This is a genomic window from Paenibacillus sp. RC73 (assembly GCF_044908085.1).
Taxonomy (GTDB): Bacteria; Bacillota; Bacilli; order Paenibacillales; family Paenibacillaceae; genus Paenibacillus; species Paenibacillus terrae_A.
In genome coordinates this window covers 230,686-346,028 of the sequence record NZ_JBIYCV010000004.1, presented here as the reverse complement: position 1 = coordinate 346,028, position 115,343 = coordinate 230,686, and the positions used below count along the sequence as shown (strand labels likewise).

The following is a 115,343-nucleotide window of genomic DNA, read 5'->3' as shown; positions in this document are numbered from 1 at the left end:
CTAACTCTTATGTAGCCCGCTTCGTCGAGGATGTGGATCTGTCCAAAGTATTGACGGCTGCTCATGTTATGCTTCGTCCAGAAACGATCACAATGGATCGCGGTCCACGTGTTGCTCTGGAATTGATGCGCGAACGCGGGATTTCCAATCTGTTCGTCATTGACCGTACCAAGAAGCTGTTGGGCGTTATCAATGCTGAAGATGCTGTCCATGCACTGCGCAATAATTTGAAGATTGAAGATATTCTCATGACGGACGGACCGAAAGTTGCTGCGGAAACGGTCATTAATGATTTGTTCGAAATTACAAGCTCGTCCAAGGTCCCTCTGGCTGTGGTCGATGACAAACAGAAGCTGTTGGGTGTTATCGTCCGTGGAGCTTTGCTGGGCGCACTTGGCGGAGATGTAACCACCACGAAGGAGGTGAATGCCCTTGATTCCGAAACTGCCAATCGCTGAGTGGATTCAAAGCATTGTAGACTGGATGGGTATTCATCTGGCTGGATTGTTTAATGTTATCTCTTCTGTTATTGAAGCTGTTGTAGGCTTTTTCTCCGGCCTGTTCATGCTTCCGCACCCTCTGGTGTTCATCGTGATCATCGGGATTATCGCGTTTATGATCGGTCGGGTTCAGCTTACGCTGTTTACCGTCATCGGCTTCCTGCTAATTGACAATCTCGGCTATTGGAACGAAACGATGAATACGCTCGGACTGGTCATCACATCCGCACTCGTATCCATTGTCATCGGGATTCCGATCGGGATCTGGTGTGCATACAGCAAAACGGCGTCACGCATTATTACGCCTTTGCTTGATTTTATGCAGACGATGCCCGCGTTCGTCTACTTGCTCCCTGCGGTTACCTTTTTCAGCCTTGGTGTTGTACCAGGCGTTATCGCATCTGTTATTTTCGCAATCCCGCCAACCATTCGAATGACGAATTTGGGGATTATGCAAGTGTCGGGTGAATTGGTCGAAGCCTCTGACGCATTCGGTTCAACCTCGGCGCAAAAGCTGTTCAAAGTACAGCTTCCACTGGCTATGCCAACCTTGATGGCTGGTATTAATCAGACGATTATGCTCTCACTGTCTATGGTCGTTATTGCTTCCATGATCGGTGCGGAAGGTATCGGTGCCGTTGTATACCGTGCCGTGACACAGCTGCAAATTGGTAAAGGTTTTGAAGCCGGATTGGCTGTCGTTGTTCTGGCTATCGTGCTTGACCGTTTCACGCAGAACCTGTTCAAACCAGCGAAAAGAGGTAAAAGTCGCATATCTACCAAACAAAAGGTATGGATTACCTCTGCGGTTACGGCTGTCATTCTGATCGCTGGCGCATCGCAATATTTTGTTGGATCGAATCCTTCTGCATCTGGCAAAGGAAACGCTGCTGCCAACCCGGTTGGCGAAGAAGTCGGTTACAAGATTATTGGAATTGATGCCGGGGCAGGGATTATGAAATCAACTGCCAAGGCGTTAAAAGACTACAATTTGTCCGACTGGAAGCTGGTAGAAGGTTCCGGTGCAGCCATGACTGCAACACTGGACAAAGCCATAAAAGCGAAAAAACCGATCATTATTACAGGTTGGACGCCGCACTGGATGTTCAACAAATATGATCTCAAATATTTGGAAGACCCTAAAAAATCTTATGGCGAGGCCGAGGGTATTCATACGATTGCCCGTAAAGGGCTGCAACAGGACGCCCCTATCGCTTACGAGTTTCTGAAACGGTTCAAATGGACACCGGAAGATATGGGTGAAATGATGGTTGCTATTCAAGGCGGAACCAGTCCTGAGCAAGCTGCCAAGGATTGGGCTGAGAAGCATGCCGATAAGGTGCAGGAATGGACCCAAGGACTGCAACCTGTCAATGGTGACACCTTCAAGCTCAGTTATGTGGCTTGGGATTCTGAAATTGCCAGCACGAATTTGCTGAAATATATTTTGGAAAACAAATTGGGCTACAAAGTAACCGCGTTGCAAGTTGAAGCAGGTCCAATGTGGACGGGTGTCGCCAGTGGTGATGTGGATGCTTCTCCGGCTGCATGGCTGCCACTGACACATGCGGATTACTGGGCTAAATACAAGGATAAGCTTGATGATCTGGGCGCTAATATGACGGGTGTCAAAACGGGCTTGGTCGTGCCAGCTTATATGAATGTCAAATCTATTACTGATTTGCAAGGCAATGGAGCCGCTCCGGCTTCTGCCGCTGCTGGGGACTTTGGCAAGGAGGTCGGATACCGTATTGTTGGTACCGACCCCGGTGCCGGTCTCATGAAGCTGACTGCCAAAGCTATGAAGGAATACAACTTGTCTGACTGGAAGCTGCTTGAAAGCTCCGGGGCTGCTATGACAGCTACACTGGATAAGGCGATCAAAGCCAAGCAGCCCATCGTTGTAACAGGCTGGACCCCTCACTGGATGTTTAACAAGTATGATTTAAAATACTTGAAGGACCCTAAGAAGGCTTATGGTGATAAGGAAGAAATCCATACAATTGCCCGCAAAGGCTTGAAACAGGATGCACCTGTTGCTTATGAATTTCTGAGCCGCTTCAAGTGGACTGCCGAGGATATGGGTGAAGTGATGATCGCCATTCAGGACGGTAACTCCCCACAGCAGGCCGCCAAAAACTGGGCCGATAAGCATCCAGATAAGGTGCAGGAATGGATTAAGGGCTTGCAGCCTGTCCATGGCGATCCTTTGAAGCTGAGCTACGCTGCCTGGGATTCTGAAATTGCCAGCACGAATGTATTGAAATATGTATTGGAGCAAAATTTGGGTTACAAAGTGACTGCCCTTCAGGTAGAGATTGGCCCTATGTGGACAGGCGTTGCAGGCGGGAGTGTGGATGCTACCGCTGCTGCCTGGCTTCCACTGACGCATGCGGATTACTGGGCAAAATACAAGGATCAGGTGGACGACATTGGAACCAGCATGACCGGCGTTATGTCCGGACTCGTAGTTCCATCCTACGTACCCATTGATTCTATTGAAGACTTAAAAACGCAATAATAATTCATTCAACGAATACGATATACACTTAAAACCAAAAGGCAGATCAGGAGTAAAACCTGATCTGCCTTTTTAATATGCGTATTTAGTTACTCTTAGCCTTTTAGCCTTTAAGTGTAACTCCCTCTTGCGTTGATATATCGGCATGCTGGTCTGCCGTCTGACGCTGTCTAAAGAATAGCGGATAGATCGCGAAGGACACCAGCAGACTTACACAGCCAATAACGCCCAGCGCAATCGTATCCTTGAAGACATACGTGATATCCAGCCCTTTGAGGGTGATGTTCCGTACAGCATCCAGGTAATACGTTAGTGGCAATATTTCGGCAAGTCCCCGCAAGAAGCCGGGCATCGCTTCCAGCGGCCACGTATAGCCTGACAGCATAAAGGAAGGAACGGCAATCAACATGAGGGTTTGGGTCGCATCCACTCTTGTCTTGGAAAAGAGACTGAACAGGAACCCTAAACCGCACAAGGCAAAGTTAAAGGCCAGCGACACCATAATCAGCGGCAGCACCTGCCCCCTGAACGGGATATCAAAGCATAGGGCGCTAATACTGAATACAGTCAGCACATTGAAGGCTCCCGCCACATAATACGGTGTCAGCTTGGCAATCGCGAGTCGCCAGGGGGTATTTTTCCATGCGGCAAATCTCCCCCAAGTCCCTGCTTCCTTATCCCGCGTACAGGACAAAGCAATACCGAGCAGCAAACACTGCTGGAGAGCGGCAGAAATGACCCCCAGCGGCATGAACAGCTTGTAATCATATACCGGGTTGAACAGCACTCTGGACCGGAACGGGATGGTACTCAGCGTTGATGCCGCCTGATCGGCGTTCATTCCCTTTTGCTTCATGGAATTGACCGAAACCCCGGCGCTCACGCTACTGATGACCTGATTTGCGATCCGGCTGGCGCTGTTGGAATACATCATGTTACTGCCGTCAATCAGGGTCAGCACAGGCGGGTTCTCCCCATGCTTAAGCCGGGTGGTGAAATTGTCGGGAATGACGATGCCTACCTTCGCTTCCCCGGTTTCCACCTGACGGACAACATCCTCCTGATTGGTGGCCTGCCGTGTAACGGCAAACGAATCTGTCGCATCGAACGCCTGAATGATCTGGCGACTGAGCTGAGAATTATCTCCATCATATACCGTGACAGGCATCTCGGTAATCCGCTGATGAGAATACAGGAAGCCGAACAAGATGGTATACACAATCGGTGTAATCAGCAGAATAGCCATAAAGCGTCGATCCCGGAAGATGCTCAGCCATTCCTCACGAAATACATCGCGGATACGAATTCTTTCCTGTTGATCCTGCATATTACTGCGCCCCTTTGCCTGTAAACAGAACCGTGGAGCCTGTCGGAACCGAAGCAGCAAGATCCGGCAAAGCTATTTTAACGCCAAAGGAACGGACATCCTTATCACCGGAGCTTTGACTCGGTTTTTGAATAGCGAAGTCGGCAGCCGATTCCAGCAAGATGACTTTACCTTTCAGCTCCTTGCCGCCCGACAGCAGTTTAACTTGTACAGTATCCCCTGCCTGAAGACCATTCAAAGACGTTTCCGGCACATAGAATTTAGCCCAACGCTGAGTCGAAGTTTCAATCGTATAGACCGGGAAGCCTGCGCTGGCCATTTCACCCAAGCTGAGCGATTTGGATTTCACAATGCCGTCCTCGGATGCACGCAACGTGGTGTAGCTCAAGTAGGTCTGAGCTTCCTGAAGGGCAGCTTCTGCCTGGGCTACCTGTGCGTTGGCACCTGCAACCGCCGACTGTGCCTGCTCTACCGTGGATTGCGCCGCCTTCACAGCAGATTGCGCCTGTTCTACCGAAGCCTGCGCGGCTTTGACATCCTCCTGCTGCAAAGTAACCTTGCCTGCTCCTGCCTGTGCTTCCTTCACCGCAGCCAATGCCTGACGGTATTGTGCTTCAGCCGCCGTAATTTCTTCCTTGCGGCTTCCCTCGCGTACCATATTCAGTTGCTGGAATGCTGAATTGTACTTGGCTTCCGCCTGTTGATAGTCCAGCGTCGCTTGATCCAGTGAGGCTTGGGTTGCTGCCCCGGCTTCTTGAAGCTTTTTGGCACGCTCCAGATTTTTAGTGGTCAAATCCAGCGTTTCCTTGGCAGCCTTCACACTCACTTGTGCTTGCTCCAGCTCTTGCGGTCTTGCGCCGCTCTTGAGCGCATCCAGCTTCGCTTTGGCCGCAGCCGCAGCCGCTTGTGCCTGTTCGATCTGACTGGAGGAAGCCTGTGCAGTCACGCCCACTGCTGTGGTGCCCTGGCTCTTTTTGGCCTGAGCTGCACTCACGGTAGCCTGTGCCTGCCCCACTCCCGCTTGAGCCTGCAATACGCCAGCCTTCGCTTTGGACACATTACTCTGGGCTGCCAGCAATGCCGCCTGTGCCTGTTTCACCTTGTCTTCCAGCTCACGGCTTTCCAGATGGGCTAACACCTGCCCTTTTTTCACCTTGTCGCCCTCATTGACGAGCATCTGATCAATACGTCCCGCCATCTTAAAGCTGGCATTGAGCGTATCCGATTCTACATAAGCTGTTGGAATGGAAGAGGACTGATCCGCAGACAAGCTACTCCCCCCCCTTTGAAAAGCGGTCAAAGCATAAATCCCTATAGCGATTAAAACAATAAGTACGGCGTAAATCGTATATTTTTTAGCTTTCATGTTCTCATCACTCCATCTGTCTATTTATGATGCATACCCAGCGCATTACAAACAAAAATTTCAATACTCTCCCGAACTACCTGCAAGTTCATCGTTTCGCCCCAAACCATGGATCGCATCGGTGCAAAAATGTAAATACCAAATAAGCAATTTGCCGTCGTTTTCGCATCCAGCTTACTCGAAATTTTCCCGTAAAACTTACCAGAGTCGATCTCCGCTTCCATAAAATCAAAATAGTCAGCCAATACCTGCCTGATATTAAAATGCTGCTCCTGCGAAACCCATCCCTTGCTAACTAGCAAACGACAAAAATCCGGCTCTCTTCCAATAAACTCAACGTGTACTTGAATCAGCTTGTGAATCCTCGTTTCTACCTGATCCTTCGGAACCTGAGACATGGTTCCACGGATATCCTGAACAAAGCGCTCCATCCCCATCTTCAAAATATAAATGTACAGATCTTGTTTATTTTTGAAGTTGTAATAAAGGGTCCCTTTAGCAATGCCGCATACCTTGGCGATTTCCTCCATATTGGTTTCATTGAAGCCACGTTCGGAAAAAGCCTTAAGCGCACCGTTAAAAATAATTTCCTTCGTCTGGTTTTTCATGCTTCCTCCTTTTTGAACTGACCGTCCAGTACAAAAAATATGTATTCATTATAAGCCCATTTTTAGTTATCCAGCAATAGGAAATGTACAAAATAAACAATTTTAGACAGTTCGTCTAAACGGACGTTCTAAAAATGGGAGAATTCAGACATACAAAAAACAGACCGAACAAGTGAGGGGGTCACTTATTCGGTCCGTTATTTTATAAAAGCGGCTGGTAAAGGGGTCGCGTATTAAGTTTACCAGCCGCTTTTAAGGGAAGGCCGATTATTTTTTTACCGTTTGATTGTATTGCGCAATTTTGCCTGTAATCTCTTGTGCGGCTTGATCCAACGCCTGTTTTGGCTGTTGCTGTCCGCTCAAGACGGCCTCGATTGCACCCTCTACGATTTGACGCGCTTCCGGGAATACGCCCATCACTGCGCCTTGTGTAGCCGTGGATTGCGCTGATGCATGCAATTGGTCAACAGCAGTTTGGAATTGTGGGTATTTCACCATGTTGTCCTTGAGTACCTTCTCGTCATAAGCCGCTTTGGTGATCGGGAAGTATCCCGTGTTCACGCTCCATTGTGCCTGTACAGCCGGGGAAGCAACGAATTTAATGAACTCCCACGCTGCCTTTTGCTGGGCTTCAGGCTTGTTGTTCATAATGTACAAGCTCGCGCCACCTACAACCACGCCGCCTTCTTTCGCTTCATTTGCTCTTGGCAGAAAGCCAGTGCCTACCTCGAATTTATCGCCAACCTGCTCCACAATATTACGCAGCGAAGCGGTGGAATCCAGTGTCATGGCAATTTGTCCTGCGGAAAAAGCTTTGGCAGTATCATCGGAGTTACGTCCCAGGTTGGATACAACCTTTTCGTCGATCATTTTCTTCCACCAAGTCAGGGTTTTCACGCCTGCATCCGAATTCAGCAACGATTCTGTTGCCGCCTGATTGCGTCCGTTGCCATTATTCACATAATCCGCATTCTGATTGGCAAACAACTGCTCCATAAACCAGCCGTAGATGGCGATGGATGCACCGGATTTTCCGTCCTTGCTCAAGGCTTTGGCAGCCTTTTCGAATTCATCATATGTTTTCGGAGGATTAGCCGGGTCAAGTCCCGCCGCTTTAAAAGCATCCTTGTTATAGTACAGGATCGGATTCGATGTATTAAATGGCATTGCATTCAGCTTACCGTCAATGGTGTAATACCGCGTAATATTGGGCTCAAGCTGCGAAAGATCGAACTTGTCTGCATCAATAAATTGTTGTACAGGAGTAATCATCTTGGAGTCAATCATGAATTTACTGCCGATTTCATACACCTGAATGATGTCCGGGCCGCTATCGGAACCCAGCGACGCTTTTAGCTTGTTCAAGCTGTCATCATATTTGCCTTGGTATACCGGCTCTACCTGAATGTCCTTGTGGCTGGCGTTAAAGTCTGCGGCGATTTGCTTGATTGCTTTCTCACCGTTACCGGACATGGAATGCCACCAAGTCAGCTTCACCGGAGAACCTGCTGCTGCTCCCGCATCACTACCGTTGCTTGGCTTCTCAGCCGCCGTGTTATTGCTACAACCTGCTGCAACAACGATTGCAGTGAGGATAAGCAAGGTCAAAGCACTTTTCAGACGAAAAAATCTCATAATCTCTCTTCTCTCCCTTTGATTAAATGATTCTCGCATACAGATTTTCTTGCAATATTCTTTGGTGATAAAGCTCTGTATATAGGCTGCTTGCGCAGGTGTTACTGTACTTGTGGGCTTGTTTAGCCTTTAAGCGCACCCGCTGCCATCCCGCGTACCAACTGCTTCAGACCAAAGACCAGCAGAAGCAGAGACGGTAAAATGACAAGGGCCGTACCCGCGAACACAAGATTCCATGAGGTGGATTCCTGAAATTCGAGCATGGAAATTCCGATCTGTACCGTACGCATATTCTCGCTGTTCGTGATCAACAACGGCCACAGGTACGAATTGTACATATTCAGGAACGAATACACAGCCAATGTTCCGAGCGCCGGGCGCGATAGCGGAAGCACATGGAACAGGAAGTAACGAACATGTCCGCACCCGTCCATACGAGCCGCCTCGAACAATTCCTTGGGAAGCTGGAGAAAAAATTGCCGCAGCAGGAACGTTCCGAATGCCGTCGCCAGAAACGGAACTGTCAGCCCTTGATAGGTATCCAGCCAATTCCAGCTACGTACGGTCAGATAGTTCGGAATAATGGTCACTTCCCACGGGATCATCATGGTAGCGACAAACATGCTGAATATGAAGTTCTTCCCCCTGAATTCCATTTTGGCAAAGGCATATGCCGCCAAGCTGGCTGTAATCAACTGACCGATCATCGTCAAGCCCGAAATGAGAAAGGTGTTACCGATGAATGCAGCAATCGGAACGATTTCAAACACCTCGGTAAAATTGGCCATATGAAAGGAATGCGGGAAAAAGCTCGGTGGATAGGCGCTTGCTTCCACCGGCGACATAACAGCCATAAAAAATGTATAAATGACCGGATATAAAATCAAAGCAGCCGCAATCGTAAGCAGCACATACACGAGTGTTGAACTAAGATGTCGTTTCATTGGTAATGCACCTTCCTTTCCACCCATTTGAACTGGATCATCGTAAGCAACAGGATGACGACAAACAGTACAATTGCCTGTGCGCTGCCCGTTCCGAATCGGAAATTAACGAAGGCTTCCTGATAAATGGAATACACGAACACATTCGTGCTGTTCACCGGACCGCCCTTGGTCAAAATGTTAATTTGGGCAAAGGACTGGAAAGCTCCAATGATGGATACTACGGTTACAAAGAAAATCGTTGGCGACAGCAGCGGCATGGAAATACGCCAAAACGTCACCAGCGGGCCTGCCCCGTCCATTTTGGCACTCTCATACATGTCATCTGGAATCCCTTGAAGTCCGCTTGATAAAATAATGTAATTAAAGCCGAGATTCATCCAGATGGTCATGATCGCTACGGAAAACAACGCCCAATCCGGGCTGGTCAGCCACGGAACCGGATTGATATGTAGCAGGGAAAGCACGTAGTTAAACATCCCCAGAGTCGGATGAAAAAGAAATTTCCAAATGACCGCAGATGAGCCGACCGACAGCACCATCGGCAGCGAAAAAGCGAACTGGAAAATACGCATCCCCCGCAGCTTGCTATGTGTAAGTGCAGCCAGCACCAGCGCCAGTAAAATGCCTACAGGCACCGTCAGCAGCGCAAACAGGAGCGTAACCTTGATTCCTTGCAGGAATTGACCCGAGCTGAAAAGTGTAGCAAAGTTGTCTAACCCAACATAAGCTGCAACATTTCCTGCGGGATCTGTGGAGTGCAAGCTGAGATAAACCGACTTGATCATCGGGTAAAACATAAATACAGCAAACAAAATGAGCGAAGGAGCCAAAAACGTATACGCCAGCGCGTTTTCGCGCAGTCTCTGAATTTTTAGCGAACCCGTGCGTACGCGGGCCTTAGACGAAGTCTGTTGCTGGCTCCTCGTCCCGAGTCCCATAGATTTGTTAAGCTCACCCAAAACGGAGCGCCCCTTTCTTTTCAAACCAACCTCAGTAAGTGTATCGTTTCGATGTAAAGGGAACATCAAGTGGGTTGGAGCATAATGTTAATGTTTCATGCCTTTGTAAAACCTGTCTCATCTGGGTAGCTGCACAATGGCACAGACTCCTGCATACGATACATCATTATATGAGTATGGAGGTCAGAGGCGAATGCCGTACAACACTGTCAATCCGCAAACCTTATATCAGGCCAGACCGGAATTTCAGACAGAACTCAAAAGGGTCCGCGATCATCTGCATCACCAGTTGGGGCCTTACGTCAATCACACCGTCCGGGTTCAAACAATGGATCATCATGTGTATGAAGGAAGGATTGTCCACATCGACGCGGATCACTTGTATCTGAGAGTTCCTCAGCCGCACCACACGCCCCCCCCAGGCACCCCCACTCCCTATCGTTCCTATGCCTACAGAGACGTCATTCTGCCGCTGGTGCTGTACAATCTGCTGGTGGTGACACTGCTGAGCTAACGCTCGATCCATTCAGTCACAAAACAAAAAACCTCCAATTTCGTGAACAGCCGACCATCGGCATATTACGAAGCTGGAGGTTTTTACGTATTTATTTTACATTTTGGACAGGAATTTAACTGAATTAGAAGCAGATAAATTTTGGGAACGAGGAATGGTATGTGCTCCTTCTTGGCAAGCTAATGTGAGAAAACGTCAGAACGGAGAAGAAGCCTAATGAAATATAACCGATTACTGTCTGCAAGTATCGTTGTTTCGTTGTTCTGTGCCAGCTTTTGCGCCACACCCTATACCGAGGCCGCCTCGTATGCCTCCCCTGCACCAACAAAGGGTAGAGCCTATTATGAAGAACGTGGCGACATTGTATGGGAAGTTCCTACCCAGCGCAAGGTAATTGCCCTCACATTCGACGACGGACCGGATGAAAGCAAAACGCCCGCCATTCTGGATTTACTCAAGCAATATGACGCCAAAGCGACCTTCTTTGTCGTCGGCAGCCGTGTAGAAAAACTCCCTGACATTGTTAAACGGGAACGAAAAGAAGGCCATGAGGTTGGCAACCATACTTTCCATCATCCATCCTTCCATAATATTTCCCGTAACAAAGCTCTGTCTGAAATGGATCAGGGCCAAGCCAGCATCGTTCAAGCAACAGGGGTTGAAACCCATCTTTTCCGTCCACCGGGTGGTTCCTATACCGACTCGCTCGTCAAACTATCTAAAGAAAAAGGGCTTAAATTAATTTTATGGTCCTGGCATCAGGACACCCTGGATTGGCGGAAGCCCGGTGTACACCGGATCGCCAATAAGGTACTTCGTAATGCTCGCAATGGCGATATCGTCCTCATGCACGATTATGTATATAAAAGTACACAAACCGTTGAAGCCCTCAAAATCATTTTACCTGAGCTGAAAAAAAGAGGCTTTACCTTCGTCACCGTATCCGAACTGCTTGCCAATCGTGAGACTCCTGAAGGACTTATTGAGGTGAATAAGTAAAGAGTTGGAAAGTTCCGATCCAATCCTTTCCTTTGAAATCATTGGCTACATAAAACGTTCTTCATACGGAAAATATATTTATGAATTACCAACTATCTCAAGGAGGCAATAACATGAAAAAAGCAATATTGACTGTAGCGTCCCTGGCTGTACTTCTGTCAGCAGGATCAATGGTATCTGCAGCACCCGCAACGGAAAAGCATGAACACAAAATGCACCAACATAAGGTTAAGGCTCATGCGAAACATGAACACAAGCTGCACGCCAAGAGCAAACATGAGAAAGTCCACAAGCTACATGCGCGTGAAGCTGCACCTGCCAAAATGATTGGAGAAAAAAGCATTCATGCGAAAAGTATAAAAGCAAAGGCTACTAAATTGCCAAAAACCGGATTCGGTGGCGCGAGCGAGCAAATGAATTAGGGAGGGGTAAAAGGAGAGGGTTAGCTTGTTAACCCTCTCTCTTTCTTCATATGAACAATAAGTGGATTATTCGTGTCATTGTGCTATTGATTTTGCTGGGTAGTACGAGCTGTTCATCTTCGGCTGAACCTCAAGGTAGCTCCCATGCTAACTCCAGCCACACCCCGGCTAAGCCTGAAATTCAACAAACTAAAACGACGAAGCCCTTACAGGTTAAAAGTAAACCTTTCCAAGGGAGCATTCCACGTAAAATCGATATTCCTGCGGTTCGTATTCATTCGATTATAGAACCGGTAACCTACTTAAAAAATGGTCAAATGGGCGTTCCAGGCAACACGGATCGAGTAGGTTATTTATCTACTGGTATATTGCCAGGAGCGGCAGGTAATGCAATTATGGATGGTCATGTTGATACATACACAGGCCCGGCAGTTTTTTATCCTCTTAAAAAACTGAAAAGGGGGGATTTTGTGTATGTGACTGGCGATGACGGTTGTAAGCTACAGTTTGTTGTGGAGTCGGTAAAATTTTACTTAACCTCTGAAGCACCGATTCAAACGATTTTTGGCCCTACAGAAGAACACCGTTTAAACTTGATTACCTGTGCCGGACGCTACAGTCGAAGCAAGAAGGAGCATGAAGGAAGGCTGGTCGTCTTTACCAAATTAACACACATGAATTCAGCCTGTGAGAAAATTACGGTTCAAAACAAGGACAATTCCAAAAACAACCCAATTATTTTCAAGGAGAATGAATAATTGTGCTTAGGATCAGAAAATTACAATTGCTGTGCATGATCTTAATAATAATTCCGGCTTACAGCTTCTCTTTATTTCATGCACAAGCCGAGCCAGCTAAACAGGATAACGTTACCCCCTTTCTTCAAGAACTGTTTGATGACCGTACCCGGTTGTTAATGGATCAGGACAAAACGCATATCGAAGACCATTACTTATTTAAAGATAAACGAAGCAGCCAATATGCGTACCTTCATGAACTAAACAGGGCCGAATATATTCATGAATGGGCCAAGCTTCGAAAAATAAAATTTGTGAATGCGAAAAGTTCCATTCGGATAGCCCGGGCCATAGTGTTGGGCGATACGGCAAAAGTGTCACTTGTTCAGTCCCTGAAATTGAGCTATGAGTATATCGACAGCTATCCCGGTCGGCATGATTTTGGAATTGGAACACGTCATGGCATTACACTGAGAAAAAGAGATAATCGTTGGTACGTGGAACGTGAATGGTATTCAGATCCTCTGGAAGAGAATTCAAAAAAGATTCAAAAATCCGACTTATTTTTTACTCCCCATAAAGATCCGGCAACACCAGAAAGGGTTATTCATAAATACAACAGGGCCCGCGCCGTTGACTATGCGAACAAGTATGCAGGAACGACATGGGGAGCAGGTAATGGTCAGCGATATAATCAAAAATACCTGGATTATAACTCCAAAGGAGGCGATTGTACCAACTTCTCCTCCCAAGTTATCGGGGACAAGGAGGAAGGCGGAGGGCTTCCTATGAAATCAGGGTGGCATTACTTGTATGGCAACGGTGGAAGCCAAACCTGGGTTCAAACGGACGCATTTAAAAATTTTCTGTTACGCTCCGGCTATGGAAGGATTATAGGACAAGGAAGCTTCTCCGATATTGTCCAATCGGTCAATGAACGGCAGCAGCATCTTAACAAACCTCGGTTGCTTCCAGGTGATTTAATTGCTTACGTATTAAAAGGAGATGTAGACCACTTCTCGGTTGTAGTCGGATTTGATCAGAGTGGCTATCCCTTAGTCAACTCCCATACCGCAGACCGTTTCAGAGTCCCCTTCGACTTAGGGTGGGATAAAAACACCAAATATTTGTTAATTCATATACAAGATTAAGCATCATGGCCATTAAGACTTGTTCATATCCCGGAGGTTGCTGTCATAGGAATAATGTGGACAGCTTCTAATGGGGTGGAAAATGATTTGAAATTACCTCTTATATTAAAACAAACCATGGTGAGAGCTAATGCGATGATTGTTGTAAAAGCCATCGGTTTGGTTGGAAAAGTATTTATGACACGACTTGTTGGAGCTGAAGGAATGGGCCTTTATCAGCTAGCCTATTCCTTCTATAGCTTAATATTGATGATTATTTCAGGGGGATTGCCGACAGCTTTGGGTATGTTTACAGCTAAACATACAGCAAGAGGCTGGCGGTTGTTCAAAGTATTTGCGATATTCCTGATTCTCACAGGATTGGCATGCAGTATCTTAACCTTTTGGCTATCAAAGCCGATCGCTAATTTGCTCGGCTATCCACAGCTCGATTTTGTAATTCGATGCCTCTCCCCTGCTATACTGGCCGTTCCCTTGCTAAGTCTGCTGCGCGGATATTTGCAAGGGCTTGAAAGGTACACTGCGATTGCCCTTTCGGAAATCATAGAGCAAACCGCCCGGATCGGTACTTTAATGTTGCTGGTGCCACTATTTATTCAATCCGGCATCGAGTTTGCTGTAGGCGGAGCGGTACTGGGAACTTTTACAGGCGCATTGTTAGCCTTTGCTGTGCTTACTGCTTTTTTTATGTATAACCGTCCCTCTGTAGCTTTATCCCCCCCATCAAGTCGAGCAGATTTACCTTTAGTGGTACAAGCTTCCTTTGCTATTGCACTTACACGCTTGCTTATCCCAACTTCCGACTTTATGGATGCGATCATCATCCCTCAACGATTACAGGTTGCCGGGGTTTCTTCCAAAGAAGCAGCGGAGATGTTCGGTATTGTCACAGGTATCGCTCTTGTCGTCGCTTATATGCCTACTTTAATTACAGGCTCGTTAACACATACGCTCACGATGAAAATAACTTCAGATTGGCAAAATAAGGAGTATAGCTTATTCTACAAAAAAAGCCATACCGCCCTTCAGGTAGCATGGGTGTGGGGATTAGCCTCTGGTTTCTTCATTTTTGAATATGCCTCAGAAATTTCCCTATTTGTTTTTGGTATGCAAAGTGCTGAGATCCCCATTAAATCATTGGCGATGTTACCGTTACTCGTCGGATTGCGGGAAATTACAACAAGCATCTTATGGGCACAAAATCGGAAGAAAACTCCCTTTATTGGCCTTGGAACAGGAGTCCTTGCCAATTTCATCATTCTTTATTCCTTAGTTTCCATTCCCGGTCTTGGATATGCCGGCATGTCCCTGGGAATCATCATGCTGGAGCTGATCGCAACGGCCTGGAATTTCAAAGCCCTACAACCCTTCCAACGAACCAACCCCCGTACAGCCATTGTGCTGTTGATGGACATTTTAGTTTTTGAAGCCATTCTTATCGTTGGTACGCTGTGTTCCAAGGCGTTATCCTCATTGGGCTGGCCGGAGACTGTTCATATGATTGTAGAGGTACTCCATTACTGCTTCTGGTGTGCTATGTATTTGAAGGTACGATTAAAGAGCGTTTTCGAAGAGTAGGGAAGGCCTCCCACAAGTTTATTAAACTCGTGAGATGCCTTTTTCTATTTGATAATATTATTAGCTTTCAGATTTCTAATCAGCTATTGGTCATCATCTTCTTGTCGAGCTGATCAAGTACCATCGGCCATGCCCGCTCGTGCTGGTCCCTCGAATTTGTATCTGGAAAACCTGCGTGCGTTAGGCGAAGCTGTGTGCCATTTCCGCTGAGTTTAAGCTCAACGGTGAGCACCGTTTCATGCCCCTTTGTGCCCCCTTCCCCAGTAACCCAGGTCAATTCGATAAGGCGATCTGGTTCAAGTCTTAGAAATCTTCCGTAATGCGGATGACGTTTTCCCTCAAAATGCGTTTCGAAAAAGAAGGCTGTATTCACTCGGGCGTCCATGATTACGGACCCTGGGGCTGCAAACCATTGCTCGAACTGCTTGGTCCACGCTTGATACAGGACAACAGGGGACGCCTCCATTTTTCGTTCCACCGTCAGATGATGCGGCCTTTGTGAAATATCTGGCAAAGAAATAGGTAGTGTCATTTCATCTTCAATCCCTTCAGTCCAACAGCATTTTGATCATGTCTACATTATTATAACCATAAAGATGTAAGATAAAAAAAGCCACTCAAATGAGTGATAGCTAATCATCATCTGGATTCTTCGCTGCTGCTTCAAGTATTTGGGCGCTTCCTCAGAAGACAGAGAAAGGTTGGAGCATCATTTTTACGTCTAATGTTTTTCTCGGATTACATTTTTTATTCTGGATTGAATCTTCTAGCAGATGGTCTGTCTGGAGGCGCTCTCTGAGATATAATGAGCCGTCTTATTTGCATGTAATCAAACCAAAGAAAAAAGGCTACTCAAAAGTTCAACGAACTCATGAGAGCCTCAAAAAAATCTGATCAGAGTTAACATCTCCTAACCCCTTGCTACAACAAGGGTTTTTGGCATTTTCACATCATGCCGTCCATGTTGTGCAATTGGTATGTCCGCCCCAACCAAATTAGGTGCTGCTCCTACAACTGTAAAAGGTAATGTATATGTTCCAGTAAAAATATACAATATTCTTTTCTCCAATCCTAAAACGGTTAACGTTACTCAACAAACCATTACTATTCATACACCACAAGAGGAAAATGTACAAATTCCGAATCCGCTTGTAGAATTTAAAACATTACAAGCTGCTGAAAAATCTGTAGGCTTTGCAACTTATGCACCTTCAATCCTTACTGATGAATACAAGCAAGATTTGATCCAAGTCATAAGCAATTCAATCGTTGAAGTTTTTTATAGCAATGGCAAAGATACCAATCGTTATAGAGTAGCGGAAGGCAGCGAGGATATTAGCGGAAATTATGAAATTTATAGTCAAGTCTCCAAAAAGGATATACATGGTACTGACATCACAATAAAGGGGAATAATAATGTAGTAAATCAAGCAGCATGGACGCAAAACAATAAAAGCTATTCCTTGTTCTTGGAATCTGGCGTATCCGTTCAAACCCTGGAAAAAATTCTGAAACAGTTGTCTGTATAAAAGTATTTATGAAGTAACTAGCCCCCCATCACTCTAAGAAGCTGATGAGAGGCTTTACTGTTTAACGATAAATAACCTTTTTATTTACATAGCTATACCTTTCAGTCCAATGTTTTGGAGGCTAGCCACTGCATCATCGTTGTTTTCTTTCCGTTAATCACCTTCGATACTTCGTTGTTATACACGTAAATCCAGGACCAATGGCCATTGTATTCATACGGTGTTTTGTCGCTCTTCTTGTACAAGCCGGAAGTATCCACTACGTTGTCAAATAACGACATATGAACATCCTTTGCTCCGGCATTCACTAAACGGTTGTAGGTCGGAATCATATAATCGTTGGGCGGTACTATGGTGTCGGTTTTGGCGGCCACAAACCAGATCGGCAGATCCTTCATTTCGCTAATTTGTTCATCGGTTATAAGGCTATCCTTCAAGGCTTCACACACAACCATAGCTGCTGCAAAATAGTCTTTATAATCACGGATCATCAGCATAGTCATGTATCCGCCGTTGGAGTCTCCGCCAATATAGATTCGATCTGTATCAATGTCTTTGTTCTTGGCCACGTAGTCCTTAATTAAGGACATCAATGCTTGCTCATACTTCGAGGTTCCATCTCCAAAGCCTGTAAAACCATCCATCCAGTAGGTTGGGGTCTGAGGCGCCAACACATAAGCCCCGCCAAAATAGGATTGAATGTCCTTAGAAGCAAAATTTGCCGCTTTATTTCCAGAGATCGGAATCGTTGGATCTGTACCTCCCTCTCCCATACCGTGCAGCCAGATTACCAAAGGATTTTTCACTTTGTCTTTTGCCGGCGCATAGTCCGCATAGGTTAAAGTAATCCCGTCAAAAGTAGCTTTGTCGGTTGTAAATTGATCAACAAGTTTCCGTATCTCTCCTGAGGAAGTATCAATCTTCAAGCCGGAAATCATTCCTGATGTGGTTTTAATTGCTTTTTGCTGCGTGATCGTGTATTTGTTATCAATCCATCCGTTAAACCCGGAGCCTGCATCATAATGAATAGCAGAGCTTAATGTTATGGCCGGGCCGATCTCCATTTCCAACACAACGTAGTTTCCGGTTTTCTTTACAGGGTTGCCGCTTTTGTCCGATACATAGGCCTTGGTGATCTTCCGGTTGCCTTTTTCAACAAAGGGATTTACCAACCTGCTATCGCTTCTTTCTACATGCACCTTAAATGTATCCTTTGTTATCGCATCTTTGGGTACCGGCTTACCCAGGTTAACAATGATCTTCGTAATGGTTGCTCCCCAATCCTTAACCTCCGCAACCGTCCGGTATGAAGTGGGCTGTATCTTTATATCCTTGGCCCATGCACCAGAACTGAAAGCCAGGGTCGTACCGATAGCCAGAGTAAATATCATGGTTGTTTTAGCAGCCTTTTTAAACCGTTTAAACATGATGTCGTACCTCCCAGGTCCATTTGTGAAACGCTTACATTGTTTATTTTAATGATTTCTTTTATTTGCATCCCGCCTTTTATTAACCTAATTAAGGTCATTTACTGACTCCTGGCCCCAGAATACCCCTTGTTCCCTTTCCGATATTGATGTGGTGTAACCTGATAAACCTTCTTAAATACCCTGGCAAAAGATTTCTCGTTCGGAAATCCGTGCTCCAGCGCAATTTGTATGATGGAATGGTCCGTATTCATAAGAACACGAAAAGATCCCTCCAGGCGGATGGCATTGATATATTGAAATAGGGTCATGCCTACATGCTTGACAAAAAAGCGGGACAAATACTCAGGAGATAACCCAAAAACCTGGGCTATGGAATCCAGCGATAAGCTCCCATCGTAATTCTCTTTGATATAATCGGTTATCAACGTCAGCCGTTCCAAATATTTATTGGAGTTAAAGCCACGGATAGATTCGTTGTCGGTTTTAAAATGCTTTAACAAAAGATACACCAGTTTATAAGATAACGACGTTAAATGGATATGTGCTAAAGGGTCATTATTCTGGTTGAGGTAAGCTGCAAATAATGTGTTTAACAAATCACGCAGCTCCGCAAATTGCTGCAATCTCTGCTCGTTGGTTTCGAAAATAGATATACAGTCAAATGAAATGGGATTACTGCCGTTAACATTTTCTCTAATAAATCCACAAGGAATCAGAACGGTTATAGCCTCTCTTCCTTTTCCCTTAGCCACAGAAAAGGAATGAATAGCATTTGAATTGATGAGCACTATATCCCCCTCTTTGGAGCTATAATTCGCGCCATCAATATAGATATTATCGATTCTTCCTGAAAGAACATAGGATATTTCTATGCTGTCGTGCCAATGCCCAGGTATGTAAACTGGTTCATTTGAGGAATGAACTATAATTTTTAATGGAAAATGATTGTCTGCCTGGACCATTTCATATTTGTACTCCAAGTTTGTCGCCCCTCTCAGATGTGAACATAGTAATATAGAAGAAAATGGCTTCAGCAGAATGCCGAAACCACTTATATTTAACCTTTCTCTTTCTATAAATAAAAAAACCTAAGTACAACAAAATACATAAGATCCTTGGATCTTAACATTTTGTTCCTTAGGTTTTGCCTGCGTAACAGTAACAATCCTAGTACTATTCATTTAACTAAGCTAAGTATATAGTGGGTTAAAATTTATGTCAACGCTTTCATTTTGATTTTTAGTGTTTTAAGTCCACCGATATACCACTGCATTCAAACCACCTCAAAATAGAACATTCGCTCTTATTATATACAAACATACGTTCTGTATTGAACACATAAAAAACGCTGGTGCTAATTGCCAGAGTTCTCCTGTCCATCCTAACAACAACCACTGCCATTACATTGACAGTGGTTGTCATTACTATATGGACACCAAATACGGCGCTCTTCTCTTAAATTGCACAACCTCTTGAATACCTAGGCCATGCAGCAGCTCTATCGCTTCCGCAAAGCCTTGCTCAACATCCCCTACCTGATGTGCATCCGAACCAATGGATACCGCACTGCCGCCTAAATTCACATACATGTCGAGAATATACGGATGAGGGTGAATCCAGCCTTGTCGATATAGTCCTGTCGTATTCAGCTCAAGCACCTTTCCCTTCTCGATGATTAGCTTCAAAATATCATACAAAACAGGTTTGCAAGCCACAATATCTTCTTCATCAACTGGATAAATCGTATATCTCGTAACATAATCCAAATGGGCAACGATATCATAATTATCCATCTGGTCAACAGCCTCTCTTACCTGCATAAAATAGTGTTTAAGCCTTTGCTGGATGGGCAGATCATGATAAGCCTTTTCGGAAAAGTCAAGGTAACCATCATTATGCGCAGAAAGCAAAATGACGTCAAACTCGCGCTGAGCCAAATATTCGTTTATGACGTCTTTATAGTCGCTTCGAAAGCCAACCTCGATGCCTTTGCGAATCTCCATAGGATAACGCAGTAATAGCTCTTCCACTTCTCTATGGTAGCTCTTCCAGTCAATATGAACATCCTGCTTGAAATATTTGCAATCATACTCTAAATGGTCTGTCGTAACGATAGCAGGCTTCCCCAGTGCGAGCGCATATCGCACAAGCTCCTCCAGCGTTGAGTTGGAGTCAGGCGAATAGGAGGAATGCACATGCTGATCGATTAAGAGATTGGGTATTGTCATCCTTTACTCCTTCTATTTCTATTGAAACTGCAAAAGATTGCGCCCTTCGTCTGTCATATCGAACAGATGGAATTTATTTGGCCTAATGCCGATCAAGACCGTCTCGCGCTCCTTTAGCAGTTTCTCGTTATCAGTCAGTAAACGAATCATAATATCGGACTGTCCAGCTGGATCCGTCATTTTCACTAATTGTCCATTACCTAAATGCTCAATAAGATCAATTTCTAGCATAATAGCTGCTTCATTTGGTTGCTCCGGAAAGAACAAATCATGAGGACGTACGCCCAGTTTAACCGCTTTCCCTATGTGCTGCTCCTCAACCCTGCGCGCCGGAGGGATTTCCAATTCGAACAGTTTCGTCTTCACCCACTGCCGGTTCTCTCTCAGCTCCACTGTTCCGTCAATCAAATTCATAGGCGGATTGCCTAGAAAGCTTGCGACGAACAGGTTAGACGGATGATGGAATAGTTCATTCGGGGGTGCGTATTGCTGAATTTTTCCGCCGTTCAGAATAGCTACCCGATCAGAGATGGCTAAAGCTTCCTCTTGGTCATGCGTGACAATAATAGTCGTTACTCCTAATTTGCGTTGGATTTTCCGAATTTCGTCTCGTACATCCAATTTTAATCGCGCATCCAAATTGGACATCGGCTCATCCAGTAGTAAAATTTCCGGGTCCTTGGACAATGCTCGCGCCATGGCGACACGCTGCTGCTGGCCGCCTGATAGCTGCGAAGGCTTGCGATCGAGCAGATGATCGATTTGCAAAATTTTACTCGTTTGCAGAGCACGCTCGTACGCATCCTTCTTAGACATTTTCCGCTCGCGAAGCGGAAACGCGATGTTGTCACGAACCGTCAAATGGGGATAAAGCGCATAGGACTGGAACACCATACCAATATTTCGATCCTTCGGCTCCACATGATTGACAAGCTTATCCTTAAAATAAATTTCCCCGGAAGTTGGCTTCAGCAACCCAGCCAGCATCATAAGTGTAGTCGTTTTCCCGCAACCTGAAGGACCTAGCAGCGCAACAAATTCACCTTTTGCAATTTCAAGATTCAACCCGTCAACTGCACGGCTTTCGTTTTGCTTACCATCATAGTTTTTCACGATATTTACAAGAGAAATCATACCTGCTTTGCTCCTCCCAAATTGACCTTCAGGAATACTTTTTGAGTAAAGATATAGAACACAACTAGCGGAATCGTGTAAAACAAACCAATCGCCGTGATCAATCCATAGTTCATAATGACATTTTCCTTCGTTACCAGACGAGACAGATAGCCAGCCAGCGTCAGCATATTGTCATCGAATATGAAAAGCTTGAATAGAAACCATTCACCGTAGGCGCCTAAGAAGGAGAACACTGCAATCGCCCCGATGCCTGGCAATACATACGGAACGAGCACCTTCATGAGGGCTCTAAATCTCGTACATCCATCGACCATAGCCGCCCATTCCAAATCCCACGGTACCTCGTCGAAGAAACCTTTCATAATATACACTCTGCCTGGCAATGATCCTGATATCGCAACGAGAATAACGCCTAAGTACGTGTTCACCAGATTCATTTGAACAAGGATGAAAAAGGTAGCGATAATGAGTGTAATGCCTGGAAATGAGCGCATCAGGAACAGGAACTTCATTGCGCCCAGCTTTCCTTTGAAATCGAGCCTGGAGAATGCATATGCGGCAGGTACGGCAATAAAAATTTCAATCACCACAATAAGAAACGAATAGACTAATGTATTTAGAACAATAGGCCAAATCGCCGGCAGGTTAACCCCCGCATACTCGACAGGTTCTTTGACAAAATTGAAGTTCTCCAGTAAAAATTGGCCTGTCGTGCTATTAAAGGTTGCCGAGAGAAAATACCATATAATCATTCCAACGATAGGCATGGTGAATAACAGCAGATATGTGTGCACGAGCAGCTTTTTTACAGTAGTTGTCGACATCTTGGCCCTCCTAATCTTCAATGCGTGATGGCTTGATCATTTCATCGAAATCAAACAGCCTCAGCAGCCATAATGTCAAAATAAGCGAGATCATAACTACCACAAGAGAAAGAGCGGCACCGTAGCCATAATATTTTAAATTAAAGGCCTGCTGATACGCATATAAAGATAACGTTGTCGTGTCTCGCATAGGCCCGCCATTGGTCAGTAGCAAGATGAAGAAATAGGAGGACACAAAACCGATAAGGTCGGATATCGTAATATACATTAACGGCCATTTTAATGAAGGAAGGATAATTTTAGTGATGACCGATTTTTCACTTGCTCCATCTACTTTGGCAGCCTTATACAAATCTTCAGGTATGGAGCTAATTGCAGCCGATAACAGAATCATGCCGCCTGAAGTTGTAGATACAATGGTAGCAATGATCACGACAGCCATAGCGATTTTCGTAAACCACGAAATGGGATCGCCATCTGGCTGGAATAAGAGCAGAACCTTATTGATAAACCCCTCATCCGTAGGATCAAATAAATATTTCCAGAACGTAACATATACAACAGCAGGAATGATGCTCGGAATTAACCATAGGACACGATAAATGACTGCCGTAAATTTACCCTTCAAGAAGTACTGGGTCGCAATCGATATAAATAAACCAAAGAACAAAGAGAACACGAGCGTAATAACTGCAAATATGAAGGTGTTCCATAAAATTTGAGGCATGCTGTAATCGGAAAATATTCGCTTGAAATTATCCAAACCAACAAAGTTGATTTTCATTGATGCATTCAAATCCGTGAAGGACATGATAATGGTCGCAATAGCCGGAAGAATAAAAAAGACTAGCACCAGAAGAGCAAAGGGCATAATGAATAAATATGGGTACACTTTCTTGGTAAAAGGCTTCTTGTAAGCCGTCTTGGCCAAAGCCACTGGGATCTCCATAATGAGATCTGCACCTGCTTCCTATAAAGAAAATATACAGAAAAGGCGCTCATGCAAGCAGAGCACCTTTTCTGTATCATCGTTATTCTACAATGAGACTGTCCGCTGGTACATTTTGTTGTACATCCTTTTTGAATAGCTCATAGGCCTGAGATGCTGTTCGACCTTTTGTCAGAATAGCATCAATTCCAAGCGTAAAAGATTTCATATAGACCGCATAATCCATTTGAGCCGGGCGAGTTTTCGTAAAATCGATTAAATAAGCATGATCTTTGTAGAAGCTCATTTTTTGGAAGCGCGGATCCTCCTGTGCTGCCGCCGTTACAGGCAGCTTGCCGCTCTTAAGCGTATGATTAATCTGCAGATCTGCATCCAGCACATGCTCAATCAGCCTTTGAACATAAGGCATCTTTTCATCATCCACATTAGCTCCTACATAGATCATCGCAGGATTGCTGTAGGATACAGGCTTTCCTCCCTGCTGAACTGACGGAACCGGAATCCAGATGGCATTTTCCTTAAACCATTTTTCATAGCCAGCCAAGTCATCATCCATGCCAAGTTGCTTACGCATGACTTGATAAAATTCAGTACGGGCAAATTCAGCGAATAACTGGCCTTTAATGAACAGCTCCGCAGCCTTGTCCGTATCAATATCAGCAATCCCCTCCGTGACTACGCCGCGCTGCAGCGCGTCATACCAAAACTCATAGACCTTCTGCGTATTTGGCGACAGCACCATCTTGTTCTGTTCCGCATTATAATTGAAGTTGCCGAATGTATAATTCCAGCCCTCAAATCGGGTATCCTCAACTCCAAAGCCTACCTTAACCAGCTTTTGCTTAACAGCCGCATCTGCAAGATCAACAAGCTCGCCGAATGTAAAACTGCCGGAATCAACACGAGCCTTCAGCTCATCGATTTGCGCGGCTGTCCAGCCCAAGCCTTCCAGTGCCTTTCGGCTAATGAATACAGGAGAAGCGTCCATATCCTGAATAACGCCATAGTAGTGGTTTTGGTACTTCATAATGTTATCGTAGGATTTTGGCATGTTTTTGAACACATCTGATGTCCCAACCCAATCCACATCGCGGATTAGACCGGCGTTCAACTGCCACCCAATATCTACGCTGGAGTTAATAAACACATCTGCTACTTTTTTAGCTTGCGCTTGCAAAATCAGCTCATCATCGCCAACGCCAGGCCACCAGTCTATTTTGATCTGCACATTTTCCGACTTCAATTCTTCGTTCAAACGCTTTTCTGCTTCTATAAAATTGTCCTTACGCGCTCCCCATGTGTTCTCACGAACGGAAATCACGACCTCTTTCATATTCCCATCATTGCTAGAAGACTCTGTAACCGAACCAGAATTTGAGCCTGTACTACATCCCGCTAACAATGTAATACTTGTAATTATACTAACTAATCCAAGTGCAAGCCTCTTCATGCTTCTAAACCCTCCTCGTTTTCCAGCTATCACTGGCATAACTAAACTATAACGGAGAATTGTAAAAACAGTGTCAATTACACATCAATTATTTGTTTTATTTTATTTTCAATTGTATTCATGTTGTTTTCACGAGTTATTAATCTGCTTTCATTTTGTGAACACTTGCTCCAGCGATTGATCCAAAATCAAAATAGCTTCCTCCATTTGTGTAATACTGGTAATTAGTGGGGGGACAAGCGTAATGACATTTCCGCTGGATACCTTGAAGCTTAGTCCTCGGGACAAGCATTCATAGAGAACTTTCTCAGCGCCTGTCACTTCCTTCTCTTTTGTCTCGCGATCAGATACGAGTTCTATTGCCGCAAGCATGCCTTTAACCCGAACATCACCTATTACGGCATACTTCTTCTGCAACTCCCCAAGATGAAAAAGCAGCCATTGCTCCATACTTTGCGCATGGTCAAGCAGGTTTTCCTTTTCGATGTATTCAATGGTAGCCAAAGCTGCCGCACAGCCTACAGCGCTTTTCTCATGGGTATAATGTCCGAGTGAAATATCGCCCGCAATATCCAAATGCTCTCTCGCAACGATGCCCGCCATCGGAAAAATCCCGCCTCCAAAACCTTTACCAATGACGACGATATCTGGAACAATATCATAATGCTCGTGAACGAACATTTTGCCTGTACGACCTAATGCCGTCGGTATTTCATCCAATATGAGCAACACGCCATAATCGTCGCAGATTTGACGAAGTCGTTGCATATAGGCAACGCTAGGAATCTGTACATCCGTGCTTCGAATAGGCTCAAGAATGACAGCGCACACATCAACTTCTCGTTCCAACATATAGGATAGGTAGTCCAGATTTTTGGCAGCAGCCGTTTCTCCTTCACCAAAGATTGAACGATAGCTGTTATAAGGCATCATATGCTCTGTTCCAGTCATCAACGGTCCAATCCCACTCCTGAATACAGCTTCGCCACCAACCGATATTGCATCCAGGCTTGCGCCATGAAAGGAATCCCACGTCGAAATGGTTTTGTGCTTACCGGTTGCTCTGCGTGCAAGCTTTAGTGCTATTCCAATAGCACTTGTACCTCCGGGTGCAAATAGCACCTTGTTCAAATCTCCCGGTGCAAGCTCGGTCAGCTTCTGTGCCAGATCAATCGCAACCTGGCTCGTATATCGGCGGGGCAGAAATGGCAGCTGCTGCATCTGTTTAATGATGGCATTCATTACATGCTCATTTTTGTAACCCACCTGATGAACGCTATTTCCATGAAAGTCCATTACTCTGCGTCCATCCACATCCTCAATGTATATTCCCTCTGCACTTACAATGGCATTTAAACATGGCGTGGACATCGACTGATGAAGAAAGAGCTTGCTATCCTGGTCCAAGACAGCAAGCGTCTCTTCACTTAGATGCTCATCTTGCCAAGCTTGACGTTCATCCGTTCCATTGATATCTCCTTCTATACGACTATTGATGCGGATTGGCATAAGGCAGCTCCTTATTCATCAAACGTTCATTGATTTGCTCAATCATCGCAGGCAACTGGGACATGTCCTTAATAACGGCATGCGCTCCCGCTTCCATATAATTCTTGCTCACAGCAGCGATGTTGTGACGTTCTTCCTCTGGAGACAAATGCTCTACCTCAGCTTCCGTAAGACCAAGCATAGAGCTGCCTTTCACGATACCAATCGCCCACACGCCTGCACTATTTGCCTCTTGAATATCAGAAATCGTATCTCCGACCTTAACCACTTGTGCATGATGACCTAGACCAAGCTGCTTCATATTTTCATAGATCATATACGGATAAGGTCTGCCTTTATCCATAACCAGATCAGGAGTTACCCAATGATCAGGTTCGTAGCCATATTCCTTGGCAGCCTTTTCCACAATGGAAAGCATGGTGGAAGTATAGCCTGTCGTTGCTCCAATTTTTAAGCCTTGCTGCTTCAACAGCTGTATGGTCTCTACAACATGTGGATTTGGCCTTCCATATTGCGGGAGAATAGACAGCAGTCTAGGTTCAAATCGATCATGCAGCTCATCAATATCCGCCTCCGTATAACTACGGGCAAATTTCACCTGAAAAGAAGCTTCTATTCTTGGCATTTGCAGCAACGATCGAATATGATCCCGCTTCAGTTGCCCCATTGGAGCACGAACCTCTTCCATCGTTAATGGGATGCCCATTTCCTTGAAAATATCCATAAACACCTGCACTGGTGCAAAGCAGCCATAATCAACTGTCGTCCCTGCCCAATCTAAAATAATGCCTTCAATTTTCATATTTGGTCACTCCAACATAACGTAATATTTGCTCACTTAATCGCTCCATATCCTTGGCATGCACATCCCCTATATTCCCGATTCGAAATACATTAGCATCTGTTAATTTGCCAGGGTAAATGACAAAACCAGCCGACTTCAAGAAGTTATAAAAATGTTCAAATGCAAAAGGAATATGTGTTGGATACAAGAAGGTTGTAATAATGGGAGACTGTAGCTCCCTTGGCAAGTAGGCCGTAAAGCCAGCTTGAGTCAACCCTTCCACGACGATTTGCTGGTTGGTCCGATATCGCGCATGACGGGCTTCCACGCCGCCCTCTTCATCTAGCTCCTTTAGCGCCTGCGCAAACGCGTGCACGACATGCGTTGGCGAAGTAAAGCGCCATTTGCCAGCATCCTTCTCCATCGTCTCCCACTGGTCATACAAATCAAGCGATAACGACCGCGCTTTTCCTTTGCATTTTATGAGCTCATCCCTTTTACATAGAATAAAGCTAAAGCCTGGAACACCCTGGATGCATTTATTTGAACTGCTTATTATAAAGTCGATTTGCAACTCCTCTACTTCAATCGGAATGCCACCAAAGCTGCTCATTGCATCGATGACTGCAATTCGATTATTTCGCTTAATTACGCCCATCACCGCTTCAAGCGGATTCAGAATGCCTGTTGTCGTCTCACAATGGACCATGGCCACATGTGTAATAGCTTCATCCTCAACCAGTTTCCTCTCCACTGTTTGCGGATCTACCTGCGTATTAGCTTCAAATACAAGAGATAGATGGGGAATTTTGAGCACCTTTGCGATTTCCTCGATGCGCTTCCCATACGCGCCATTTTGCAAAATTAACAGCTTGCCTTCACTCGGGATGACAGATCCAAGCGTCGCTTCAATACCGAAGGTGCCACTGCCCTGCATGAACAGAGCGGCATAGTGCTCGTTAGATGTGCGGCCAACCTCTAATAGTTGCAGACGAATCTGCTCGACAATCGCCTTATACTCATGATCCCAAGTGCACCAATCCTTTAGCATCGCCTCTTTGACCGTTGACGTTGTCGATAAGGGACCCGGCGTTAATAATAAATATGGGTTACTCATAGCTCCTCCAATCATTGCAACTCAGACTTGGGATAGATCGGATTGCTCCACGCTACTCTGCCCGATGTATCTACACATTCCACTCGTACATATTGCTCATTATTTTGAATGATATATTCGGCTTCGGTGATGCATTGGCCCGTCGGATCCATTTCAGCCAAGCCATTGTCGGGGAAAGTAATAAAACGAATGCTTCGTACAGGAGAGCATTTGACTTTAAACCTGTCGTTCTCAATGCGAAGATCATGGATCATGGGACCATTGGAGCTATAATAATGACCTGCTTTTATGGCCTCGATAATCGCCTGTTGCTCTAATTGATCGGTCTCTACAGCTATCCAACCTCCATAAAATTCGGATACCACCATATCAGTCGGCCCCCCGTGAGCATCGTCTGCGGCGATTGCGTTTACCTGCTTGCCTCGCTTGAGAACATAGTCCCAGTAGGATACACCATAACCTACCGCCTCTTGGATTTCGGATTGGTGATTATAGATTTCGATCGCTGCATAGCCCTCAAGTTTATGCAAATCCTCTTCCCGATTTTTAGACCATTCGGGATGATTCATAATGACAAGATTTCCTTTGCTCCTCATTTCATCAATCAATTGCTGAATGGTATCCAAGCTCTCATAATCCGGCTTTGCATGTTCCTCATCATGCTGAAAAGGCTTCTCTGCCAACAATGAGCGATCGAAAAGTCCATGCAGATGATACTGCTGACCGGTCGTATTACGTTCCATCTCGCAAGCCATTTCATAGCCGTCCAGCATAATAAACGTTTCCGTGTCATACGCATCGCTATGAAAATAGATCTCATGGTCACTCAAGCACATAAAATCATAGCCCTTAGAGCGATAGGCTTCTATCATTTGCTCTACGGTATACTCGCCATCACTGCGAAAAGAGTGTGCATGAATGTTTCCTTTATACTTTTGACAGACAGCATCCAAAAGAACAGCATCTCTCATTGTTGTTCCTCCTCCGCCAAATCTCCCACAAAGATCGGATTAGACCATGCTACTCTGCCCTTCTCGTCCACACATTCGACCCGAATATATTGCATGTCCTTCTGAATCATCATGCTTCCAGAGGTCATCAGCTCACCTGTCTCGTATTGCACGAGGAACGGCCCGCGTTGTGGAAATGCTTTAAACATAATATATTGGCAGGGCGAACACTCGACGTTGACGAACCCATCCTCCACACGATAATCCAGGATCTCAGGTCCAGAACTGGAATAAAACTGTCCCTTCTTTAGTGCATCTATAATCCCTTGCTGCGAAAGCTCCTCCGCCTCGACAGAAACCCAGCCGCCCCCATACTCAGCAATTTTGCTGTTTGCGTCATGATTGTGCGAGTCATCAGCAGCGATCCCAAACACACGCTTGCCATTTTGAAGCGCATGATCCCAGTAGGCCGCCCCATAAGACGAACTTGGCGTCCATTCCGTGGCATGATTGTATATTTCAATCGCAAAAAATCCATCGTACTGAACCATATCCTCGAAACGTGTCAAATGCCATTCCGGGTGATTGAAAATGACGAGATTTCCATGAGCCTTCATTTCATCAATGAGCTTCTGCGGAGATTGTGATCCCTCCCAAGGAATGGGAATCTCAAACGATTGCAAATGATGAAATTGTTCCTTCTCCGACTCTATTGTCGGATCACCCAGCACTCCAAAGTGGTAGCCAGAGTCTTTATCCGGCACGTGATTCAAACCTCCTCTTTCCATGCCTGGCAGCACGATGAAAGAATCCGTATCATATTCAGCCGTACGAACGAATACATCATGATCCGTTATACTGATAAAGTCGTAGCCCTTATCCTTGAACGCAACGACAACATCCAGCGCCTCTTGCGATCCATCTGACCATGTCGTGTGTAAGTGCAAATTTCCTTTGTACTTCCTTTTGCTTTTGTCTAAATACACTGCGTCTCTCATCGTCACCACTCCTGTTTTTATCATCATCATATTGACTAGGAACCTGCTGAAGCGCAAAATTATGAACATAAATAAAAAGTGTTTTTAATTGCTTTTATTTTTATTTATGTTGTTTTTATTATTCTACTGCTAAAAAAAAATCAATACAATGCGATCCCAAATATTTAACATAGAGATTACAAATTTAACACAACAACAAACAACACAAAAAAAGCTAGTAGAGAAGAAATTCCTTCTCTACTAGCTTTACGCCTGAATCAAGCCTCACGTATATGATTCACTCGGCATCATCCATTTTGTATTGGAGTCTTCCAGCTGCGTCTTCCATTCTGATGGAGGCTCCAGTTCTGAAATAACCACATCGACATTCTCGAAGTCGCATATCTTAACCATAGACCGCTTGTTCCATTTCGATGAATCCGCCAAAACGATGGAAGTTTCCGACTGCTGGATCCATTTACGAGTCAACGTAGCTTTCTCATAGTCATAGCTTGTAAATCCGTGCTCCATCGATAAGGCATCTACAGTTACAAATGCCTTATTCACAAAAAAATCCGACATATTTGCTTCTGCAATAGCACCTGATACACGGAGATGCTTCACGCTCACTTCGCCGCCAAGCATAATAATTCGGCCATCGAATTGCTCTCGTTTCTGAAGCTCGATCAAGGACATCATGGCAGAGATCGAGCTCGTTAGAACGGTAACCTGCTGCTTCTGAGATAGATACGGGATAATCTGAAGCGGTGTCGTGCCTTCATCTATAAAGATAACGTCATGATCATCAATTAGTGTAAAAGCAAGATATCCAATTTTCTCCTTCGCCTCTTGGTTAATACAGGCTCTTTCAAACAATGCTGGCTCTACCTCTACCTTCAGCTTGATCGCACCGCCATACACCTTCTTGAGCTTATTCTCCTTCTCCAGCTCATCCAAATCTCTACGAATCGTTTCTGTTGTAACCTCGAACATGCGTGCTAGGTCGCCCGCAATGACCTTCCCATGCTCGTTTAGCATGTTCATAATACTTAGCTTTCTTTCTTCACCCGCAAGAGACATTGCAAATCCTCCTATTCTTCCTCGCTACTATTCCCACGCATTTAGACACTCACTTGGACATTATAAAGATAACGCCGAGGAAGGCGTCTCAGGGACATTCTTAACCAAATTCCGCATCCATTTCTGGGAGCGATAACGTTTATACCCTATGAAGGCCTTGCTCATCTCTTCACACAAAAATAATGCATACACCCATTCCAGCGGCAGACGGAGCACATATGCCCCAACAAATACTGCCGGTAATGCAATGGCCCATGTTGTAATTAAAATCATGCTCATCGTAAACAAATTATCTCCACCTGCTCTAAACATACCGACAATCCATACATTATTCAAGAAAAATGCGGTCATTGCCACAGCCTGCAGCAGAAGGATATTTCCTAAAGAAGCGTGAACCTCCCCACTTAAGTAAGGAAAAATAAAGGACACAAACGGCGAAACCATCATCATGACAACACTAACGATTATACCCGTAATGACCGAAATCCGAGTAAATCTGCGAGCATAATCCAGCGCCTGCTCCTGCTTGTCCTGTCCCAGCTTTTGTCCGATCATCACTTTTGCCGCGTAGGCAAATCCGTGAATCCCCATCATAAAATATCCTTGTAGCGTATTCGCAAGCTGGAATGTAGTCAATGCCGCGATGCTTAATGATCCAAAAGCTACGGTATACAGCATATTTCCGATCGACCACATGCCTTCGTGAAACACTAGTGGGGTTATCGTTTTCACCACCTGCTTGCGCAGTATCAGAGGTAAACTGAATAGCTCTTGGAATCGAATATTTAAATAATACGATTTGCTATAAATGAAAACAAACAAAAACAGAAGACTCGTACCTGAAGTTATCAACGTTCCCCATGCCGCTCCTGCAACACCCAGATTGGGTAAACCCAACTTCCCGTAAATCAGCCCATAGTCGAGTGTAATATTAATCGCCATCGCACATAGACCGACATATAAAGTTACCCTAACCTTCCCTATAGATCCCAGCGCCTGAGCATAAGCATCTCTAATCGCACTGATCAGAAAAACAAAAACCATAATCGTGAGGTATTGAATACCAAGCTGCAGTATTTCAATGTCCTTAATAAATAGAGAAAGAATCGGCTCCTTCCAGATCCACACAACAACAAACGCCAGAAGACTGATGCAGATTCCCGTCAACAGCATAAAACCGAATGTTGCTCGCATAAGCGTATGCTGCTGTTTTCCGTGGTACTGGGTCATATAAGCAGTCATCCCATAGACTGCTGTAAGGATCATCGATAAAATGAAGCTGATTCTGCCTACTGCAGCGGTGATAGCAACTGCCCCATCTCCCAAGCTGGTCACCATTAGCATATTCACTAGAGAAAATGAATTAGCAACAAGCATTTGTAGCACAGAAGGAATAACTAATCCCTTCATCTCCCGAGTAAACCCAGACTTTCCGATCATACCCTCTCCCAAGCATATCCCTCATTCACATTCAAATTGTACGATACCTCGCATGTTTTTCACTTCGTTCTGTTTGTATAAATATAGTCTTCTTGTTGTTTTAGTTGCTTTTATGTTGCCTAACTCATCATACATATTGCTTGTCATTTAGTCAATGCATGAGGGCGAGAGATCATGACCTTTACCAATCCTTTAATTTCCATCGCAAAATGCCCACCAATCAAAAATAAACTCCACAAACTCACCAAACATGGTTTGATAGTTTCAATGTTCTTCTGCGTAGTATTTTTGAACCGTCTGTCATCAAAAAAATCCTGATAAGCAAATTTCAATGACATAAAAAAGACTACCTCCTTTGAACTGCACCCCAATTGTTAGACACCATCTAACATTGGAGGTGCATTTTTTGTAATGGCTAAAGTGACCACACAAGAAAAAATACAAGCGGTAAAAAGGTATCTTGAAGGGAAGGAAGGACAGAAAAGCATAGCGAGGAGTATAGGAGTATCGCATAGTATACTCCTAACATGGATTCGACAGTATGAACATCATGGAGAACAGGGTTTTGAAAATGGCTATACAACTTATTCCGTGGAAGATAAACTAAAGGTGCTTCATTATATAAACGAACATGGGACATCTATCCGCGAAGCAGCTGCGATCTTCAATATACCAACACATTCTCTGGTACTACGTTGGAAGAATCAACTAGAGACAGAAGGTGTAGATGCCCTCAAATCAAAGAAAAAGGGGCGTCCATCCATGAAAGAAGAATCCAAGAAACCAACTCCAGTTGAAGGCTTTATCGAGGCGTTACAAGCGGAAATAGAACGTTTGCGCATGGAGAATACCTACTTAAAAAAGTTGAATGCCTTAGTTCAAAGCAAGGAAAAATCACAAAGCAAGACAAAGTAAAAGTCATTTTTGAACTAAGGCTGAATTACTCCGTTACGGCTCTGCTGCAACCGTCTCATTTTGTATCATAATCCATATCATACCATATATATCATCTATTGAGAGGTCTTTTTTTGGTTTATGGGCCACACACTCCGGTCAAAAATAAAAAAACTCTGCCGACCAATTAGGTTAGCAGAGCTTTTAGTTTAAGGAAAATCTACACCATTCATCTTATTGTTGAATAACCTATAAAAGCAACATTAGAGCCTTAGTAACCCACCAAGCAGCAGTTTCATTTCCGGTAACTTGCAAAGCACCTGCATATATTGCATCTTCAATAGCTCCAGTAAAGTTATCAACAACACCAAGAATCTGTAAGAATCCCTCTACTCCAATGAAAGCTTTCACTGAGGCCGGAAGCTTTTCATATCCTGCTTTTAAAGCTTTTACTGCCCAGCTCAATTTCCCTTGTGTTTGATACTCTCCACGGTCTTCTTTATTTTGGATGGCTTTAATAAAATCATTTTTTTCCTGCTCAGACAAATTGAAATATTCGGCGATACCTTCGATATCTTGTAATTCAGATTCACTAAGAGAATCCTTAGCACTACTAGAAACACTACTAGAGTCTGTAGAAGGCAATGCGTACATTGAGGCTGGTACCGCAATCACACCTGATAGTAAAGTTGCGGCCATTAGTGAGGTTATCCATACTTTTTTCATCACTTCAACTCCTCATTGTTTTTTATATGCATTTACCATTGATGTAATAGTTACTCTATTTATGGTAAACTATAGTTGATTTTATGACAAGTTCTATTTTGATTAATTATTTTTTCAGGAGGTATTTGGTGAAAAACATTTGGAGATTTATCATCGCGCTGCTCATCGGCAACATTATCGGGAATCTAACATACGGAAGGTTAGAATTTTTTCAATACAACACAGGAACTGGATTTTTCACATTAGAAAACCTCATTAAGTTTATTATCGACTATGGTCTGGCTGTGATTATTGCATTAATCATATACATCTTGATTGGAAAAGTTTTTACGAGAAGTGATCAGGAATAAACCAAAAGGACTCCTTACTGGTTATAAACCAGCGGAGTCCTTTTTCACATCTACTCTAAATTCAAATTGCTTACGAAACAAGTAAAGATCCGTTAATCTTAACTGCATCAGGCGAAATTAGTTCATTCGATGAATGGTTTGAGAAATCCATCATGAAATATTCCCCCGCCGACAAAACCCAATGAACGCATAGGCTATTGCCAAATGCGTTCATTGGGCTCTACTTTTTACCATCCTTAAAAAATGAGTCAAGTCAAGTGAAGTAGTATTATCCAACAATTCTTTTCACGAAATTAAATCCAGCACGCTTTAGTAATTATGACCAACAGGATAAAGAGCACCAAAATTGCACCCGTCGATGTGAAAGGACAAAAATGTTTGGCTTTATGCTCATGTCCACATTCACTCACATGAACTCCTCCTTTTTTTTAGATACTGTATACAGTATGTGTCCTTGAAGAAATTGACAGGGCTAAGCGGCAATTCGTAAAAAAAAAAACCCTTTGACGTATGTGGTCAAGACCCCATTTTATAGACACTGAAAAAAGCCCCTGTGCCTCATCCATATTTCGGATATCATATGGGTAGAGCCCTTCCGTTTTGAGATGCGAGAAGAAGCTCTCCATCGAGGCATTATCATAACAATTGCCTCGGCGAGACATGCTGATTCGGGCACCAACCTTTGGCAGCATGTCATGGTACGCATAGGACGTGTACTGGAATCCCTGGTCGCTGTGAACGATGAGGCCAGTCACGTCTTTTTGCTGTTTCCAGGCTTGTCGAAACGTCTGTAAAACCCGTTCGTTATCATTTCTATGGCTCAACTGGTACGCGATAATTTCGTTATTGAACAAGTCTTTAATCGCAGATAGATATAGCCAGCAATCACCCACACGATATTGCGTGATATCTGTGACCCATTTTTGATTTGGTTTGTCCGCCTTGAAATCCTGTTTTAGCAGATTTTCGCCACACGACCTTCCGTAGAAGAAGCATAGTTGCAGCGATGCTTCCGACGAATTTGTGAGCGGATTCCCAAGACCTGCATGAGCCGGAGTACCTTTTTATGGTTCATCCAGACTCCATGATCGTGCTGCAAAAATAGTTGGATTTGACGGTAGCCGTAGACCCCGTCATACTTGTGCGCCTCATCTCCTGCATCCAGATTTCCAAACACTTTTTTAGCATATCGTTTTCCCGTTTTAACTTTTGGACGTACCTGTCCTGGTCCATATATTCCTTCCGTCGTCCTCGCTGGTCCATAAGTCCGAATTCACCGAGTTCCTTGTACTTCCGCATCCATTCTTTCAACCGATGTCGATCTGCAATCCCGAACTTCTCCATAAGTTTACGATATGTCCAACCTTCTTCGATATGAAGCCGTATGGCCTCTACTTTGGTTTCAAACGTATACTCTTTAAACTTCTGTCCTTTTTTCGCTGGCATAAAAATGCACCCCCTAGAAATTCATCGGATAAACCAGGGGTTTATTCCAATGTCTATTCTAAGGGGTGCACTTCATATCACGATCAGGGTTTTATATTCGCGAGAGTCGGCAAATTTGCTGGGTATCCTCAAGTTATAAAAATGGTTGAACTCAGGATGAAGAGACTTTTAAAACTAGCCGGACTTAATCCTGATCTCACCCCGCACTCACTTCGCCACACCCATACGTCACTATTAGCTGAAGCTGAAGCCACTCTCGAACAAATCATGCAGCGGCTAGGACATGCGAACGACGAGATAACGCGCAGAATATACCTTCATATAACTAAGCCAAAAAGAAAAGAGGCTGCTCAAAAGTTCAGCGAACTAATGAGAGCCTCAAAAAAATCTGATCAGAGTTAACAAATTGTTAACAAATGAACATATCAATCGCCTAAACCCTTGTTACAGCAAGGGTTTTTGGGTTTATTACATCATTCCGCCCATCTTTGATTGATTCTCGCCAAGGAACGTCGTCAACCTTATCTTCTATTGTATAGCTTGTTTGGAGTACTATCCAGAAAATTTTATTCGTCTATATCCGCCCACATTCGCCGGAATTGTGATTTTTCTTGTGATTTTTTGTGATTCAAATAACCATTTCTGTCCTCACACTAACCCACCTTACCGGCAGCTTTCCTACAATTGTATATCAAGGTATACACAGTGGCAATAATACTGTATTCCCTACTTCAATCTACGTACTACATACAGAGTGTGACATTAGTTCGCATTTGATATTCAAGATGCAAAAAAGGAACCGCCAGTTCTGAACTGCTCCTTTAAATGAAGGCAATAAGGGAATTATGAAAAATAATTTCCAGATATTAATATATACGAAAAGTATTAAATAGTAAACATATTTTCAACTTGATAAAGGACGTAAAAAAACCCTGCTAGCAATTCGCCAACAGGGAAAGTAAATATCTTAGTAGTTGTAAGTGTTACTTAAAATCAACTTCGAAGATTTTCCATGAACGGTTATGTCTGCTTCTGTTGTTACCCCAACTAAAGCTTTGAGAAAATCCCTCTGACCTAAAGCTACTGGTTTCCATCCATAGTTTACATTTTGATCAAATGTATTTGGTCCAGCATTTGTTATAGCTATGGCTTGAACATTTTGATCAAATGTTGAGCCATTTCTGTTAACTCCATTTTGCGCCATTCGATATCTTTTAAATCCAATTGAAACCGGAGTAGTATAGTCATTAATTTTCCATCCTCCAGTTACGCGTGTTAGGCTGGCATAGACTCCTTCATCTATATTTTCTTTTAAAATATAGATAGTAGAATAAGTAGTCACTGAGTAACTATCATCTGATTTTGATTCATAATTTGAACTGGTATAGACTGCTGCCGCAGAAACAGCATAAATATTAGCTTCATTACTTTGCTTGGTGTTGAGAGTACTGAACGATCTGTTTACTTCATTACCAACCAACTTAGCAGTTTTGTAAGTCTTAACATTAAAATCTTGTCCAGCGATAGTGTAAGTAGATTCTGTAACAGTATCTCCTATATCCAAATCGGTGATTCCTCTTTCAGCACGGTTAATGATTTCATCCACATTTGTAGCTTGGTTAACTTGATATGTAGCTGTTTTTTCTGCACTTGCACCATTTGAATCTGCAAAAGCAAAAGATGGAAGTGATAATAGAGCTGTTATAATCGACATGATAATTAGCTTTTTTTCATTAATTTTCCTCCTAGTGTATGTTATGATATTATTTATACAGTAAAAATATACAAATAGCAATACATTGGAGGAAAATAAATGAAAACAATGTTTAAAATTGTATGGACTCTTGGTTTTGTTATTTTTGTGAAATTAATTAAAAATTTAGAGTATTTTTTTCAAGAACAAATGTCTATTAATTTAAAGTACCAACCATATTTAACATATCAATGGATTCTATACTTTCTACTAGGAATATACTTATCATTAATTTTTGTTAGAGGTCCGAAATTAGTATTTAAAAGTGATATTTTTTTCTTTGCTTTCCTTCCTTCACTTTTTGTTATAATTTATTGCTTGGTGGATAATTATTTATTTTCAGGTCTTAGCCTAATATTTATGTTATCTGGCTCCTTGTTGTTCTATAGCTTGTTTGGAGAAAAAAAATAATATAAAGAAGAACATCATCCGTTATTCTGATGAAGTCTCTCCTCATTGGTCCATAAAATAGTAAAAAGCTCTGCCGACCAATTAAGGTTAGCAGAGCTTTTTACATCTTTTGTTATGGTTATACAGTCGTAAAAGTAGAACTAAAAATTTCAATATACTGGTGTGTTACTGTTACATCTAATATAGCATATACCTCTACATCATTTCACTATAAATTCCACTTTCGTTCCATCTTCATACTCTTCCAACTTATGACCAACCCAGCTTCCAGCTCCACGATTATCCTTTGGTGATATGTACTTTATGTCCACATCCTCGCCGCCTTCCGCACACAGTGCCATAGGCCATTCATCGCGGTCTTTGCCTTTTTTAGTAGTTGGAACACCCTTTGAGGACAGGTCGCGATTATGATCAACTCCGTCACGGTCGATAGTGCATACTGGTGACTTTTCGGCTGCTATAGCCTCTTTAATGTTTCCGGATACTTGGGTGTCGGAAACTCCAATTGAACAGTCTTGCCCGTCGTGGCTGTTTGCGTTTGCTTTGGAGGTGCAGGAGCTTTGTGACTCTGCGGAGTGTGCATTCCATTGTAGACAACCATCCCGATGGCGACGGCCAATATTACGGTTACTATTAAATCTTTCATGTTCTTCAAATTACATCCCCCCTAAACATAAAAAGCACCTCACGGGCTTGATCCAGCAGAGGCGGGTATTACTGATCTTGGTCTCCTACTATTATATTTTATAGCTATTATAATAAGAAAAATTCATATCATCGTCATCGAAGAGGACAATGTTATAACCATCCTTATTAATTGAGCTTTGGTACTTAATCCCATCATATTCCATAACATCTTTCACATATATCGCAATAACTTGTGTTGGTAGATACTCAAGTACTGGATTTTCATAATTTATAGGTGTTGAAAATCTTTCATTGATTATTCTTCGAAAACTATTAGTTTTTTTGTCTTCCTTAATGTCATGAGTCAAATTGAGTAGTTTTAAGTCTCTATTAGGAACACATTTAGCTATACTTACAACTTTTCCTACTTCTTGATGGAGTTCTTGTAATGCTGTATCAATAGTATCCGCAACATATAAGAATGATAATCCAATTGGGTTTATACGCCCTACTTTGGAGAGAAGAGTAGGCGGAGCTTTTAAATCCCTCGCTTTGATATAAGGCCCCTTGTCTCCTTCAACTCTCCCTCTATAAAATGGTCCATCTTCCTTATCAATAGTTATTGTTTCCACGTGCGGTAAAAGCTCCTCTAACAAAAACTTCAAATTTTCCACATAGCCATTCCAAATGTCCAACGTATCCTGATCATTAATTACACTTAGTGAAGCTCCTAAATCTGAATTGTTAATCGTGCCATCTACTCCGCTACTGTTATCCTCTTCATATAAAACGAAATTATTTTTTCCGGACATTAGATTCATCAGCTCCTGAATCAAATTAAAACACCCCGCCAGCTTAGCCAGCAGAGTGCCAACGATGCTTTTGGATTGCACAACTGTGCTTCCATATGTGTTGTTATCAGTGTTGGTGAAAATATTTAAACACTACACTGCTTTAATAAAGCTTCACTAATCAAGCAGTGTTCTAAACATTTTTTTTCTAGTGCTTCTAAATCACTATCCCAGATTCCCTTATAGATCATATGTTTTTTGATATCATAGTAATTTTCATCACTAAACAAAGCGTAAGAGCATGTAGCACTATACTCTGATTCTGATTGGCAAGAATTTAATAGGTTATGCACCTTACATATCAATTCATTCTGGTCATCAATTGCTTGAGTTCCATTGGTCTTATCAATCCATTTCATCAGTAAATCCAAGGTTTCAGACACTTGATTACCTATTTTGAATCTGGGCAATAAAACACGTTCAGAATCATTTAGCTGTAAAATCCGAATAGTTCTTTTTCCTATTTCGTCCTTGCTGAAAAAACGATAATTTTTGATGAATAAATGCTGGCGTGGTTCATCAATTGTAGGATTTAAGATTGGTTCTAGTTTCGTATCGTGATCTCTCTTTAAACCGTTACATCGTTTACATATTGGTAGAAGATTGAGCCAATCTACAACTTCATATGGGTATAAGGACTTGGGATGAAAATGCTCTACCTCAATATATTTGCTTTCTTCTCCCAGTTTGCACTCACAAAAAATACACTTATCATGACTCATTGCTAATAATGCTTTTTTAATATAACCTTGATTCCAAACATTTTTTTTAGTTTTCAAATATTCTTCGGTTAGTTCTTTTACTTTTTCTTTAGTCATTTGATGTGGAGGAAAAGTTCTTGTAATTTTTATCATAATTCACCCTAAGGAACCCAATTGGAGTTCATATACCTTCCTCATTGGACTTCTTGGATGTAACATTTGATTTATAACGTCGAATAATTCCCTTGCTTGTTTAATATCTTCATTGTCTAGAGCATGTTCAAATTTATTTTTAATTTCCAAATATTTATTTGATCTTGCTTCCTTCAAACCCATAACATCTTCCAATATTTCTTCGACTGTCCAGCCTTTAAATCCATGTTCAGATTTAAACAGATCCAGTTCAAGTACCTCACCTTCTTCATCAATGCCAAGAGCAATAAGTTCTTCAGTATTTGCCTCCTGAATCATGTGTGGGCTATGCGTTGTAAGAATAATTTGCGCATTTGTAAACGTATTTCTAAGTGCATCAACAAAAGGTCCCTGCCAATAAGGATGCAAATGGGCATCAGCTTCATCTATTAGAATAACACCATCAAAATCTGAAATTTTAACTTTTGGGTTCATATTAAACTCAATTTCTTTAATTAAACCTAATAGAATGAATAGGGTAGATTTGAATCCTGAAGATAAATATTCGAAAAAAACTTTACCTCTTGACGTATCTACCATTGTATCCAGTGTCGAATGGTCAATATGTGAATAGGTAACACTGGAATCCAGTAATGAAAAGCACTTCTTGGCTAAAGACAAATTAAATAATTCTGCTTCAGAGAGGTTGCCCTGAGGCTCAAAAAGAACTCTATTACTGAACCACGTTTTAATTGAATATGGACTCATCCCTTGAACAACAACTGGTTATAATTATTTACATTTCTTTCTTCATCAGCACGTATTCCATCAATTTTTTGATATTCAAATGGTCTTTGATCTTTTATATAAATTACTTTCAGTACTTTCTCAAAAAAAGTTGGGCTGTAGCTCTTGTTTGAATCGGAAGGGAAGAATGAGCTAGTGTTGAAAGAACTCTCAATACCATCAATCTTTACTATCCATTCTCCTATATCAGCTCTTGCATTACGTTTTATTTTTCCGGAATTTGACATACTAAATGCATGAACTATACATTCGAGAATCGTACTCTTTCCCACACCATTCATGCCACAAATCATATTTAATTTATTATTAAATGAAATTTCAAGGTTTTTTATACCACCTATATTCTGAATAGATACTGAATCAACCTTCATAGTGTCCCCTCCCCTTATTCAAGAGGATTATACCACAAAATCCCACTCTCTTTATCCTAAATCATAACTTTCAATCAATTCCCTCTTAGGTATGCTCATACACCGATTTATCCATTCTTCATTAGTGCCTTTTTCAATTGGACCAATAAGTACTGTATCTCCATTTGAGCTAACTGCATAAAGAATCTTTTTCTTTCCAGTTCTTTTATGCACAAGAACAACATTTGGGACTGAGTAGGGTACAATTAATTTTTCTAATTTATTCAAATTTTATCGCCTCCACTAAAAGTTTATTTTCCAGGACTTAAAAAATGACAAGTCCACTAAAAATGGACTTGTCATACTACAATCATAATTGAGATTAGTATTCTTATAGTGGGTTTTCGGGATGATTTTAGCATGAACTTGAGATGATTTCAGGAAGTCTTATAGGAATACCTATTAATAATGGGCCTAATCTCTTGCCTTATACACATTAACCAGCAGATATTCTAGCTCCAAAAGCCTTTATTATTCTGGATCGTCCGGGGTTGTTGAATCAGTTGACTTCCCATCCACATATGCCTCAGCCAGAATGTACGCAATCACTACGCCAAATGCACCGATAACACCAGTCACTTGAATAACCGTGTCGTTACTGGCTCCAAGTGCAGTAAGCAAGCTCGTTACCAATGTGGCCAACAGCGCCCACAACTTCCATCTGGACAATTTACGTTTCCAGTCCGTCGTTGCAACATCGCCTTGCTTGAACACACCAGCTCGATCAAGCATCGTGATCCATAGGCGAGTGTGGCAATTCCAACTGCAACGGAAACTGATTCATATCTTTCAACATCAAGGCCAATCGCTTAGCGACGAATCCTTTACTGGTCGCTCCCTTCTGACAAAGCTGACCGTATGGGCTATCGACGGAATATCTGTCAATTAGGAAAGACTCAGTCCAAGCTTCAAACTGATCCTCCGACCATCCATGCTCAAGCGCATAGTCCACCACTTGAAAGAGGCTGCCAACATGAACCTTCTTTAATACCTTTCGTTTAGCCTGATCCCAATTACGAAATGCTGCGTCCATGAAGTCAATCTTATGCTCTACCAACTCCGAAACCGGGGCTGGAACCTCGTCCAGATTTGAGATAAACTGATTCAAGCTCGCTCCCCTAAAATCAATATCTTGTTTAGAAGCTGAAGCAATGAACTGCCAGATTAGCTGCTCATCCACATACCGATTGCGATCAGCTTTGGTAAAGGCGATCTTCTCAAAGAATAAATGTTGCCCCAACTCCTGCACCGTTTCACGGACAGCAGGACTCACCTTGACTCTCGTCTTCTCCGTGGAAGTCAAAGGTACGGATTGATTCACCCGGTAAAACATCTCCTCCACTTCTTCAAAGCTGCATTCCCGAAATTCCGTCATCGTGAAGTTGTACGTAAGGAACTCAAATTGTGCCTCGGAAGATAATTCATCATACCGCTTGCCGGCAATTGACTCGCCATTGAAATCCGCAGTCCCCTTGCTCAACTTATAATTGCCATCGGCAAAGAAAAAGATGGACTCCCAGCGCTGCCTTCCATCAATGACCCAGATATACCCGTCCCCATTGTCCCAAACGAGAATGTTTGGGATGTAGCGATCCCGAATGACCGAGTCTACAAGATACGAGCGACGATCATTTTTCCAAACACTGTTGCGCTGAAACGGCAGGTCAAAACGGATACGCTCTCTCATATTTAAAAGGCTTTTTGTTGTTCGCTGAATACTTGATCTTTTCATAATAATCCTCCCTAAAGTAAAGAAACAGGACAGCTAGATTCTGTCCTGTTTCTGGTCATACTTCAAAAGCTTGATAAACAGATTCATCTTTAAATGAAGAGGCTTTAACAATTCGGTTTGAAAATCCCCTTACTCCCTGGATCGACTCCGTGCCAAGTAGCAGGGATAGTACCGAAAAACCTTTCTTCTCCCTTAACTCACTCCATGTATTCAAAAATTCGTCATTGACACGAGATTCACCGTCTGTCACAAAGATTATGTCTGCTTGGTTGAACCGACTTTGCTTTATCACATCGGCTGCTTTCTCCAATGGTGATGTAAATCTTGTGCCTCCATTCAAAAAGACCGTTGCAAGTTGAATCATATCCTGAACACCCATTTTCCCTCGTTCATAAATTATGGGATCAGAAGCATATGTGGAGAATGGAATCCAGGCAAAATCTCTTCGCTGTTTCCGCGCAATGCTCATCAGTGCAAGAGCAAATCCTTTAGAGATGGTGTCCTGATTTCTCATGCTTCCTGACTGATCAAGGCATAGAATAATCGGCCCTTTCCCAAGCTGCTCATGCCCTTTCGTATCATACTGAAGCGTTTGACCTTCCGCATATCGACGTAAGAAATCCATTTTGCTTATCGGGCTGGCGTAACTTCCAAGCTCCATTGGCAGCAATTGTTCAATGTCCTTCCCAAGACGAATGCCGTTGCGACTGGTCGAATCTTTATGTTTAGAACGTTGTTTACGATTGGCAATCACCTTCATACGCCCGGCCCATGCTGCAATCTCCCGTAGCTTTTTATCACGGCTTAGTTTTTCAGCCAGAAGCAATTGATCTTTCAATGGAACCTTTTTCAACTCACTGTCACCACTTCCAGCCTGCATTCCACCCAAAAGAGATTGTACGTTCTCTTTGGCTTCCATAGCTTCCTGTGCAGCTTGAGAGAGCATACGAGATAAGGTTTTACCATTCTGACTCAGGGCTGCGGACAACGCCTCTGCTGCTTGCTGAGATGCGCCTTGTTCTCCATTCATAAGTTGTTGCAAAGCATCTGCCATCTCTTGATTCTGATCTGCCTGTTCCTTTACCCAGCAAAGAACTGTCTCGCTATATTTCGTTGTCCCAAGTGCGGCTGCAAAGTCATCCAGGCGAGTGAATTCACGAAAATCTGAATATCCGTCATCTGCCATCAATTTCTCCATAAGCTGACGATTCATCTCCAGTTCCGCAGGAACTTCCTCCAGCAATTCAGGCTTCATTTTAAATAAGCCCGCCCAGAGATCGCCCATCAAAGGCTGAAAAGAGGGGAAATATTTATTCCCCAATTTTTCAATCTCTTTGAGCTTGTCGGACATTTCCAGTAACTGACTAAAGCGTCTACGGTCATATGAGTCTGTATTTAAAACGGATTTCATTGACTCACTCATAGACTACACTCCCAAAACTTGAGAGGCGATGTCATTAAGTGATTGCTGAGTTGAAGCAATGATTTGCTCAATCTCAGAACGATTTGGATAAGCCTGTTTCATCTTTTTCAGATCAGATATCAGCGATTTGATTTTCTTCGTGGCTTCGAGCGCAGCGTCTGTAGCATCGTTGGACTTATTGAGGTTGTCCAAAATCTCAGCCACTTCCACACTAATCTCTTCCAGACGTGTTTTCACTGCATCCTGAGCATGATTTCGAACAATTTTCGCTACTTTATCTTGCTGCTCCGGCTTCTCCCAAAGGCTATTTTTCAGAATCATCAAGTCTTCTACGATAGCCTGATTTCTACCATGCAATACAGCTTTCGCCCGGATTACTGAAAGAGCCTGCTTAAAACGACGATCTGAAGGCTGTATTCCCTGGTCACGCAATTCTCTACGTATTTTACTCAGTACATCATATACTTCATCTGGGACGGTCACGGTGTCGCTAAAAAATTGCAGTTGATACAGCTCCTCAATAGTCATATTCACTGGATTGGATGTAGAGCCTTTTAGCATGGAAATGAATGTCTGGTCTTCTCCGATATAATTGACTTCATAACGCAGTAGAAAACGGTCAAACAGTGCCTCAAGGCCCTCTCCCTCCTCTGGGTACTCATTTGAGCTTCCAATAAGTGACATGAGTGGAACTTGTGCTGGCGCACCATCATTATAGAATATCCGTTCATTGATGAGCGTCAGAAGTGCATTCAAAATGGCACTGTTAGCCTTGAAAATCTCATCTAGGAATGATGTATGAGCTTCCGGCAATTTACCATTCGTATTGCGCTTGTATACCCCTTGCTCCAGTTCCTTGAGGGAAACGGGGCCGAATAACTCTTCAGGAGTGCTAAACCGTGTCAGCAGCCATTGGAAGTAATTTGCCCCCGTAATACGCTTAGTCAAATCACTAACAAGGGCGCTCTTTCCTGTTCCAGGGGGGCCGATTAACAAAGCATGTTGACGAGCAATCATCGCCACCATCAAGCCCTCAATGACTTCTTCACGTTCTGCAAACTGAACTGCCAACTCTTTTTGAATGTCCATAATTTTCACGAAAATCCCTCCACTTTTCATGTAATAAAAAAGAGCCAACGCTTCCTATTACGGAAGTCATCAGCTCTGTGTTTGTATGTTATATTTCAATCCACGCACTCGTATAGAGTGCGACGCTTTCCTTTCTGTTATTGAAATAACGTTTTGATTTTTACTCAGCCATATTCTTGAGCGCAGCAGCCACCTTGAAACGAATCAATTGGCATTTGCTCTCCATATCTCGCAGATCACCCGTTACAATGGATTCATAGTGTTTATAATCCTCCACTACGCGCTTGGCATCTTCAAGGATGGCCTTTAATTCGCCCTTTTTGAGCTGGTTGACTACTCCGGCCTCACACGCCTCCAAAGTGTCCTGAAGGTGCTCGGACAGCTTGCGAGTAACCATGCCCTTCATGTCTTTGGTATTGATAAGAGGAATGATTTCAGCCTCCCCTTTTTCCAAAGACCTGACGAACGTGGTATATGCGTTTAATTGATCTTCAAACTTTTGAGGAATGAAATACACGCCTCCAGCAACCCGAACAGGCGTAGGTAACATACTTTTCAAAATATTCATCATGACAGTTCGCAGCGTGTTACTACCGTAATTGTTCTTATACACATCAAAGCGAATGACCGCATTTTGAACGAGTTGCTCTGCCATGGCTGTGGTATGACTTACATTCACCTGAACCAGCTTTTTATCCAATACCACGGTTCCAGCAGTTCCCTCGTAATCCAAGCGTTTGCCCCTTGTATCCACGGTTTCACAGACCAGATTACGCTGTACACTGAACTTATCCGATGCTACCTCACGAAACAGGTAGTTTTCATATATACCATCTGCTACTTGCCTGCGGAATTTAGCTGATGTTGCTCTACGAAAAGCATCCGGCAGCCGAATTTCCTTGGGCGTCCATCCTTCGCCCAATCCTGAATCAATAAGCTTTTGTTGAGGTCATCTGGTGTAATAAGCATTTCTGCAAGTCCACCCCAGGTTAAGTGACCGATAATATCTGCCTGTGACCGCTCACCAACAGCAGAAACATCTTTTAAAATTGAATCCATCAGACTCGTCCCCCTCACAAATTTTTTTTTATTTCCCAAGCAAATAGCTCACTCGCTGACAGTATTCCGAGCGAGTCATTCCCCCAAGCATGTAAGCCGCAAATGCACGATCAATACTATAGGGAACCTGACAACTGGAGATCATCCAACTTTTGAAAGCCATGCTTCATCCCTCCCTTTGATAAGGTCAAAAAAATCCGAACAAGCAAGATTGCACTTGTTCGGATTCTCTACTTTGGATTACTCATTCAGTTAGTTCTCAGAAGCTCTTAGAAATTGAGGCTCCATGCGAGCAAATGTCTTTTGAACGCCTACGGAACTCTCCTTCATGCGCTGTGTCAACTGCTCCATACTGAAAAGCAGTTGGTTCCGACCAGCTTCACGCTGCTGGATGTCTTCCAGCAGATCATGAGCAAAGTTCATAATTTCCTGCACGCTTTGCCAAAATGCCTGACCTCGCAATGTCAGTACATCCAGATTAGTGCTTTTATTTTACAGCACATAAAACACTTTTGTGCCTACTCTAAATAGGACAGTATCACCAACGGCAATTTTGTTGTCTGACAAGCCCCAAACTTCTTCCATGACATAAGGGAAGACATCCAGCATCATATGCAAGAAGGCCTCAGCCTTTTTCCGACGTTCCTTCTCTTGCTGGAGAAACGAGGTGACTTCCTCTTGAACTGTTTTTTCTGGTCTTTTAAAGATTTTGAACATAGCGATTCATCCTCTCAATTTTTAATTAAATACAAAAAGCCGATCTCTACATGGAATATCCATGCAAAAATCGGCTTTGAAATAACAAAATTCTATTTTAATGTATCACTCATCGAACTCAACTACTTCAAGCGCTCGCCACAGCTTCTTCTGTAAATAAAGAAGTGAGCTGCTTTAAGCCCAACGCTTTAAAAACTTTATTGAGCGTCTCCATCTTAATTCCCTCAAACCCTGCTTCAATTTGAGAAATGCGCGCTTGTGTGGTACCAGCTTGCTCAGCTAACTTACGCTGTGACCAACCCAAAGCCAATCTCCGTGCTAAAACAGCATCTGCAACAGCGACAGAAAAGCTATCCAAATAAGCTGTAATTTCAGGGTCTTGGCGAGCTTCCTTCATAAACTCTTCAAAATCTTGTCCCGGCTGCTTCGACATATCATTTCTCCTCTCCAGACAGCGTAATATACTGTCCCGGGTTTTGGAATAAAGAAGGCAAAAGCCGAAAAGCCTCATCTCTTTGCTGTTCAAATACGGGGTCTTTCGTTTTAGACTTGACGATAGCCCGTATTAACACCAAATAGGATGCCGATTCATGCTCCACATTCACAAACAGAATTCGAGTCGCTCCCGGAGCTGCCCCATCCGCAAATCTCCAATTAATCCGAAATTCCAGCAAGGGGCTGTAACCTTTCAACTCCTTCACTAGCTGAATGGAGTAAGGCACACCATTTTCACGCTCAAGAGTCGAAATATGCTCCAAAGCATGTTGGACGCCGACTTGCTGCAAAAAGAGTAGGCCGCGCAGCACCATTTTGTAAAGCTGCTTGACCTCATAGCTCGTCTGGCTTTTCACCTTCAGATTATTTAGAAAGATCAGCACAGGTTTCGTACCATCACGCTCGGTATAAAACTCAATGACTGTCTTCATGATACCATACACGATATATTTTGTATACACATCGTACATCCCCTCCTTTTTTAATAAAACCAAAAAAGCCGATTTCCGCATGAGAAACTCATACAAAAATCGGCTTTGAAATACGTAATATGCGTTTATAAGAAATAACAAATCTTTCCCAGAGTCCTTTCGGTGCTCTCTCCCTGATCTCTGGCAAATGAGAGTGTGGGGAATACAAACCTTTTAGCCTGCTTTAACCTCACTCTTCCTTTCCATACAGAAAGTCAGCAGGATCGAGGGTAATACACTTGCCTTTGTCTCCAGCGAATGGGAGTTTTAGGTTGAAACGAATACGTATTTATTATATATCCTTTACTCATGTGATACAAGCGTAATTTTCTTACCAACTGGTACATCGGTATTCGGCAAATCCTAGGGGGCGTAAGCCCCGCGATCCCGCCGATCTTTTGCGCAGTTTGCTACTCATGCACAAGCTGCAAGTCGTAAGCATAGACGATTGGGTCTACAAACTGCGAACCATACCTGTCTACGCCATCCTCAGCGGATTTCCGAAAGACGACACGCCGGGTATTGGTACATTCTACGATTTCTTCCGCCGTCTCTGGCTCTCCCATCGTCCCCATAAGACCGGACGTAACCAACGGCCCATTCGTAAACCACGCGAGAAAGGAAAGCGGAATGAAAAGCTGGACCCCAAAAATCCGAAGAATGCGTGCCAACTCGCTTCCGAAACCCGCATGCGCCTGGTGACGAAAGCTAAATCGAACGTCATCGCCTACGAACGCCCCCTGCGAAAAAGCCGGGACGTGGCCGACCGCCGAAAAAAGGCCAGGCGGTCACACGGAAGGAGTTGTTCACAACCTTTTAGTGGTTTTTTTGTAAAATAACGTCTTTTCTCTTGGTCAACTAGACTCTATGGTAATGAATCAAACATCTATTTTTAATGAGGGGCCAACTTTAATGTTTATATAGATACAAGAGGAAAAAAATCCCACCCATTCTCCTGACGCAAAAAGCTGAATCGGATGTTAATCCTTGTATTGCCGCTCCGCGTAGCCATACATTTAGCGCGATAATGCGTTGATTCGCTTACAAATCCGTTTCTCGCTTTTCTAGCATAATCATGTCCATTGCCCTGATGCCGTTTTCCCAAATCTCCGACGGATAGTTCAGAAAAAAGTCTTTTTTGATATCGTATATACGAAATCCGAGTTTTTGGTAAAACGCGAGATTATCGATACTGGAATTCGCCGTTCCCACAACATACTGCCTGATCCCTCGTTCCCGGTATACGGTCAGCGCTTTTCTGACTAGCAGTTTGCCTAATCCTTTCCCCCGGTGCTCCGGAGAAATGGAAATATTTTTAATTTCTATTGAATTCTTATCTAATTGCAACAACACAATAACGCCTACTATTTCATCGGATGAATCGACGAGGTAAAACAGCTCACACTCCCCCAGATATTCCATAATCTTCACTTCTGATTCATCGGCCATCAGCAGCAAAGGCATAAATTTCTTTTTATCCTGTTCATGTTCAATCTTTAAAAAATGGTAACTCACTCAGTAATCCCTCCAAACTTCAACTTAATTTTCACCTGAATAAACTCAATTATCTCCTTCTTATCATAACCCATAACCATCCAGATTTCTAAAAACTTCAATAAGCCTTTAATTTCACTCAGGTTCCCTTGAGAAATTCCTACGCTTTTTGCAAACTAACTCACATTCCGCACCCTTGCATAAGAATTAGTGAGTATTTAAGTTTTATGCATAGAAATCCCACAAAAAACCCTAAAATTCATTTTTATTCCTGTTTTATTTTTATAATTATACCTTATTAAGTAATAATAGTGCATAAAACAAAAAAATCCATTGAATAATTACTCAAGAGTGCGGAATGTCAGAACTAAACTTGATTTAAACCCGAATTTCGAAAGTACAATCCTCTGAAAACGTGAAAAGGGCTCCGAATCTCTGGTAGAATGGTGTTTATCAGAACAACATCATCCAGAGAGAGGAGCACCTTGTAGGTGAAGTCTACCACATCTATCCGTAAAATCAAGACCGAATTTTCCTTGCAAAATGCCACGAGCTTCGGTGGCATCACAATCTTTCTGACCTATCTACTTTCTCGGTATATGACCCGACTTGTGGGTCGGGGTCATTGCTGTTAACGGTTCAAGGTCAGCTGCCTGGCGGAGATAAACCCGGGGCGATTAAATTTTTTGGTCAAGAAAAAAATACGACAACCTACAACTTTGCTCGTATGAATCTGATGATGCATGGTGTTTCATTAAATAACATGACCCTGTCTAATGCTGACACACTTGAAAGTGATTGGCCTGATGGACCAGATGCCCAAGGAATTGACAACCCACGCTCATTTGATGCCGTAGTTGAGGTTCGCACTTGTTTGCTGTCACTACTATTCGAATCAATACCAACCAAATCATCTTCAATATCTGGTTGTCCGTAATAGGTGTACAATGGTGCTTTATCATCAAATCCTTCTTTAATCCTAAATTGCGGCGAACCACTCACGAACTCAACTACATCATTTAATATGCTGATGAACTTTACAGGAGGTACTATCAAGGGATACATCCTGCAAGTCCCCATCGCTGGCTAAGGACTCAAATACCTTTTGAAAAAGGTCATCTTTACTCCATAAACGAAACCGGGAATATACGGTTTTCCAAGGACCAAAACGTTCAGGCAAATCACGCCAAGGAGCGCCTGTTCTTGTTTTTACAAATAATTCCATTTATCACGACTCGATTAGGCTTCGAGGGTCTGCCTTCGCCTCTATTTTCGGGTGGCAGTAGATCTTGAATTCGTTCCCAGTCCGCATCTTGAATTTCGTGGCGTCTTAGCATCCTGTTACAGGCCTCCTCGTGATTTCGCATCTGTAAAATTATGCCATATGTTCTTCTTGGAGGCAATAGATAATTTTCAGACACGCGCGCATGATCTTCAGCCGCACAAGGTTCGTTATTACTTAGAGCGCAGGGATCCCGACTTTGACGTCAAATGTGCCGAAGTGCTGTGTGTATACCAACAAGTGGAATACATTTTGGAGAATGAAGAGTTGAAACCGCTCTGCGACGTGTACTTGTCCTATTCAGGCGATTGGCAATACCGCTGAAGATTTGCCGCCTGTCCCTGGAGAGCACGCCACAATCCGTCGCGATTCCGAATACAAACGACACGGTACGCTGAGTCTGCTTGCTGGTATTGATTTGGTTACAGGCGAAGTCATTAGCTCAGTCGAAGAACGACATCGCAGTCGCGAATTTATTAATTTTCTCCAAAATCTGGATGCGTACTACAGCCCGGAGTTGCGTATTCAAATCATTTTAGACAATCATTCTGCACATATTTCAAAAGAAACCAATGCGTATCTGGCGACTCGTCCGGAACGTTTCGAGCTTGTCTTTACCCCTAAACATGGTTCCTGGTTGAATGTCATTGAAAGCTTTTTTGCCAAAATGACCCGACAAGTGCTTCGTCATTTTCGCGTTAAGTCTAAGGATGAATTGAAGCAACGCATTGAACTGTACCTTCAGGAAGTTAACCAAAACCCGTTACCTTTTCGCTGGACATATGGCCTGGAAAAATAACTCGTCATAAACGTTATTTCCGGAGCGATCTACTAGTTGTTTAGCCATTCTTTTTTCAACTCAAGATATATGTGTGAATTCCCTGCTGAGTTCCATCAAATATTGTTTAAATTTCGCATGTAAATCTTTGTTTTTTAGCGCAAAATCTACTGTCGCCTGCAGGAAACCAAATTTGTCGCCGACATCGTATCTTTTGCCTTCGAATTGTACAGCGATCAGGCCCTGATCATAAGCTATGCCGCATAAAGCGTCCGTCAGTTGAATTTCGCCGTCGGCCCCTGGCAAAGTGTCCATCAAATAAGTAAATATTTTTGGATCTAATATATACCGTCCCATAATGGCCAAATTAGACGGCGCGTTTTGTTTTGGCTTTTCCACCAAATTTAGCACTCCGATTTGATTTCCGGTTTGCGCTCCTGGCGCTACAATGCCGTATTTGTGAGTATCGCTCCAGTCCACTTTCTGTACGCCAACGACAGACTTTCTCTCATGTTCATACACTTGAATCAGCTGCTTCAAACAGGGAACTTCGCTTTCAATAATATCGTCCCCGAGTAAAACCGCGAATGGCTCGTTGCCGACAAACTTCCTGGCGCAGCTAATCGCATGTCCTAATCCAAGCGGTTCCTTTTGGCGGATATAATGAATATCCGCCATTTTCGAAATGCTTTTTACGATTTTCAGCAATTCCTCTTTTTTTGCAGAGCCATTTCCAGTTCTACAGAGCGGTCAAAATGATCCTCAATCGCCCTTTTGTTTCTGCCTGTAACAATCATTATGTCTTCAATGCCTGAAGCGATGGCTTCTTCCACTATATATTGAATAGTCGGTTTGTCGACAATGGGAAGCATCTCTTTCGGCTGCGCCTTGGTGGCCGGTAGAAACCGTGTTCCAAGCCCAGCTGCCGGTATGATGGCTTTCTTGATCATGTCCAAAATCATCCTTTTCTAATGTACTTGCTTTCCATTAACCGTGCTTATCGGATTCATTGCGGGAAAGATCCAACGTTCGAGAAAAACAATTTCTCGTAAAGAAACGTCAGTTCTTCTGCTAGCGACGCATCGCTTTTTGCCAGTTTGAGCATGTTGTTGGCCGTCTTCATTTCTATTTCCTGATGCGTCCAGCGGTAAAACAGATAGGCCTCCAAGCTCTTGTGTTTATGGCAAAAGTATAAAGAATTTCTTCGGAAATCTTTCTCCGCTGCGAACGTGCTTCCTCTCGGGTGCAATTGATGCAGGTTGACAATATGCGGAGTAAAACAGAAGTCGCCGCCGGCTTTGTAGAGGCGATAAGACAGATCGGTGTCTTCCATCCCCCACCCTTTGTACTGCTCATCAAACAAGCCGACCTCGTAAAGAAAAGAACGTCGCAGCGACATGTTCGCTGTTGTGCCTACAATCCATTTCAGTTGAAAATCTTTCAGATCGTCGCCATATTCCGCAAAAAAGTCCGGGAAACTATCGTATCCATCCATTGTCGTATATCGCTCAAGGATAGCCTGATCGTATGGATTCAAATCCGCTTCGGTTAGAAAAGGAATAGAACCCCCTGGCTCCGCCCCGTCCGCTATAGCAGCAAATTCCGGATTTTTACGAACTAGCGCCACAATTTCTTGCGAGCTAAACGGCAAATGCTGCTTGAAAATCGATAGGATATTTTTTTTCCAGCCGATCACGATCGTCTTTTCAGTTTCCGATAATAGCCTCTTAATGTGACTGGCGATGAAATCTGGCGGTACGATGCGATCATCGTCGTTAAAAACGATAATATCTCCTTTAGATAGTTGCAATCCTACATTTCTTGCCCGGGATCTGCCTTGGTTTTGCTGGAGTAAATATTGAATATTCAATTTATTTTTATATTTTTGGACAACCTTTGCCGTGTGATCTGTACTTCCATCATCAATAATAATAATTTCAAAATTATTATGTTGTTGGCCGGAGAAAGAAGCCAGCGTTAACTCTAAATATTCTGCTTTATTATAGGTTGGCATGATGACACTTGCTTGAATCACGAATGTTCACCCTTTTCACTCGGTTATATTACACTTGGACTGAACTCACTTTCTCTATCCATTTTCCTTGAGCGTCATAGTTTGTTTCGTTTTCCAAGCCGGATCCTAGCTTGTAAATATGTGCATCATCAAATGAGCGGAACGCATCTCGAGTATCAAAAATCGGTACATTCAAGTCTTTCAATTCCCGATAATGGAATGACTTGTGCGCAGTAACCAAAATGTAGCATTCGTATTGTTTAAACGCTTTTAGGTCATACGCTACTGAAAACATCGTATGTCCATCCTGAAGTGTGATGCGATCCACGTAAGGATCGTAAAAATCGATAAGAGCTCCTTCAGCGAGTAGCAACCTGATCAACTCCAATGCCGGCGATTCCCTGTAGTCGTTAACTTCCGGCTTGTAAGCAACCCCTAAAATCAAAATTTTACTCTTATTGATAGGAAGGGACCGTTTGTTAAGCAATTTGTGAAGCTTTTTCACAACATAGTCAGGCATGCTATTGTTAATAACATTGGCCAGGTCAATGAATCTGCTGAAAAATTTATAGTACTTGGCTTTCCATGACAAATACATAGGGTCGAGCGGGATGCAATGTCCTCCTATTCCGGGGCCAGGGAAAAAAGGCATGAAACCGAATGGTTTGGTGGATGCGGCATTAATAACCTCCCACACGTCAACCCCCATTTTTTCACTCATCATAGCTATTTCGTTAATAAAGGCAATGTTGACACTTCGAAATGTATTCTCTAGCAATTTTGAAAATTCGGCCACTTTAGGCGAAGAAACAGTGATCACTTCTTTGCATATTTTCTTATACATTTCCGAAGCAATTTTGGAGCACTGCGGAGTGGTGCCGCCAACAATTTTAGGTGTATTGTCGAGCGTATAATGCTTGTTGCTAGGATCAATCCGTTCGGAAGAGAAGCATAAGTAGAAGTCTCTCCCTGCTTGCAATCCCGTTGCTTCGAGACGCGCCTGTATGATTTCCTCTGTGCAGCCGGGATATGTGGTGCTTTCCAAAATAATCAAGCTTTCTTTTTTCATATATGATTGCAAATGCTCAACAACGGAATAGATCGCTGATAAATCAGGCTCGGCATATTCATTTAAAGGGGTCGGAACACAAGCTATGATGACATCGGAGTGTTGGATGAAAGAGAAATCATTGCTTGCATGAAACCTTCCGGTCTGCTTCACCTTCCAGAGAACTTCATTCGGAATATCTCTGATGTAAGACTCCCCTCTGCCAAGCATATCCACCTTGGATGCCGACAAATCGATTCCAGTTACCCGGTAACCGACATCTGCCAGGTTCAATGCTAAAGGCAGCCCGACATATCCTAAACCAATCACCGAGATATTCACTTTAAAGTTAAATATTTTCTCCTCAAGACTCATGTTAACCACCCTTTTCATCAAATAATGGTAATTCCCAAGGTTTTGCAATCAATAAATTACTTGTTGACAACTGAACTTTGGCCGATGATTTTGCGTAAATCAATCTCTTTGGCTCGCTGGATCAAATCCCCCCACCTTTCGATCAGTTTGACATGAAATTCATATTCTTCATTGGCCTCTTTGACAAGCTGGTCGGAGTGATCCACAATATACGAACCAACCTGGGCGTACTGTTCATTGAAAGGAATCAGCACCTCATTGGCAATACGGTTGATACGTTCAATACGCTCCCCGATGTCAGCCTTTGAAAAGCCGGAAACATATGACTTTATCCCTTGGATGATGTCATTGGAAATGAGTTCCTGACGATCGGGGCCGAATGTCGTATTCAGATCGTTGTTATAGATGCTCATGTAAGAGTTGAAGTAATCCGCAAACTTGGAGACACCTTCCCAATATTTCATTTTATTTTGCAGCTGGAATTCATCTTTTTTATATTCATGGAACACTTCTCTTGTATGATGGACTGATGGAATGCCGAGTGCCGTTGCAGTGTCAAAAGCGAAATAGTCCGCCGCTGCTGTATTGCGGCCAGGCAAATTGGGAAGCTTTTCATGCAGCTTATAGACGGCGACATTACCGCAATCCGGATTTAAGCCGTCATTCACCGACGTGACAAGGGTCAGCTTTTCGGTCTGGGCGAAGTGCTGGTCAAGCTGGAAGGCCGTATCGCAAATTTCTTTGACGCTCTCTTTCGGGAATCCGAGCAGTTCATATAATTTATAGATTGGATCGAATGAAACGCGCGCAAAATCCCGCACATCCAAATTCCATTCCCCGTAATAATTACTGCCTACTACCCAAATCTCCCGGTTCACAACAGAAGTATCGTCGGTATGAATCGTAATATTGCTGCATTCCGAAACTTTTTTACCTAAATACTCCAATTCAATTTCGATTGGATACAGCTCCTTGGCATCTAATTCGTCAAAAATAAGCCTAGTATCCGAATCTCTACGATGCAGCGCGTCTCCGCCCAGCGAGCAGGTCATCAAAAACAGTTTGTTCATGCAATTTCCATAGTCCGTATGCTGCGCCAAAAACACCCTTTTGAACTGAGGATCCTCAGCTTCCAGCAAAAGATTGAAATAGACTTCTTGCTTGTCCGTGGTCAAATGCAAGATTTCCGTCCCCGGGTACTCCTTTTGAAGTTGGTCGATGACATGCTTGTTATGCGCGACAAAATCCTTGTCGTTCGTTTCCGGAACCACAACCGGAATTTGAATCCCGTACTCTTTTTGGGCAAATGCGATCTCCTTGATGTAGCTGGTCAGACATCTTTCAATGTTGCGGTTGGAAGGGATGAAGTAAATAGATTTCATTTGAGCAGCTCCTTTGTTAATCGGATATATTTTTGAATTTGACACCCCCAGCCAAGCTTGGAATTGGCAATATTGGGATTATGAGAATAACCGAAATTTAAGTAAGACTTCGTCTCATAGGTGTCATCAATGGCCTGTTTCAGAATCAGATAGTTGGCCCGCAAATTTCTAAATTCACTATCGGAAGCATTGATCCAATAAAATACATTTTCCTCATTTTGTAGGAAGAAGCTACCGGCAATAACGCGATGCTTATCGTTGAGAGCCACATACAAACGGGCGTCAGGCGAATGCCGGGTCAATTCGCTTATAAGCGTATAAGGCGTTACATAACTCGCTTGCACGCGTTCCATGGTCGACTTGTAAATGTCGTAGAACTGCAGCAGCTCTTGTTCGGAATCACACGTTTTCACATAAACGCCCGACTTCTCGGCGAACCGGATATCCGTCCGTACTCTCCCTTTAAAGAGCATTTCCTTCTGCTCCCGATAGGCTGTTAAATCTAAAATATAAGTTTCCAGAACTTCTTGCCTGAAACCCATATCGGCAAACTCCCAAGCGAGTACATTTTCCCCGATCGGGGGAAGGGTGATTTGGGCGATGCTTCCGTGCCGCTTTGAAATGAGATCAACAATTTGGCGAAAAGTACGGAATTCATGCGGAAAAGGAACAATTCCTCCATATCCTACTGCGCCGATTTGATATGAGCCGGTTCTGGTGTTTTTATACAAGGAGATCGCATAAGTTTGACCGTCCCAATGAATATCAAGCGGCACATACTCAAAATCCAGGTATTTGCCGACCAGTTTCGCAAAGCCGGACTCAATGAATGGCGTCCGTGGACTAAGTATCTGTTGTGTGCTCATAAAATTGGCGAATGATCCTTTCCAGTTTATTAATATGGCGAGGGGACGAGTCTGCATGGACCGGCAGCAATAAAATTTCGCCGAAAATACGCTCGGAATTACCACACTCTTGCAGTTGAAACAACTGCCTGTACCGCTCCATTTTGTGAAGAGGATAGTAATAAAATGTAGTTTGTGCCCCCCTTTGACCCAAATAAATGCCAATGGCCTTTCTTTTATGATTGGGCACGCGTATGGGAAGCAAGCATTGACGATCTCGTTTGAGAACAAATTGCAACGATGGTTTCCCGAATGTACGTTCCAAAGTATTGAGCAGGCGCGCCACATGCATGTCCTGACGCTGCTTGTAGGCTTGAAAGGTCCGCAAACGCATAAGCGCCATTCGGGCTTGAAGCAAGGTAATCCATTGCGGCTCGCGCACATGGAATTGCTGAGCGCTGTGCAGGGCTTCCAAATTGGTATATCGATATTGAAACCCGATCGCTTTCCGCCCCCAGGCATACCTGCTTAGTTGGCGGCGTACGGCGGATGCGAGATGTGGAAGCCAGTCCCCTTGCCGGATATCCCCTTCCTCTGGCTCGAATTCCTTGAACATGACGTTCGAGTCCGGACGATGAACAATGAGCGCTCCGCCGCCAATGGATGAGAGAGGCTTGGATTTGCCGAATGAAATGACGGAAAAATAGCTGTTCAAAGCTGTCCCCCTATATTGAGGCGGCATGGGAAACGACTGCGCCTCGTCAAAAATGATAGGCATTATTAATTGATCAATCAGGTTCATGAGCTCCGCTTCCACGGGGCGCGAACCAAATAATGCGGGAAGGATCAGAACGGCCTCTTCCTCGTTGAATAAAGAACGCACGAAATCGTGACTCGGCCTGAAATCGTCTGTAATGTCATAAACGCAAAGCGCAAGTCCCGCTGATATGACCGAATCAGCCAATTCTGTGCACGAAAACGAAGGCACATACACTTTTTTGATTTTGCTAAAAGCTTTTAGAGTGGCCAATAACGCGATAATGGCCGAAGAAGCGCTGTCGAATAAATAAATTTGCGATGAATCCCCGATGTCAAAAACAGCCGCTATTTCATCGCGTAATTGAGAGATGACTTGCTTGCTGTCCCCCTTGAGATTGGACAGAGCGCAATAAGAAACAGGAACATACCGGTATTCCGATGGATACAACAAGCATTTGCTTGTTTGCGGAGGCGTAAAATCGGTATTCATCGCAGCCCCTCCTCTGCTTATCCGAAAAAGTCGATTAAAAGCTCTTTCAGGCTTTGAATGTAGCTTTTGACATCGTCCAGGTCGATATATTCATCCTCGGTGTGGGCTTGAGCCAGCCGTCCCGGACCAAAAATTACTGTTTGGTATCCGAAATATTGAAAAACAGATGCATCGCATGAGCTTGGAAATACTTCTTGTTCAAGTGCCTTTCCAAACTTCATGCCATGGCTTTCCATAGGCTCGATAACCAAATTTGGATATTGGACGGTATAAGTCAAAACCGCTTGTTCAAAAGCTTCTTTGATCGCTCTGATCGTGTACCTGCTGTCACTGGCGATGACTCCTTCCATGTGCAGATCCTGAACAGGAAGGCTGGGGTCGGTTCCGCCGGTAATGATGCCGATATTCAAGTTCAACCCCTCATGCTCTCCTTTGAAGGTATTAATAGCATGGAGAAGCGAGGCGATCTCGGCAATTTGGTTGTGCTGCTGGGCATTCATGTGTATGCTTCTGGATTGAATGTGAAGTTTGAAGGGAAGAAAACCAAGAGAAGAAGTGCAGATTGTCGTGTTTGTAGGTTCAGCAATGACTACTTCTATCGGTTCTTGCCTAGCAGGCGCATAACCGTTGTCCTTGAGCCATTCGCAAGCTCGTATCGAGCCGTTGCCTCCGATTTCCTCGTCTACGACAGAAGTAAAGATAAGCTTTCCTTTCGTGAATCGTTCTTTGCATAAGCTGAGCGCATAAACCAAACTGCTAAGCCCGATCAGCATATCTGTGGCGCCCCGGCCTTGCAGCTTTCCTCCAACTATGTCCCCTTTGGTGTTCCAGGGCAAGTCATCTGCGTCTGCGCTGCTATTCAAAATGTCTACATCAATATGCCCGTTTAAAATCAACGTTGGCCCCGGACGGCCCGAGTCGGCAACAGCATACAAATTGTGCTTGATCATTTCGAGACCATCTTTATAAAAGCTGTTGTATTCCCAAGGATGCCGCATCAGATCCCTGCTTCTCAGCTCCGATACCGTGAACACATCCATATAGGTTGTCCAGCCTTCTTGCTCCAGCGCCTGCTGAATCAAAAGCTGGGCTTCCTTTTGGGCCGATGGTCTTGAGTAGGTCGGATGCAAACGAATTAACCGCGAGCCAAGCTCAAGGACACGCTCATACACGTAATCAATGGAAGAGACGCTCATGAAAGGGAATGCTCCTTTACGACCTTTTTTGCCCATTCGAGCATTTGAAGGACATGAGTGCGCCGGGTGTAGTCTTTCTCCGAAATTTCAAAAATGATGGCTTTATTTTCCCGCACCGCGTCCTCATGGATCAAGGTTAACGCTTCCGCATACAAGCTTTCGTCCACACAGCTTTCCCAGGGAAGAACGCCTTCCCGGCAGGAGGATTGCGTAATAGGATTCGCGATTTGATTAAACGCAGAAAAGTGCCAATGCTTGATTTTGCTTATCATGGTTTTGAAATCCATATAGTCACAAGGCGAATAGCTGGGAAGCATGCCTTGAAATTCAGGATGGGTGCGGGCGAAATTCATCGTATACACCGTGTTAAAATAATGGCAAATATCCCATGTGAAAAACATTTTGCCGATCTGTATATCTTGAAAATCTTTTGTAAATATAAAGACGGGATCGGCGTCATCGTACAAATTTCCGATAGGCGGCAAATTTTCCAGGCATACCGAAACGCTGCTCCCGGCCTGATAGATGACATCCTGCAAGCAATCCAGAAATCCTGCCCTCAATTCGTCCATGTTCTGATGCTTCCATTCTTCCAATAAATAAAGCTGATTGGCATGGACGACCACATGAGGGATGCCGAGCTGCTCCGACCTCTGCAAAGTTTCAATAAGACGCGATTTCACGAAAGGATCGGTAACGATGTTGCTATGGTTCACGGGGAAATGAAAGCTGGTGTTTCTGCCGCCGAACCAGTCAACGGCTCTTCTGGTATTCGCCCAAACGGAATCCCAAATGGGATCGAGCAAATCTTCGCGATTGAAAATCGCCGCCTCTACTTTGCCAAACAAATCCGCGTAATCCGGTTGAAGTTGCTCACCGTATTTGGCGTAAAAGGACAAGCCGAAGACATTTCGTTCTGTCATCGCGATACCCCCGGTTTTTCCAAGGTTAACGTCTTGATTGCCCAAGCAATATATTTTTTCAATCCCTCTTCAAGCGAAGTGACAGGCTGATATCCAAGACAGCTTTGAGCTTTGGAAATATCGACCGTCCGCTGCAGCACGTCAGGCTCGCTGGAACCGGATATAACAATTTTCGATTTGGATTGAGTTAAAGCCACTATTCGATGTGCCAAGTCCTTGATGCTGCATTGTTCATTTGGATTTCCGAGATTAAAGGACTCTCCCTGGTACTCGGAATGCAGAGCCCCGATGACACCGGAAACAAAGTCGTTGATGTGGCACCACACTCTGGTCTGTTCTCCGGTTCCGCTAATGATTAAATCTTCATTTTTCAGTGCTTTCATGACCAGATTCGTTATGGCATTTGTTCCCAAACGGTATTCCCCATATATGTTAAAAGGACGAATTACAATCGTTGGAATGCCGTACTCCCGATTATAGGCGTAAGTCAAATGCTCGCTTAGCACCTTGCTGGACGCATAGCACCATCGGGCCGTTTCCGGAGTTCCGACGGTAAAGTCATCGCTTTCCTTCGCAGCAATCGTGTGCTGGCCGTATACCTCGCTCGTACTGAAGGTAAGAAATTTTTTGAGATGATGTTGCTTGTTCGCCAACTCAAGCGCATACAGGCAACTTAAATAATTGGTATTGATCGTGAGGATAGACTCCTGAGCGACTTTGCTAATCCCCAAAATGGCTACCGCATGCACGATGTAGTCGTAATCTTCTCCCAGTTCCAACACTTTTGAACGGTCAGTAGCGTTGACTTGCAAGTAGGTGACATTGGTCAACCCCTTTTGGTAGGCAACTGTCTGTGTAAAAGGAACCGCATCCACAATCGTGACCTCGTGGTCCTGCACAAGCTGTTCCGCGATGGTCGAGCCTATAAAACCTCCCCCGCCAAAAAGTAAATATTTGTTTCTGCTCATACACTCATCTCCTTTTCCTTTGATGACCCTAATATTTCTTTATCTTCTGTGGCGACCAAACCTTTCGTTATCCAGCCTTTTCTTTTCCAGCGATAGAGGAAAATGAGTCCTCTCAGCCACTCGTCCAAAATGAAGGCCAGCCATACTCCTTTTAAACCGAAACCAAGTACGTTGCCCATGATAAACGCTGCTGGTACGCAAAGTCCCCACATGCTGATGACGCCGAGAACCGTCGGAAACCGGATGTCACCGGAAGCTTTTAACGAGCTGCTCAGAACAAAGTTGAACGCTCTGCCCGGTTCCAGCAATATCGACAGCGCCAGGAGCACTTTGCCGGTTTCAATAATATCCCGGTTTGACGTAAACAAAGCAAGCAAATGCTCGGATGTGAAAAAACACACAAGAGCGATCACCAGCGACACGAGCGTTGAAATTTTCAGGCTTAACATGGCTTGTCCATAAGCTTTTTGATGTTCTTTCGCCCCAACGAGATGACCTACGATGATTTGCGTGGCCTGTCCCATGGAATAGGAGAAAATCATGATCAGCAGCATAATGTTATAAGTGATGACTTTGGTCGTGATCGCGACAACTCCGAAAAAGGTGACAAAATACGTGATTAGAATTTGTGAAGAATCGTAGGACAACCGCTCCCCGGCCGTTGGTATGCCCACCTTAACGATCGCTTTGGAATCTTCGATAAAATGACTGCGGTCGGATTTCAGCTTCAGCTTGCGTTTGTACAAATAGATCATGCAAACCATGGCGAGCAGCCGGCTGGCGCATGTGCTGACAGCGACTCCCGTAAGTCCGGTTGGCGGAATGCCCAGGAAGCCGAACAATGCGATGCTGTTGCCCAGCACGTGAATCACGTTCATACCTACTACGACAAACATGGGCTCCTTGGCGAATCCATAATTTCTCATTATCGTGCTGATGCAAATAAGGATGGCCTCAAAAAGAAGAGAAACACTCACAATTTGTGTGTAATGAACGCCGAACTGGTACGCCTCTGTCGAAAGATTGAACAGCTTGAACACGAAAGGCGCCGAGAAAAAAAGTACAAAAATAAGGACTGCGCCGATCAGGCTGTTCAAATAAACGGAAGAGTTGGCGATATGGGAAGCCCTGTCACGATGTCCGGCTCCCAGCATTTGAGCAATAAGAATGCCCGAGCCCATCGCCATAAATTCAAGAATAATAATAAACATGGCAAAAACTTGCGATGAAATGCCTACAGCGGCTACAGCCTGTTCCGAGTAATGGGATAGCATTAATGTATCGACATTACCTAATACGATATGAAAGAAGGCATCCAGAAAAATAGGCAAGGTTAAACGAAATAAGGTGAGCTGTTTTGGTTGCAAAACACGTCCTCCTCTAAACTTCGCCCAGGCATGAAAAACGGTTATTTCAAATAATAGTTATATACTTTGGTCACAGCATCCACGACGTCTTGCAGATCGTGATCTGTCATCAGCGGATATAAAGGAATGGTGACAATTTCATCGTATAACGCTTCTGCGTTCGGACATAGGCCTCGTCTATAGCCCAACGATTGATAGTAGGGGTGCAAATAAACCGGGGTGTAGTGTAAATTAACGCCAATATTTTCTGCCTGCAAGGCTTGAAAGATGTCATCCCGACCTGCTGTAAAATAATCTCTTTCCCAACGCAGAGGGTACAGGTGCCAGCTGGAGGAAGTCCCTTCCGCCTGACGCTGGAAAGCCAATCCCGGCATCTGCCGAAATGCCTCGTTATACAAGGAGGCCAATTCACGCCGCCTGTCCACAAATTGATCAAGCTTTTGCAGTTGGCTTGTTCCTAAAGCCGCCTGAATATCAGTAATCCGGTAATTGTAGCCGAGAATTTGCATTTCATAGTACCATTTGGGCAAATCTTGACGCTGCAGCTCTTGGGCGTCTCGTGTAATCCCATGGTTTCTGAACATCAGCAATTTCCGATATAGTTCTTTCTTATCGGTGACGACGGCCCCTCCCTCACCTGTTGTAATATGCTTGACAGGGTGAAAGCTGAAAATCGTCATATCTGTCGACATTCCCACTCGTCGGTCTTTATAAATCGAACCGATGGAATGAGCCGCATCCCGAATGGTGACGAGCCCGTGGGCCGAAGCCATGTCGGTAATCTCGTCATATGGTGCCGGCTGTCCGGCATAATCGACAATAATTAGGGCTTTTGTGTGTAAGCTGATTTGCTTGAGAATGGCTTGTGGTTCCATGTTGAAGGTTTCGGGGTGAATATCAGCGAAGACTGGTTTTCCTCCCATATACAACACGCAGTTGCTGCTGGCTGCAAAGGTTAGGGGAGTCGTAATCACCTCGCTATCGCTTTCGATCCCTGCGGCAAAACAAGCAGCATGCAGCGCAGCGGTGCCGCTGGAAAAGGCAACGGCGTATTTAGTTCCGGTCTCCTCAGCCATGCCTTTTTCAAACTCGGGAATTTTAGGGCCTGAGGAAAGAAAATCGCTTTTTAAAACGTCGACGACACTCTGTACATCCGCGTCGTCGATCCACTGCCTGCCGTAAGGCAGCCACTTTTCCCTGACGGGTTTGGCTCCGCGTATGGCCAAACCTTCTTTCTGTATGTTCAACATGAATATCGCCTCTTTTTCCGATAGATTGTGAGCCTCTTATCACTCGCAAAAACGGTTTTTGAAGACGCCATGTGCGGGAAACATCTAATTCCGAGATCGAGAAGCTGCTCCTTAAACGAAAAAAACTGAGTGTTCATCTACTATGACAGGACTATACAGATAAATACCACACCAGCCGACTTTTCGCGCATCACCTGCATTTATGCAACAAAGGACGCCATACATGTAATTTGTTATTTGTGGAATCACCACCCAAAAAATTGTTATATATTCCAATTATATGGTACATTGAATGAGATAACATGTCAATGCTTTTATAGATACTTTTGTTGTACTGGAGAAATGTCACCTTATAACCGGTTTTCTCCTAATGAAAATCTTACAGTAGAACAGAGTGTGTATCCCTCTCGCTTGTTTCATGTACTTATAATGATTCCTTCAAAGTCAGGTGTGCCGCCATAGCTCGCTCTTGTGGGCTGGCGTTGAGCATTGCAGCAATCTGCTTATACTCTGTCTCGCCCTCCCATCCGTGGTGGCCGAATTTGACGTAATGCAGATTATCAATGTACTTAACAGCATCCTTTGCTATCGCCACTCCTTGTATCGTCAGAGAATCGCCAGGATCAGTTGCATAATCTCTTGGTGGGACGGAGTATGTGCCTTTAAGCACATTGCTTTTACGGTGACGATCCTCCTTCGCGCCCTGAAGCACTTCGAACGCTATGTTAAGTTGCGCGTGTGTTAGCTGGTATACTTCCATTCATCTGACACCTCCGTAAGATCAACATCCCACGATTCCAAGTTTCGCAATACCGAACTCCTTTGAACATCCGTCATACGGTCAAGATTAGCTAGTAACCATGCAACTTGTGGTTCTGTAGGCTCATCGAATCCAAATGCATGACATCCAGAGTTGCCTTCTTTTTCGACCCATGGGTAACATCCAAATTTTATAAAACAAGGTACATGGTTACTGTCTCCGCTTACGAATCTTTTTCAGAGGAACTGTCGCACTTGGTTTGACAATCCGCCGTATTATATAAGTAAGTAACATCAGCTAATATATTACCGCCACATAATCGCTGGTTTCGCCGTTATCCGAAACGTGGAATCCTTAAGGGCTAATTGGTCGTTTTGAGGGATAAAATCGACGTAAAGGTGAAAATTCCGATGACGAATGTAGTGCCTAGGAGGAAGATTGATTGCACGAAAAGATATAAACTCCCAGCCGTATGGATATGCAAGTCCCTGTTCTACGATAAAAGTTGAGTCTGCCTGCATTAGTGGGTCTGCCGGATTGTCCGGATAAAGCTTAATTCGAAAACCTTGATGTCTTAAGAAGTGATTTGGGAAGTTGTAGGAACGAAGTCTTGCTAAGTTTCGGCTTTCATCAATCCACTCCAAATTAAACGTAGCATCCATTTTACCTGAATCACTGCTATTCATATGGATTGGGTCGAGTTCCCCAAGAAAGTTTCGATGACGGATAAACCTATCCGGATAGTTAAAGGATCCAAAAGTACGCCAAGCCATAATATCCCCTCCTAGTTTCAAATGTTCCTAAATATGTATATGCGGATGTATATTCTTAAGATAATTGTCCATACAGATTTAGAGGAGTCCAAGCAATGAAGGGGCTGTCCAGAAAGTCCATTTCCCAATCATTTTCTACAAAAGTAAAACCCCAAGAATGCTGATATTACGGCATCTTGGGGTTTTCTTTTTTGAGTTGTCGGGCTGGAATACCACTTTTCGGACAGGTCTTTTCAGGCTGTCGAGAAAGTCTTTCGACAGCTTTTTATGCTAATTTTGTTTAATACGACACCGCGTTAATGTTATATAATATAGGTAACTATTTCATGGAACGGACGGTGTTGGTATGCTGCGATCTTCTCGAAACAACAATCCTTTGAGTTGGTTTCCCTGGAAGAACTGGTACCTCAAGATCATTTACTTCGCAAAGTGGACAAATATATAGACTTCTCCTTCATAAGTCACCCACCCTATAAAATAGTAAAGAGCAGCAAGCGCTCCTCTACTTCACACGTTTAATCAGATTCAACGTTATAGTCTTCAGCACCTCCGATGATGCACTAAGCATCACTTCGGCGATCCAACGCTCCTTAGTCGGTTTATTGAGAAGTGAGTGTAGGAATCGTTCCTTAGCCGACATCACATCATCCCCTGCTCTTTCATGGATAGCCATCCGTCGCGACCAACAACTACGTGGTCCAGCATGGTAATACCGATAATCTTCCCTGCCTCCACAAGTCGCTGGGTAACATTAATGTCATTTGGGCTAGGTATGACTTCACCGCTAGTACACTATCAGTTTTAAAAAAGTAAATGAAAATGGTAGAATAGAGTCAAAACCCAAAAGAGGTAATGACAATGAAAAACCAAAGGTATCGCGTAGAGTTAACGGAAACGGAACGAAAAACCTTACAATCTCTGGTTTCGAAAGGCAAAGCCACTGCCCGCTCCATCCGGCGTGCTCAGATTCTACTTTGGGCAGATGAACAGTATCCGATTGGCAAGATGAAGGATCTGGAGATCGCCAAGCAACTTCAAGTGCATACCAATACCGTGCATCTGGTACGTAAAATGTTTGCGCAGCAAGGGCTACACGCTGCAATCGAAAGAAAAAAACGGTTGACCCCGCCCAATCCACCCAAAATAACGGGTGAGCTCGAAGCTCAAATCATTGCCCTGAGTTGTAGCGAACCCCCGGAAGGAAGAAGCCGCTGGTCGCTACGTCTTTTGGCGGACAAAGCCGTGGAACTGAAGTACATCGACAGCCTTTCCTACGACACGGTGGATCGTATTTTAAAAAAACGAACTCAAGCCGCATCTTCGTAAGTGCTGGTGTATTCCACCAGAGAAGAACGCAGCATTTGTAGCGGCGATGGAGGATGTGTTGGAGGTCTACCGACTTCCTTACGATGCTTCATGTCCCGTGATCTGCATGGATGAGAAACCCTATCAACTACTGAATGATGCCCGAGACCCCATTCCGATGAAACCTGCGAAACCAGAGCGCCGGGATGCGGAATACGTAAGACAGGGGACGTGCAGCATTTTTATTTTCACCGAACCGTTAGCCGGGTGGCGACAGGTAGATGTACGCCCTCAGCGTACACGAGTGGAATGGGCACAGCAGATTCAGGAACTGCTGGATGTCCACTACAAAGAAGTACCCAAAATCCGCTTGGTGATGGATAACCTGAATACGCACTCGATTGCTTCGCTGTATCAAGCGTTTGAGCCCGAAACCGCTCGTCGTTTAGCAAAGCGTTTGGAGATTCACTATACACCGAAACACGGAAGCTGGCTGAATATAGCTGAAATTGAACTTAGCGTCATGACACGACAATGTTTAGGGCGCCGAATCCCATCCATCTCCGAATTGGCTAGCGAACTCAGCGCGTGGGGACGTACACGAAATGAATCTCAAAAGGGTGTAGACTGGCAATTTTCAACGGCTGATGCCCAGATAAAACTAAAACGGTTATATCCACAATTTAAAGACTGATAGTGTACTAGTGCCATTATTTATGTTCCAAGCAGAGAACATTTATGAGGATTGGAATAACGAACTTTTGTACTGATAGGGGTTGATCATCATCGCATCATACACCAAAATCAAAGCAAACAACAAACAGGGTTATAAATGGATTTGTACCATAGATGGTCCGCCTGACCCTGTAACAGGCAAACGTCGACAAATCCCACGCCGCGGCGATACTAAGAAGGAAGCATTTGACCGTGCAGATGCTGTGCTCAAAAAGCTAAAAGATGGAATAGATACTAAAAAAGTAAAAAAGCTCACATTTGAAGAGGTTGCCTGGGAGTGGTTGATAACATATTCCAAAAGAAAGATCAAACGCGGTACAGTAAGAGTAAGAGAGAAAGAAATAAAAATACTGTTAAAATATTTTGCTAAAACAATCATTGATAAATTTACACATCGACAATACCAAAACGCTCTGAATGATTTAGACGACAAAGAATATGCTCGGACAACGATAGAAGGTGTACATGTCACGGCAAATATGATCATGAAATATGCAATAAAACATAAGATGCGAAATGACAATCCATGTACCGGCGCTATTATCCCCGAGAAAGTCTTAACTGTAGAGGAACTTGAGAATACTTCTATTGAGGATGAGTATTTAGAGAAAAATGAACTAACTGAATTTCTTGAAGCGGCTTATCAATACGGTTTGCCAATGGATTTAGAAAGGTTTTACTTACTTGCTTTTTCTGGGATGCGTTCTGGGGAATTATGTGCTTTAAAATGGCCAGATATAAATTTCGATACAAATCAAATCCGTATAACCAAAACGTTATATAACGAACGGAACAACATGAAACTCTACGATCTAGTTACTCCAAAAACTAAAGGTTCAGTTCGGACCATCCATATAGATGAGAGTGTAATCAATTTGCTTAAGAATCTTCAAGAGAGACAAAATGAAATCATGGGCGAAGCTAAAAAGCTCATTTCGGATTTTCATGATGCAAACTTCGTATTCTGTCGAGACAATGGATACCCATTCATTCAAAAGAACGTCATAATACGAATGGAGAGGCTACTCAAAAAAACATCAATTAAAAAAGAAGCCACCCCTCACATATTCAGGCACACGCACATCAGCATGCTCGCTGAAGCTGGAGTAGATCTAAAAACAATCATGCAAAGAGCCGGTCATGATGACCCCGAGACCACCTTGAGAATTTATACTCACGTTACGCAGAAAATGAGAAAAGATGCGAATGAAAAAATACGAATACACTTCGCAGATATATTGAACTTCAATTTCCACAACATGAGCGAAAAATCTGAGATGGTTTTGCAAGAAATGTGATTTTTATGTGATTTTATAGAAAAAGGCTCCCTCTCGGGAGCCTTATAAATAGCGGTATTACAGGGTTCTCAGGCCCTTTGTTACATCATTCCGCCCATTCCACCCATACCGCCCATGTCAGGAACGCCAGCAGCGCCTGCAGGTTCTGGTTTGTCAGCGATAACCGCTTCGGTAGTCAGGAACATAGCTGCTACGGAAGCAGCGTTTTGCAGTGCGTAACGAGTTACTTTTGCAGGGTCAACGATACCAGCGTCGATCATGTTTACCCAGTCGCCAGTAGCTGCGTTAAAGCCTACGCCAACTTTTTCGCGTTTCAGACGCTCAACGATTACGGAGCCTTCTTCACCCGCGTTAGCAGCGATCGTGCGGATTGGAGCTTCCAGAGCGCGCAATACGATGTTCACGCCTGTTTGCTCGTCGCCTTGCAGTTCAACGGCTGCAACAGCGCTGTATACGTTCAGGAGCGCTACACCACCACCGGATACGATACCTTCTTCAACCGCAGCACGGGTTGCGTTCAGGGCATCTTCGATGCGCAGTTTGCGTTCTTTCAATTCTGTTTCAGTAGCCGCACCGACTTTGATAACTGCTACACCGCCGGACAATTTAGCCAGACGCTCTTGCAGTTTCTCTTTGTCGAACTCGGAAGTCGTTTCTTCCAGTTGTGTACGGATTTGGCTAACACGAGCGTCGATGTCGGCTTTGTTACCAGCGCCGTCAACCACAATCGTATTTTCCTTCGTGATACGCACTTGACGTGCTGTACCCAGTTGATCTACGGAAGCAGTTTTCAGGTCCAGACCCAGTTCTTCCGTGATCACTTGACCACCTGTCAGGGCAGCGATATCTTGCAGCATTGCTTTGCGACGGTCACCAAAGCCTGGAGCTTTAACAGCTACAGCGTTGAATGTACCACGCAGTTTGTTAACAACGAGCATAGCCAGCGCTTCGCCTTCGATGTCTTCAGCGATCAGCACGAGCGGCTTGCCTTGTTGTACGATTTTCTCAAGCAAAGGCAAAATTTCTTGTGTATTCGTGATTTTTTTGTCTGTGATCAGGATATATGGATTGTCCAGCACAGCTTCCATTTTGTCCGTATCTGTAATCATGTACGGGGAAATGTAGCCACGGTCGAACTGCATACCTTCAACCACTTCCAGCTCAGTTGCAAAACCGCGGGATTCTTCAACAGTGATAACACCGTCTTTACCCACTTTTTCCATAGCTTCAGCGATCAGTTCGCCTACTTCGTCGTCAGCAGCGGAAATACCAGCTACTTGTGCAATGGATTGTTTGCTTTCGATTGGCTTGGAGATCGCTTGCAGTTCAGCAACAGCTGCTTTAACCGCTTTGTCGATCCCTTTACGGATACCGATCGGGCTTGCACCAGCAGTTACGTTTTTCAAACCTTCTGTGATGAGGGCTTGAGCCAAAACAGTAGCGGTTGTCGTACCGTCACCAGCTACATCGTTGGTTTTGGTTGCTACTTCTTTAACCAGTTGAGCGCCCATGTTTTCGAAAGCGTCTTCCAGCTCGATTTCTTTTGCAATCGTTACACCGTCATTTGTGATGAGCGGGCTACCGAATTTTTTCTCCAGAACAACGTTACGGCCTTTCGGTCCGAGTGTTACTTTAACAGCGTTAGCCAATGCATCTACCCCACGAAGCATGGAGCGACGAGCGTCTTCACTAAATTTAATGTCTTTTGCCATTTGCGATAAACCTCCCATGGATTATGAATGATTTGTTCGATTCCTATATTCAGGTCTTGTCCGGATTCCGGTTAACCAATGATCGCGTGGATATCGCTTTCTTTCATAATCAAATATTCTTTACCTTCATATTTGATTTCCGTTCCAGCGTATTTAGAGAAGATTACACGGTCGCCTTCTTTTACTTCCAGAGGAATGCGGGCACCGTCTTTCAATGCGCCTGCGCCAACCGCGATAATTTTGCCTTCTTGCGGCTTTTCCTTAGCAGAGTCAGGAAGTACGATTCCGAAGGAAGTCGTTTGTTCTTGCTCAATTGCTTCCACCAATACGCGTTCACCCAAAGGTTTGATCATGAAAAAATAGCCTCCTTATTAAGTGTTTTATTCCGTTATACGGTTGTTATGTTGTATGTATTAGCACTCGACACTCGTCAGTGCTAACAACCAACTTTATGATACTCAACTTGAGATTGAATTTCAAGTCCCTGATGTATTTTTTATGGGAATTTTTATGGACGGCCCTTCTCGATTATATCCATCTGTCCTAAAAATAACCGTTACCTCAGGCTAATGGTTATTTTTAGGGCAGCTATGCTGCTATTTTTTATGATCTGTTTTCAAGACAGCTAAGCTGCTGCTTTTCATGATCTACAAATGGTTATGATCTGTCAATCCCTGATCTTCATGGTCTGCAAGTTGCCATGTAGCTCCAGAACCCTAAGATACCGTTTTGCACGGAAATTCGGGTTCTACCTGTTACCGCTCCGGTGCTACACGCAGTTGTGCCTCCCGTTCTTCGTCTGCACGCAGTTGCCTGCGGTACACCACTGCCGACATATACACACTCACTTCATACAGCACCAGTAACGGGATCGCCACCAGGAAGTCGGAGATAAAATCCGGGGGAGTTATGACGACAGCGACAAAGACAAGCAAAAAATAAGAAATTTTCCGCCATTTGCGAAGCCTCATCGGAGTGAGTACCCGAATTCCCGTCAGGAACATGATGAGTAGCGGCAATTCAAACAACAGAGCCACAGGCAGCACAATATTAAACATGAAGGTGAAATATTGGGCGATGCCATACGTTTCATGCAGTCCCATACTTTTGGTGACAGACGACGTAAACTGAATCGCCATCGGGAAAACAATAAAATAGGCAAAAGCTGCACCAATCACAAACAGCAGCAGCACATAAGGCACATACCGCAAAGTCGCATTCCGTTCTTGCGGTCGCAAGCCTGGACTAACAAACTTCCACAGCTGGTAGCATGCAAACGGCAGTGCAACCGCAATTCCGATCAGCATGGCGATCTTCATATAGATGCCTATTCCGTCCCAGAAGGAAAATGCATTCAGCTGAAAAGCCTGCGCCGAACCGGAGCGAATAAGCCAGTCATAGACAGGACCTGCGGCGAATAAACCACCAGCCAGTGCCAGAACAAATACAATCAGCACATAAATGATTCTACGACGTAGCTCGCCCAGATGCTCCATGAGCGGCATTTCATGCTCTGGTGGGGTCAAACTCGCTCCTCCTTTCTGGATCGGACGCAGCTGCGCCTCCTAAAAAATAAAGCCCTTCCCTGGAGAAGAGGCTCTTCTTGAAATTGTAAAAGGCATCAAAAATGAAACTAACCTAAGATAACCGTTTATCCTCCGGCTGGGGCTGCACTTCTGAAGCCGTCGTCTGGGATGCTTTGGCCGTACTATCCTTACTGTCTTTGCGTTCAGTCCGCTGGTCTTCAGACAAAATGTCACGTGCTCCGTTTTTAAACTCACGGAATGTACGCCCCACAGCGCGACCCAGCTCAGGCAGCTTGTTCGGACCGAATAGCAGCAGCGCCAGAATAATTAACAAAATATAACCCGGTGCTCCGATATTAGGCATGAGCGTTATCCTCCTTATGTTGACGGGCAAAAACTAAAAACAAGAAACAGCATCTGGTATACAGACGCAGAAACAACCATGGGTACCCTACTTGTCCGTTGTATGTTTCTTGTATAGTTAGCCCGCATACAGTCATGTAAATTCTTACGGATATCATACCACACTCGACGTGCTGCCTTCTACCGGAACTGGCCTGTCACCATAAGAAGCGCCTCTGGCAATTGATCCATAATAGCCGCCAAATTTTCATGCACGCCCTTGGGCGTTCCCGGCAAATTCACGATCAGCGTACGCCCCCGGATCCCTACGATTCCACGAAAAAGCATGGCCGCCGGATTTTTCTGCATCACAATCATACGCATCGCTTCCGCCATGCCGGGCACTTCCCGTTCCACGACCCGCCGAGTCGCCTCGGGTGTCACATCACGGATTGCCAGCTCGGTTCCGCCCGTCGTCAGCACCAGGTCTGCATGAAAATAATCGGTCATTTCGATTAAAGCCGCAATAATTTCATCCGGTTCATCGGGAACGATCCGGTACTCCACAATCTCTCCGCCCAGCTCTTCTTCGATGAGTTCCCGGATGACCTGTGCGCTTGTATCCTCACGCTCTCCCCTCGCCCCTTTATCACTGGCTGTCAGGATCGCCGTTTTCCACACCATAAGATCACCCTTCTCCTATCATGAAAGAATACTTTCTCTTCTGAAAATCAGAAACAGCTACGCTGCATTCTCCACTACATCACAGTACCCTCTCGGCGACATGTTGTCTATGTCAAGGTTCCCGGTGGTCCTCCCTTTGGAAATCCCCATGCTTGCCACCTGTTTTCGATTGCAGCATGGTAGGGCCGATGATCATATCTTTTTGCAGCGCCTTGCACATATCATACACGGTTAACGCTGCGGCTGAAGCCGCTGTCAAAGCTTCCATTTCCACACCTGTCTTGCCCTCAGTCTTCACTTCGGCTTCAATATGAAGCACATCATGTCCATTATCGGAAAACGTAATATTCACGCCCGTCAGGGCCAGCGGATGGCACATCGGAATCCAGTCCGACGTTTTTTTCGCGCCTTGAATCCCGGCGACCTGGGCCACAGCAAGAACATCGCCCTTGCCGATCCTACCCTCTTTCACAGCCGTGAGTGTAGCCGGATTCATCGTAATCCGCGACACGGCGACTGCTGTACGAACCGTGGACGCTTTGCCCGAAATATCCACCATACGAGCTCGTCCCTGTTCGTTAAAATGAGTAAAGGAATCCACGACTCCCTCACAGCTCCTTTCACATGCCGACTTCGCTTCATTCATCGTTTGTTTTTTCTGATTTTGCAATATCGCAATGTATGGGACCTTCCGGGGTAAAAAGCACATCCACCCTCAAATCCCCCGGCTCCATGGGTACCTGCTCCTGCAATTGTCCCGGCAGCAACAGCGAAACATAAAGCGGACCTGCATTACCGTTGGCACGCTTCTCTGCTTCTACCTGTACGGTGAAACGATCATAGTAGCCTCCGCCGTAGCCGATTCTGCCCCCATGACGATCAAAAGCCAATCCCGGCACGACAACCCAGTCGATTCCCGACCACATTTCAGGCGCCCATTGATCGCATGTGGGCGCAGGCTCAGGAATGTTCCACATGCCAGGCACGATATCGCTGTGCTGCCCCATCTGCCTCAGCTCCATGGTCCGGGTTACCGGGTCCACTCTGGGAGCCAGCACACGGTCCCCCCGTGACCAGCAATGCTCGATAAAGGGAGTCGTAGAAAACTCGCTGCCAAAAGAAAGATAGCTAAATACCGTCAGCCTATCTCCGTTTCTGTCTATTCTAAGCTGCTCCCATGCCTCAATTGCATGCCGACAGGCCACAGCCGATGCCTCCTGCCGCGTCAGCGGGTCCATGGAGTCCCGCGCCTCCCGTTGCTGCAAGCGCAGCGCGTTTTTCACACTCCAGACATCCAAAGAATATCCGTCCTCCCGCACAATCGTCGATAATGCTTTAAAACGTTACTATTTGTCCAATTGTCAGTAAGTCTTGTACCTTGCAAGCTTTTTTCATTTTTTTTCAGTTCTCGTTTAAGTTTATCATTGTTTATACAAATTGACTACACGCGGCTCAAGGGTTTACAGGGTGATAGCAGTGCATTAGTGGGTATTTTCATGTAAACTGGAAGGAAGACACCCTGCGGAGGAAGCGGGGAAAACTGTGCATAATGTAATGGAGGAACGATACGCGATGCTATTGCAAGTAACTGGAATTACGAAATCCTACGGAATTGAGCCCGTTCTGGACGGGATTAACCTTCAAATATTGGAACGTGAACGCATTGGACTGGTAGGTGTGAACGGCGCGGGCAAATCGACATTGCTCAAAATCATCGCTGGAGAACTATCATATGACGGTGGACAAATTTTCAAGGCGAAGGAGACCAGCATTGGTTATTTGGCACAAAACAGCGGCTTGAACTCCGACCGATCCATCTGGGCAGAAATGATGCTTGTATTCACTCCACTGATCGAAGCCGAGCGGGAACTGCGGCAGTTGGAGCAGGAAATCGCCGACCCCGCCAATGCGCAGAACGAGAAGCGCTATGCAGATCTGCTGGAAAGATATGCGAGAAGGTCGGACTGGTTCAAGGATCACGGCGGCTATGAAATGGAGACCCGTATTCGCAGCGTGCTTCATGGTATGGGCTTTGGCTCGTTTGCACCGGAAACGCCTGTATCCACACTGAGCGGTGGACAGAAAACACGTCTCGCGCTGGCCCGCATCCTGCTGCTCGCCCCTGACGTACTCATGCTGGATGAGCCGACCAACTATCTGGACATTCAAACGCTGACCTGGCTGGAAGATTATTTGCGCGGCTATTCTGGCTCGTTGCTGGTCGTATCCCATGATCGTTATTTTCTCGACAGACTGGTGACCACCATTATTGAAATCGAGCGTCATCGTTCGACCCGGTATACAGGTAACTACAGTCGATATATGGAGCTGAAAGCTGCCGAGTACGAAACCAATCTCAAGCACTATGAGAAGCAGCAAGGGGAAATTGCCCGTCTGGAGGCATTCGTACAACGCAATATCGTACGGGCTTCCACGACCAAACGCGCCCAGAGCCGCCGCAAGCAGCTGGATAAAATGGATCGAATGGATCGGCCGATGGGGGATCTGAAAAAAGCCCATTTTTCCTTTGAAACAGCTTATATGTCAGGGAAGGAAGTACTGGAGGTACGCGACCTCTCCGTGGCCTATGAAGGTAAGAAACCGTTATTTCAGCATGCATCCTTCGACTTAAAACGCGGCGATACCGTTGCGCTGATTGGTCCGAACGGAATTGGAAAATCGACGTTGCTCAAATGCCTGACCGGAACGTTAAAGCCTGCTGCCGGGTCGATTCACTGGGGCACAAAAATCAAAATCGGCCTGTATGATCAGGAGCAAACGAACCTGAACCCGGCCAATACGGTGCTGGAGGAGCTATGGAGCGAGTACCCCCATATGGAGGAGGCACGAATTCGCACAGTGCTGGGTAACTTCCTGTTCAGTGGTGACGATGTACTGAAAAAGGTAGCTACTTTAAGCGGCGGTGAAAAGGCTCGCGTCTCTCTCGCCAAGCTGATGCTGCGCGAAGCCAATGTGCTGATTCTCGATGAGCCTACCAACCATCTCGACCTGTTCAGTAGAGAAGTGCTGGAGGCTGCCCTAATCGACTATGACGGCACGCTGCTGTTCATCTCCCATGACCGTTATTTCCTTAACAAAATGGCGGAACGTGTCATTGAGCTTCATCCTGGAGGAATAGAACATTTCCTGGGGAATTATGATGACTATGTAGACAAAAAGCAGGAGCTGGCGGAAATTGCGCAAGAAGCTCTGGAGGCCAGTCAGGCAACAGGCAGCAAAGCATCGTCTGTATCCGCAACGGTCGAGACAACACCCAAAACAGGTGCAGCAGCCTATGCCGCAGACAAACAAGCCAAGAGCGAGGAACGCAGTCGACAGCGCAAGCTGGAGACACTGGAAAATCAAATCAAAGAGCTGGAAGAACAAATTACCGGGCTGGAGGAGCAAATGACTCTGCCAGAGGTTTATCAGGATTACACGGCGCTTCAGGATATTCAGGCACAACTTGACGCACGCAAGCAGGAATTGACAGCAACCTACGCATCATGGGAGGAACTGTTAGAGGAGTAAGATCTGCTTCACAATTATGGCCTTAAAAATTTCACATTTGCCCCATTCGTCTTTTTATACACAAAGATATCCACAGAATATGTGCATGAAATGTATTGAAAAATGGCCTTTAGGGCCATTTTTTTATTGATAAAAAGCCATTTTCATATGAAAACCAAATTTATCCACCCTTTTATCCACATTATCCACAGATTTCTCAAAACCTAAAGATGCAAAATGCCCCCTGTTCTTGCATCCCAAAAAAGTCTTAAGCTGCTTGCTTCGAGCTTGATTATCCACATTTCGGACGGGATATGTGGATAACTTTGTTCACAACTTGACAAATCATATCATTGTTCGGGGAGTATTAAATTTCAGATTTTTTTGATGAATGCTGAAAAATCGTGCAACATCATGACGAATGTTGCGGGAGAATTAGACAGTAAAATTCCCCGGCTCAAATTCCTGTATTTATGCCTCTTGAATTTTATATATAGAGATGTATACGTATTTTTCGAATTTAGCTTATATATTACATAAAAAGACACGACCCAAATGAGTCGTGTCCCTATCCACTTTCTTCACTTACCTTCTACTCACTAGCCAATGCCTCTCCAATTAAGATTGGACGGACCACTCTTCCAGAGACAGCCCGGGATCGGCTTTCATGTCCAGCGAGGTGAATTCGCCACGCTTCCACTTGGCGAAAGCTGCCGCACCAATCATGGCTGCATTATCCGTACAATATTTCATAGATGGTACTAGCAACTCAATACCTTCACGCTCGCAACGTTCGCGAAGTGCCGTCCGCAGTCCGCGATTGGCGGCAACACCGCCACACAGCAGCAGTTGCTTCGCGCCGTATTCACGCATAGCACGAATCGCTTTTTCTACCAGCACCTCCACGACCGACTCTTGAAAGCCTCTTGCGATAGCTCCGGCATGAACAGTTTCTCCGCGCATTTTCGTCTGGTTGATCACATTCAATACCGCCGATTTCAAGCCGCTGAAGCTAAAATCATAAGAATCCGGCTCCAACCATGCACGCGGCAAGGTGATAGTTTCCTCCGATTCATGAGCCACTCGGTCTACGTGCGGACCACCGGGATACGGAAATCCAATAGCACGGGCTACCTTGTCGTAGGCTTCCCCAACCGCATCATCCCGTGTGCGGCCAATCAGGTGAAAATGACCCTCGGACTCCATCCATACCAGCTCCGTGTGCCCACCCGATACGACCAGAGCAATGCATGGATATACGATTTTATGCTCCAACTGATTTGCATAAATATGTCCTGCGATATGATGGGTTCCGATCAACGGCTTGCCGAACGCCATGGCGGCGCTCTTGGCGGCAACAATGCCCACCAGCAGCGCACCAACCAGTCCCGGTCCTTGCGTCACGGCAACCGCCGAAAGCTCGCGGGGCGTAATTCCCGATGCTTGCATGGCCTCGTCCAGCATGTAGGTAATGCTCTCCACATGCTTGCGGGATGCCACCTCTGGCACAACTCCGCCAAAGGCTTTATGTGTTTCAATCTGACTGGAAATCAGGTTAGAAAGCACCTCGGTGCCATTTTTCACGACGGACACAGCTGTCTCGTCGCAACTCGTCTCCACTGCCAGTATATAGCAAGGCTCGCCAGAGGCGGCGCCTGTACCTGCTTTTTCCTCTTGCGTCATTGCTTCTGCACGCTTCCTTCCTGTTCACCGGATGCCCCATGTGCGGGAAGATCCGCCCACATGATCACGGCATCCTCGTTATTATCCGAATAATAGCCCTTACGGACGCCCGCTGGCTTAAAGCCTTTTTTCTCATACAAGCCCTGAGCAATCCGATTCGTCACCCGTACCTCCAGCGTCATGCGTTCCATCCCCAGATAAGAGGCCGTTTGCATTAGCTCGTCCAGCAGCTTATCTCCAAGCTTGCGCCCGCGATAGGCCTCACGAACGGCAATATTCGTAATATGAGCCTCGTCCATAATCGTCCACATCCCTGCGTAGCCGATGGCCTGTCCGTTCAGCTCCATAATCATATATTTAGCAAAATGATTCATCGTCAATTCATTGCGGAACGCTTCTTCCGTCCACGGTAGCGTGAACGCTTCATGCTCAATCGCCAGCACATCGGGAATATCATCCAGCTGCATCAGTCGAAACTCCAGCTTTTCTTCCCGTTGTATGTTCTTTGCCATGTTGTTCACCGCTCTCTTCAGCGCTGACGAAGCAGATTGGCTTCCGCCTCCGCCAACTGGGTATAGTTTGGAACCAGCGTATGTAACTCGTCATGTTCCTGACGAAGCAGCTTATCCGCCCCAAGGCGGCCAACCCATCTTCCTTCCAGCTCATACGGTACGATACGAAGCTCGCTCCATGCACGCAGGCGCTCGGCTGTTTCTGCGTGAACCGCCGTTTCACCGACCAGCCAAATGACCGCAGGGCGCTGTTCGGACGGCAAAGCCTCCAGCCGTTGCAGCAGGTCCTCAGTCCAAGTGGCCATCAATCGGATCTCATCCGGTTCCAGACGCTGCGGAATCCCGGTATTGCCGTCCACATTCGCTGCGAACAAGCCTGTGTAAACCTGTCCGCGCCTTGCATCCAGCACTGGAACAATCCAGTCTGCCGCCTGCTCTCCGGGCGAGTGTATACTTGCTAACTCACTTCCAGCTTCTTGCCCCTGCGACTCGGTGCCACGGCTCCAACCGCCCCAGGCCAGCGCCTGCAAAGTGGATACGGATGTCACCGGGACTCCCCAGGCCCAAGCAAGTGTTTTCGCTGCGGTCACCGCAATGCGAATGCCTGTGTAAGACCCCGGTCCCACACCCACCGCAATGCCGTCCACATCATCTCGTGTCAGCCCGTCTTCGTTCAGAAGCCGTTCCAATTCGGAAATCACGTGCACCGAGTGATTGCGTTCGCCATAGACATTGCTTTCTCCCAGTAACTCTTTTCCGTTCATCAGAGCGGCCGCCATCACGGTCGTCGCTGTATCTAACGCCAAAAACCGCTCACGCGGCTTTACATTCTCATCTGTATGCTCTCTTTGCATGCTTCAAACTCCATTCTCCCGCAAACTGCGGCACCATTGTTCATAAGGCTCGCCGTACCCGGTAAGGTGAATCAAGCGCTCCTCCACATCCGTTGTTTCTATATACATGTGAAGCCGCTGCTCCGGCAACATATCTGGTATAATACTGCCCCATTCGACCAGACATACGCCTGTCCCGTAAAAATATTCGTCCAGCCCAAGATCCTCTGCCTCATCCTGTGTAATACGGTACACATCCATATGGTACAAGGGCAATCGGCCTTCATACTCCTTAATGAGCGTAAAGGTGGGGCTGTTTACGATACCCGGGACACCCAGATGACTGGCAAAGGCTTTGGAAAAAGCGGTTTTGCCCGCTCCCAGGTCTCCATCCAGCACGATCACCGTTCCGGGAACCGCTTTGGCTGCCAAAAACCCTGCCAAAGTCCCGGTCTGAGCCTCTCCGGCAGAACGGAACGTAAACTGTTCCTGCGAAATTTTCATATATTTTAATCACCTTTCGTCCGAATCGGACCGTGCCAACTTGTCCTTTATTATATAGTTCACCTTATGTCGCCGCAAGGCATGAAGACATGCTATTGTAAGATAGATGAAACATACAGGGAGGGAATCGAAACGATGGGACAAAACGTTTTACTCATAATTGACGTGCAGCAAGCTATGTTTATGTATGATGAGAAGCTGTACCGAGAGCAGGAAGTTGTAGAGCATTTGCAGCAGCTTTTGACCAGAGCCAGAGCTGCAGGTACACCGGTGATTTTTGTGCAGCATACCGATGAAGCGGATGAGGATTTCCGGGAAAACAGTGTAGGCTGGGCCATAGCCGATGCAGTGCGTCCCCTTCCCCATGAGCGAATTGTCCGTAAAACATCCTGGGACAGCTTTTACCAAACCGAATTGGACAATGTGCTCAAGGAACTGGGAGCTGATCGGCTCATCATTGCGGGGATGCAAACCGAGTTCTGCCTCGACACGACCTGTCGGAACGCCTACAGTCTGGGGTACCAGAATAATGTGCTTGTGTCGGATGCGCACAGTACATTTAATAGTAAAGTGCTGAGTGGCGAACAAATCGTTGCACACCACAATGAGATGCTCGGTAATCGTTTTGTACGTTTGCTTGCAACGGAGGCTGTACATTTTTAATATGAATCATTCTGATTTTAAGGCATGTATGATAAAATAATAGAGCGAGTCACCCGCCAAAAGTTTCTCGCTCAGAGGTCGATTGCTTTCAAGCAGTCGGCTTTTTTACATTTGTATAGAAGATCCGATTGTATTGGTTGATGAGTTCGTCGAGAAGCATAGATTGCTTGAGCACACGTGCATCATCCAATCCGTGTTCTTTTTGAAGATCGTAGAGCTTCTGTCTGTTCTTTTCCAAGCGATATCGTAAAATTTCTTGCTTTTTCATCACAATTCCTCCTTTTATGATCTTAGTGTAAGAGGTTATTTCTATTATGAGGATGAATAAATTCAGAAAAAATGTCCGATTTATAGAAAAAAGACCAGCTTGAGCTGGCCTTTGATTAAAGTTAACATTTAGCATAAGATTATCAGTCGCTAACGAATAATATCAACAAATCACTAATTCACGATGAATCTGGCTGGCTGAGTATATAAAGCTTGATTAACTCAATAAGAGTAAAAAAAAGACCCCGTGTGGGGTCTTGAAAATTATCTCTAACTGTAACATTGGTTGTTTGAGTGTCAGAGCTTTTAGTGATAATCAGTAAGTATTTGATATTTTTTTTCTCTACTGATATTACCTTGTTGCTCTCGACTTCAGTTATTTCCCATCCCTCACCTTTGAGTTTTTCTTGATATGAAGCATTAAAATTTTCAAAGGACTGAGGAATTTTATAGTTCTTTAAATCTCTAGCAGATTTTTCATCGACTTCGATGGCAGTGCTGGGAACAGGTAAATTGTTAAGTTCCTGAACATTTTCATATTCAGTACTAACCTCCTTGGTCGAACTGTCTGTTACATTTGAGCATGATGCAAGGATTATTAATAATACTAAACAAATCAAGCGCATAAAACACCTCAGTCATTTGGGCTTCTTTTTGCAGTACTCATTTTCCATGCATAAACCTTGTACCCATTTGAATACCAAGTAGATAAGGGAGCGTCTTTTCTATCTGTTGTATGCTGAGTCAAAAAGAAACGGCCATTCGTAAACTCAGTTATAATAGCTGTATGATCGATGTCACCATCATTATTGAAGTCAGCATTTACTGGGTCTCCCATTGACATATCGTTTGTAATAGATGCTAATTTAGCTCTATACTTCCAGTGATTATAGAAATTATTTGCCCCCCCCCCCAGCTATGAGATGGTTTAAAGGGGGAGCCATTTCTAAAGTACCAAGCATCATCACCAGTTAAATATAAACCATCCCATTCCAGCATACCACCAGCGTATAATGCCTGTGAAACAAAGTTGGTGCAGTCATTCCAACATGCTCTACTTACAGAACAACCAAAATAATCGGCGTAGTACTTAGAGTAAGTTGGATTACGGTCATCCCACCATTTGTAAGCATAGTCTCTTGCATTAACTGAACTGTATCCATTTGCATATCTTAACGGTTTTATGTCCGCCTTTTCTTGATAAACTGAGGCTTCAACAGTTGTAGGAGCCTCAACTGTTGAAGCCTCAGATAAGGATACTGGTACAAGTTCCAACAGTTCCGCTAAGTCTTTCTCATTAATGGACTTTGCATATAATTTTGATTTAAGGTTATTAATAATCTTATTTTTCTCAGCGTTTTCGTATAAATCCACAAACTTAACTAGCTTCACAATCTCTTGTCTGTCAGACTCTGAAAAGTCATCAAGTGATACCCCTAATGACTTTATAAATCTTTGATATTCAATGTTGTCGAGATCTTGATTGATTTTAATATTTTTTTCTGCAATATACTTTTCTACAATATCAAAAGCTTTAGCATATTGTTTTAAGGCTTCGTCTTTTGTAACATTTGTTTCTTTAAGGGTATTGATTCTTAGTTCGGTTTTTCCTTGCACAATGTTATCTACCAATGTAGAAAAAGACGAATTGGGTTTAGCTTTTGACGTCAATTCCTTTTCTACGTCTGCTGATGCAGGCGATGCTATGAATGAGGTGGTTAAAAAAGAAATAACAAGTATCGGACTAACAATTTTATTTATAAATTTTAACATAATTGCACCCCTTTATGTTATTTATAGTATAAAGACTAGCACACAGCCGAAAATATTTTAATATGCCGTTTATATCAAAAAACGATGTCGTATTTTGTCTTTTCAGGATTATTTGTTTATTTTTGATGAATCTGATATTTCATAAAGATAGCTGTGGCTATTGAAATAAAAATATTTTATTAAATAATGATAAAATGAGTCACCCGCCAAAAGTTCCTCGCCCAAGAACGAATTTTTTACACAGTAGTTTCTTTCATGTGCTGCATAGAAGGTTCATTATACTAATTGATAAGTTTTTATCCAGAACGTTGGACTGCTTGAGCACACTAGAATTATCCGATCCATATCTTTTGCAGATTGTAGAGCTTCTTTCTGTCCGTTTCTAAGGAATGTTGCAAAATTTCTTATTTCTCATCCCAATCCCTCCTTTCACATTCTTAGTCTAAAGCGTTATTTCTAAATCTATGATGGATAAATAAAGAAAACATGTATGATATATAGAAGAAGACCAGCCCTTGAGCTGGTCCTGAATTAGAATTTAACGTTTAGCATATATTATCAACCGCTTCCATGTTTTACTTAAATAATAAAAGGCTAATTCGTGTAGAAAACGAGTAAACTGCTCAGATATGTGCTGCTGCGTATAATGTCCTACGGCTTGTTGCTGTTGTTGTATATATTCTGTAATTTCCTTTTCAAACCATTGTCTACATCTATATTAAATCGGTTCGCTGCCTCAATAATATTCACTTCTCTTTCACCTTACTTTAATTACGACCAGAGCCATAGTCTCAGTTACAGCGGACATCTGCTATGGTAAAATATAAGACGATATTTTTTTATTTATATACGGATAAGGAGATTTTGTACCCATGAACAATCCGAGTAAGCAATGGTTAGGCGGCGCAGCAATGATTATCTCTGATTACACTTGTGGCTTGCGTCTCCTCGGGAACTTCACAGGCCGACTATGACAGCTTAAATGAACGTGTGGCCGAACGTGTTCTCATTTCCAGAATGGCAAGCTGTTGACCAAGGCCCAATCAGGCCTTAACTGAGGAACTGCAATTTAATATGAAGAAAGTTTGTGATGAACTTGATAAAAGCGGATACAACTGAATTTGCTGTTCAATGGAAGACTCAGGGAAATCAAGAAACTATATACTGGCAGCTAACCCCACCCAAGGCGGCCGGAGAAACTGTACGGCAGTATTCTGCACAAGATGAGCGGTTTATTGCCGAAGCGGCAGCTTTATTACTTAGCGGAGGTACGGTGGCCTTCCCTACTGAAACGGTCTATGGCCTAGGAGCAGACGCATGCAACACCGCCGCAGTAGAAGCCGTGTTCGCCGCCAAAGGTCGACCGGCTGACAATCCTCTGATCGTGCACATTGCTGAGCGGAGCCAGCTCGAGGAACTGGTTACTGGTGTAAATAAGACTGCCGAAGCGTTAATGGATGCTTTCTGGCCGGGGCCGTTGACATTGGTGCTGCCTGTCCGGGCAGATGTCCTGTCGAAGCGCGTGACCGCCGGACTTGACACCGTCGCTGTACGGATGCCTGACCATCCCACTGCACTGGCGCTGCTGCGTGCGGCTCGCATTCCCGTAGCGGGGCCCAGCGCTAACCGCTCCGGTCGGCCAAGCCCCACATTGGCCTCTCATGTGATGGATGACCTGGCAGGTTACATCAGCGGTGTTGTGGACGATGGGGCCACAGGCGTCGGATTGGAGTCGACAGTGGTACAAGTGCAGCCTGACGGGACAGTGACCATACTGCGTCCAGGCGGTATCACGGGCGAACAGCTGGAGGCGGTAGCTGGTATTACGGTCTCTACGCAGGCTAATACGGCGGGCCCACTTCACAAAGAAGCAGCAGTCGCTCCGGGCGCTGCCAATGACGACCATTCGGCACCGCGTGCGCCGGGTATGAAATATGCCCATTATGCACCGCGCGGATGGCTCGGCCTGGTAGGCGGTGCTTCGCCGCAGCGCGTAGCGGACGCGGCTGCTGGGCTACTGCGCAATGCGGACAACAGGGGCGAGGTTACAGGACTACTTCTTTTTGAAGAACACAGATCCTTGTATGCCAAGGATGCTGCTTCCTGCGTCGTTTCTCTGGGTTCGTTATCCTCACTGGAAGAGGGGGCCCGCTTCTTGTATGCCGCGCTGCGTCGGTTCGATGAAGTGGGAGCGACCTACATTATCGCTGAGACCTGCCCGGATACCGGACTTGGCGCAGCCATCATGAACAGGCTGCTCAAAGCAGCTCGTGGTTCTCTCATTGATACCAATTGACCATACAAGAAAGCTTTACTGCTGAACACGCCTCAGCCATACCGGGCGCATATCCTCAATTCAAATAGGCAAACGCAGGCTCCTTTAGGAGTTTGCGTTTGCCTATTTGAATTGAATCTTCATTCGTTTGAACTCATAAGAAGCCGGCTAATATGAATCGTCAGGTAGATTTGCTCTTCTCGGGTCAGAATGAATTTGAACGATTTTTCAATGTATGATTTAATGACAAGCGTGCATTGATGCTCTTTGGCAAAGGTTGTACTTATATTGTCGTAGAGGAAAAAATTATCGGAGTCCAGCGGACGTTCCTCAAGTAAACGCTGCGCAAGAAATTGCAAGTGTGTCACAAAACGTGAATAGTTTATGGATTCCGTATCCAGTTCAATCCCGAAATAGTGATTGATAATTTTCAGAACATCTTTGATGAAATTCGTCATGAAGATAACGTCTTGCAGTTGCCCTTCGAGGTTTTGCGCGTTGACAATATGAAAAGCAATATTGCCGCCCTCTTCCTCCGGCAATCGGAGACCCAGTCTGGATTCGATTTCTTTCAGTGCCCGAATGCCAATTTCGAATTCCCGTGGATAGAATTTCCGCACCTCCCACAGCAGCCTGTTCTGTAGGATGATTCCCGATTTAAAGCGAATAACCGCCAGATGAAGGTGGTCTGTTAACGTGAAATACACCGAATCAATCAGCTTAGAACCCAGTGTTTTCTCCGCCATTTCCACAATTCGGCGTGTGATTTCCAGGTATTCGGCAGGTGTTTCTTCCATGAGCTTGATCAGATCTTTGGAGGTCTGGTCTTCGAGCACATAGATTTTTTCGATCTTGGAAGGATCAATGAAATTACCGATCTTGTTGCTATATCCGATAGCTTTCCCCATAACAATGATATCTTCCCCGTTCTCCTTCTCGGCAAGAACAATACTATTATTGAGAATTTTGACAATCTTCATATGTGTGGAGAACCCCCGTATCCATATAAACTCAGAACCTGCCACAGCAGGCCCTGAGCTTATTTATTCTTCTTAAAGATTATCTCCGTTACTTGCAATGACTTGCTTATACCAGTCAAAAGATTTCTTCTTCATTCGTTTGAGGCTTCCGGTGCCATCATCATGCTTGTCCACATAGACAAAGCCATAACGTTTCTTCATCTCTCCCGTTCCGAGCGACACGGAATCTATGCAGGCCCAGCTTGTGTAAGCGATCAATTCAACACCTTCGGCAATCGCCTGCTTCATTTCTTTGATGTGACCCCTCAAATAATCAATACGATAATCATCATTAATATTTCCGTCCTCGTCCACGATATCCACGGCACCCAGACCATTCTCGGCAATCATCAATGGTACCTGATAGCGATCATACAAGGTATGCAACGTATAACGCAGTCCGATAGGGTCAATCTGCCATTTCCATTCACTTTCCTGAAGGTATGGATTCTTAACACCGCCCAGCAGGTTGCCACCGGTCTGTTCCTGATTGGGATCTGAACTGACACATACGGACATGTAATAACTGAAGGATGCAAAATCCATGGTTCCGCGTCTTAAGATATCCGCATCGCCCGGTTCTTGATGAAGTGTGACCCCCTCCTGCTCAAAGAAATGCTTCGAATAGGAAGGATAATATCCGCGGTGAAGAACATCGGCACAATAATAGATTTTCATCTGCATTTCCCGGGTAGCCAGCATAATATCCTCAGGATTGCATGTCAGCGGATAAAAGGTGAAGTGAGTCAGCATGGACCCAAATTGGAAGTCCGGATTAATTTCTCTACCACGGGCTACCGTCAGCGCAGAGGCCACAAATTGATGATGGAGTGCCTGGAAGCGGAGCTGGGCATTGTCCCTTGTCAGGTCGATTGTTTCACCGTTCTCATCATAGATGATACCTCCGGCTTGATAAGCTTTTTGTGCAAGGGTAAGGCAATTGATTTCGTTAAAAGGAATCCAGTACTTCACATCATTCTTGTAGCGATTCAACAGTACCTCAGCATACCGCAAGTAATGCTGAATCATCTCCCGGCTGGCCCAACCATTAATCGTTTTGGACAGGTGGAATGGAAACTCATAATGCGCAATCGTAACGAGAGGCTCGATGTTGTATTTTTTCAGCTCGGCGAATATCCGGTCATAGAATTCAAGGCCCTTCTGATTAGGCTCCGGCTCATCTCCGTTAGGGAAAATACGCGTCCAGTTAATGGAAAGACGGAACATCTTGAATCCCATTTCGGCGAGCAATCGAATATCTTCCTTATAATGATGGTAAAAGTCAATGGCTTCATGCGTAGGATAACGTTCTGCCGGGTCAAGCTCAAGGGTAATCCTGCGTTTCTGGTGGATGGAACCGCCCGTGAACATATCCAGTGTGCTGACTCCCTTGCCGTCTTCGTTCCAAGCCCCTTCAATCTGATTGGCGGCTGTGGCTCCGCCCCAGTAGAAGCCTTCAGGAAATTGATTAGCATTATTCATATTATATTCCTCCTTTGGTTATTAATGTCATGATAGCATCGCCAGGTTGTACATTTGGCAATGATTTGCTCTTAATTTCTGTAAAACTGTCGGTATTGGTTACAATCATCATAGTAGTAGGGTCCAGGCCAAAAGCCTTGATTGCTTCAATATCGAACTCAATCAACTTGTCCCCCTTGGATACGGTATCTCCTGTTTTCACAAACGCTTTAAAGCCAGAACCCTTCATTTTCACTGTGTCTATCCCGATATGAATGAGCAGTTCTACCCCATTATCGGTTACCAGTCCCACTGCATGTTTGCTTTTATAGAGGGGGGAAATGATCCCATTCATCGGTGCGTAAAGGATGTTCTCCCCAGGCACGAAGGCAATTCCTTTTCCCATCATTTCTTTGGAGAAGACTTCATCCGAAACTTCGCTCAGCGGTATGCTCTGTCCACTAAGAGGAGCATAAAGTTCAACAGTCTCTTGCTTGCCTGAAGGCACTTTGATGGACACGGACTGGGCAACCGACTGAGCAACTGTTCTTTCAGTCGGGTCGACCGGCTCATCAAATCCGATAATTCTGGCCAAGATAAACGTTACGACAAACGAAATGGCAAGCGTAATGACGGCTACCGTGAAATTGTTGCCGGCCCCAACGAACATCGGAAGCGAAGCAAGGCCCGGACCAACAACCACATAGGCTTTGAGATGCATCAGCCCTGCGAAGACTCCAGCAACACCGGCCCCGCCCATTGCGGCATACAGCGGTTTTTTGAGCTTCATCGTTACACCGTAGAGCGCAGGCTCCGAAATCCCGAAAGATGCCGTAATACCAGATGAAATCGCAAGCTGGCGAAGAGAAGAACTCTTGGTGCGTGTAGCAACTGCAAAGGATGCGGCGCTCTGCGCAAAGTTGGAGCAAAGGTGGGCAGCCAGAATCAGCATATCATAGCCCGGATTAGCGATAGACGAAACCATAATAGGAATGAAGACTTTATGAATACCCAGGGATACAAAGATAGGCATCAATACAGCCAGAATGGCTACTGCAATAAATCCGATATGGTCCTGAATCAGCAGAATGCTTTGAGTGAGGCCATTGCCCAGGAAAACACCGATCGGGCCAAGAGCCAAAAAGGCTACAGGTCCGGTAATCAATATAACAATGAGCGGACTGAGAAACACTTTGACCACATTGGGCGAGACTCTGTCGGCAAAACGTTGAATGTACCCCATGAAAAACACGATCAGGATGATCGGTACGACTTGTCCGCCATAATTGGCCGGAGTCAGCGGAATACCGAATAATGCCAGCGGATTACCTTCAGTAAACAAGGCAGTCATTTTGGGATGCAGCAACGCCGCACTCACAGCTATTGCCAGCGGCACACTTGTTTTAAATTTGACGGCAGAAGAGTATGCTACCAGTACAGGCAGGAAATAAAAGGCTGCATCCGCAAGGTTACTAAGGATGATATAAGTCTGGTCAGCTGTCTTTAAGATCCCTGTCATCGAGAGCAGCAACAACAGCACCTTGAGCATCCCGGCTCCAGAGACTGCCGGAACGAGAGGCTGGAAGATTCCCGCGATTAAATCAAAGAAAGAGCTGATACTGAATCTTTTTCTGGTTGAAGATTCAGTGGGCCCGGGAGACGACCCTCCAATTTCGGGCAGTTCCCGATAGACGTAGCTAACTTCATTTCCAACGATCACCTGGAACTGGCCGCCACTGTTCACTACGCTGATTACTCCATCTACCTTCTCAATAAAATCTTTGTCCGCCTTGCTCACATCCTTCAATGTGAAACGCAAACGTGTGGAGCAATGATATACGCTTTCAATATTTCCCTGTCCGCCTACACCTTTTAAAATCTGGGACGCTGTTTGTTTATGGTCCATAATAATCCCCTTCTTTTTCATTTAACTGGAAAAGTTAACAAAAAAAGACCCAGATAAAGTACGACAGTACATAAATGTACCATTGAATACTCTACCCAGGTCTTGCCTGCATTATCAGTAACACGCCCAGTTAAATTTTGTAGTTGTAAGAAATCAATTAAATTCCGGAATAAAGCGATTTCATCTTGCCTGAATCTATAATACATGCTGATTTTGAAAAAGTAAAGGGGGGCCTTCAATTCTTATTCTGAGCACAATAAATTCAATGGACTGCGATTTCATAGCGGCCTTGTCCATAATTACCTCCCGTCGGAGTCATTGATCGTTAAAGAAAAAGAACAACGATACAAAGGGCCGATATGGCAGCCCTAAAATCATCATTCTGCTGCTGCGTGAAGGCCGGAATCTTCCCCTTATAGCTCAAGGTATATTGATAACTGCTAGAGTCTCCATGGATTTAAGCAGTACTTGTAACTCGCCAGCTATCACTTTCTCCTTGATAAGTTATTACCTTATTTGAACAAGCTGCTAGTAGAACAAATATTGAGATCATGGGACAAACAAAAGAATTTTCCTCATCGAAACATTCCTTATATGTTTACTCAGCCCAGTATATTATGCAAAAAGACCGTTAATAGTAACGGTCCATGTCAATTATTCAGTACTTTCTTTGGCATTCGGTATGTACTCCAGAAGATCACCGGGAGTAACACCTAATCCGCGACACGATGCACCGAGTGTATCGTAATCTATACGTTTGGTGGCATTGCCAGCAAGCGAGGTAATTGTGTTTCGACTCACGCCTGTTAACTCCACTACATCTTTGTTTTGTAATCCACGTTCTCTCATCATTTCTCCAAGGCGACAACGTATACTCAAAGGTTCCATAGAAATCCCTCCAAAAAAATAAGCACTACATGTTGACATATTGAAATGTTAACTAATATTCACGTACACCCATCGTAGCAAAACCATTCGTTATTAGCAATATGTTAAAGTTCCAAAGCATTTTTCAACTATCCAATAGGAGGCACAATTATATGTTTATAGCACCAGAAACTAATTCACTCGCACTAGAACGGGCAGCGATGGTATTTGGACCCTATGATCAATCACATATGTATGAGATATTTGAGGGAATTATTTACGGTGAACACTACTTCTTTCACATTGAGCATGGTTGCTTGTGGCTCCGTCATGTACTTAAGATAGACCATCCTGAACATACACACTTATTCGTCGACGGTGACAGTGGTGGACTACAACTTGCAGAAAACATTCAGTGTGATCTTATGACAGTTGTATCGGATACTATTGAAAGACTACATACTATGGATAGCATGACATTTTTACTCAACGAACTGCTGTGGCTAGAGAATCGTGGAGATATCAAATTGAATTTCGTAAGAGCATGAAATAGCCCCATCTTATCACTAAGATCAAGGCTATTTACAATTACATTCCGTTTTTCAACGTATCATAGCCCGTACCGCAGACGCCATCCAGAGCGGTCAGAGTTGCTTGAGCAACACATGCGCAAGCAACTCTGGATTGCTAATCATGACGTCATGGGCCGCGTCTATCTCGATATAGCGCCAGCCTGAGTCCCTCCGCACGCGCGACAGTGATCGCTCAAGCAGATCTCCAGGTGCCTGAGTGCAACGTATATAGGATTTTCGTTGAATATCGAACGGGCTTTCAAAACGCATTCGCTCGAAATATGTATTCACTGGTTGCGGCGTCAACTGAGCGTCAACCCATGGCTGATCCGGCTCTCCGACCCCGAACAGAGCTGCTGGAAGTGGAGGAATGTTCCAGCTTTCATCTGCGGCTGCCTGTGCGCCATAGTCTTCAATTAGTATCGGAGCATGGTCCAGCAGCATCTCACCATCGCCCGGCAGAAAAGCATCGAGTAGCACAAGATGTGAGACGACATCGGACAGTTGGAGGGCTGCGGCACTCGCAGGAAACCCGCCGTAGCTGTGACCGACCAAGGTGACATCATCGAGATTCGCAGCCCGAATATGATCCACAATGTCGTTGATATGCGTCGTCAGATTCACGTCTCGCGAGAGCGCGGGTGCCCGTTCGGCAAGCCCGGTCAGCGTCGGCGTTGTGACGAAATGGCCTTCTGCTTCGAGCAGCGGAACCACACGCTCCCAGCACCATCCACCATGCCATGCGCCATGAACTAGCACGAAAGATGTCATCATCGAACCTCCTTATCTCTTGCAATATACTTATCTAGCAAAGGGGTCATCATTTTTATTGGAATTCCAGATGTATTCAATTTGATTAGCCACCTGTTGAGCTTTTTCAAGACCAAAGTGGTCAGAAACAAAGCCTAAGGACATATCTATTCCAGCGGATACACCCGATGAAGTATAGAACTTTCCATCTACTACCCATCTTGCCTTTGGAATCCAGTCAACTTCCGTGTCGATGGATTTCACCCAATCAAAGGCTAATTTATTGGATGTGGCGCGCCTGTTTTTTAACAAGCCTGTTTTAGCAAGCAGCGCAGAACCTGTACAGACGGTTATACAAAAACAGGACTGTTCCGCAATCTCTTTGACCTGTTTCATAAATTGATCGTCATGGATTAAACTTCTTGTCCCCTGTCCGCCCGGGATCATGAATATGCCATCGGGCTTTGCTTGTGCAATAGGTTCTGTAACAATCTTGGTTTTTTGCCGACTCTCAATAATTCCCCCGTTCATAGAGAAATATTTTAAGTCATACTCTTCAGGCAGGCGGCCAAAAATCTCAACGGGTCCGAATACATCCAGTGTTTCAAAATCATCGAACAAGCATATGTTAAAGTCCATACGACTCACCTCCCTCAAAGATTAATCATACTATACACCCTGTTTCCTGAATTAAACAATATAAAAAGCGCCTTTTCGGGCGCTTATTCAGGCCGCATCAACTTAGCAATGAAAGTGCTCTTGAATTTCCTTCTGTGGAGATTCAGGAGCTTTTTGTGTAATTGGGGTGACACCGTTAACAAGAAGCAAGCTGGCACAATTATGACGAAGATCATGAATATTTAAAGGCAAAGCCGTCTTCAGAAAATTCTGAAGGGCTTTTTTTTATTTCCCAGCGATGAGTTAGGTTCTATTTGCGAAGAAAAGGAAGGGCGTGATTAATGAGGAAGGTGTGCAAACTCAACGATTGGCCTCGTCTTTTTCACGTATTGATTAGAAATTTCATTTTTAACAGAAAATCCAATTTGTGATCATTATTTTCAGAAAAATCGAGAAATTAACAGAAAACATTAGAATGGCCTATTTATTTTGGAGTATATGGCTTTATAAACATCTGTATACAAATATATGTAAATATTTGAACATTGAGCAAATTCTGCATTGGGACTATGATGAAAATGGTTTTAATTTCCAACGAAAGAAGGCGATCGCACCGTCACACCCACCGTCTTAGGCACCATGATATGCCCGCATGCAAATGTATCTTGCAGTCGCTGTACTTCGTAAGGTAAGAGCGAAAATTACGAATGGAATTGCAGTCATGGATGTATTGTGTCTTGAACACAGCGAAAGGAATGTGAATTTTTATGAAAAAAGTAGCTTTAGTAAGCCCGTTAAGAACAGCGGTCGGCTCTTTTAACAAAACCCTTGCGCCCCTAAGCGCTCCTGAACTGGGAGCAATTGTGATGACAGCATGCCTTCAGCAAAGTAAATTAGAGCCTGCTTTGATTGATCAAATTTATTTGGGAAATGTTCTTCAGGCGGGCAATGGCCAAAATCCTGCCAGACAGGCGGCACTGAAAGCCGATATCCCCATTGATGTACCCGAATCAACGATAAACACGGTTTGCGGTTCAGGACTTCATGCCGTTGCTTTAGCCTACGATTCAATATTGGCCGAACAAAGCAACATCGTCTTGGCCGGAGGTATGGAGAGCATGTCAAACGCCCCTTATCTGCTAAGGAATGCAAGAAACGGCTACAAGCTTGGCAACGGTGAATTGGTAGACTCCCTGGTGGCCGACGGACTTACGTGCCCGATCAATAATTACCATATGGGAATTACCGCAGAAAATGTTGCCGAGAAATATGGAATTTCAAGACTTGAGCAGGATGAGTTTTCCTATGAAAGCCAGATAAAGGCTTTAGAAGCAAAAAACAAAAAGGTTTTTGAAGAGCAGATTGTTCCGGTCATGATCAAAAACAAAAAAGAAACTATTTATTTCACGGAGGACGAACACATAAGAGGAAATACAACGAAAGAAAAACTTGCTCATTTAAAAACTGCGTTTAAGGAGAACGGAACGGTTACCGCCGGAAATTCTTCGGGGATCAATGATGGCGCGGCAGCTATGCTTGTAGTGTCGGAAGACAAATGTAAGGAACATGCGTTGAAGCCGTTGGCATATATCAAGGGTTATTCACTTGTTGGCGTTGACCCTGCATATATGGGAATGGGACCGGTAAAAGCCATTTCGTCACTTCTTAAAAAACAGGGAATATCCATCGATGCCATTGATCTTTTTGAAATTAATGAAGCGTTCGCCGCACAAGCATTAGCGGTATTGAAAGAGCTTGGGGTCAGTCCGGAGAAGGTGAATGTCAATGGCGGCGCGATCGCGATCGGGCATCCTGTCGGTGCAAGCGGTGCCAGGATATTGGTTACGTTGGTTCATGAAATGGTGCGAAGATCTTCACGTTACGGCATAGCCTCGTTATGCATCGGAACGGGAATGGGAATAGCGATGCTGGTTGAAAATGCACTCATTTAAAATGCGTGTTCAAAAGATGACTTTTGGAACTACCTCTTAAAAGGAAGGGAGATCGCTATGAATCAAAAAGATGTACTTTCACTCCAATCCATGCCTGCGGCCAGCGGCAGTTATGGGCGCCCGCCATGCCGCTTCATCAACCGGGAATTTTTTATCATTACCTATGAATCCGACCCCGCTGCGATTAGACAAGCGGTCCCGGAACCTCTTCAGCCGGATGGAAGCAATACTGTTTCCTATGAATGGATCAAGATGCCCGATTCATCCGGTTTAGGAAGCTATGAGGAAAGCGGTATTGTCATTCCGTGTACTTTTCAAGGAGAACCCTGTAATTTTGTTGCCCAAATGTATTTGGATAACGCGCCTGCTATTCTTGGGGGACGTGAAATCTGGGGATTTCCGAAAAAATGGGCGAAGCCTCATCTGATCGTTGAGGATACGGAGACGCTTACAGGTACATTGCATTATAATCACGTTCTAGTGGCCACGGGAACCATGCCTTTCAAATATAACATTCTTGATGAACAGGAAACGGCTAAAGCCATCGCAAAAACACAAGTTAATTTAAAATTAATTCCTGATGTTGACGGTACCCCCAAAATTGCTCAGTTAGTAGCGTATAATCTCGACAACATTACTGTAAAAGGCGCCTGGTCAGGTCCTGCCAGATTAAGCCTGATCCCCCATGTCAACGCTCCTGTGGCAGATTTGCCGGTTCAAGCTTATATTGGCGGAAAACATTTTATTGCCGATTTAACGCTTCCATATGGAAGAGTCCTCTACGATTATCTCCAATAAAGCTTGCTTTCCTAAAAATATATATATAAGGAGAAGGAACCATGAATAACAAAGTAATTTCCGCTGAAGAAGCAGTTAAGAAGGTTAAAGACGGAGACACGGTGATGGTCGGAGGTTTTCTGGCAGGAGGCTTTCCGGAGGATCTGGTACGTGCGCTTGTCGACACAAATTCAGCCAGCAATCTCACGATCATTTCCAATGACACAGGCACGCCGGAATTATCTATCTATAACCTTGTAAAAAGCGGCAGAGTAAAGCGGATTTTTGCATCCTATATCGGCTCCAATCCGGAAACGGGCAGGCTCCTTATGACGAAAGAAGCGGAGGTTCAGCTCTTCCCGCAAGGCACGCTCGCTGAAAAAATACGCGCAGGGGGAGCCGGTTTGGGCGGTGTTTTAACACCTGTAGGTGTAGGCACCATAGTAGAGGAAGGAAAAAAGAAAATAGAAATTGACGAAAGGGAATATTTGCTCGAACTGCCGCTCAAAGCGGATGTGGCGCTAATCAGAGCCCATAAGGCTGATGAAGAGGGGAATCTTGTCATTAACGGCTCTTCACGCAACTTCAATTTGGTTATGGCTACAGCGGCAGAGTATGTAGTTGCTCAGACAGACGAATACGTAAAGGCGGGAGAAATTGACCCCAATCATGTCAACGTTCCCGGAATATTTGTCGACGCGATTGTAAAGGTGGGTGGACACGCATGAATAACAGAGAATTAATTGTTCGAAGAATAGCCCAGGAATTCAAAGATGGCGAAGTTGTCAACCTTGGTGTTGGAATGCCTACAATGGTGGTGGACTATATCCCTGAAAACATTCATATTATGCTGCAGGCGGAGAACGGAATCCTCGGTGTAGGTCCCAAAGCGGCTCAGGGAAAAGAAAGACTCGATTGTATCGATTCAGGCGGAAACTACGTTACATCTGTAGAAGGAGCTTGCTTTTTTGACAGTGCACTTTCATTTTCCATCATCCGCGGAGGACATGTGGATATCACCGTTTTGGGCGCCCTGGAGGTCGATGAGAAAGGTAACCTTGCAAGCTGGATGATCCCGGGGAAAAAGGTGCCGGGCATGGGGGGAGCCATGGATTTGGTGGTCGGAGCCAAGAGAGTGATTATAGCCATGGAGCATGTGAACAAAAATGGGGCGCCGAAAATACTGAAACAATGCAAGCTGCCCCTGACCGCTGTAAATGTTGTAAAGACCATAGTAACCGAAAAGGCTGTCATCGATGTTATTCCGGGTAGAGGGCTGATGCTGAAGGAAATTGCCCCGGGTTTGTCAGTCGAAGACGTTCAAATGGCGACAGAGGCTAAACTGATGGTTTCACCACATTTGAAGGCCATTGCAGTGTAAAGGTCATGAGAACGGAACAAGCCCTTAAGGGGAGATGGGTACTGACTCCGATGAAGTTTCAGGTCCGTGTGGGCTAATCCCCCGTGAAGGCTTGAGTTCTCTCGACCGCATTCATTTTTACAAGTAGGGTTCGCTAATTGCTCAATGAGCAATTGCGAGCCTTTTTTTGTTGGAGTGGGACCATTCAAGCAGCATTCATGCGATGAAAGTCTACAGCTGTGCAAATAAAATGCGCCTTTTATGAGCGTAAAATCCAATCCGCTACATGCTCAGCCACCTTCGTATGGTTAAGATAAGCAAAGAAGTTGTGGGGATTGGAACGCCCAGTGTGACTATCTTTCCAGAATGTCTGAATAAGCGGCTGATCATCAATACTTTCTATTAAATTTCGATTCAGCATCAGATGGAAATCATCTTCAACCGTTGCATCATGCGCAATGTAGTCATCCTCGGCGTTAATATTGGTCCAATTTCTGATATTTGCGGGATACATACCGTCGTCAGGCTCATTGGAATCATACAAGCTGCGCTTTACGGCTGGCTCGCCTAGCGGATTACCCAATGTTAGCCATTCGTTAACTTTGTGTTCCCATAGATGTTTGTATTCGCTCATACGTGAAAATTTCCATAAAACATCGTAAGCCACCATGCATCCCATACTATGGGAAAGCAGCATGACATCCTCTCCACTACTTAAAGCCTCGGCTAGAGGGGACTGTAGCCTTTCGCGAATTTGGGAGCCTATTACACGACTGGTTAAATAGGCTCCCAGATCAGGGAGAATCCTTTTGATCGCACGGGTACTCATACCAAACAAAGAGAGGTAAGGGCTGAGTATTTTTGCAGCATCATCATAGAAGTGTATAGTGGGTTCATTGGCTATCAGACGCTCGTATTCCTCCGGGGTCATATGATCCGTTGGTCGATTAATTAATTGTTCCATACTTTCGTCGTAATAATGGTCTGGAACGTAGAAATCTCCATCGTCTTCTTCAAAAAGTTTTCTGTACCGAGGCCGACTCTCTAATAAGAGCCGATTGTTGATGTCACCATAATAACTAAATGTCAGTAAAATCTGCTCTTGCTCCAGCTTTTGTGCCGCTTCCTCGTTCACTCGACGCAATCCTGCGATCAGCGCTTTTTTAATGAGACGAAGCATTTCGTCGCATCTGGGCTTTTTGTCACGGCCATGGATAATGACCAGATGTTTGGTTCCCATCTCCTATCGCTCTTCCAGACGATCCACACGGACGGTTTGAGTATTGCCGGGGTTGCTGCCCACCTGTACGGTAGCCATACCGTTTGCTTCATCCACATGCTCGATCCAGATCGGTTTACCCTCTAATTGCACGGCAATGTTTTCGGATGAATTGTAAATCGCTTTTGCTCGTTCCACGTTCATGCTGATCTCCTCCTGATGATTTGTTTTGTATCCATGTATTCAGAAATACAGGTACACCTAGTCCTCATCTATAATCCGTTCAACGTCCAGTGAAGGTATGCTATGAGAAGGCGAAGTTGAAACCACAGCCTCCAAATCCACATGACCCACAGCTACAGGAAAAGGCGGCTGGATTCCATGGGAAAGGGCAAACTCGGGCGGCAATGCATCCTGTTCGCCTCCGGCGGGTCCCCGAAAGGCGATATGGCTTTGACCCACACGATGTCTGATTTGCCGAGGATATGATTTTCCGGGCATAAATTGTGTACCTCCTTTTGAATCGGATATGCCTTACTATGCACCAAAAAAGCTGCAACCATGCGCAAGCGGATTTTTCGTGAGTTTAAACATCAAACAGCCCCAGCTTCTCACGAAGACCGGGGCTATCTATGATTCCATTCCATAAATGAGGTACGTATTATTTTTATGCTTTAGCTGCCCAAATTTCAATTTCAATTTTTATTTCAGGCAATCCTAGAGCAGTAAGGTAGCCGATAGTCATTGCAGGATAATCATTCCCGAATAACTTTTCCCATTGGGAATACATGTAATCCCAATCTATCTGCTCAGTTGCCCAAACATTTACTTTAATAATATTGTCAGCGGTTAATTGTTCGGCGTCCAAAACTGATTTAATGTTATTAAAAGTATTGCTGATTTGCAGGTTAAAGCTTTCTGGGAATTGGCCATTCTGATCTACTCCAATTTGACCTGAAGTCACGAATAGCTCTGAATTTCTGGGAATTTTAGTTATATGTGTGTAATTCCCTACTGGTTTTGGCATGCCTGCTGGATTTTTTCTAATTATTTTTTCATTTTTCATTTAATCGACCTCGTCATTCTAAAATTTTTCTACCGTTTCTCCTAACCATTTTTAGGCAGACTCCACCCATAAAAATGATTTTAGAAAAAAACAGCAGTAGAGTATCCATATCCAAAAGATATAAAATTTAATGATCTTTTCTTCATGACATGAACACTCCTTCCTTATAAAATGGCAAGATTATTTATTATTCCTTATCTTAATATACCCAATGTAACTTAACAACCTCAAATCATCGTGTTATGCGATGTAGCTCTCCGAAGCATACTAAGTGAAAAATGAATATGCTCACAGCCGAGCGTTGGAATCGAAGGATACAAAATGCGGATTAAAGAAAAGGAGGACTGGCGGTATGCATACGGTCTGGAAAGGCGCGATCAGCTTTGGGCTGGTTCATGTGCCCGTTAAGATGTTTTCGGCTACAGAGGATAAAGATATTTCCATGCGTTATATTCACAAGGAATGCGGAAGTCCGCTCAGTTATGTACGAAAGTGTCCCGTTTGTGACAAGGAGGTCGAATGGGAGGAAATTGGTAAAGGCTATGAATACGAAAAAGGGAAGTTTGTCATGTTCGATAAGGAGGAACTGGAGCAAATCAGCGGACAAGCGGATAAAAATATCGTTATTTTGGATTTTGTGGACTTGCAGGAGATTGATCCAATTTATTTTCAAAAAACATATTATTTGTCCCCGGATCAGGCAGGCTCCAATGCTTACAAACTGCTTATGAATGCCATGAAGGATACCGGAAAAATTGGCATTGCTCAAATCTCAATCCGATCCAAAAGCAGTCTGGCGGCTATTCGTGTGCTGGATGAATGTTTGGCGGTGGAGACAATGTTTTACCCGGATGAAATTCGCCCGGTGTCCCAGGTTCCTAATCTGCCGGGGCAGGAGGAAGTTAAAGAGAAGGAGCTGACGATGGCAAAAATGCTCATTGAGCAGCTATCCACGCCTTTTGATGCAGCAAAATACACGGACCAGTACCGCGAGCGTCTGCTGGACCTCATTCAGCATAAAGTGGCTGGAGAAGAGATCCGAATCGCTCCGTCTCAGCCGCAGACCAATGTCGTGGACCTGATGGCTGCACTCCAGGCCAGCATCGAGGCAGTGAAGCCTGTCGTTGCCGATATCGGCCCTGCTGTGAAAAAACGCCCTGTGCGTAAAACAGCAGCCACAACAACACAACAAGCAGTGGCAGGAGATGTCGTTTCCCCAACTCCGATCAAAAAGAAAAGAAGCACAGCCAAACGCAAGGAAACCTGAGACTGTGCCCATTCCATATCCAGTGGGGAGTTAAGCATTGTGAACAGAACAGGCAGCTAAGGGGTGGAGATCACACTGCTTTGGTATGACAGCAGTTGACTGAACGCCCCCCGCTCCTCCTGCACCAATTGACGGTAATTCCCCTGCTGTATAATCTCTCCCTGCTCCAGAACGACAATCTGATCGGCATGACGAATGGTCGACAGACGGTGAGCAATGACGATCAACGTCATTTGACCTTTCATCCGCTCCAGCGCCGCCTGAATATCGGCTTCATGCTCCCCATCCAGCGCACTTGTCGCCTCATCCAGAATGAGTACCGGAGGACGATGCAGGACAGCCCGCGCTAGTACCAACCGCTGACGTTCCCCTCCAGACAGGCGAATGCCGCGATCCCCGATCACCGTGTCCAGCCCTTCGGGCAATCTGGTAACAAAGCCATCTGCGGCTGCAAAATGTAACGCTTCCCATAACTGCTGCTCGCTCGCATTCGCATCGGCCAGCTTCAAATTTTCACGGACAGTGGCATGAAACAAAAAAGGGTCCTGCGACACATACCCAAACGACTGCCGCCACTGTGGCAACAGCTCGTCGTCCAGCACATGTCCGTCCATTTTAATCTGGCCATGGGTTGGTCGTAAAAATCCCATCAGGACGTCAACCATTGTACTTTTGCCTGCGCCCGATTTCCCCACAATAGCCGTCATTCCCCGAGCAGGGATGAATAGATTTATTTGGTGTAATGCAAGCTCTGCTGTACCATCATACCGATAATCCAGACCACTGCATTCAATGCCCGTACGAAGATACAAGGGCTGGCGTGCAGATGCAGTTGTAGATGCAGTTGTAGATGCAGATACAGATTTATGGGTTACCGATAAATCGCTTGGAATGCGAGTCTCAAAGGTTGTAAGTGCAGTCAGCGATGGATCTGAGAAAGCTTCGCATTCCTGCTGTACCTTGGTCACACTTTCAAAAGCAGACAGCATAGACATGATATATTCCAGACTCGCTTGAATAAGGGCAAACCTTGGCCATAAGCGAGAAAATATAAGGATGAGCACAATCAGCTTTTCAGGAGAAACGTGTAGCCATTGCAATGACACTAGCATGATGCAAGCGATAAACACGGCAGCCGCCGTGCGGTGAAAAAATTGTGTGGTGGCATTTTGCCGTACAAACTGGGTTGTGTTGTCCTCCATACGTTGGGTCAAAGATCGAAACCAGTCTATATTCGCAGCTTCCAGCAGATTGCTTTTAATATCCTTCATCCCGTTCATATGGTCGGTAATTCCGGCAAAATAAATCTGCGATAGCTCGGTGGTACGGTCGCCCAGTTGTTTAGCGTTTTGAATGGACCTGCGAAACACGACAAACAACCCCAATCCGCACAGGAACACCAGCCCGGTTAAAGAAGGAGACAGCCAAAAAGCCAGCGCAATCTGAATCAGCGTAAAAATAACGGCTGTGGTGAGCTGGAGAAGCAGATTGGTTCCCTGACTAACACGCGCCAGCTCGGTCGTCATCACATGACTGAAATCAGACTTTCGCTGACGCAAGTAAAAAGTCCACTGGGCCTTCATAAAGGAGGTATACACGTCTATTCGAAGGGAACGCATGAACCGTTGCTGAATCCGCGAATTCAGAATGGATTGGTAACGCTGAAGAAGTGCCTGCCCTATGAGCAGTAACACAAAAAGCAGCAGCATTCCCGGCAACAGCCAGCTTTTAGGGATGTTTGACAAGAAAAGATCAAATCCGCCTGACAGGAAGGGTATCCCTGCATGACCGCCAAATATGCCGATAGCCGCCAGCATGGGAACAAGCATGTAAATACCCAGCCCCTCCAGCAAGCTGACGATGATCATACATCCAATATTGAGAAATAAAGCACCGCCATTCACGGCGTACAGCTTGGTCATATATAATCGCAGGTGGTACATAATGCACGCTCCTTATCAGGTCAGTGCTTTGAGAATCGCCGTTTTAGCCAGAGAAATGGACGTAGAGGGATGTACAGAAAATGCAGCTGACGAGGCAGCGGTAAAACGGCCGGATCGCCCGTAGAAGGAAGCAAACGGCTGATCAGGTACATCAATCGGTGGCTCGGCCCCTTTAGGGAGAGCAAATAGGATCGACTGGTTGGCTGGTGGGTAGCTGGTTCGGCTACCGGGTACTCCGCGGGTACGCTGGCCTGAATGAAGTCCAGCGCGCTCAGCGCGAGCCTGTGCGCCTGCCGGGTAGCCGCTACCTGACGCAGCGGCTCTGGTACCGAGGTGCCCAGCAGCGCGGCGGCGAGCGCCCAAGCCTGCCCGCCCACAGGCACGCCCCCGTATCGGCGCAGCATCGGCAGAAGCGCCTCCCAATCGACGGCGCGTACCGCAAGCCTGTCGATGTCAACCAGCCAGCGCAGCCTGAACCAGCCGTGACGCGCCCCGTGTGCGCTGAGGTACAGAAACTGGTGCTCGCTGCCAAGCGTGTACATACAGGGTGCTCCTGTGGCTGTGGCTTCACTCATTTGCCTGTGATCCCACAGCTCGTCAAATGAAGGTTCTCCGCCTGCATCCGGCTGGAGCCGCCAATGCAGCTCTATCTCTACCCGCTTATGCGGATGAAGAAAGGACGCATGATGGTCCTTCCATTTCCAACTGCCCAGGACACGTGCTTCTCCGCTTTTGGATACATACCCGGCTTCCCGCATCCAATGCTCCGCCTGATCCATGTCGTCCGGGGCAATGAGTAAATCCACGTCCTTGGAGGTACGCAGGGAAACATCCCCGTACAATTGCTGCGCCAAGGCAGGACCCTTGAGCATAAGTACACGGATGCCATGATTCATGAGCAGCCTAGTCACACGTCCGGCTTCCGCCTGCAGGTGTAGCATACGCAGAGTGTTCCGGTGATACTGCGCCTGAAGGTTGCGCAGCAACTCAGCAGGAATGGCCGGATGATTTATTCTTTTCAACTGGAGATATACCGCAGGTACCACCCGATGGTGCTCTGCCAGTCGCAGCAAGCGGGCCCAATCCAATCCATACAGAGCAGCAGCATCGACTGTATCCAGCCTTGGAGTGGCGTCTTTTCGCAGTAAAAAGAGCAGCAGCGTCAATTCCTGATCCTCATTCCAGCGGTCAGGTTTCAGAACAGTATGTGTGTACATGCTTTCAGCAATCTTCGTATTTGGGTCCGTCACAGCACGCCTGCCGAAGGTGCCGACTACGGTAAACGCCCCCATCTCCCGTTCGCCCGTAACATAAATCGATCCGCTCCGCACCCAGGCATGTGCCGCCAAACGTCCCGCAGCATTCTTGGCTGTGCCAAGATACAGTGTGCAGTCCAGCTTTCTGCGACCCAGCAACGTCATTGCGGCAGCAGCCTGCACAAGACAGCTACTGCGCCAAGGGGTATACCGACTTGCCAACTCCACAGCATGTGAAATATGCCGAACGGCTTGCTTCTGCCGGGCATCACACTCCCAAGAGGTTTCTTCCATCCGTATTCCCCAGCCGCGTGCATAATCTTCAAACGGACGATGCTGGTGAAGACGCGCCCATCCCAGTTGCAGCCAGGCTTCCGGCAATAGTCTCCTGACCTCCGGGGATAGACGACGAAGGCGTTGAAGCCACATTTTAAACCGTCTCCCGCAAAAGCTTGAGCAGTCCTTCCCGCTCCAGTTCAGTCACAAAGGTATGTACCTGCTGTCTGCACCGTTCCTCGTCCACTTCATATTCATCCGTCAGAGCAGCTACGATCTCCCCGAGTGAAGGGCAGGATTCCGCCAGTTCCCAAATTCGTCCTCCCGTGAAGCCGAGATTATAATATTTTCCTGTGTTGATGCTCATCATGACCTTTTCCCCGTCCATGTCACTGACATAGACTTCCTCACCGTGAATGACACGGTCATGATCCTTCGTCGAATGAGTAGCTGCCATAGCTGTTTTCCTCCTTACGAATGATATCAAGTACCCGATCTACAACCTCGGACGCGGTAAAAGACGAGCTATCCCTCAGTAGTCGCCAGCCCTCCACCTGCCGGGCCAGCCGGGCTGCCGTTCCAAAATGCCATTCACCCAGACTCATTCGCGGAATGATCACCCTGCGATATGTATGAAGCAATAACGTATGCAAGAACTCCAGCATGTTCAAAGGTTGCTCCGTAACCGCCGCCAACTCCCCTTCACGTTGGAACTCACGGTTGGGGGACTCTGCCACCAGCTCGAATACACCTCCCAAGGGAAGCGGTTTGTTGTGGAAGTAATCCACTCTCGGCACGGCATATTTATTCAGCTCACCTGTAAGCTTGCGCAAATGTCCATTTTTGAGCATCGCAGGATTTCCGTCCATTAAAACAAGCCCGTGATTACTTTTGCGTGCATGCTGATTTCCCTGTAAAGCCTTCAGCTGGAGCAAGCTTTCCAGACCCAACTTTTGCTGCGGGTAAGCCGGATAGACTATAGTTTCGGAAGCCGTAGCTTGCATAGCAATAACATCATCACTGACCATCCGATAGCCTGCCTGCGTAAAAGCAGCAGCCAGCGTCGATTTTCCTGCTCCGGATTCGCCCACGAAAGCATAGGCCCTGCCTCCGATAACTACCGCACTCCCGTGAATAGGCAGTATCCGTCTCTGCATCAGAAGGACACCCATACATGTGCCCAGCACAAACAACCGCACCGTATCCGGATCAGCGCCAGAGTAAGAGCATACTTCAATTGCCCTGCCTCCCCAGACGGCGTAAATGGCTGTGTCCGGTATATGGAACATAAAGCGGTCACCCTGCATCACAAAATTAGCCTGCTCCAGTTGATCGCTCCATGCTGTCAAATCAGCCTGACGAATGACCACATCCTCCACCGCTCCCGGCGCTGCGGGTATCAATTCAGGCAGGTACAGCTCGCTGGCAAGTTTGAGTCCAAAGGCTGTATACATTGTCAGGTTAACATTGGTACTCCTGTCATGCACGATAGGACTCACTCCCTCTGTCCTTTAAAAATCCCGCCTTTATTTCTTCGAGCAAAGTCTCCAACCCCCAAGAAATAAAGACGGCTGTGTATTGAATAATTGCCACTCTCTAGCTTGGGTTATACAAATCGGCATCGTGGTCAGATACCCAGTCAATCTGTTTCCAGCCCTTACCTGCCATCGTCTGGTTAATATCCAGTACCTCTATGGTTGGCTCTTGCCATTCTTTTTTACTCATGTCATCACCTCCCCTCCAACGAACGACGTATCTGTCTGACCAGATCAGTTAAATCCGCGTATAAAGCGGTACACAATCAGACTGTGCATTAGCAGCCGTATGCTGGGATCGGACGCCTGCTCCGGTCGCGGTTGACGAAACTTCGCCATAGCCGTTTTAATGACATCGATATTCAGAAATTCGGCGGCATGTAAATCATGGCACAGCAGTTGAAGTTCCCCCATAAACGTCTCCCAGCAGGGGAGCATACGGTGCAGCCAATCCGCAGGCTGGACACCGCGTACACGCTGGTTTAACCGGACATCATCGGGCAAATAATCCCGCATAGCTCCGCGAATAAGTGCGCGATCCCGGCCGTTTTGCACGTATTGCTCAAAGGGCACCGACAGGCAAAAGCGGATCACCCGGCTGTCTCCGGTCGGATCACGTTCCCACAGTCCGTATCGCAGCGACAGTTTGGTCGCAACCACACCATTTTTGTTCGCAATCGCCAAATTCGTGAACTTTTCTTTTCTCGCCTGATCTGCATTCTTCATCCATCCGGTTCCACTCAAAGTCGGAATGTCCTCCACATTCATCCGCTTGGCAAACTCCGGGTGAATGAGCGAAGGAACCGGACTCCGATTACCGCCGCGTAACCAGGAACGAGAATCGAGCGAGGTCGCTTTTTTCAGCATCACGGGTAATAAATGCGATACTCGCCTTCCAGTCAGCTTGCTGTACTGCCACAATCCCTGAAAAGATTGCAGCCAGTGCAAACGACGAAGCTGACGGGCATAATAGTCCAGCGCAGGCCCCCACGAAATGGTAAAATTACCTCGCGCTCCGGTTAGCAGCACACCCACATTTTGTTCCTGTGCTTTTTCATAAAAGCCTCTGATCCAGAACGAATTTTCAAAATATTTATAGGGAGCTTCCATCAATTCCAGCCAGATATCAATTTCTGAAAATGGGCTTTTCCCCTCAAAATCCAGGTAATTTTCGTGAATGTTGCCCACATATCGAGCCGTGGATTGGATATAGGCCCGTTCATTTGCCAGCAATGTCGACGGTGTCCAATCCGTAAAATCCTGTACGGGCACATAGCTGTACGCATGAAGAGGCTTTTGCTGCAATCGCAGCGACGGTGCGGCAAAGCTGGCAACCGCACCGGAATCCAGACCGCCACTCAAGGCCGCTCCCACGCCACGATGCGTGCGCAATCTGGCATTCACCGCCTGTGAGAATACCTCGCGAAAAGCCTCCACGTACTCGCCGCCGGTTTTGAGCCGCAGCGGCTCCACATCATCCAAAGAAGCATATTTATGGATGGTTGACTTTCCCTCCTCCATGGTGAACCAATGGGCGGGCGGGAGCTGGTTTATATGCTTGTAGCCAGTAGTCCCAATATCGACGGATTCCTGCATGGCGCGGATCGACAGAAATTCCGCCAGCCACGGCTCATGCAATTCTTTTTGCAGGGAAGACAGCGTCAGAAGAGGGGCTACTACTGTACTGAATGCAAACCCTCGGTCATGTTGGTATGTATACAGCGTGCGGCTTCCTGCCATATCACGAGCGCCATATAATCTGTGCCGCCCGGCATCCCAAATGACAAAGGCAAAATCGCCTATCAGATAGCGGGCCGCGTCGAGGGCCCATTTGTCGTATGCCAGCAAAATCAACTCGCTGTCCGTGATGTCGTGCCGCCGTTCCTGTCCCACCCCCAGCCGTTCAAACAGCTCGAAACGATTGTCAATAATCGCATCCGCCGTGATTGCCAAATTCCGTTCCTCGTCATAGAAAGGGAGACGCTCATGGACGGATTCCGGTGTCACATGCTGCGCGTGGCAGCCCAAGAATATGGAACCCTCACACCAGGCGCAAACGCGGTCGGCGGGATATTTTCGCAGAGCTTGCATCATTTTACCGCCTTCTTCGGTGCATACGGGCTCATGTCCGAAGCTGTATATTCCGGCAATCGCACTCACGTTTTCCCCCCTTTTTCTTTTTCCATACCTGATAGCGCTACAGACGCCCAGCGACCCAAATGACGAGCAAAGGGGATACGAGATCGGAGCCGTTGATTTCTGCGTTGGTAGGTTTGGAGCTGTGCGATAAGACGATTCCGCTCCTCATAGCTATGTGCCAGCCTATTTTCCAGCGATTGGAGACGTCTATCATTTACAACCTGTACAGCATCATTCTGTCGAGAATCCTGAAGTACAGGATGCTGTTCTGCTTTTATTATAAATCCCCTGTTATCCGCATCCTGCTTTTCCAGCATCCGATAAGCGTTCTTCCACTCAAAGCCGCTTTGCTGGAGAAACTGGCTCGTACGCCGACTTAGTAGCTCCACATCGGCTTCCTCTTCAAACCTTACCCCGGTGATATGCTCGGCCTGCTCCAGTGCTTCCCCGTAGCCAAGTTGTGTAAACATACGAGCTCCGATGCTTCTGCAGTACAGCTCGATTTCCTTTTTGTTCAACAGATGTTGCCAGCTATGTACCGAGTCCAGATGCGTCTGTTCATGCTCCCCCACGAACGGATCACCCGCTCCCATGCTGTAAAATAGACTGGATTTAGGTGTATCCGCAAAATCCCCGTACTTTTCTATGCCTGGTTCATAATCGACACCCAGAAAATCGCACAGCCTCCCGATCTCCACCGCTGGGTTGGCTACAAGTTGTTCATACACAAGCGGGTATGCAAGCGGATGAGGCGTAGCAAAATAATGTGCATAACGGAACAAACCGACCGTAATATCCGTCATTTTCATATTAAAATGCGGGCTCTCCAGCTCCTCCAGCAGATGAAAGCGTTCGCTGCGCATCTGATTAACTTTTTTGAATGAAGCCGCGATAGATAAAGGATTACGGATAAGCCATACCCTGCGGGCTGCCGGGAAAAGACGGTCTATAAATTCCAGCACCGTATAGTAACGCGGGGATTTGTCGATAACCATATTTGCTTTAGTCCCTTCAAGCAGACCGTTATAGATCTCAAGTGCATACGACCGGGAAGCCTGCTCCAATACGTGCGGAGGAACCATACCGTTAAAAAACTGCCGGATGATTCCAGTTCCCCCATAGGGACGTGTTTGCGACTGGGGAAGATCATACAGGCTGAGCAGGAACCACATTTCCTGCGTAGCAAACAGGCGGGAGTGGTTTTGCAAAATGGTAGTCACTAGCGAGCTTCCACTTCGGGGGACACTAAGCAGGAAAACCAGTCCCTCGCCTTGCTTATCAATCAAGGAAACTCCTCCTCTACCTCTGCTCAAGACATTTAATAGATACACTACGTATTTTATTATAAATTTATGATACATATTGTATCTTGTCAATCCCTTTGACGGATAATTTCTGTACATGACGCTCATGTTAATCCATAACTACATCTACAGGTACATCATTCCGCCTACTCCGTTTCCATGTGAATTTCTCAAGCTCAGCTTATAACAGGTTAAAAGAAGGAGCGTAGCGTTATGGGACAAGCTGTTAAAGGCATCATTACCATCGAAGGTCTGGAAATTCCTATCACCAATCCGGATAAACCACTGTGGCCCGAAGCTGGTATCACCAAAGCGCTGTATCTTCGCAAGCTTGCGGTGCTGGCTCCTTTTCTGCTCAAATATAGCCACAACCGTTTGCTGACCGTCATCCGATGGCCGCACGGCATTCACGGGGATTTTTTTTACCAGAAAAATGCCCCGCAGCCCCGTCCAGACTACATCGAGACTTTCCTGCATGACGGCATTGAATATATGGTGCTTGGTACGCTACCGCAACTGCTATGGCTCGGCAATCAGGCCGCGCTGGAGTTTCATCCCTCCCTGCATCAGGCGGGCAGCACGCTACCGTGTGAATGGATGATTGACCTTGATCCTTCCAGAGAAGTGGAGCCACGCATTATGGAAGCGGCATCCATCGTCGGTGAAGTGCTGGCTTCACTTGGTTTGGAATCCGTACCCAAAACGTCCGGGGCCACGGGTGTACAAATTATCGTCCCGATCCGCACAGGTATCACCTTCGACGAGCTTCGCAGCATCGGTCTGCTGGTGGGACAGTTCGTGACCGAAAAGCACCCTCATCTGTTCACACTGGAACGGTTAAAAAAGGATCGGGGAAATGCTATCTATTTTGATTATTTGCAGCATTATCAAGGAAAAACCCTGGCCGCTCCCTATACCCCGCGGGCACGCCCTGGCGCTACGGTATCCACCCCACTAACATGGGACGAGGTACGACAAAACGTATCGCCGCTTGACTATCATTTGCTGAATATTGAGGAACGGCTAAATCAGGTGGGCGACTTGATCGCCAAGGTCCCTCCCCAGCCCATCGAGGATGTTCTAAAGCATATGCGCGCCAAATAAAAAAAGGGGACGAACTCCACAGCCGTAAAATCGGCCGAGGAATCGTCCCCTTGCGCTAGTGTATTCCTTTTTTCTTGAAGCGTCCGCCCTTCACATCATGAATGTTACCAATTGCCACAAAGGCATGCGGGTCCCAATCCTCAACGATGTTCTTCAGCTTCGCTTCTTCCAGACGGGTGATGACGACGAAAATGACTTTCTTGCTTTCGCCTGTAAAGCCGCCCTCACCTTCCAGATAGGTTACACCCCGTCCAAGACGGTCCGTCAGGGCATCCCCGATGTCGCGGTATTTTTCACTAATAATCCAGACCGATTTGGACTGATCCAGACCTTCGATGGTAATATCAATCATTTTCATCGCAATATAATAAGCAATCATGGAATACAGGGCATTCGGCCAACCGAATACAAAGCCTGCGCTGCCCAGAATGAAGATGTTAACGAAAAGTACGATCTCACCGACCGAAAAAGGAGTTTTTTCACTGACGAGAATAGCTACGATCTCTGTTCCATCCAGCGAGCCGCCGGACCGGATGACGAGACCTACCCCAACGCCGAGAATGACACCGCCAAAAATAGCGCCCAACAGCGGTTCGCCAGGGGTTAACGCATTTACACTGTGAAGTAACGTGGTTCCGATAGACATCACGATAATGCCGAATAATGTGGATAAAGCGAAGGTTTTACCGATTTGCTTGTAGCCGATAACCAAAAATGGAAGGTTCAACAGGGTCAGGAAAATGCCGAGCGGGTAGCCAGTAATCTTGGAGGCCATAATTGAAATACCTGTGACCCCACCGTCGATAACGCCGTTAGGAACCAGGAATATCTCGAGGCCCACTGCCATAAGCGCTGCACCGAAAATAATCATGGCCGCACGCTGAAACAGGCGTTTTGCTTTGTTTTTAGGATTGGCTGGAATTTTGCTGATCTTGGTCAACTCTCCGGTCACATCTGTGATCTCAGACAGATTTTGGACTTCCTTGCTCACTACACTCATATATAAATCCCCCCGTTACAGTATGGTATATTGGACCAAAAAAGGGGCTGCATTCCGCAGTCCCTTCTCCTTTACCGCGCTTGTGTTATATGAATACTATACCATAAAACAGTGATTTTGCGCAAAAAAGTTAGCAAAAAGCACATAAATCTCAATAAAGCGGGATTATATTGATAAAAACGGCGAAAACCGCCTTTAAAGGAGCGGAGAGAGCATGCGAGCCAGAATTTCAGCTGTTTTCTGTAATCGTGGCCGTCTGCGGAACACCTTTAAATCGATGTGCGAGGAGTTGGACAGGTCCTCTTCAAAATCGGCCGAAAGGTGTTCCAGCGCTGACCGGGCAAAGAGTACAGCGGTCAACTCAAAATTATAGAAAAAGCTGCGCATGTCCATATTGGCGGTCCCGACCGAGCCGAGCAAATCATCCACAATGATGACTTTAGCGTGAATAAATCCTTTGCGGTATTGATAGAACTCCACACCCGCCTCCAGCAGCTCTTGCACATAGGACAGGGACGCCAGATGCACCAGCTTTGAATCCGATTTGTATGGAATAATAATTCGCACATCTACGCCGCTGACCGCCGCCAGCTTAAGCGCTTCATAAATCCCCGAATCGGGAATAAAATACGGTGTGGTTATCCAGATCCGCTTCTTGGCAACCGCCAGCGCACCAAAGCACATTTCCTGAATCGTATCCCATACCTGATCGGGGCCGCTGCTCAAAATCTGTACTTCCTCATCCCCTTCACAGGAATGCGGTGGAAATAAATTCTCATCCATCAGCCGTTCCCCGGAGGCCAGCTTCCAGTCGCTCAAAAAAGCATTTTGCAGAAAATAGACGCTATCTCCCTCAATCTGCAAATGCGTATCCCGCCAAAATCCCACCTTGGGGTATTTGCCGAGATAATCGTCGCCCACATTGATTCCTCCAACAAACCCGATCAGTCCGTCCACCACTACAATTTTACGGTGGTTACGGTAGTTAATCCGGCGATCCAGCGTCGCGAAAAACGGGGGCAGAAAATAATGAAACTCTACACCTGCCTCACTGCAGGCACGAATAAAAGAATAGGGCAGATTGTAGCTCCCCACGCCGTCCACCACGAATCGAACCTCCACACCCTCGCGCGCCTTGCGGATCATGACCTCCTGAAACCGGGTACCGATGTCGTCCGCCCGGAATATGTAAAACTCTACATGGATATGATGCTGCGCCCGTTCCAGCGCTGTCAGCATCGCCTCGAAGGTTTCCTCCCCATTCGTTAGCACATGTGTGCGATTGCAGCCGGTCAACGGATTTTCCGACATACGGATGAGCTGGTTAAAGAGACGCTCTTGTTGCTTGAAATGAGGATTATGCATTTGTTCCACATTCTCAATCACCCTCGATTGCGACCATAGGCGCTCGCGGAATTCACGAAACAGCTGTGATCCCCCTTTTCGCACCATTTTGCGCTTCTTATAATCCTGTGCAACAAAGTAGTACACGACAAAGCCGATAAGCGGGAAGCAGAACAAAATAAATAGCCAGGCTACCGCCTTGGACGGCTTGCGAAATTCAAAGAGCAGGATCGTCCCGGTCTGAAAAATAAAAACAATTAAAACCAACAGCAACCACAGCATGTTTAAGCCTCCTTATACATCTACGTTTTATACCAAGCTCCAATTTTTTTGACATGTTTGCCCCTTAAGCTGAATAGATAGTAACCAAGCACTATAGGATAGGAGCGATGTCCAGAAAGGAGCGATTATGAAAAAAGGAAGCCTAAATCGCCGGATGACCTTGCTCGTCATTCGAGATGCACAGCAACCGCCCAAGCAGCTACAATGCTCTACAGCCGCTGTCATTCTCGTCCCGACCCTTGTGATCGCGTCCATCTCTACACTCGTGATCGGGCTGCAAATCCGTTCTTCCCATATTATCTCCCAAATGGAAACGAATCTTGCTGTCCAGAGCTTGCAGATGGAGGTTACGGTAGCGGACAAGGATGCGGCAATCGGGCGACTGCGCCGCGAAGTCATGAAGCTGACGAATCAGGCCACCAGTATTCGCGAACGCCTCCAGCGTGTAACGGAACTGGAGCAGCAAATGCAGCAATTTATTCGTAAATACGGAAAATCCTCTGCCACCAGCAGCAGCAAAGCGGCCATGACCCCACTCTCCTGGGATGCCTCCGGCTATACCGGGGGTGAATTGATTACAGTACATGAAAATACAGCCATGCTTACTCGTCAAGCCATGGATGATTTTCAGGAAATCGAATCCCTGCTGGACACGGTAGAGCGCACGGTTCCCCGCTCTATTCAGCAGGCGAACGCCGTACAGCAGAACCTTGAGCAGAAGCAAGCCGCACAGTTGCTCCAGACCCGCAGACTGGCGCTTGCCGAACAAGGCAAGCCTTCGGCCTGGCCTGTCAGTTCACGCCAGATGACCTCCAGCTTCGGCTATCGCAGCGATCCGTTTACGGGCAAATCGGCTTTCCATTCGGGCATGGATATTGCCGGACAAACGGGTGATCCCGTCTATGCCGCAGGAGCGGGCACCGTGCTGGAGGCAGCCTCCAGCGGGGCACGGGGCAAGTGCATTATCATCCAGCATCCTGACGGATTCCAGTCCTGGTATATGCACCTGAGCGGTATGCAGGTGACTCCGGGGGAACGAGTCCGTAAAGGACAGACCATCGGCCTTCTGGGAAGCACGGGAAGAAGCACGGGGCCTCATCTTCATTTTCAGATCGTCAAGCATAGTCAGCCTGTCGATCCGTTACTGTATGTACAATGAGGATTTTGCAAAATGCTTACAATAAAAGGATTGGAGGAAAACAACATGTTCAAGGACTCCAAAAAAAAGCTGGCCGCTCCTGCGACCGATACGCTGTTGGCTAACGGCACCAGCTTTGAAGGTACGATTGAGGCTGAGGCCAATATTCGGATTGATGGCCATTTTCAGGGCGATATCCGCAGCACTCGCGCCGTCGTGATCGGGGAATCTGCTGTTGTGCGTTCGGATATCATCGCACAAGACGTCATCCTGGCCGGCAAGGTATTCGGCAGCATCACCACAGAGGGACGGCTGACGATCACGCCTACGGGCGAACTGTACGGTAATGTAGCCGCCGCCGCGCTGGTCATCTCCGAAGGCGGCGTACTGGACGGTACGAGTCAGATGATCCGCACGAAAGACGCAGAACCGTCTGCTTCAACTGACGGTTCTGATCTTGAAACACAATCCGGTACTCGCAAAGACAGAGATACCAGTCAAGCAAACCTGCAATCAGAGACGGGATAATTCCATTTACTCCATCCTATCCTCCGACAGTCGTGACAGCGGATCTTCACCCGGAGGCAGCACTTGTCTCAAGGATTGATTATGCCGCCTTTGGCTCAATTGATCAACCAGACTGCTAATGAGCTTCGGCGCATTTTCAAATAAATTCGTTACCTGATCACGCAGCGTAGGCCATACACCCCATGAGAAAATAAACAGCAGGGCAGCATATCATGCAGCACCCCCTTCTGATCTGTTTTTCTCTACCTCTTTAAACGCAAAACGACCCTATTGATTGATTCTTGCTGAAAATAGGTTGCAATATACCCCGGTACGCATAATCTGTAGCGGTAATTGTATAGATACAAGCGCCAAAACAGCGCAAAAAGGACGTGCAAATGGATAGCCATTTAACACGTCCTTTTTACTGCTTTCAGAAATTAGGTTGAAACATCCCGTTTTACAAAAACTACCCAGGCAATTGCGATAAAAATTACATAATAGGCAGCCAGCACGGTGAGCGAAAAGGTCAAACCAGAACTTACCGCGCCCGGCGGCATTTCGAGATATTTTTTCAGGTCCATATGCGTAAAC

Annotated in this window: 124 protein-coding genes and 5 pseudogenes (2 of these 129 only partly in view); 30 read left to right on the top strand and 99 right to left on the bottom strand. The window is 45.3% G+C overall.

Features of this window, described 5'->3' with window-relative positions:
• Both ABH897_RS11625 and ABH897_RS11620 read left to right on the top strand, forming a co-directional pair.
• Positions 1–458 carry the 3' end of a quaternary amine ABC transporter ATP-binding protein gene (locus ABH897_RS11625; RefSeq protein WP_404580780.1) on the top strand. Its footprint begins 766 nt before the window's first position, so only the last 458 of its 1,224 coding nucleotides appear in the window; its start codon lies beyond the left edge, outside the window; the stop codon is at positions 456–458.
• Positions 433–3,021 (top strand): glycine betaine ABC transporter substrate-binding protein, encoded by a 2,589-nt coding sequence (locus ABH897_RS11620; RefSeq protein ID WP_404519861.1) that lies wholly within the window; start codon positions 433–435, stop codon positions 3,019–3,021. Before ABH897_RS11625 ends, ABH897_RS11620 begins: the two co-directional genes overlap by 26 nt.
• Before the next feature lie 103 nt (positions 3,022–3,124).
• Here ABH897_RS11620 and ABH897_RS11615 read toward each other — a convergent pair whose 3' ends face one another.
• The 6 genes from ABH897_RS11615 to ABH897_RS11590 form a co-directional block, all read right to left on the bottom strand.
• A complete protein-coding gene (locus tag ABH897_RS11615; RefSeq protein ID WP_283655037.1) occupies positions 3,125–4,348 on the bottom strand; it encodes an ABC transporter permease in 1,224 nt (407 codons plus the stop codon).
• Between the two features lies 1 nt (position 4,349).
• Positions 4,350–5,714, bottom strand: a complete 1,365-nt coding sequence (locus ABH897_RS11610) for an HlyD family secretion protein (protein ID WP_404592014.1) — start codon at positions 5,712–5,714, stop codon at positions 4,350–4,352.
• A 20-nt stretch (positions 5,715–5,734) separates the two neighbouring features.
• The gene (locus tag ABH897_RS11605) at positions 5,735–6,322 is read right to left on the bottom strand and encodes a TetR/AcrR family transcriptional regulator (protein WP_404592012.1); all 588 of its coding nucleotides are present in this window, start codon (positions 6,320–6,322) and stop codon (positions 5,735–5,737) included.
• 267 nt (positions 6,323–6,589) lie between these two features.
• Positions 6,590–7,957, bottom strand: coding sequence for an ABC transporter substrate-binding protein (locus ABH897_RS11600; RefSeq protein WP_404592010.1), 1,368 nt, complete (start codon positions 7,955–7,957; stop codon positions 6,590–6,592).
• 122 nt (positions 7,958–8,079) lie between these two features.
• A complete protein-coding gene (locus ABH897_RS11595) occupies positions 8,080–8,901 on the bottom strand; it encodes a carbohydrate ABC transporter permease (protein ID WP_404592008.1) in 822 nt (273 codons plus the stop codon).
• Positions 8,898–9,863 carry a carbohydrate ABC transporter permease gene (locus tag ABH897_RS11590; RefSeq protein ID WP_404580776.1) on the bottom strand — a complete coding sequence of 322 codons (966 nt, stop codon included), beginning with the start codon at positions 9,861–9,863 and terminating at the stop codon, positions 8,898–8,900. The genes ABH897_RS11595 and ABH897_RS11590 overlap by 4 nt, the downstream gene beginning before the upstream one ends.
• A 193-nt stretch (positions 9,864–10,056) precedes the next feature.
• Between ABH897_RS11590 and ABH897_RS11585 the strand changes: the two genes are divergently transcribed.
• The 6 genes from ABH897_RS11585 (at position 10,057) to ABH897_RS11560 (ending at position 15,264) form a co-directional block, all read left to right on the top strand.
• Positions 10,057–10,377: a hypothetical protein gene (locus ABH897_RS11585; RefSeq protein WP_283655031.1), complete on the top strand. Its 321-nt coding sequence runs from the start codon at positions 10,057–10,059 to the stop codon at positions 10,375–10,377.
• Between the two features lie 216 nt (positions 10,378–10,593).
• Positions 10,594–11,376 (top strand): polysaccharide deacetylase family protein, encoded by a 783-nt coding sequence (locus tag ABH897_RS11580; RefSeq protein ID WP_404519854.1) that lies wholly within the window; start codon positions 10,594–10,596, stop codon positions 11,374–11,376.
• A 113-nt stretch (positions 11,377–11,489) separates the two neighbouring features.
• Positions 11,490–11,798 carry a hypothetical protein gene (locus ABH897_RS11575; RefSeq protein ID WP_044647859.1) on the top strand — a complete coding sequence of 103 codons (309 nt, stop codon included), beginning with the start codon at positions 11,490–11,492 and terminating at the stop codon, positions 11,796–11,798.
• A gap of 50 nt (positions 11,799–11,848) precedes the next feature.
• Positions 11,849–12,556, top strand: a complete 708-nt coding sequence (locus ABH897_RS11570; RefSeq protein WP_404529653.1) for a class F sortase — start codon at positions 11,849–11,851, stop codon at positions 12,554–12,556.
• A gap of 2 nt (positions 12,557–12,558) precedes the next feature.
• Positions 12,559–13,686, top strand: coding sequence for an amidase domain-containing protein (locus ABH897_RS11565; protein WP_404519853.1), 1,128 nt, complete (start codon positions 12,559–12,561; stop codon positions 13,684–13,686).
• A gap of 75 nt (positions 13,687–13,761) precedes the next feature.
• Positions 13,762–15,264 (top strand): oligosaccharide flippase family protein, encoded by a 1,503-nt coding sequence (locus ABH897_RS11560; protein WP_404529654.1) that lies wholly within the window; start codon positions 13,762–13,764, stop codon positions 15,262–15,264.
• A gap of 79 nt (positions 15,265–15,343) precedes the next feature.
• Here the strand turns inward: ABH897_RS11560 and ABH897_RS11555 are convergent, their stop codons facing one another.
• On the bottom strand, positions 15,344–15,796 hold the full coding sequence (locus ABH897_RS11555) for an SRPBCC family protein (RefSeq protein WP_283655025.1): 453 nt from the start codon (positions 15,794–15,796) through the stop codon (positions 15,344–15,346).
• Between the two features lie 445 nt (positions 15,797–16,241).
• On the opposite strand from ABH897_RS11555, the gene ABH897_RS11550 reads away from it, so the two are divergent.
• Positions 16,242–16,793: a DUF4367 domain-containing protein gene (locus ABH897_RS11550; protein WP_404519851.1), complete on the top strand. Its 552-nt coding sequence runs from the start codon at positions 16,242–16,244 to the stop codon at positions 16,791–16,793.
• A gap of 101 nt (positions 16,794–16,894) precedes the next feature.
• Here the strand turns inward: ABH897_RS11550 and ABH897_RS11545 are convergent, their stop codons facing one another.
• The 15 genes from ABH897_RS11545 to ABH897_RS11475 form a co-directional block, all read right to left on the bottom strand.
• Positions 16,895–18,220, bottom strand: a complete 1,326-nt coding sequence (locus ABH897_RS11545) for a prolyl oligopeptidase family serine peptidase (RefSeq protein WP_404519850.1) — start codon at positions 18,218–18,220, stop codon at positions 16,895–16,897.
• A gap of 101 nt (positions 18,221–18,321) precedes the next feature.
• Complete coding sequence (locus tag ABH897_RS11540; RefSeq protein WP_404592006.1) at positions 18,322–19,203, bottom strand: helix-turn-helix domain-containing protein; 882 nt, start codon at positions 19,201–19,203, stop codon at positions 18,322–18,324.
• Positions 19,204–19,647: 444 nt separating this feature from the next.
• Positions 19,648–20,451: a histidinol-phosphatase HisJ family protein gene (locus ABH897_RS11535; protein WP_283655021.1), complete on the bottom strand. Its 804-nt coding sequence runs from the start codon at positions 20,449–20,451 to the stop codon at positions 19,648–19,650.
• Positions 20,452–20,469: 18 nt separating this feature from the next.
• Positions 20,470–21,585, bottom strand: a complete 1,116-nt coding sequence (locus tag ABH897_RS11530) for an ABC transporter ATP-binding protein (RefSeq protein WP_283655020.1) — start codon at positions 21,583–21,585, stop codon at positions 20,470–20,472.
• Entirely contained in the window at positions 21,582–22,412 is an 831-nt protein-coding gene (locus ABH897_RS11525) for a carbohydrate ABC transporter permease (protein WP_404592004.1), read from the bottom strand. Before ABH897_RS11525 ends, ABH897_RS11530 begins: the two co-directional genes overlap by 4 nt.
• Before the next feature lie 10 nt (positions 22,413–22,422).
• Complete coding sequence (locus ABH897_RS11520; protein ID WP_404592001.1) at positions 22,423–23,361, bottom strand: carbohydrate ABC transporter permease; 939 nt, start codon at positions 23,359–23,361, stop codon at positions 22,423–22,425.
• An 82-nt stretch (positions 23,362–23,443) separates the two neighbouring features.
• A complete protein-coding gene (locus ABH897_RS11515) occupies positions 23,444–24,811 on the bottom strand; it encodes an extracellular solute-binding protein (protein ID WP_283655019.1) in 1,368 nt (455 codons plus the stop codon).
• 150 nt (positions 24,812–24,961) lie between these two features.
• Positions 24,962–26,320, bottom strand: coding sequence for an aspartate aminotransferase family protein (locus tag ABH897_RS11510; RefSeq protein ID WP_404520247.1), 1,359 nt, complete (start codon positions 26,318–26,320; stop codon positions 24,962–24,964).
• Positions 26,301–27,122 carry a phosphonoacetaldehyde hydrolase gene (gene phnX, locus ABH897_RS11505; RefSeq protein ID WP_404591999.1) on the bottom strand — a complete coding sequence of 274 codons (822 nt, stop codon included), beginning with the start codon at positions 27,120–27,122 and terminating at the stop codon, positions 26,301–26,303. The genes ABH897_RS11510 and phnX overlap by 20 nt, the downstream gene beginning before the upstream one ends.
• Positions 27,112–28,221, bottom strand: a complete 1,110-nt coding sequence (gene phnW / locus ABH897_RS11500; protein ID WP_404520249.1) for a 2-aminoethylphosphonate--pyruvate transaminase — start codon at positions 28,219–28,221, stop codon at positions 27,112–27,114. The genes phnX and phnW overlap by 11 nt, the downstream gene beginning before the upstream one ends.
• Before the next feature lie 11 nt (positions 28,222–28,232).
• On the bottom strand, positions 28,233–29,192 hold the full coding sequence (locus tag ABH897_RS11495) for a CehA/McbA family metallohydrolase (RefSeq protein WP_404591997.1): 960 nt from the start codon (positions 29,190–29,192) through the stop codon (positions 28,233–28,235).
• Positions 29,189–30,169 carry a CehA/McbA family metallohydrolase gene (locus tag ABH897_RS11490; RefSeq protein WP_404591995.1) on the bottom strand — a complete coding sequence of 327 codons (981 nt, stop codon included), beginning with the start codon at positions 30,167–30,169 and terminating at the stop codon, positions 29,189–29,191. The genes ABH897_RS11495 and ABH897_RS11490 overlap by 4 nt, the downstream gene beginning before the upstream one ends.
• 264 nt (positions 30,170–30,433) lie before the next feature.
• A complete protein-coding gene (locus ABH897_RS11485) occupies positions 30,434–31,228 on the bottom strand; it encodes a DeoR/GlpR family DNA-binding transcription regulator (protein ID WP_283655014.1) in 795 nt (264 codons plus the stop codon).
• A gap of 60 nt (positions 31,229–31,288) precedes the next feature.
• Complete coding sequence (locus ABH897_RS11480) at positions 31,289–32,668, bottom strand: MATE family efflux transporter (RefSeq protein WP_404591993.1); 1,380 nt, start codon at positions 32,666–32,668, stop codon at positions 31,289–31,291.
• A 143-nt stretch (positions 32,669–32,811) separates the two neighbouring features.
• Positions 32,812–33,006 (bottom strand): hypothetical protein, encoded by a 195-nt coding sequence (locus ABH897_RS11475; protein ID WP_283655012.1) that lies wholly within the window; start codon positions 33,004–33,006, stop codon positions 32,812–32,814.
• A 73-nt stretch (positions 33,007–33,079) separates the two neighbouring features.
• Here ABH897_RS11475 and ABH897_RS11470 point away from each other — a divergent pair.
• Positions 33,080–33,633 (top strand): annotated as a pseudogene (locus ABH897_RS11470) (transposase); the annotation flags it as partial.
• 178 nt (positions 33,634–33,811) lie between these two features.
• Here the strand turns inward: ABH897_RS11470 and ABH897_RS11465 are convergent.
• Positions 33,812–34,288, bottom strand: coding sequence for a hypothetical protein (locus ABH897_RS11465; protein WP_044647875.1), 477 nt, complete (start codon positions 34,286–34,288; stop codon positions 33,812–33,814).
• 128 nt (positions 34,289–34,416) lie between these two features.
• Here ABH897_RS11465 and ABH897_RS11460 point away from each other — a divergent pair, with 128 nt between their 5' ends.
• Entirely contained in the window at positions 34,417–34,638 is a 222-nt protein-coding gene (locus ABH897_RS11460; protein ID WP_044647876.1) for a hypothetical protein, read from the top strand.
• A 428-nt stretch (positions 34,639–35,066) separates the two neighbouring features.
• Here the strand turns inward: ABH897_RS11460 and ABH897_RS11455 are convergent, their stop codons facing one another.
• From ABH897_RS11455 to ABH897_RS11445, 3 genes are read right to left on the bottom strand one after another with little or no spacing between them, the layout of a single operon-like run.
• Positions 35,067–35,546, bottom strand: a complete 480-nt coding sequence (locus tag ABH897_RS11455) for a DDE-type integrase/transposase/recombinase (RefSeq protein WP_404592147.1) — start codon at positions 35,544–35,546, stop codon at positions 35,067–35,069.
• A 47-nt stretch (positions 35,547–35,593) separates the two neighbouring features.
• Complete coding sequence (locus tag ABH897_RS11450; protein ID WP_161797189.1) at positions 35,594–35,815, bottom strand: IS3 family transposase; 222 nt, start codon at positions 35,813–35,815, stop codon at positions 35,594–35,596.
• Complete coding sequence (locus ABH897_RS11445; RefSeq protein WP_044647877.1) at positions 35,710–36,084, bottom strand: helix-turn-helix domain-containing protein; 375 nt, start codon at positions 36,082–36,084, stop codon at positions 35,710–35,712. Before ABH897_RS11445 ends, ABH897_RS11450 begins: the two co-directional genes overlap by 106 nt.
• 69 nt (positions 36,085–36,153) lie before the next feature.
• Between ABH897_RS11445 and ABH897_RS11440 the strand changes: the two are divergent.
• A pseudogene (locus ABH897_RS11440) lies at positions 36,154–36,486 on the top strand (tyrosine-type recombinase/integrase); the annotation flags it as partial.
• A gap of 565 nt (positions 36,487–37,051) precedes the next feature.
• Here ABH897_RS11440 and ABH897_RS11435 read toward each other — a convergent pair.
• On the bottom strand, positions 37,052–37,798 hold the full coding sequence (locus ABH897_RS11435; RefSeq protein ID WP_404591990.1) for a hypothetical protein: 747 nt from the start codon (positions 37,796–37,798) through the stop codon (positions 37,052–37,054).
• Positions 37,799–37,897: 99 nt separating this feature from the next.
• Here ABH897_RS11435 and ABH897_RS11430 point away from each other — a divergent pair, with 99 nt between their 5' ends.
• Positions 37,898–38,248, top strand: a complete 351-nt coding sequence (locus ABH897_RS11430) for a hypothetical protein (RefSeq protein WP_404591988.1) — start codon at positions 37,898–37,900, stop codon at positions 38,246–38,248.
• Positions 38,249–38,448: 200 nt separating this feature from the next.
• Here the strand turns inward: ABH897_RS11430 and ABH897_RS11425 are convergent.
• From ABH897_RS11425 to ABH897_RS11335, 19 genes and pseudogenes are all read right to left on the bottom strand, one after another.
• Positions 38,449–38,831: pseudogene (locus tag ABH897_RS11425) on the bottom strand (NucA/NucB deoxyribonuclease domain-containing protein).
• A gap of 154 nt (positions 38,832–38,985) precedes the next feature.
• A complete protein-coding gene (locus ABH897_RS11420; protein WP_404591986.1) occupies positions 38,986–39,687 on the bottom strand; it encodes an RES family NAD+ phosphorylase in 702 nt (233 codons plus the stop codon).
• A 125-nt stretch (positions 39,688–39,812) separates the two neighbouring features.
• Entirely contained in the window at positions 39,813–40,544 is a 732-nt protein-coding gene (locus ABH897_RS11415) for an HNH endonuclease family protein (RefSeq protein WP_404591984.1), read from the bottom strand.
• Positions 40,545–40,583: 39 nt separating this feature from the next.
• Entirely contained in the window at positions 40,584–41,327 is a 744-nt protein-coding gene (locus ABH897_RS11410) for an AAA family ATPase (protein ID WP_404591982.1), read from the bottom strand.
• Entirely contained in the window at positions 41,324–41,737 is a 414-nt protein-coding gene (locus ABH897_RS11405; RefSeq protein WP_404591980.1) for an ATP-binding protein, read from the bottom strand. Before ABH897_RS11405 ends, ABH897_RS11410 begins: the two co-directional genes overlap by 4 nt.
• A gap of 51 nt (positions 41,738–41,788) precedes the next feature.
• On the bottom strand, positions 41,789–42,004 hold the full coding sequence (locus ABH897_RS11400; protein WP_404591978.1) for a hypothetical protein: 216 nt from the start codon (positions 42,002–42,004) through the stop codon (positions 41,789–41,791).
• A gap of 243 nt (positions 42,005–42,247) precedes the next feature.
• Entirely contained in the window at positions 42,248–42,508 is a 261-nt protein-coding gene (locus tag ABH897_RS11395) for a hypothetical protein (protein WP_404591976.1), read from the bottom strand.
• A complete protein-coding gene (locus ABH897_RS11390) occupies positions 42,501–43,508 on the bottom strand; it encodes a DUF262 domain-containing protein (RefSeq protein ID WP_404591974.1) in 1,008 nt (335 codons plus the stop codon). The genes ABH897_RS11395 and ABH897_RS11390 overlap by 8 nt, the downstream gene beginning before the upstream one ends.
• A 55-nt stretch (positions 43,509–43,563) precedes the next feature.
• Positions 43,564–44,931: a VWA domain-containing protein gene (locus ABH897_RS11385; protein WP_404591972.1), complete on the bottom strand. Its 1,368-nt coding sequence runs from the start codon at positions 44,929–44,931 to the stop codon at positions 43,564–43,566.
• Positions 44,932–44,934: 3 nt separating this feature from the next.
• Positions 44,935–46,020, bottom strand: a complete 1,086-nt coding sequence (locus ABH897_RS11380) for an AAA family ATPase (protein ID WP_404592145.1) — start codon at positions 46,018–46,020, stop codon at positions 44,935–44,937.
• A 160-nt stretch (positions 46,021–46,180) separates the two neighbouring features.
• Positions 46,181–46,942, bottom strand: coding sequence for a DUF6744 family protein (locus ABH897_RS11375; protein WP_404591970.1), 762 nt, complete (start codon positions 46,940–46,942; stop codon positions 46,181–46,183).
• Entirely contained in the window at positions 46,858–47,079 is a 222-nt protein-coding gene (locus ABH897_RS11370; RefSeq protein WP_404591968.1) for a hypothetical protein, read from the bottom strand. Before ABH897_RS11370 ends, ABH897_RS11375 begins: the two co-directional genes overlap by 85 nt.
• 28 nt (positions 47,080–47,107) lie before the next feature.
• Positions 47,108–47,242, bottom strand: a complete 135-nt coding sequence (locus tag ABH897_RS11365; RefSeq protein ID WP_404591966.1) for a hypothetical protein — start codon at positions 47,240–47,242, stop codon at positions 47,108–47,110.
• 89 nt (positions 47,243–47,331) lie between these two features.
• On the bottom strand, positions 47,332–47,541 hold the full coding sequence (locus tag ABH897_RS11360; protein ID WP_404591964.1) for a hypothetical protein: 210 nt from the start codon (positions 47,539–47,541) through the stop codon (positions 47,332–47,334).
• Between the two features lie 30 nt (positions 47,542–47,571).
• Entirely contained in the window at positions 47,572–47,796 is a 225-nt protein-coding gene (locus ABH897_RS11355) for a hypothetical protein (RefSeq protein WP_404591962.1), read from the bottom strand.
• A gap of 127 nt (positions 47,797–47,923) precedes the next feature.
• On the bottom strand, positions 47,924–48,229 hold the full coding sequence (locus ABH897_RS11350; RefSeq protein WP_404591960.1) for a helix-turn-helix domain-containing protein: 306 nt from the start codon (positions 48,227–48,229) through the stop codon (positions 47,924–47,926).
• 1 nt (position 48,230) lies between these two features.
• The gene (locus ABH897_RS11345; protein ID WP_404591958.1) at positions 48,231–48,752 is read right to left on the bottom strand and encodes a hypothetical protein; all 522 of its coding nucleotides are present in this window, start codon (positions 48,750–48,752) and stop codon (positions 48,231–48,233) included.
• Positions 48,753–49,171: 419 nt separating this feature from the next.
• Entirely contained in the window at positions 49,172–49,432 is a 261-nt protein-coding gene (locus ABH897_RS11340; protein WP_404591956.1) for a hypothetical protein, read from the bottom strand.
• Positions 49,433–49,802: 370 nt separating this feature from the next.
• Complete coding sequence (locus tag ABH897_RS11335) at positions 49,803–50,276, bottom strand: GNAT family N-acetyltransferase (protein ID WP_404591954.1); 474 nt, start codon at positions 50,274–50,276, stop codon at positions 49,803–49,805.
• 604 nt (positions 50,277–50,880) lie between these two features.
• On the opposite strand from ABH897_RS11335, the gene ABH897_RS11330 reads away from it, so the two are divergent.
• Positions 50,881–51,192 carry an N-6 DNA methylase gene (locus ABH897_RS11330; RefSeq protein WP_404591952.1) on the top strand — a complete coding sequence of 104 codons (312 nt, stop codon included), beginning with the start codon at positions 50,881–50,883 and terminating at the stop codon, positions 51,190–51,192.
• 78 nt (positions 51,193–51,270) lie between these two features.
• On the opposite strand, the gene ABH897_RS11325 is transcribed toward ABH897_RS11330, so the two are convergent.
• Positions 51,271–51,480, bottom strand: coding sequence for a transposase (locus ABH897_RS11325; RefSeq protein ID WP_404591950.1), 210 nt, complete (start codon positions 51,478–51,480; stop codon positions 51,271–51,273).
• Between the two features lie 168 nt (positions 51,481–51,648).
• Here ABH897_RS11325 and ABH897_RS11320 point away from each other — a divergent pair, with 168 nt between their 5' ends.
• Together ABH897_RS11320 and ABH897_RS11315 are read left to right on the top strand one after the other, a co-directional pair.
• Positions 51,649–51,861: a hypothetical protein gene (locus ABH897_RS11320; protein ID WP_404591948.1), complete on the top strand. Its 213-nt coding sequence runs from the start codon at positions 51,649–51,651 to the stop codon at positions 51,859–51,861.
• Between the two features lie 4 nt (positions 51,862–51,865).
• Positions 51,866–52,336, top strand: a complete 471-nt coding sequence (locus ABH897_RS11315) for an IS630 family transposase (RefSeq protein ID WP_404591946.1) — start codon at positions 51,866–51,868, stop codon at positions 52,334–52,336.
• A gap of 60 nt (positions 52,337–52,396) precedes the next feature.
• On the opposite strand, the pseudogene galU reads toward ABH897_RS11315, so the two are convergent.
• From galU to ABH897_RS11240, 15 genes and pseudogenes are all read right to left on the bottom strand, one after another.
• Positions 52,397–53,265, bottom strand: a pseudogene (gene galU, locus ABH897_RS11310) (UTP--glucose-1-phosphate uridylyltransferase GalU).
• Between the two features lie 56 nt (positions 53,266–53,321).
• Positions 53,322–54,350 carry a glycosyltransferase family 2 protein gene (locus tag ABH897_RS11305; protein WP_404591944.1) on the bottom strand — a complete coding sequence of 343 codons (1,029 nt, stop codon included), beginning with the start codon at positions 54,348–54,350 and terminating at the stop codon, positions 53,322–53,324.
• A gap of 28 nt (positions 54,351–54,378) precedes the next feature.
• Entirely contained in the window at positions 54,379–55,752 is a 1,374-nt protein-coding gene (locus ABH897_RS11300) for a nucleotide sugar dehydrogenase (RefSeq protein ID WP_404591942.1), read from the bottom strand.
• 56 nt (positions 55,753–55,808) lie between these two features.
• Entirely contained in the window at positions 55,809–57,134 is a 1,326-nt protein-coding gene (locus ABH897_RS11295) for a DUF6271 family protein (protein ID WP_404591940.1), read from the bottom strand.
• On the bottom strand, positions 57,131–58,000 hold the full coding sequence (locus tag ABH897_RS11290) for a peptidoglycan bridge formation glycyltransferase FemA/FemB family protein (protein ID WP_404591938.1): 870 nt from the start codon (positions 57,998–58,000) through the stop codon (positions 57,131–57,133). Before ABH897_RS11290 ends, ABH897_RS11295 begins: the two co-directional genes overlap by 4 nt.
• Positions 57,978–59,228 (bottom strand): DegT/DnrJ/EryC1/StrS family aminotransferase, encoded by a 1,251-nt coding sequence (locus tag ABH897_RS11285; RefSeq protein ID WP_404591936.1) that lies wholly within the window; start codon positions 59,226–59,228, stop codon positions 57,978–57,980. The genes ABH897_RS11290 and ABH897_RS11285 overlap by 23 nt, the downstream gene beginning before the upstream one ends.
• A 17-nt stretch (positions 59,229–59,245) precedes the next feature.
• Positions 59,246–60,424, bottom strand: coding sequence for a M20 family metallopeptidase (locus ABH897_RS11280; RefSeq protein WP_404591934.1), 1,179 nt, complete (start codon positions 60,422–60,424; stop codon positions 59,246–59,248).
• Positions 60,421–61,347: a hypothetical protein gene (locus ABH897_RS11275; RefSeq protein WP_404591932.1), complete on the bottom strand. Its 927-nt coding sequence runs from the start codon at positions 61,345–61,347 to the stop codon at positions 60,421–60,423. Before ABH897_RS11275 ends, ABH897_RS11280 begins: the two co-directional genes overlap by 4 nt.
• Positions 61,344–62,315, bottom strand: coding sequence for an NAD-dependent epimerase/dehydratase family protein (locus ABH897_RS11270; protein ID WP_404591930.1), 972 nt, complete (start codon positions 62,313–62,315; stop codon positions 61,344–61,346). The genes ABH897_RS11275 and ABH897_RS11270 overlap by 4 nt, the downstream gene beginning before the upstream one ends.
• Positions 62,312–63,682 (bottom strand): MATE family efflux transporter, encoded by a 1,371-nt coding sequence (locus ABH897_RS11265; RefSeq protein WP_404591928.1) that lies wholly within the window; start codon positions 63,680–63,682, stop codon positions 62,312–62,314. Before ABH897_RS11265 ends, ABH897_RS11270 begins: the two co-directional genes overlap by 4 nt.
• A gap of 41 nt (positions 63,683–63,723) precedes the next feature.
• Entirely contained in the window at positions 63,724–64,932 is a 1,209-nt protein-coding gene (pseC, locus tag ABH897_RS11260; RefSeq protein ID WP_404591926.1) for a UDP-4-amino-4,6-dideoxy-N-acetyl-beta-L-altrosamine transaminase, read from the bottom strand.
• 424 nt (positions 64,933–65,356) lie between these two features.
• Positions 65,357–65,692, bottom strand: coding sequence for a hypothetical protein (locus ABH897_RS11255; protein ID WP_404591924.1), 336 nt, complete (start codon positions 65,690–65,692; stop codon positions 65,357–65,359).
• A 305-nt stretch (positions 65,693–65,997) separates the two neighbouring features.
• Positions 65,998–66,465 (bottom strand): AbfB domain-containing protein, encoded by a 468-nt coding sequence (locus ABH897_RS11250; RefSeq protein WP_404591922.1) that lies wholly within the window; start codon positions 66,463–66,465, stop codon positions 65,998–66,000.
• A 502-nt stretch (positions 66,466–66,967) separates the two neighbouring features.
• A complete protein-coding gene (locus tag ABH897_RS11245) occupies positions 66,968–67,138 on the bottom strand; it encodes a hypothetical protein (RefSeq protein ID WP_404592155.1) in 171 nt (56 codons plus the stop codon).
• The gene (locus ABH897_RS11240) at positions 67,105–67,200 is read right to left on the bottom strand and encodes a JAB domain-containing protein (protein ID WP_404591920.1); all 96 of its coding nucleotides are present in this window, start codon (positions 67,198–67,200) and stop codon (positions 67,105–67,107) included. The genes ABH897_RS11245 and ABH897_RS11240 overlap by 34 nt, the downstream gene beginning before the upstream one ends.
• Before the next feature lie 123 nt (positions 67,201–67,323).
• Here ABH897_RS11240 and ABH897_RS11235 point away from each other — a divergent pair.
• Positions 67,324–68,464, top strand: a protein-coding gene (locus tag ABH897_RS11235; protein WP_404591918.1) for an IS630 family transposase whose coding sequence is annotated in 2 segments (ribosomal slippage) — positions 67,324–67,763 and positions 67,762–68,464 — 1,143 coding nt in all. Because the reading frame shifts where the segments join, the coding sequence is not laid out codon by codon here.
• Positions 68,465–68,555: 91 nt separating this feature from the next.
• Positions 68,556–69,803 carry a tyrosine-type recombinase/integrase gene (locus tag ABH897_RS11230; RefSeq protein ID WP_404592143.1) on the top strand — a complete coding sequence of 416 codons (1,248 nt, stop codon included), beginning with the start codon at positions 68,556–68,558 and terminating at the stop codon, positions 69,801–69,803.
• Between the two features lie 80 nt (positions 69,804–69,883).
• Here ABH897_RS11230 and groL read toward each other — a convergent pair whose 3' ends face one another.
• The 7 genes from groL to ABH897_RS11195 form a co-directional block, all read right to left on the bottom strand.
• Positions 69,884–71,515, bottom strand: coding sequence for a chaperonin GroEL (gene groL, locus ABH897_RS11225; protein WP_044647879.1), 1,632 nt, complete (start codon positions 71,513–71,515; stop codon positions 69,884–69,886).
• A 71-nt stretch (positions 71,516–71,586) separates the two neighbouring features.
• Complete coding sequence (gene groES / locus ABH897_RS11220) at positions 71,587–71,868, bottom strand: co-chaperone GroES (RefSeq protein WP_025685233.1); 282 nt, start codon at positions 71,866–71,868, stop codon at positions 71,587–71,589.
• Positions 71,869–72,270: 402 nt separating this feature from the next.
• The gene (gene tatC, locus ABH897_RS11215) at positions 72,271–73,041 is read right to left on the bottom strand and encodes a twin-arginine translocase subunit TatC (RefSeq protein ID WP_404520259.1); all 771 of its coding nucleotides are present in this window, start codon (positions 73,039–73,041) and stop codon (positions 72,271–72,273) included.
• 112 nt (positions 73,042–73,153) lie between these two features.
• A complete protein-coding gene (locus ABH897_RS11210; protein ID WP_283655009.1) occupies positions 73,154–73,405 on the bottom strand; it encodes a twin-arginine translocase TatA/TatE family subunit in 252 nt (83 codons plus the stop codon).
• Between the two features lie 179 nt (positions 73,406–73,584).
• A complete protein-coding gene (locus ABH897_RS11205) occupies positions 73,585–74,067 on the bottom strand; it encodes a MogA/MoaB family molybdenum cofactor biosynthesis protein (protein ID WP_013309212.1) in 483 nt (160 codons plus the stop codon).
• Between the two features lie 112 nt (positions 74,068–74,179).
• The gene (moaC, locus tag ABH897_RS11200; RefSeq protein ID WP_137061965.1) at positions 74,180–74,668 is read right to left on the bottom strand and encodes a cyclic pyranopterin monophosphate synthase MoaC; all 489 of its coding nucleotides are present in this window, start codon (positions 74,666–74,668) and stop codon (positions 74,180–74,182) included.
• Positions 74,669–74,705: 37 nt separating this feature from the next.
• Positions 74,706–75,365 (bottom strand): 5-formyltetrahydrofolate cyclo-ligase, encoded by a 660-nt coding sequence (locus ABH897_RS11195; RefSeq protein WP_404520262.1) that lies wholly within the window; start codon positions 75,363–75,365, stop codon positions 74,706–74,708.
• A 274-nt stretch (positions 75,366–75,639) separates the two neighbouring features.
• Here ABH897_RS11195 and ABH897_RS11190 point away from each other — a divergent pair, with 274 nt between their 5' ends.
• Positions 75,640–77,598, top strand: coding sequence for an ABC-F family ATP-binding cassette domain-containing protein (locus ABH897_RS11190; protein ID WP_283655007.1), 1,959 nt, complete (start codon positions 75,640–75,642; stop codon positions 77,596–77,598).
• 123 nt (positions 77,599–77,721) lie between these two features.
• Here ABH897_RS11190 and ABH897_RS11185 read toward each other — a convergent pair whose 3' ends face one another.
• From ABH897_RS11185 to tsaE, 5 genes are all read right to left on the bottom strand, one after another.
• The gene (locus ABH897_RS11185) at positions 77,722–77,877 is read right to left on the bottom strand and encodes a hypothetical protein (RefSeq protein WP_404580769.1); all 156 of its coding nucleotides are present in this window, start codon (positions 77,875–77,877) and stop codon (positions 77,722–77,724) included.
• A 318-nt stretch (positions 77,878–78,195) separates the two neighbouring features.
• The gene (gene tsaD / locus ABH897_RS11180; RefSeq protein ID WP_404580768.1) at positions 78,196–79,260 is read right to left on the bottom strand and encodes a tRNA (adenosine(37)-N6)-threonylcarbamoyltransferase complex transferase subunit TsaD; all 1,065 of its coding nucleotides are present in this window, start codon (positions 79,258–79,260) and stop codon (positions 78,196–78,198) included.
• Positions 79,257–79,772, bottom strand: coding sequence for a ribosomal protein S18-alanine N-acetyltransferase (rimI, locus tag ABH897_RS11175; RefSeq protein WP_283655005.1), 516 nt, complete (start codon positions 79,770–79,772; stop codon positions 79,257–79,259). Before rimI ends, tsaD begins: the two co-directional genes overlap by 4 nt.
• A gap of 17 nt (positions 79,773–79,789) precedes the next feature.
• Complete coding sequence (tsaB, locus tag ABH897_RS11170; protein ID WP_404520263.1) at positions 79,790–80,626, bottom strand: tRNA (adenosine(37)-N6)-threonylcarbamoyltransferase complex dimerization subunit type 1 TsaB; 837 nt, start codon at positions 80,624–80,626, stop codon at positions 79,790–79,792.
• Positions 80,627–80,629: 3 nt separating this feature from the next.
• Positions 80,630–81,109: a tRNA (adenosine(37)-N6)-threonylcarbamoyltransferase complex ATPase subunit type 1 TsaE gene (gene tsaE / locus ABH897_RS11165; RefSeq protein ID WP_283655003.1), complete on the bottom strand. Its 480-nt coding sequence runs from the start codon at positions 81,107–81,109 to the stop codon at positions 80,630–80,632.
• A gap of 135 nt (positions 81,110–81,244) precedes the next feature.
• Between tsaE and ABH897_RS11160 the strand changes: the two genes are divergently transcribed.
• Positions 81,245–81,772: a cysteine hydrolase family protein gene (locus ABH897_RS11160; RefSeq protein WP_283655002.1), complete on the top strand. Its 528-nt coding sequence runs from the start codon at positions 81,245–81,247 to the stop codon at positions 81,770–81,772.
• Between the two features lie 88 nt (positions 81,773–81,860).
• Here ABH897_RS11160 and ABH897_RS11155 read toward each other — a convergent pair whose 3' ends face one another.
• The 4 genes from ABH897_RS11155 to ABH897_RS11140 form a co-directional block, all read right to left on the bottom strand.
• Positions 81,861–82,040 (bottom strand): aspartyl-phosphate phosphatase Spo0E family protein, encoded by a 180-nt coding sequence (locus ABH897_RS11155; protein ID WP_283655001.1) that lies wholly within the window; start codon positions 82,038–82,040, stop codon positions 81,861–81,863.
• A 178-nt stretch (positions 82,041–82,218) separates the two neighbouring features.
• On the bottom strand, positions 82,219–82,659 hold the full coding sequence (locus ABH897_RS11150) for a hypothetical protein (protein WP_404591916.1): 441 nt from the start codon (positions 82,657–82,659) through the stop codon (positions 82,219–82,221).
• A gap of 14 nt (positions 82,660–82,673) precedes the next feature.
• Complete coding sequence (locus tag ABH897_RS11145) at positions 82,674–82,877, bottom strand: amidase domain-containing protein (protein ID WP_404592141.1); 204 nt, start codon at positions 82,875–82,877, stop codon at positions 82,674–82,676.
• 23 nt (positions 82,878–82,900) lie between these two features.
• Positions 82,901–83,812, bottom strand: a complete 912-nt coding sequence (locus ABH897_RS11140; protein ID WP_404591914.1) for an amidase domain-containing protein — start codon at positions 83,810–83,812, stop codon at positions 82,901–82,903.
• A gap of 1,090 nt (positions 83,813–84,902) precedes the next feature.
• Between ABH897_RS11140 and ABH897_RS11135 the strand changes: the two genes are divergently transcribed.
• Positions 84,903–86,108 (top strand): L-threonylcarbamoyladenylate synthase, encoded by a 1,206-nt coding sequence (locus ABH897_RS11135; protein WP_283654998.1) that lies wholly within the window; start codon positions 84,903–84,905, stop codon positions 86,106–86,108.
• A 119-nt stretch (positions 86,109–86,227) separates the two neighbouring features.
• Here the strand turns inward: ABH897_RS11135 and licT are convergent, their stop codons facing one another.
• The 4 genes from licT to ABH897_RS11115 form a co-directional block, all read right to left on the bottom strand.
• Positions 86,228–87,067: a BglG family transcription antiterminator LicT gene (gene licT / locus ABH897_RS11130; RefSeq protein WP_283654997.1), complete on the bottom strand. Its 840-nt coding sequence runs from the start codon at positions 87,065–87,067 to the stop codon at positions 86,228–86,230.
• Positions 87,068–87,139: 72 nt separating this feature from the next.
• Positions 87,140–88,588, bottom strand: a complete 1,449-nt coding sequence (locus tag ABH897_RS11125; protein WP_283654996.1) for a glycoside hydrolase family 1 protein — start codon at positions 88,586–88,588, stop codon at positions 87,140–87,142.
• Between the two features lies 1 nt (position 88,589).
• Complete coding sequence (locus ABH897_RS11120; protein ID WP_283654995.1) at positions 88,590–90,473, bottom strand: beta-glucoside-specific PTS transporter subunit IIABC; 1,884 nt, start codon at positions 90,471–90,473, stop codon at positions 88,590–88,592.
• A gap of 654 nt (positions 90,474–91,127) precedes the next feature.
• Positions 91,128–91,325: a helix-turn-helix domain-containing protein gene (locus tag ABH897_RS11115; RefSeq protein ID WP_404592139.1), complete on the bottom strand. Its 198-nt coding sequence runs from the start codon at positions 91,323–91,325 to the stop codon at positions 91,128–91,130.
• Between the two features lie 188 nt (positions 91,326–91,513).
• Here ABH897_RS11115 and ABH897_RS11110 point away from each other — a divergent pair, with 188 nt between their 5' ends.
• The gene (locus ABH897_RS11110) at positions 91,514–91,888 is read left to right on the top strand and encodes a hypothetical protein (protein ID WP_283654994.1); all 375 of its coding nucleotides are present in this window, start codon (positions 91,514–91,516) and stop codon (positions 91,886–91,888) included.
• A 96-nt stretch (positions 91,889–91,984) separates the two neighbouring features.
• Here the strand turns inward: ABH897_RS11110 and ABH897_RS11105 are convergent, their stop codons facing one another.
• A complete protein-coding gene (locus tag ABH897_RS11105) occupies positions 91,985–92,683 on the bottom strand; it encodes an alpha/beta fold hydrolase (RefSeq protein WP_283656219.1) in 699 nt (232 codons plus the stop codon).
• Positions 92,684–92,713: 30 nt separating this feature from the next.
• The gene (locus tag ABH897_RS11100) at positions 92,714–93,301 is read right to left on the bottom strand and encodes a DJ-1/PfpI family protein (protein ID WP_404520277.1); all 588 of its coding nucleotides are present in this window, start codon (positions 93,299–93,301) and stop codon (positions 92,714–92,716) included.
• 746 nt (positions 93,302–94,047) lie between these two features.
• Here ABH897_RS11100 and ABH897_RS11095 point away from each other — a divergent pair.
• From ABH897_RS11095 to ABH897_RS11080, 4 genes are read left to right on the top strand one after another with little or no spacing between them, the layout of a single operon-like run.
• The gene (locus ABH897_RS11095) at positions 94,048–95,232 is read left to right on the top strand and encodes an acetyl-CoA C-acetyltransferase (protein ID WP_283654992.1); all 1,185 of its coding nucleotides are present in this window, start codon (positions 94,048–94,050) and stop codon (positions 95,230–95,232) included.
• A gap of 57 nt (positions 95,233–95,289) precedes the next feature.
• Positions 95,290–96,030: an acetoacetate decarboxylase gene (locus ABH897_RS11090; RefSeq protein ID WP_134910779.1), complete on the top strand. Its 741-nt coding sequence runs from the start codon at positions 95,290–95,292 to the stop codon at positions 96,028–96,030.
• A gap of 41 nt (positions 96,031–96,071) precedes the next feature.
• Positions 96,072–96,737, top strand: coding sequence for a CoA transferase subunit A (locus tag ABH897_RS11085; RefSeq protein ID WP_404591911.1), 666 nt, complete (start codon positions 96,072–96,074; stop codon positions 96,735–96,737).
• Positions 96,734–97,390, top strand: coding sequence for a 3-oxoacid CoA-transferase subunit B (locus tag ABH897_RS11080; protein ID WP_404591909.1), 657 nt, complete (start codon positions 96,734–96,736; stop codon positions 97,388–97,390). Before ABH897_RS11085 ends, ABH897_RS11080 begins: the two co-directional genes overlap by 4 nt.
• A 238-nt stretch (positions 97,391–97,628) precedes the next feature.
• Here the strand turns inward: ABH897_RS11080 and ABH897_RS11075 are convergent, their stop codons facing one another.
• From ABH897_RS11075 to ABH897_RS11060, 4 genes are all read right to left on the bottom strand, one after another.
• A complete protein-coding gene (locus ABH897_RS11075) occupies positions 97,629–98,609 on the bottom strand; it encodes a hypothetical protein (RefSeq protein WP_404591907.1) in 981 nt (326 codons plus the stop codon).
• A gap of 3 nt (positions 98,610–98,612) precedes the next feature.
• A complete protein-coding gene (locus ABH897_RS11070; RefSeq protein ID WP_044645186.1) occupies positions 98,613–98,792 on the bottom strand; it encodes an H-type small acid-soluble spore protein in 180 nt (59 codons plus the stop codon).
• Positions 98,793–98,849: 57 nt separating this feature from the next.
• Positions 98,850–99,089 (bottom strand): hypothetical protein, encoded by a 240-nt coding sequence (locus tag ABH897_RS11065; RefSeq protein ID WP_014280296.1) that lies wholly within the window; start codon positions 99,087–99,089, stop codon positions 98,850–98,852.
• Positions 99,090–99,255: 166 nt separating this feature from the next.
• On the bottom strand, positions 99,256–99,654 hold the full coding sequence (locus ABH897_RS11060; RefSeq protein WP_044645187.1) for a RidA family protein: 399 nt from the start codon (positions 99,652–99,654) through the stop codon (positions 99,256–99,258).
• A gap of 352 nt (positions 99,655–100,006) precedes the next feature.
• Between ABH897_RS11060 and ku the strand changes: the two genes are divergently transcribed.
• Complete coding sequence (gene ku, locus ABH897_RS11055; protein ID WP_404520288.1) at positions 100,007–100,921, top strand: non-homologous end joining protein Ku; 915 nt, start codon at positions 100,007–100,009, stop codon at positions 100,919–100,921.
• A gap of 56 nt (positions 100,922–100,977) precedes the next feature.
• On the opposite strand, the gene ABH897_RS11050 is transcribed toward ku, so the two are convergent.
• From ABH897_RS11050 to ABH897_RS11015, 8 genes and pseudogenes are all read right to left on the bottom strand, one after another.
• Positions 100,978–102,864: an ABC transporter ATP-binding protein gene (locus ABH897_RS11050; protein WP_404591904.1), complete on the bottom strand. Its 1,887-nt coding sequence runs from the start codon at positions 102,862–102,864 to the stop codon at positions 100,978–100,980.
• A gap of 20 nt (positions 102,865–102,884) precedes the next feature.
• Positions 102,885–104,081 carry a nucleotidyltransferase domain-containing protein gene (locus tag ABH897_RS11045; protein WP_404592137.1) on the bottom strand — a complete coding sequence of 399 codons (1,197 nt, stop codon included), beginning with the start codon at positions 104,079–104,081 and terminating at the stop codon, positions 102,885–102,887.
• 3 nt (positions 104,082–104,084) lie between these two features.
• Positions 104,085–104,549, bottom strand: a pseudogene (locus tag ABH897_RS11040) (lasso peptide biosynthesis B2 protein); the annotation flags it as partial.
• A gap of 1 nt (position 104,550) precedes the next feature.
• Positions 104,551–104,853: a lasso peptide biosynthesis PqqD family chaperone gene (locus tag ABH897_RS11035; protein ID WP_283654985.1), complete on the bottom strand. Its 303-nt coding sequence runs from the start codon at positions 104,851–104,853 to the stop codon at positions 104,551–104,553.
• Positions 104,822–105,883: a serine kinase gene (locus ABH897_RS11030; RefSeq protein WP_404591902.1), complete on the bottom strand. Its 1,062-nt coding sequence runs from the start codon at positions 105,881–105,883 to the stop codon at positions 104,822–104,824. Before ABH897_RS11030 ends, ABH897_RS11035 begins: the two co-directional genes overlap by 32 nt.
• A gap of 109 nt (positions 105,884–105,992) precedes the next feature.
• A complete protein-coding gene (locus ABH897_RS11025) occupies positions 105,993–106,121 on the bottom strand; it encodes a paeninodin family lasso peptide (protein ID WP_013369856.1) in 129 nt (42 codons plus the stop codon).
• A 44-nt stretch (positions 106,122–106,165) separates the two neighbouring features.
• Positions 106,166–108,091: an asparagine synthase-related protein gene (locus tag ABH897_RS11020; protein ID WP_404520293.1), complete on the bottom strand. Its 1,926-nt coding sequence runs from the start codon at positions 108,089–108,091 to the stop codon at positions 106,166–106,168.
• Positions 108,088–109,356, bottom strand: coding sequence for a sulfotransferase family protein (locus tag ABH897_RS11015; protein WP_404580758.1), 1,269 nt, complete (start codon positions 109,354–109,356; stop codon positions 108,088–108,090). Before ABH897_RS11015 ends, ABH897_RS11020 begins: the two co-directional genes overlap by 4 nt.
• A 231-nt stretch (positions 109,357–109,587) precedes the next feature.
• Between ABH897_RS11015 and ligD the strand changes: the two genes are divergently transcribed.
• Positions 109,588–110,478 carry a non-homologous end-joining DNA ligase gene (ligD, locus tag ABH897_RS11010; RefSeq protein WP_283654983.1) on the top strand — a complete coding sequence of 297 codons (891 nt, stop codon included), beginning with the start codon at positions 109,588–109,590 and terminating at the stop codon, positions 110,476–110,478.
• A 55-nt stretch (positions 110,479–110,533) separates the two neighbouring features.
• Here the strand turns inward: ligD and ABH897_RS11005 are convergent, their stop codons facing one another.
• Both ABH897_RS11005 and cls read right to left on the bottom strand, forming a co-directional pair.
• Positions 110,534–111,478, bottom strand: coding sequence for a YitT family protein (locus tag ABH897_RS11005; RefSeq protein ID WP_283654982.1), 945 nt, complete (start codon positions 111,476–111,478; stop codon positions 110,534–110,536).
• Between the two features lie 195 nt (positions 111,479–111,673).
• A complete protein-coding gene (cls, locus tag ABH897_RS11000; RefSeq protein ID WP_404520299.1) occupies positions 111,674–113,104 on the bottom strand; it encodes a cardiolipin synthase in 1,431 nt (476 codons plus the stop codon).
• A 127-nt stretch (positions 113,105–113,231) separates the two neighbouring features.
• Here cls and ABH897_RS10995 point away from each other — a divergent pair, with 127 nt between their 5' ends.
• Positions 113,232–114,263 carry a M23 family metallopeptidase gene (locus ABH897_RS10995; RefSeq protein WP_283654980.1) on the top strand — a complete coding sequence of 344 codons (1,032 nt, stop codon included), beginning with the start codon at positions 113,232–113,234 and terminating at the stop codon, positions 114,261–114,263.
• A gap of 45 nt (positions 114,264–114,308) precedes the next feature.
• Positions 114,309–114,770 (top strand): bactofilin family protein, encoded by a 462-nt coding sequence (locus ABH897_RS10990; RefSeq protein ID WP_404592135.1) that lies wholly within the window; start codon positions 114,309–114,311, stop codon positions 114,768–114,770.
• A 419-nt stretch (positions 114,771–115,189) separates the two neighbouring features.
• Here ABH897_RS10990 and ABH897_RS10985 read toward each other — a convergent pair whose 3' ends face one another.
• A protein-coding gene (locus ABH897_RS10985; RefSeq protein ID WP_404591900.1) for an ABC transporter permease crosses the window boundary here: on the bottom strand, positions 115,190–115,343 show its final stretch. Its footprint extends 629 nt past the window's final position; 154 of the gene's 783 nt are visible here — the last part of the coding sequence; the start codon falls outside the window, past its right edge; it ends in the stop codon at positions 115,190–115,192.

What these genes read in the sequence shown, in the direction of transcription:
- ABH897_RS11615 (WP_283655037.1), bottom strand. Translation starts at nt 4,348, where the DNA reads ATGCAGGATCAACAGGAAAGAATTCGTATCCGCGATGTATTTCGTGAG.
- ABH897_RS11610 (WP_404592014.1), bottom strand. Translation starts at nt 5,714, where the DNA reads ATGAAAGCTAAAAAATATACGATTTACGCCGTACTTATTGTTTTAATC.
- ABH897_RS11605 (WP_404592012.1), bottom strand. Translation starts at nt 6,322, where the DNA reads ATGAAAAACCAGACGAAGGAAATTATTTTTAACGGTGCGCTTAAGGCT.
- ABH897_RS11600 (WP_404592010.1), bottom strand. Translation starts at nt 7,957, where the DNA reads ATGAGATTTTTTCGTCTGAAAAGTGCTTTGACCTTGCTTATCCTCACT.
- ABH897_RS11595 (WP_404592008.1), bottom strand. Translation starts at nt 8,901, where the DNA reads ATGAAACGACATCTTAGTTCAACACTCGTGTATGTGCTGCTTACGATT.
- ABH897_RS11585 (WP_283655031.1), top strand. Translation starts at nt 10,057, where the DNA reads ATGCCGTACAACACTGTCAATCCGCAAACCTTATATCAGGCCAGACCG.
- ABH897_RS11580 (WP_404519854.1), top strand. Translation starts at nt 10,594, where the DNA reads ATGAAATATAACCGATTACTGTCTGCAAGTATCGTTGTTTCGTTGTTC.
- ABH897_RS11575 (WP_044647859.1), top strand. Translation starts at nt 11,490, where the DNA reads ATGAAAAAAGCAATATTGACTGTAGCGTCCCTGGCTGTACTTCTGTCA.
- ABH897_RS11570 (WP_404529653.1), top strand. Translation starts at nt 11,849, where the DNA reads ATGAACAATAAGTGGATTATTCGTGTCATTGTGCTATTGATTTTGCTG.
- ABH897_RS11555 (WP_283655025.1), bottom strand. Translation starts at nt 15,796, where the DNA reads ATGACACTACCTATTTCTTTGCCAGATATTTCACAAAGGCCGCATCAT.
- ABH897_RS11550 (WP_404519851.1), top strand. Translation starts at nt 16,242, where the DNA reads ATGTCCGCCCCAACCAAATTAGGTGCTGCTCCTACAACTGTAAAAGGT.
- ABH897_RS11545 (WP_404519850.1), bottom strand. Translation starts at nt 18,220, where the DNA reads ATGTTTAAACGGTTTAAAAAGGCTGCTAAAACAACCATGATATTTACT.
- ABH897_RS11535 (WP_283655021.1), bottom strand. Translation starts at nt 20,451, where the DNA reads ATGACAATACCCAATCTCTTAATCGATCAGCATGTGCATTCCTCCTAT.
- ABH897_RS11530 (WP_283655020.1), bottom strand. Translation starts at nt 21,585, where the DNA reads ATGATTTCTCTTGTAAATATCGTGAAAAACTATGATGGTAAGCAAAAC.
- ABH897_RS11525 (WP_404592004.1), bottom strand. Translation starts at nt 22,412, where the DNA reads ATGTCGACAACTACTGTAAAAAAGCTGCTCGTGCACACATATCTGCTG.
- ABH897_RS11520 (WP_404592001.1), bottom strand. Translation starts at nt 23,361, where the DNA reads ATGGAGATCCCAGTGGCTTTGGCCAAGACGGCTTACAAGAAGCCTTTT.
- ABH897_RS11515 (WP_283655019.1), bottom strand. Translation starts at nt 24,811, where the DNA reads ATGAAGAGGCTTGCACTTGGATTAGTTAGTATAATTACAAGTATTACA.
- ABH897_RS11510 (WP_404520247.1), bottom strand. Translation starts at nt 26,320, where the DNA reads ATGCCAATCCGCATCAATAGTCGTATAGAAGGAGATATCAATGGAACG.
- phnX (WP_404591999.1), bottom strand. Translation starts at nt 27,122, where the DNA reads ATGAAAATTGAAGGCATTATTTTAGATTGGGCAGGGACGACAGTTGAT.
- phnW (WP_404520249.1), bottom strand. Translation starts at nt 28,221, where the DNA reads ATGAGTAACCCATATTTATTATTAACGCCGGGTCCCTTATCGACAACG.
- ABH897_RS11495 (WP_404591997.1), bottom strand. Translation starts at nt 29,192, where the DNA reads ATGAGAGATGCTGTTCTTTTGGATGCTGTCTGTCAAAAGTATAAAGGA.
- ABH897_RS11490 (WP_404591995.1), bottom strand. Translation starts at nt 30,169, where the DNA reads ATGAGAGACGCAGTGTATTTAGACAAAAGCAAAAGGAAGTACAAAGGA.
- ABH897_RS11485 (WP_283655014.1), bottom strand. Translation starts at nt 31,228, where the DNA reads ATGTCTCTTGCGGGTGAAGAAAGAAAGCTAAGTATTATGAACATGCTA.
- ABH897_RS11480 (WP_404591993.1), bottom strand. Translation starts at nt 32,668, where the DNA reads ATGATCGGAAAGTCTGGGTTTACTCGGGAGATGAAGGGATTAGTTATT.
- ABH897_RS11475 (WP_283655012.1), bottom strand. Translation starts at nt 33,006, where the DNA reads ATGTCATTGAAATTTGCTTATCAGGATTTTTTTGATGACAGACGGTTC.
- ABH897_RS11465 (WP_044647875.1), bottom strand. Translation starts at nt 34,288, where the DNA reads ATGAAAAAAGTATGGATAACCTCACTAATGGCCGCAACTTTACTATCA.
- ABH897_RS11445 (WP_044647877.1), bottom strand. Translation starts at nt 36,084, where the DNA reads ATGCCAGCGAAAAAAGGACAGAAGTTTAAAGAGTATACGTTTGAAACC.
- ABH897_RS11435 (WP_404591990.1), bottom strand. Translation starts at nt 37,798, where the DNA reads ATGTCGATTATAACAGCTCTATTATCACTTCCATCTTTTGCTTTTGCA.
- ABH897_RS11430 (WP_404591988.1), top strand. Translation starts at nt 37,898, where the DNA reads ATGAAAACAATGTTTAAAATTGTATGGACTCTTGGTTTTGTTATTTTT.
- ABH897_RS11420 (WP_404591986.1), bottom strand. Translation starts at nt 39,687, where the DNA reads ATGTCCGGAAAAAATAATTTCGTTTTATATGAAGAGGATAACAGTAGC.
- ABH897_RS11415 (WP_404591984.1), bottom strand. Translation starts at nt 40,544, where the DNA reads ATGACTAAAGAAAAAGTAAAAGAACTAACCGAAGAATATTTGAAAACT.
- ABH897_RS11410 (WP_404591982.1), bottom strand. Translation starts at nt 41,327, where the DNA reads ATGAGTCCATATTCAATTAAAACGTGGTTCAGTAATAGAGTTCTTTTT.
- ABH897_RS11405 (WP_404591980.1), bottom strand. Translation starts at nt 41,737, where the DNA reads ATGAAGGTTGATTCAGTATCTATTCAGAATATAGGTGGTATAAAAAAC.
- ABH897_RS11395 (WP_404591976.1), bottom strand. Translation starts at nt 42,508, where the DNA reads ATGCTTGATCGAGCTGGTGTGTTCAAGCAAGGCGATGTTGCAACGACG.
- ABH897_RS11390 (WP_404591974.1), bottom strand. Translation starts at nt 43,508, where the DNA reads ATGAAAAGATCAAGTATTCAGCGAACAACAAAAAGCCTTTTAAATATG.
- ABH897_RS11385 (WP_404591972.1), bottom strand. Translation starts at nt 44,931, where the DNA reads ATGAGTGAGTCAATGAAATCCGTTTTAAATACAGACTCATATGACCGT.
- ABH897_RS11380 (WP_404592145.1), bottom strand. Translation starts at nt 46,020, where the DNA reads ATGGACATTCAAAAAGAGTTGGCAGTTCAGTTTGCAGAACGTGAAGAA.
- ABH897_RS11370 (WP_404591968.1), bottom strand. Translation starts at nt 47,079, where the DNA reads ATGGATTCAATTTTAAAAGATGTTTCTGCTGTTGGTGAGCGGTCACAG.
- ABH897_RS11365 (WP_404591966.1), bottom strand. Translation starts at nt 47,242, where the DNA reads ATGGCTTTCAAAAGTTGGATGATCTCCAGTTGTCAGGTTCCCTATAGT.
- ABH897_RS11355 (WP_404591962.1), bottom strand. Translation starts at nt 47,796, where the DNA reads ATGTTCAAAATCTTTAAAAGACCAGAAAAAACAGTTCAAGAGGAAGTC.
- ABH897_RS11350 (WP_404591960.1), bottom strand. Translation starts at nt 48,229, where the DNA reads ATGTCGAAGCAGCCGGGACAAGATTTTGAAGAGTTTATGAAGGAAGCT.
- ABH897_RS11325 (WP_404591950.1), bottom strand. Translation starts at nt 51,480, where the DNA reads ATGGAATTATTTGTAAAAACAAGAACAGGCGCTCCTTGGCGTGATTTG.
- ABH897_RS11300 (WP_404591942.1), bottom strand. Translation starts at nt 55,752, where the DNA reads ATGAGTCTTGAGGAGAAAATATTTAACTTTAAAGTGAATATCTCGGTG.
- ABH897_RS11295 (WP_404591940.1), bottom strand. Translation starts at nt 57,134, where the DNA reads ATGAAATCTATTTACTTCATCCCTTCCAACCGCAACATTGAAAGATGT.
- ABH897_RS11290 (WP_404591938.1), bottom strand. Translation starts at nt 58,000, where the DNA reads ATGAGCACACAACAGATACTTAGTCCACGGACGCCATTCATTGAGTCC.
- ABH897_RS11285 (WP_404591936.1), bottom strand. Translation starts at nt 59,228, where the DNA reads ATGAATACCGATTTTACGCCTCCGCAAACAAGCAAATGCTTGTTGTAT.
- ABH897_RS11280 (WP_404591934.1), bottom strand. Translation starts at nt 60,424, where the DNA reads ATGAGCGTCTCTTCCATTGATTACGTGTATGAGCGTGTCCTTGAGCTT.
- ABH897_RS11275 (WP_404591932.1), bottom strand. Translation starts at nt 61,347, where the DNA reads ATGACAGAACGAAATGTCTTCGGCTTGTCCTTTTACGCCAAATACGGT.
- ABH897_RS11270 (WP_404591930.1), bottom strand. Translation starts at nt 62,315, where the DNA reads ATGAGCAGAAACAAATATTTACTTTTTGGCGGGGGAGGTTTTATAGGC.
- pseC (WP_404591926.1), bottom strand. Translation starts at nt 64,932, where the DNA reads ATGTTGAACATACAGAAAGAAGGTTTGGCCATACGCGGAGCCAAACCC.
- ABH897_RS11255 (WP_404591924.1), bottom strand. Translation starts at nt 65,692, where the DNA reads ATGGAAGTATACCAGCTAACACACGCGCAACTTAACATAGCGTTCGAA.
- ABH897_RS11250 (WP_404591922.1), bottom strand. Translation starts at nt 66,465, where the DNA reads ATGGCTTGGCGTACTTTTGGATCCTTTAACTATCCGGATAGGTTTATC.
- ABH897_RS11245 (WP_404592155.1), bottom strand. Translation starts at nt 67,138, where the DNA reads ATGGCTATCCATGAAAGAGCAGGGGATGATGTGATGTCGGCTAAGGAA.
- groL (WP_044647879.1), bottom strand. Translation starts at nt 71,515, where the DNA reads ATGGCAAAAGACATTAAATTTAGTGAAGACGCTCGTCGCTCCATGCTT.
- groES (WP_025685233.1), bottom strand. Translation starts at nt 71,868, where the DNA reads ATGATCAAACCTTTGGGTGAACGCGTATTGGTGGAAGCAATTGAGCAA.
- ABH897_RS11210 (WP_283655009.1), bottom strand. Translation starts at nt 73,405, where the DNA reads ATGCCTAATATCGGAGCACCGGGTTATATTTTGTTAATTATTCTGGCG.
- ABH897_RS11205 (WP_013309212.1), bottom strand. Translation starts at nt 74,067, where the DNA reads ATGGTGTGGAAAACGGCGATCCTGACAGCCAGTGATAAAGGGGCGAGG.
- ABH897_RS11190 (WP_283655007.1), top strand. Translation starts at nt 75,640, where the DNA reads ATGCTATTGCAAGTAACTGGAATTACGAAATCCTACGGAATTGAGCCC.
- tsaD (WP_404580768.1), bottom strand. Translation starts at nt 79,260, where the DNA reads ATGACGCAAGAGGAAAAAGCAGGTACAGGCGCCGCCTCTGGCGAGCCT.
- rimI (WP_283655005.1), bottom strand. Translation starts at nt 79,772, where the DNA reads ATGGCAAAGAACATACAACGGGAAGAAAAGCTGGAGTTTCGACTGATG.
- tsaB (WP_404520263.1), bottom strand. Translation starts at nt 80,626, where the DNA reads ATGCAAAGAGAGCATACAGATGAGAATGTAAAGCCGCGTGAGCGGTTT.
- tsaE (WP_283655003.1), bottom strand. Translation starts at nt 81,109, where the DNA reads ATGAAAATTTCGCAGGAACAGTTTACGTTCCGTTCTGCCGGAGAGGCT.
- ABH897_RS11160 (WP_283655002.1), top strand. Translation starts at nt 81,245, where the DNA reads ATGGGACAAAACGTTTTACTCATAATTGACGTGCAGCAAGCTATGTTT.
- ABH897_RS11155 (WP_283655001.1), bottom strand. Translation starts at nt 82,040, where the DNA reads ATGAAAAAGCAAGAAATTTTACGATATCGCTTGGAAAAGAACAGACAG.
- ABH897_RS11145 (WP_404592141.1), bottom strand. Translation starts at nt 82,877, where the DNA reads ATGGGAGACCCAGTAAATGCTGACTTCAATAATGATGGTGACATCGAT.
- ABH897_RS11140 (WP_404591914.1), bottom strand. Translation starts at nt 83,812, where the DNA reads ATGTTAAAATTTATAAATAAAATTGTTAGTCCGATACTTGTTATTTCT.
- ABH897_RS11135 (WP_283654998.1), top strand. Translation starts at nt 84,903, where the DNA reads ATGAACTTGATAAAAGCGGATACAACTGAATTTGCTGTTCAATGGAAG.
- licT (WP_283654997.1), bottom strand. Translation starts at nt 87,067, where the DNA reads ATGAAGATTGTCAAAATTCTCAATAATAGTATTGTTCTTGCCGAGAAG.
- ABH897_RS11125 (WP_283654996.1), bottom strand. Translation starts at nt 88,588, where the DNA reads ATGAATAATGCTAATCAATTTCCTGAAGGCTTCTACTGGGGCGGAGCC.
- ABH897_RS11120 (WP_283654995.1), bottom strand. Translation starts at nt 90,473, where the DNA reads ATGGACCATAAACAAACAGCGTCCCAGATTTTAAAAGGTGTAGGCGGA.
- ABH897_RS11115 (WP_404592139.1), bottom strand. Translation starts at nt 91,325, where the DNA reads ATGATGAGAGAACGTGGATTACAAAACAAAGATGTAGTGGAGTTAACA.
- ABH897_RS11110 (WP_283654994.1), top strand. Translation starts at nt 91,514, where the DNA reads ATGTTTATAGCACCAGAAACTAATTCACTCGCACTAGAACGGGCAGCG.
- ABH897_RS11105 (WP_283656219.1), bottom strand. Translation starts at nt 92,683, where the DNA reads ATGACATCTTTCGTGCTAGTTCATGGCGCATGGCATGGTGGATGGTGC.
- ABH897_RS11100 (WP_404520277.1), bottom strand. Translation starts at nt 93,301, where the DNA reads ATGGACTTTAACATATGCTTGTTCGATGATTTTGAAACACTGGATGTA.
- ABH897_RS11095 (WP_283654992.1), top strand. Translation starts at nt 94,048, where the DNA reads ATGAAAAAAGTAGCTTTAGTAAGCCCGTTAAGAACAGCGGTCGGCTCT.
- ABH897_RS11090 (WP_134910779.1), top strand. Translation starts at nt 95,290, where the DNA reads ATGAATCAAAAAGATGTACTTTCACTCCAATCCATGCCTGCGGCCAGC.
- ABH897_RS11085 (WP_404591911.1), top strand. Translation starts at nt 96,072, where the DNA reads ATGAATAACAAAGTAATTTCCGCTGAAGAAGCAGTTAAGAAGGTTAAA.
- ABH897_RS11080 (WP_404591909.1), top strand. Translation starts at nt 96,734, where the DNA reads ATGAATAACAGAGAATTAATTGTTCGAAGAATAGCCCAGGAATTCAAA.
- ABH897_RS11075 (WP_404591907.1), bottom strand. Translation starts at nt 98,609, where the DNA reads ATGGGAACCAAACATCTGGTCATTATCCATGGCCGTGACAAAAAGCCC.
- ABH897_RS11070 (WP_044645186.1), bottom strand. Translation starts at nt 98,792, where the DNA reads ATGAACGTGGAACGAGCAAAAGCGATTTACAATTCATCCGAAAACATT.
- ABH897_RS11065 (WP_014280296.1), bottom strand. Translation starts at nt 99,089, where the DNA reads ATGCCCGGAAAATCATATCCTCGGCAAATCAGACATCGTGTGGGTCAA.
- ABH897_RS11060 (WP_044645187.1), bottom strand. Translation starts at nt 99,654, where the DNA reads ATGAAAAATGAAAAAATAATTAGAAAAAATCCAGCAGGCATGCCAAAA.
- ku (WP_404520288.1), top strand. Translation starts at nt 100,007, where the DNA reads ATGCATACGGTCTGGAAAGGCGCGATCAGCTTTGGGCTGGTTCATGTG.
- ABH897_RS11050 (WP_404591904.1), bottom strand. Translation starts at nt 102,864, where the DNA reads ATGTACCACCTGCGATTATATATGACCAAGCTGTACGCCGTGAATGGC.
- ABH897_RS11045 (WP_404592137.1), bottom strand. Translation starts at nt 104,081, where the DNA reads ATGTACACACATACTGTTCTGAAACCTGACCGCTGGAATGAGGATCAG.
- ABH897_RS11035 (WP_283654985.1), bottom strand. Translation starts at nt 104,853, where the DNA reads ATGGCAGCTACTCATTCGACGAAGGATCATGACCGTGTCATTCACGGT.
- ABH897_RS11025 (WP_013369856.1), bottom strand. Translation starts at nt 106,121, where the DNA reads ATGAGTAAAAAAGAATGGCAAGAGCCAACCATAGAGGTACTGGATATT.
- ligD (WP_283654983.1), top strand. Translation starts at nt 109,588, where the DNA reads ATGGGACAAGCTGTTAAAGGCATCATTACCATCGAAGGTCTGGAAATT.
- ABH897_RS11005 (WP_283654982.1), bottom strand. Translation starts at nt 111,478, where the DNA reads ATGAGTGTAGTGAGCAAGGAAGTCCAAAATCTGTCTGAGATCACAGAT.
- cls (WP_404520299.1), bottom strand. Translation starts at nt 113,104, where the DNA reads ATGCTGTGGTTGCTGTTGGTTTTAATTGTTTTTATTTTTCAGACCGGG.
- ABH897_RS10995 (WP_283654980.1), top strand. Translation starts at nt 113,232, where the DNA reads ATGAAAAAAGGAAGCCTAAATCGCCGGATGACCTTGCTCGTCATTCGA.
- ABH897_RS10990 (WP_404592135.1), top strand. Translation starts at nt 114,309, where the DNA reads ATGTTCAAGGACTCCAAAAAAAAGCTGGCCGCTCCTGCGACCGATACG.